Below are 115,343 nucleotides of genomic sequence, written 5' to 3'. Positions count from 1 at the left end.
CTGTACTGTGAAAACCTGTTCTGAAGTAATAGGCTTTTTAAAATCATTAATGAGAATTTCGCCATACAGAACAATAACCAGAACAGAGCTGTCAAGCTGATGCGTAAAATGATAACTTCCGCCTTCATCCAATACTATTTCAACAACATTTCTCAGGTTGCTCAGATTTTCCTGTTCAGAAACCATTGTATTCACAACGCACGACTCTTTCTTTTTCCAGACTGAAAAATCAGCTTTAATTATTTTTGAAGCACTTTGAACCAGCATAATTTTAATTTTTAAATAGATTAGCAGTTGAATTCCTGCATTACACGGATAAACACGGGATATTCAATTCACTTTTTGTGCAGACCGTGTAATAAGCAGGAATATAAAAAAGCGGTAACTGGCAACAGCATGTATTCAATCTCCAACATCAGTACCGCTTGTAACAACTTCTTAATTTAAGCCGAAACTTTTATGGTTTGGGTCAGAGCGAAACCTCCGCTTACGCTTCCTGAAATACTGGACATTTCATTGGAGGTTCCATCACTGAACACGTTATCATTCGAATTATAGGTGTAGCCACTCATCCCTTTATATCCGGTGCTTGCAGCAACCTGTATCACTGCACTGTCAGTTCCTTCCGGAAAAGCAATTTGGGTAACCAGCAGAGACTGACCTGTAGAGCTGTACACATGAACATGGATGTGGGTAGCTCTTCCATTATACCATCCCGGAAAAATAGAAGTAAAAGCTACTTTCCCCGAAGCATCCGTAGTCTGTCTGCCTCTTAAAAAATGAACTGTAGTATAATTGGTAGATTGCATGCCTGTTCCTCCATACTCAGAATAATTTCCTTCCCTATCACAATGCCAGATATCTACAAAAACACCCTGTAGACTGGCGCAGGCAGCGCTGACATTTTGAATGAGCAGGGTAATCGTTAAGGGAACACCGGTTCTGTCGCTTACAATATTACTTTGTACAAGACTGGAAGGCGTTTTTGTAGGAAATGGACCTTCCGTTTCAGAATTGGTTACAGAGCATCCAGTAGCGGAAGATCCTGAACTTGAGCTGGAACCTGAGGAACCCGAAGAAGATGAGCCGGAAGTATCATCATCACTTCCACAATGGATCAGTATCGGTGCAGCAATAGCAGTTACTCCTGCTAATCCCAGGCTCTTCAAAAATCCTTTTCTGTTCATTGTTTTCATACGATGTGGTTTTAAGATTAAAAAATTAAAAGATGATCTACTACTTAGATGCTGTCTTTTTAAGTTTCTTATCCCAAATGTATTGTCAAAATACCCATTGTGGAAATTTATGAGGTAAACAGATAAAATGTGTCGGTAAACGGCTTTAGAAGAAGCTTTTTTAAGAAAGCTTTAAGATTATTTGCTGATGATCTTCATCACTTCATATTTGTAGGTTTCGCCGATAGGAATAATAAAATCTTCAATATGAATATTCCTGTTGACAATCGTTTTAATGTCACCTACAGGGACAATATAAGAACGGTGAACCCTTATGAAATCCTTTTCAGAAAGCTTTTCCATAATATTTTTCATGGATGAACGTGCTGTAATTTTGGATTGGTCTTTCAAATGAATCTGGATATAATCATCAAGACCTTCAATCAGTTGGATATCATCGAAATTAATTTTATGCAGTTTATAATCTGCACGGATTGAAAGATGCTTTATACTGTCGTTTTCAGGGTTTATTTTTACTTTTTCAACGGCGCTTTTAAATCTTTCAAAAGAAAAAGGTTTCAATAAATAATCTACGGCATTAAGACTGAAGGCATCTACAGCATATTCCGAATAGGCAGTAGTGAAGATTACTTTGGTGTTCTGTGGAATATTTTTATAGAAATCCATTCCATTTTTGGAGGGCATTTCGATGTCCAGAAAAATCAGATCTACAGGGAATTTGTTGAGGTGTTTTTGTGCATCGCTCTGTATATTGAAAACTTTCTCCAATGAAAGGTTTTCAATTTTTTCAGCATAATTCTCAATGATCTTTAATGCAAGAATTTCGTCGTCCAGGGCAATGGCTTTTATCATATTGTTTTATGCTAAATTAACTTTCAGATCCACATCGTAGGTCTTTCCATCGTTAGTGATGGTTAAAGTATATTTTTCAGGATATACCTGATCCAGATGTTTAATGGTATTTTTTAATCCTATTTTCAGGCTGTTTTCATCAGTCGTTTTTTTACTCACGATATAATTAAAGACAGAAAAGCTTAAAAGATTTTCCTGAACAACTGCTTTGACAGAAATTTTTGAAGTTTCTTCCGCATTAAAACCATATTTAAAAGCATTTTCTATAAAATTAACCAATATAAATGGCGCGATTTTCAGATTCTTTGTGTCACCGATCTCTGTATAAGAAAAATCCAGACTGCTGTCGGTTCTTACCAATTGAAGGGCAATATAGTCCTTTAAATACTCAAACTCTTTGTCCAGTTCCACAAAATCTTTACTGCTCTCCTGAACCACATACCGCATTACATTGGAAAGTTTTAAAATTCCATTAGGTGCATCATCCGATTTCAATAACGCTAAAGAATAGATAGAGTTTAAAATATTAAACAGAAAATGGGGTTGAAGCTGATACTTTAGATTTAATAATTCTGTTTTGGCTTTTGAACGTTCAAGCTCCTTTTTTTCATTATTTCTAAAGATAAAAAGTGATGATAAAAAGGAAAATAAAAATGGAAGAAGAGAAGCGAAAATCATCTGGTAAAGAGACCCTTGATTTCTCGGTCCGGGATTTTCAAAAGGAGGTCTGCTGCCGATGGGTGGAGTTGGCATATTCCCATTATGCGGAGCTAGATTTCCCGGATTAGCAGGAAAAGAAGGAGATCCGGCAGAAAAAATATGTTCAGAGATAAGGTAATACGGAATGAATACAATAATTCCGAAACTGATTAGAATACATAGGGTAAAAGGCAGGTATTTTTTTTTAGCATATAATTTCGGAAGGAAGATGCTGAGGTTTAAATAAAAAAAGATAGTGACCATAGCAAACCGGATAAACTCCCTTTGAAAAGGAGAAACCCTGAATACAGACAAAGTCCCGTCGAAATCCGGAGAAGAGACGATAGGAATGGTCAATAGCAAAGGAATCAGGATAATATGAGGCCACAGCTTTTTCATTAAACGAAAATATAAAAAGTTTGAGAGATAAAGGCTAAGAGGAATTTTATTTTTGCATTGCCTAAAGTGTAACCCATATAAGATAATGGCATCATTGAAAAGCACAGTCATCAATTTTATCACTATTTTTGCAAAAAAAAACATGCAGCAACCCAAAGATCCTTTACACGGAAAAAGACTCGATGCCATTCTTGAAGAATTGGTAGAATATTATCAGGGGTTTGAGAAACTGGGCGAGCAGATCAATATTAAATGCTTTACAGATAATCCAAGCATCAACTCTTCATTGAAGTTTCTCCGTAAAACAGATTGGGCCAGAACCAAGGTGGAAAGTCTCTATCTCTTTATGCTGAGACAGAAAAAAAGAGACGAAACAAAGCCCGGAAAGTAGAAAGCAGGATATTGTTTTAAGGTTCTTCTTTTAGCACTTTTCCTATAAATAATCAAAATAGCAGTATATTTGCCGCTATTAATCGTGAAAAGTCTCACGAAAAAAAAGAAAAAATATGATAATTGAACACAATCATGTTGTAGCTGTAAGTTACATACTTCACACGATCGAAGAAGACGGAAGTAAGATTCTTGTAGAAGAAACAACACCAGAAAATCCACTTACATTTTTGTATGGTGTAGGAATGATGATTCCAAAATTTGAACAAAATATCCTTGGTTTGAAAGCGGGTGATAAAGCAGCTTTTACCATTCTTCCTGAAGAAGCTTATGGTGAAAAACAGGATGATGCCATCACACAATTGCCAATTGAGATGTTTAATGAATCTGGAATTCCACCAGTTGGAGTTATTTTGCCTTTGTCTGATAATCAAGGGAATAATTTTCAGGCATTTGTGGTAGAAGTAACACCGGAAGCTGTAGTGGTAGACCTTAACCATCCAATGGCCGGGAAAGTGTTAGATTTCCAGGTGGAAATTTTAAGCACACGTCCTGCAACAGAAGAAGAATTGGCGCATGGCCACGCTCATGGAGTAGACGGCACAGAAGCACACTAAAATATAATATAAATGTCCGTGAAAACGGACATTTTTTTTGCAATATCAATATTGTCGATTATTACTTTAATCTAAAAATTCACCGGAAACGTAATACCAGCGGTCATGCATTTTTTGGAAGACAGAAAATTCATGATGAAGCTGAGGATTTCCGTCCTGATCTGTGTAATACGCTTTAAACTCTACATGATTCAACGCTGGAATCTGAATAATTTCCAGTTTTGTCCACTGATTGATTTCTCCCCATTCCTGAAGGTCTTTTTTACTATGAAGCTTTCGTTTTCCAGGTAAGGTAGTCTCCATTAAGTATTCTCCGTTGGGAATTGCAAAGGCGGAAAACCGGGAACGCATTAAAGCTTCGGCTGTGGGAGCATGCTGTTCTCCGGTATGATAGGGTTTGCAGCATTCTTCATAGGATTTTCCTGAGCAGCAGGGACAATTCATGATTATTGTATTTGTAGGCACAAAAATAGCAAAAGATTTATAGTAATGATGAGCAATAGATCCATAAAAAAAGGAGCAATCAATGAATGCTCCTTTTTCAATATTTATTTAATAAATCCTCTGTTTCTCAATAAAGGTTTAATATCCGGATTGTGTCCTGTAAAATCTCTGAATGCCTGATTAAGGTCAACAGAATTTCCTACAGAAAGAATATATTTTCTGAAACGGTCACCGTTTTCTCTTGTCAGGCCGCCGTTATTGCTGATCCATTCCCAGGCATCGTTATCTAATGTCTCAGACCATAAATAAGCATAATATCCTGCGGAATACCCACCGCCCCAGATATGGGCAAAATAAGGAGTATGATATCTTGGCGGAACTGTTGCTAGCGTAAATCCGTGGCTTGCCAGTGATTGTTTTTCAAAATCCAACACCGGAATCAGCTGAGTTTCATTCGTTACCGTATGCCAATCCATATCAAGTTCTGCAGCAGAAACAAGTTCTGTTGTCATATATCCCTGATTGAAAGTCGCTGCTTTCTTGATTTTATCAACCAAAGCCTGAGGAATAGGCTGCTTAGTCTCATAATGAAGAGCATAATTTTTCAGAACCATAGGATCTAAAGCCCAATGCTCATTGATTTGTGAAGGGAATTCTACAAAGTCTCTCGGAACGTTGGTTCCTGAAAGGGAAGGATACTTTTGACTTGCAAACATTCCGTGGATAGAATGTCCAAACTCATGGAACATCGTAGAAACATCATCATAGCTTATTAATGAAGGCTTTCCTGGAGCTGGTTTCTGATAATTATAGCAGTTGACAATTACCGGTTTGGTTCCCAAAAGATAAGACTGTTCCACGAAGTTACTCATCCATGCCCCTCCATTTTTAGAATCTCTCGTATAAAAATCAAGATAATAGATGGCAATAGATTTTCCGTCATGATCAAAAACCTCGTAGGTTACTACATCAGGATGATATACCGGAAGATCTGTTCTCTTTTTAAAAGTAAGGCCATAGAATTTTTCAGCAGCGTAGAAAACTCCTTTTTCCAACACGGTAGTTACTTCAAAGTAAGGCTTGATCTGGTTTTCATCAAGGTCATACTTTGCTTTTCTTACCTGTTCAGAATAGAAATTCCAGTCCCAGGGTTCTACCTTGAAACCACCTTTCTGCTGGTCGATCAATGCCTGAATATCTTTTGCTTCACGCGCTGCGGTTTCTACAGCCGGAGTCGCGATCTGGTTCATTAATTTAGTAGCTGCTTCCGGAGTTTTCGCCATCTGGTCCTGAAGCTTCCATTCTGCAAAACTTTTCTTACCCAGCGTTTGCGCTTTTTTCAATCTGATCTTAGCCAGTTTTTCAATGATTTCTCTGGTGTCATTAGCGTCTCCTTTTTCAGCTCTTAACCAGGAAGCTTTGAAAAGCTTTTCTCTCGTTGCTCTGTTTTTTAAGTTTTGCAATAAGGGCTGCTGAGTCGTATTTTGTAAAGCGAGAAGGTATTTTCCGGGCTGTCCAGCCGTTTTAGCATCCGTTGCTGCAGCTTCAATTTCGTCAGCAGAAAGTCCGTCCAGTTCTTTTGCATCAGAAAAGAAAACGCCGCCCTGTTTTCTGGCCTCTAATAATTTATTGGCATATTGGGTGGAAAGTGATGCCAGTTCCTGGTTGATCTGCTTAAGTTTTTCTTTGTCAGCCGAAGAAAGATTGGCACCTGCGATTTCAAAATTCTGTTTGTAATACTGTACCAGTCTTTTCCCTTCTGCATCCAGGCCATCTTCTTTAATGGACTGTATTCTCTTGTAAAGATTTTCATTCAGATACATTTTATCCGAATGTGCCGCAAAGATGGGAGCATATTCCTCATCTAAAGCCTGCAGGGTAGGATTGGTATTCGCACTGGTAAGATTCGAAAATACCATCATGGTTCTTCTCAGAACTTCGCCGCTTTTTTCCAAAGCCACAATCGTGTTTTCAAAAGTTGGAGCAGCAGGATTGTTGGCGATTTTTAAAATTTCAGCGTCATGCTGTTTCAGTCCGAAATCAAAAGCCGGTTTGAAATGTTCATTTTTAATTTTATCAAATTCCGGAGCCTCATATTGAAGCTTACTTTTCTTCATAAATGGATTAGAAGATAAGGAAGAATCTGGTACAGGAACTTCCTGTTGAGTATCGGTTTTTTTCATTGTAGTACAAGATTGATTTAATGCCAAAGCAGAAATTAACAATACCGATGAAATATTTTTCATAAATTAGTTGTTATTAAAGTATAAAGATATTAAAAACTTAATTTATAAAACGGTAAACATGAAATCAACAACTCTTTTTATTTTTTCAGCCTTCGTGCTGCTAGCTTCATGCAATGAAAATCATGACAGAAGAAACAGAGAAAAAAGCGGCTGGGTAGAAAAAGTAATCAATAAAGACAGCGGGCCTATCAAGCAAAAAGAATTTAAAGGCGATTTTGATGAAATCGAAGTCTCTCAGGCAATTATGGCAGAAGTGATAAAGTCTGAAACAGAGAGAGTGGTTATTTCGGCTCCTGAAAATATTATTGATGAGGTGCTTGTTGATAATGACAACGGAAAGCTGCATATTCACTACAAATCAGGGATCAGGGTGACGAACAGCAATAGAGTTTCGGCAAAAATTTATACTAAAGATTTTACAAAGATTAATGCCAATTCTGCAGCGAGTATCGTGGTTAAAGATAAATTTACCCAGGAAAAAACAGAGATAGAACTTTCCAGTGCTGCGAGTATTACCGCTGATATCGAAGCAAATAAGCTTGATATTAATGCAGGCAGCAGCTCAAGTTATCAAGGTAAAATATGGGCAGTTGATTTGGATATTGAAGCTTCTTCAGGATCAAGTATGACCATTTCAGGAAAGGCTAAAAATACGGAAATCAGTTCTTCATCAGGAAGCAGTATATCCGCAAAATCTATTGTTACAGACCATATAAAAGCAGATGCTTCAAGTGGGGCTAATTTAGAAATCAGTGCAAGTTCAAGTATTGATGCAGAAGCTTCTTCAGGAGGAAGTGTTACTGTGTACAAAAAAGGAAATGTTACAACGGTTAGAAAAGAAGAAAATAGTGGCGGAAGCGTAACGATTCAGTAAATTAATGGTCGGTTTCCTCATCTTCTGATGTGGAACCTTCCCAATTTTTATTATCAAAATTAAGATTGTCATAAGCCAATAATTCCTCCTCACGCTGGAGGAATTCTTTTGTTGTAAATAATAAGATTTCATCCTCAGTATCTTTTGCTTTAGCTAATCTTCTGATGGATGCCTTATCTATAGCCATAAACCTTTGCCCAAGACGTCTTGCAGCATATTTTCTCATACCAGTTTCGTTGAGCAGGTCTACGGCCATATCTACTGCGGTCCCTAATGTCTCACGGTAAATATGCTCAATACCATTGTTCAGATAATCATACGCATCAATTCTGTTTTTTGCTCTAACAAAGATTTTAACTTTCGGATAATGCTCGCGGACAAGATCGGCAATGAACTTATTATCGTCTGCATCATCAAGACATAATACCAAAATTTCAGCATCTTCAATTCCTGCAGCCCTCAGGGTTGGAATTCTTGTGGCATCTCCATAATATACCTTAAAACCATAGCTTCTCAACAGTTTTACCCGGTCTGAATCCCTGTCCAAAACCGTTGCAGGAATTTTATTCGCTTTTAAAAGACGGCCTACCGTACTTCCAAAGTGTCCGAATCCAACAATAATAATTTTCTTCTGGCTTACATCGTTATCCAGAATATTGAAGTCATTTTCCTCATCCGGTACTTCTTTAATGAATTTTGGGGTAATAAATTTTTCATTAATAATCAGAAGAATAGGGGTGATACACATGGTAATGGCTGTAACGGCCATCATCTGGGCATTAATTTCCGGGCTTAAAAGATAAAGGTCAGAAGCATAATTGATCAATACAAAGGCAAATTCCCCCACCTGCGAAAGGGCAAATGCGTAGAAAAAACTTTGAGGCGTATCCAGCTTGAAAAATTTTCCAATGGCATACAGAACAACAAATTTTATAGCCAATACCGCAAAAACAGTACTGAAGATAAATAGTGGATCATTCTGGATGATATTAAAATTGATCGTAGAACCTACACTTACAAAGAATACGGCTAATAATAAGCCTTTGAAAGGATCGATCTGTGCTTCCAGTTCATGACGGAATTCACTGTTGGCAAGCATTACTCCAGCAAGGAAAGCTCCTAATGCCGGTGAAAGCCCAATAGCAACCATCAGCTCTGAAACACCGATTACCAGAAATAAGGAAGAGGCGGTCAATAATTCTGTCATGCCTGATTTGGACACATACCTAAGAAATGGAACGAATACATACCTGCCCAACAAAATTAAAATGGCAACACCTAAAATCACCGTTCCTGCCTGAAGCCATTCCGGGAGCTTCTGAATGATAATTTGAATTTCGTTATTGTGATGAGTTGATTTATAATTAGCAATAAGCGGTAAAATGGCAAGAATAGGAATGACAGCAATATCCTGAAACAATAGGGTAGAGAATGAAGCCTCTCCAGCCATTGTTTTGAAATTATTTTTTTCCTGAAGCGTCTGCAGCACAATAGCAGTGGAAGATAATGCAAAACACATTGCGACGGCAATTGCCATATCGATTCTCCAGCCGGCACTAATGAAAACTACAAAAAGCAGAGCAATAGTAAGGAGCATCTGAGTGAGACCCAGTCCCATTATTTTCTTCCGCATATCCCAGAATTTCCGGGGTTCCAGTTCCAACCCGACTAAAAATAAAAGCATGATGACTCCAAATTCGCTGGCATGCATGATGTCGTTAACATCTTTCCCGGTAAGTTTAAGGACATAGGGGCCAATAATGATCCCTCCCAAAATATATCCAATGACAGAGCTCAGCCCGAATTTCCTTGCAAGCGGAACCATAATAATGGCAACGCCCAAGAAAATTAATGTATTCATCGCTAAGCTGGACTCCATATTTTATTGGTTTAGAAGTGCGGTAAATTCTTTTTTATGTAGAATAATTTCTTTTTTAGTCAGTTTATTGGCTTCATAAACGATTTTGATATGCTTTATATCTGCTTTGAAAACCTTCAGGGAAACAATCAGCCCGCTGATGAGTTCGTCAATCGTGTATTCATAGGTTCCAGTCTTGCTGAATGATCTTTCTTTGCCTCCTGTGGTTACAAGGATATACACCTCCTTACCTTCCAACGGGTTATATTCTCCTTCCTTTAGCCAGTCACGGTCGAACACTTCATCAATCCATAACCGTAACAGAGGCGGCATTCCAAACCATATAATGGGAAACTGAAAAATAAAACGGTCATAGTTTTTCAGCCGTTTTCTTTCTCTGAAAGCAGCGATGTGAAAATCAGGGTATTCTTCGTATAAATCTCTTAAAGTGAAGTGCTGATGACGGACATAGAAATTGAAGAGCTCTATATTTGAGTTTGAGTGCTCTAAATATGGATGTGCAAAAACGACTAATGTTTTTTTCAAAATCTCCCCTTTCTGTAAATATAATAAGATTTTTTCACAAAAAGGGATAGAATTTGAGTGCAATAAAAAAAACTATAACCGGAGTTATAGTTTCTATAAGGTAAAATTATATATTTTAATTACTTGGTCTGAATGCGGTCCAGTTTGATCCGTCACTTACAAACATTACTGTTTTGGTTTTGCTGGAATGGTTATCCAATCCGATCATATACATATTATTGGCTCCTCCAATGCTTGAAGCGTCAATAATCTGTCCGGCGGGAGTGATTATTTCAGCAGTAGTAGTGGTTATATTTCGTATAAAAATAATGGCACCCGGAGCTGCTGTAGGATTAGGCAGGATAAAATCATCATCTTGTACTGCCGGCTGTACGTTCACCACCGTACTTGTTATTTGAGATCCGTTACTTGTTAATGTTTGAGGAGTAGAGCTTATGACACCATTGACTTCAAGTTTTGTTTTTGCTGTTCTTACCGTAGGGTCTACACCGATTCCCATATTTCCATTATTATCTATAGAAGAATTATAATGATTAACGTAATTGCCTGTATTGGTAGGAGAGGTTCCAAACCAGATTTCTCCTCCCGCATTTCTTCCTGTTCTCATGACGACTGAAGATAGTAAATGAGGAGCCGTAAGGGTTTGGTTATAGGCATATCCTTCAAAAGCGGCGATACTTCTGCCAGCGCCTACCGTTTGAGGAGCGGCTGGGCTTCCATCAAACAAGGCATTATGATACGCTATTGCCTGATCTGTGTTTCCATTAGAAAAGAGTCCCATGTTTACATCAGCATTTCCGTTGCCAACCATTGTGAGAAGATCTATAGGAGTTGTTGTTCCTATCCCTACCTTCCCATCTTTGGTCACAACAAAATCGTTGAGCTGCTGCATTAAATTTGAAGTGGTTCCGTTATCCTTACCGCCATCGATATGAAACATGGCTTTTGGGTCATTCGTGTTTATTCCGACCTGAGCGGTCGCAACCAACGGAAATAATAGTACTGATAATCTAATAATTTTTTTTTTCATTGTAATGATTTATATATTGTGTGTGTTTTTTAAATGAATTACCATCCTCCGGATGCACCGCCGCCGCCGAAACTTCCACCGCCGCCGAAGCCTCCAAATCCGCCTCCGCCGCCTGAACTTCCACCACCGAATCCACCACCTCCAAAACTACCTGGGAATGGAAAGAATCCACCGGGATAATTTCTACGGCCTCTTCTGGAAATGATAACATCGTCGTCGTCATTATTTCCACCGCCTCCGCCACCCTTATTTCCAAAAAAGATAACGATGATCAGGAAAATAACAAATGCTATAATAAGAATTTTAACTGTACTTCCATTTCCGCCATTGTCCTGTGCTGCAATAGGTTTGAATTTCCCCTGTACAGCTTCCATAATAGCCGATGTACCACCATTTATCCCTTCATACCAAAGTCCTTTCTTAAAATTAGGCGTAACGATATAATCTAAAATCTGACCGGAAACTGAAGCGGTAAGATATTGTTCAACAGCTCGTCCCTGCTGTATAGACATGGTTCTGTCCTGCGTAGCAATTAAAAAGACCACCCCGTTATCTACTTTTTTCTTTCCGATACCCCATTGCTCACCGAACATGGTTGCCAGAAAATTCACATCCTGCCCTTTTGTAGAAGGAATGATGATCACTTCAATTTCTGTAGAAGTAGAATCGGCAAACTTGATAAGCTTGTTATTCAGTGCATCTTTTTCCTGCTGGGAAAGTAATCCTGCTTCATCATACACAGGGTAGAGAACGGCAGGTTTTTTAGGAATAGTATATTGGGCTGATACAAAAGTGTAAAAGCATACTAACAGGAATGAAAATAGTATTTTAAGAGAAGGTAATCTCATTGGGGAGCTCGTTGGTGTTTTCTCCTTGTACAGGAAAATATTTTTTTAGTTCAAGACCTGTTTCCAGAATAGCACTTTTTAATGCCTTGTGATAATTGCCTTTGGCAAATTCAGAAGTAATATAGTCATGCAGGTGGTCCCAGTATTCTTGCTGTACTCTTTCATGAATTCCTACATCCCCGATAATGGTGAGGTATTTTTTTTCGAAATTGATGTGAAAAAGCACGGCGTTTCTTTCAGCAGTTTTATGCATATCAAGCTTTTTAAAAACCTGATATGCTGTTTCTGCGTGATGATCTTCTGTATTGGAATCAATGTGCACTCTAATCTCACCTGTAGAATGCTGTTCTGCAGACTGAATTGCTTCTACCAAAGAAGCCAACTGCTGATTGGTTAAAAAGTTGCTCATTATTCTGTGAAAGCATCAGGAGCTTTATTAGCACCTGCTTCAGCTTTGAATAAAGGTTTTTCTTTAAAGTTTGTGAAATTAGCCAGGATATTATTCGGGAACTGTTTGATCGTCGTGTTATAATCCTGAACACTGCTGTTATAATATACTGTTTCAGTTCTTATGCTGTTTTCAATGGCAATATATTCTCTTTGGAAATTGATATACTGCTGATCTGCCTTTAAGTTAGGATATTGTTCTACTACAGCCATTAATCTGCTCAGTGATCCTGATAATTCTCCTTGTGCTGCCTGAAATTTAGCAAGATCCGCTTCTGTCATATTGGTAGGATCAATGTTAATGGAAGTAGCTTTAGAACGGGCTTCAATTACTTTCGTTAAAGTTTCCTGTTCAAATTTTGAGTATGATTTTACCGTTCTCTCTAAATTCGGAATCAGGTTGGCCCTTTTTTGATAAACAGTTTCTATATTAGACCATTTGGTATTGGCATCCTGTTCTTTTTGTACAAAATTATTATACCCGCTTTTACCCCAGAAAAAGATAACAGCAACAATGATAAGAAGAGCAATACCGATCGTTCCGGCGCTTAGACAGCCTTTATTTTTCATAATTTATTTTTTTTAATTTTTTTTGTGCTAATCAAATATACAAATTATGTATTAATTTTGCAGAAAATTATTTTAATGGTAACAATTGTAGTGGCGATAGGGAAAAATAACGGGATTGGTTCCGGTAATCAAATGCTTTGGCATCTTCCGAAAGATCTGAAACATTTTAAAGATACTACCTCCGGATATCCTGTGATTATGGGAAGAAAGACTTTCGAAAGTATCGGAAAAGTGCTTCCTAACCGTACCAATATTGTCATTTCAAGAAAACAAGACTGGTTTGAAGAAGGGGTTTTAATTGTGGGCAGTATTAAAGAAGCCGTGAAATTTGCCAAAAAGATTGATGAGAATGTTTTCATCATTGGGGGCGGAAATATTTATAAGCAAACCATGGATATCGCAGACAAGCTTGAAGTTACTGTAGTAGATGCAGAGATGGAAGCAGATACGTTTTTCCCGAAAATCGATCCTAAAATCTGGAAGAAAACGAATGAGGTATGTCATGAGAAAGATGAAAAAAATCCTTACGATTTTTGTTTTCAAACCTTTGAAAGAGCTGAAGTTAAAAAGGCTTAAACCCAGATTATCAGACAGGGTTTACAGAATAAGAGAGATTGTGAAGCTTTAAACGCTGAACCTTAAACTTTAAACCTTAAATTTATTATCTTTGCACTTCTAAATTTTAATTTAATAATGAATAAGTACATAAAAATTGTAGTAGCAGCACTTCTTATACTTGCCGGGCTTTATATGATGTTTTTCACAAGAAGTTTGGGCTGGGGGATCGTAGTTTTCCTTCTTGCAGCAGTGCCTATTTTACTTTTCTTTAAAAATGAATATATCCTTTTGGCTTTCTGGCAGTTGAGAAAGCAGAATATGGAAAAAGCAGTAAAATATTTGAGCGGAGTTACCAACTACCAGGCTCAGCTTCACAAGTCGCAGTATGGATATTTCCATTATCTGCAGGGGCTGACGTTGGCGCAGGAACATCCTACGAAAGTAGAACCTTTAATGAGAAAAGCATTGGAGTATGGTTTGAATATGAAGCATGACAGAGCGATGGCTACTTTAAATCTTGCAGCATCTGCGATTTCTAAAGGTAAAAAACAAGAAGGACAGAAACTGTTGGAAGAAGCAAAAAGATTAGACAGCGCAGGAATGATGACTGATCAGATCAAAATGATGAAAGAGCAGCTGAAAATGCCTTCTATGCAAAAGCACATGCATAATCCTAATATGAGACAAAGAGGAAAATTCTCTTAATAAAAAGTAATCATAGAAATATTGAAGTCCTGATTTTATCAGGACTTTTTTTTATTTTGCATCATTGGAAGGAAGATGAGTCAGTTTTCAATTGATTCTTACATTACATTTCCGAACTATGATCATGTCCATAAAATTTTGGAATCTGCCAGTGATATTTCACCGCAAAAGTACGGATGGCAACAATCAGAAGAATGGTGAAAATCTGAATAAAAGTATAAGAAAGTGGTGAAAATTTCGTCATCAGTAAAAATGCCGAACCGCCTACAATACATGCTGTGGCATAAATTTCTTTTCTGAAAATCAACGGAATCCTGTTGAGCAGAATATCCCGGATAATTCCACCAAAACATCCGGTGATCGTACCGAGCCCGATGCATATTAACGGATGGATATTTACATTAATTCCTTTCTGGATACCAATAATCGTAAATAAACCCAGTCCGAAACTGTCGAAAATAAATAAAGTAACCTTAAAATTTTTCTCCAGAGATTTGAAAATCATCGTGAATATACTGGTCATAATAATTACCCCGCAGGTGAGCAGATCATGCATCCAGAATACAGGAATATCCAATAATAAATCTCTTACCGTTCCACCGCCGACAGAGGTTACAAATGCAATAATAAGAACGCCAAATGGATCGAGACGTTTCTGCATGGCTGCAAAGCTTCCCGACATTGAAAAGGAAATGGTTCCCAGTATTTCTATAATAAAATTAAACTGTTCGTGCATGGGTGGATGATCCGTGATAAATGATAAAAGATTCGTGATTTTCTCATAAGCAAATCTTTTACCATTTACCGATGATCATTTATTTTATTACTTTTTCAACCCGTACAGAATCCGGAACCAGAAGTTCGTATTCTCCGCCGTGGTTAATAATTTCTCTCACAATGCTGCTGCTGATGAAAGATTTTCCAGATGAGGTTAGTAGGAAAACGGTTTCTAACTTTTTATGAGCTAACGTTCTGTTGGTGTGAGCAATTGCTTTTTCAAATTCAAAGTCGGCGGGATTTCTTAAGCCTCTAAGGATGAACTGAGCATTTTTTTCAAAGCAGAAATCTACCGTCAGACCTTCGAAATAATCGACTTCCACATTGGGAAATTCTGCTACTGAATTTTGGATGAACTCTATTCTTTTCTCTATAGGAAACATGTATTTTTTCTGAGAATTCTGCCCGATTGCGATAATTAATTTATCAAAAAGGGGCGCCGCTCTTTCTATAATGTCGTAGTGTCCTAAGGTAATAGGATCAAAAGATCCCGGGAAAACAGCGATTTTCATACTTACTTTGATTTTTTAGCTAATGCTTTTTCAACTTCGTTTCCACAAAGGTCTGTGATAGAGATTCCGTAATGTCTGGCTTGCTGAGGAATGATACTTGCTGGGGAGAATCCCGGGTTCGTATTCATTTCAAGCATATAAGGAATTCCATCCATCAGAATGAATTCACTTCTTGAAAAACCGCTCATTCCCAGAGAATCATACGCTCTTTTAGCAATTTCTTCCACTCTTTTTGTGGTTTCTTCATCAATTCTTGCCGGTGTAATTTCTTCAGAAGCACCTTCGTATTTAGCTTCATAATCAAAGAATTCATTGGTAGGGATGATTTCTGTAATGCCAATGACAATCGTTTCTCCTTTAAAATCAATGACACCTACAGAAACTTCCATTCCGTCCAGAAAACTTTCAATTAATATCTCGTTATCTTCTTTAAAAGCCACCTCTGTAGCAGCGATTAATTCTGATTTCTCTTTTACTTTTGTTATTCCAAGCGATGAACCGGACTGATTGGGTTTAACGAAAAGCGGAAGACCCAGGTTTTCTACAATCTCATCCGTATTGATGTGTTCTCCCTTTCTTAGATAAACACTTTTCGCAGAAGGAATTCCATATTTTGACAATACAGCTAACGTATCTTTTTTGTTGAATGTTAAAGCACTCTGATAAAAATCACAGCCTGTATAGGTCTGTCCGATAGCATCCCAGTACGCCTGAAGGATTCCATTTTCCCCCGGAGTTCCATGAATAATATTAAAGCATACATCAAATTTCAGATGCTCCTGAGTATCTAACGTCACGGAGAAATCCCCTTTGTTGATCTCGTATTTTTTGTCATTTTCTCCTAAAAAATACCACTCATCTTTAAGGATAACGACTTTGTGTACATTATAGAGATCTCTATCTAAAGAATCATAGATTAATTGACCGCTTTTTAATGACACAACATATTCATCAGAATAGCCTCCCATTACTACGGCAACATGTTTTTTGCTCATAATCATATAGTATCAATTGAGGCAAATTTAATCATTTTATGCAATGCAATATGGGAAATTCCAAAATTTTAAAATCGAAAATGAATTGTGTTAAATAAAAAGCACATTCTAAAATTATTAGCTATATTTGCCGTTATAATTAAAGTATTTTTTAGTATGCTTAAATCACTTTTCAATTGGAAAGTTTTAGTGAACTTATTAGTAGCCATCGTTGTTTTTGTGGGGTTGGTTTGGCTTACATTTCGTTGGTTGGAATATCATACTAACCATGGCCAGGAAGTACCCGTTCCAAACGTTGTTAATAAATCCGTACACGATGCTGTCAAAATATTAGATGATGCCGGACTTGAATATGATGTAGACAGTGCTAATTATGATCCTAAATACAGACCGTTTCAGGTGCTTCAGGTCTATCCTTCGCCGGGTTCCCGTGTAAAGGATGGAAGAACAATTCGATTAAGAGTTAACCCTAGAACCTGGGCTCAGATTGCTATTCCTGATGTTATCAATAAATATTCCGGTCTGGGCTTCCAGAGATTGGATCAGGTAGGTCTGAAGGTAGGTGATACCATCTATGAACCAAGCATTCAAAAAGATGCAATTCTTAGAATATTATTTAAAGGAAACTCAGTGAAACCGGGTACCCGCATTCCTAGATTTTCTGTGATTGATGTTGTGGTAGGATCCGGTCCGATGAGAAATATTTCAATTCCGAATGTAGTAGGACTCAGCGTTAAAGAAGCAAGAGTAGTTATTGCAAAAAGTATGTTTGAAGTAGGCCTTGTAGATCATGAAGATGGCAGCAAAGATGAATCTGATATTATTTACTATCAGGATCCTGCAGCAGGAGATGTCCGCGATCAGGGAATGCAGATGGATCTTTGGGCCAGTAAGAAAACGCCGGCCGAGCTAAGATCGAAAATAGACCAGCTGAATTCATTATACCGAATGAAAGTAGATACTTCTCTTCCTCCGGTACATTACGATGAAATTCCTGCTCATCAGGAACCTAGCTATGATCCAGTGCCTGTTGCTCCAATACCGGTGACTAAAAAAGAAGTTCCGAAACCGGAGCCTGTGAAACCAGAAGCTACTAAACCGGCAGCTTCAACAGAAAATAAGCCTAAAACGCCTGCAAGCAGTACTGCTGCCAATACAGGAACTACACATAAACAAGCTGCTTCCACTACACCACAGCAGCCTGTTCAAAAGCCAAAAGCTAAAAAGGTAGTAGTAGAATAGCATATAATTATTATAAAAAATATAGGCTTCAACTTTCAAAACGTTGAAGCCTTTTGCGTAAAAATAAAAAAGAATGGCAGAAGATAACGAGGATTTTTTAGATGAAGAATTATTAGATTCCGGAACAATTGATACCGTTGATATCGATGAGGAAAATAAAGGATTGTATGAACATCTTAATATCACTGTTGATAATAAGCAGGAGCCGCTGAGAATTGATAAATTCCTATTAATATACAGACAAAACTCCTCAAGAAATAAAATTTCCCAAACCTGCAGAGCCGGAAATGTGGTGGTAAACGGAATACCCGTAAAACAAAACTACCGTGTGAAGCCCGGAGATCAGATCTCTGTACTGCTTGCTCACCCGCCGAGAGAAAATGTAATCATTCCTCAGGATATTCCAATCAATATTATATATGAAGATGATGATCTTGTGGTGGTAGATAAAGAACCTGGGATGGTGGTGCATCCTGGCTTTGGAAACTGGGATGGGACTTTAGTGAATGCGCTGGCATTTCATTTCGAAAAAAACGGAGCTAAATCTGATCTTGACAGAGTAGGATTGGTTCACCGGATAGATAAAGATACTTCCGGACTTTTAGTAATTGCTAAAAATGAATATGCATTAAGCTTTTTGGCCAAGCAGTTTTTTAACAGAACGACCAAAAGATTATACTGGGCATTTGTATGGGGAAATCTGCAGGAAGATGAAGGCACGATAAAGGGTCATATCGGGAGGCATCCTAAAAACAGGATGCAGATGTCGGTTTACGAAGATGGAAGCCATGGCAAGCATGCGGTGACCCATTACAAGGTTTTAGAGAGGTTTCGATACATGACCTGGGTGGAATGTAAACTTGAAACCGGAAGAACCCACCAAATCAGAGCACATTTTAAACACATCGGCCATACTTTGTTTAATGACGAACGATATGAAGGACATACGCCTTTGCGCGGAGTTAACCTACCTAAGTATAAGCAGTTTATAAAAAACGTTTTCGATATTTTGCCAAGGCATGCGCTTCATGCCCATACTTTAGGGTTTATACATCCAACGACGAAAAAGGAATTGTATTTTGAGAGCCCAATGCCTCAAGATATGACGGATGCTGTAAAAAAATGGAGAATTTATTTAGAAAACTAAAAATATATTGAGAATTTTTTTATATTTGTTGAATTGAAATCAAGATTTGTTATGAGAAAACTATATGCTATCGTATGTTTAGCTCTTTTGTCGAATGCATACAAAGCACAAGAATCACTACCATACTATCAGCAATATCTTTTGGATGGTGAGTTCCTGTTCAACCCAGCTCAATACGGAAAGACAGATTACGTACAGCTCAACGCCAATTATCAACAACAATTTTCAAAGTTTAGCGAATCCCCAAGTGTTCAGTCAATAGGGATCAATGCGAATATCTTCGATAGAGTGGGTGCTGGTATTTCTGTGTTTAGAGACAGCAATGGGCCTATTTCTGCTGGTGGAATTACAGCAGGTGCTTCATATTTTATTCCATTAAGTAGTGAAGGAGACAGAAAAGACCAGTTCTCTTTCGGTACCAGTGTAACTTTGTATAATATGAATTTTGATTATTCAAAAATTAATACAGAAGATGGTGGAGATCCTTTATTACAAGGTAATGAGAGTAATATCTTTATGGCTTACGCAAACTTTGGTTTAGCAGCAACTTATAAAAATATCTTTGGAGGTGTTTCTGTAAACGATATCGCATTGAGCAACGATGCTTCTATTGTTAACAACTATGAGCCTTCTCCAATCAAGTTTTTCTTAAACCTTGGATACAACTGGAATATTGCAGATAATATTGCTTTAACTCCTTCTGTATTGGTGAATTTAAATACCAATTCAACAAGAATGGTAGATTATAACCTAATGGCTACTTTTTCGAATGAAATCAATGCATTCTCTTTTGGGGTAAGTTACCGTTCTGTTCAGAATAGATTTGACCAACAACAATTAAGTGTTTCTCCAATCGTTAAAGTAAGATTTAACAAATTTATGATTGGCGCTACCTACAACCTCGGAATGTCTGACATTCAGAGCTATGGTGGAAATAGCTTTATGCTAGGCCTTGGTTATAACTTTGATAACTTTATTAATCATAGAGGATTTAGATATTAATCAATTTAATTTAAATAAATTTGAGCTCTGAATTTTTCAGAGCTTTTTTTATGATATATATTCACATCCCTTTCTGCAAACAAAAGTGCAGCTATTGCAATTTCCATTTTTCAACTTCTTTACAGTTTAAAGATGAAATGCTTGCTGCCATGAAGAAAGAAATTTTTCTCAGGAAAGATGAACTCGAAAATAAATCCCTGCAGTCTCTGTATTTTGGAGGCGGAACACCCTCTATTCTTTCTGCAGACGAAATCAATTCTTTAATAGACGAAGTTTTACGGTATTTCAGTTTTGAAAAAGATATAGAGATCACCCTGGAAGCCAATCCCGATGATCTGGATAAGAACTTTCTCAAGCAGCTATCCAATTCGCCGGTTAATAGACTTTCAATAGGTACACAGAGCTTTTTTGATGAAGATCTGAGATTTATGAATCGTGCTCATAATGCTGCTGATGCAGAAGGTTCTATAAAAAGAGCACAGGATTTTGGATTTGAAAATTTAAGTATCGATTTAATTTACGGTTCACCAACTTCCAATCTTGAGATATGGAAAGAAAATCTGAAAAAAACGATTGCTTTGGAAGTACCTCATATTTCCTCCTATGCATTGACAGTAGAGCCGAAAACCGCTTTAAACGACTGGATTCTAAAAGGGAAAGTTGCCAAACCCAAAGAGGAAGAGCAGAATAGGGAATTTTATTACTTGTCAGACTTTTTAAAAGAGAACGGTTTTGAGCATTATGAAGTTTCCAATTTTGCAAAACCGGGCTTTTATTCCAGGCATAACTCTGCGTATTGGAAGTATAAAGAATATTTGGGAATAGGCCCGTCTGCCCATTCATACAACGGTTTTGATGTGCGCAGCTGGAATGTTGCCAATAATCAGCAGTATAATAAAAAATTAACTTTTAATTCTTTGGCTAAAGAAGAAGAAGTCCTTTCACAGGAAGACCAGTTCAATGAAATGATCATGATTGGGTTGAGAACCATCTGGGGAGTTGACCTTGACAGCCTGAATAATAAATTTTCGGAGCGAATTCTTGAACAATTTCAACGTGAAATAAAATCGAAAATAGAAGAAGGTATTTTAATTGTTGAAAAAAATCATCTGAAAATTCCGGAAAAACATTGGTTTATGGCGGATGGAATTGCCTCTGATTTGTTTATTGTATAATATTTTTATCCCTGAACAGGAGCATATCCTTCAATTTATAAAGCGTATGGCGATCAATTTTAATCCATATTGTCTGTTGATTGGAGATCTGGCGTAAATAAAGTATAAAATCTGGAATCTAAAATCTAAAATCTTTGTATTTTTGTATCAAATCTCAGCTCATTTGAAAACTAAAAAACAAGATTATTCGCATCTTTCGTCAAGCCAGCCTATCGGGATTTTTGATAGCGGAGTGGGAGGTTTGACGGTAGCTAAAGAAATCAAAAGATTACTTCCGAACGAAGACCTGATCTATTTTGGCGATACCAAGCATCTTCCATATGGCGAAAAATCCAAGGAAGCAATCATTGAATATTCTACAAAGATCACCAATTTTTTGCTCGAGCAAAACTGTAAAGCGATTGTCATTGCCTGCAATACGGCAACCGCTAATGCTTTGAACGAGGTGATGCAGTCTGTTGCAGGTAAGATTCCGGTGATAGACGTAATCAATCCGGTAGCTGAAAAAGTGTCGTATGAAATCCACACTAACGTTGGAGTCATTGCTACAAAGGCAACGGTGAATTCAGGCCTTTACAAAAAGAGTATCAGAAAACATAATAAATGGATTAAAGTAGATGAGCTGGCAACCCCATTATTAGTTCCCGCTATTGAAGAAGGTTTCAAAAACCATCCGATTACCCATGCCATTATCTACAATTATTTAAGCAATAGCAAGCTGAAAAATATTGAAACCCTGATTTTAGGATGTACTCACTATCCTTTACTGATTGATGAGATCAAACAGTATTACGGAAACCGTGTACGGGTTATTGATTCTCCGAATATTGTAGCCAATCATTTGAAGATCATTCTGGATAAATATAACCTTCTGAATCAACATAATCAGAAACCTAATTATCATTTCTATCTTTCTGACCTTACCAAGAACTTTGAGAAAATTTCCAAAAAATTCTTTGGAAAGACCATTGATTTGGAGTTGAAAGTTTTATAACAGATCTACAATAAGTAAATTGACTTACGGAATACAAAAAAGACTCATTCAATGAGTCTTTTTTCTTATAATTCTACAATGACCTGTTCTTTATTTTGTCTTGTTTTAGGGGTTATATTGGGTTGATTACTGTCATTTTCAGCTTTAACTCCTAAGGCTACCGCAAATAAGGTTTCATATTTTTCATTGTTTAAAATGATATCATACTGATCGGGATCAATTCCCTCCATCGGGGTAGAATCTATGCCCATTTCAGCACATGCAGCAAGTAAAACGCCCAGAGAAAGATAAACCTGATGACCCATCCATGATTTGACCGCAGCTTCCCCTTTTGTTTTTACAAAATTTTTGTAAAAATTGACGGAACCTTCAGGTAACCTTCCTTCAATTTGTTTCTCAAAATCCTCAGCATGTTTTAAAACCTGAAAAACGATCAGGTGGCTGCTTTCCACTATTTTTTCTTTATTCCAATACGATGCCTCGCCTAATTGTTCTTTAATAACAGAATCACTTACAAAAACAAAGTTCCATGGCTGGCTGTTGATGGAAGATGGACTTAGCTGTACTATTTCTTTCAGCTGCTGAATTTTATCTTCACTGATTTTCCCTTGTGGATTATACTTTTTAACAGTATATCTTGATTTCATTTTTTCTAAAAAGTTCATAATATTTATACTATATTTTTTATAGTTACAAAATTAATTTAAGTTTAGTAACTTTGCAATAACGGTAAAAAAGGATAGTATAAAAATGTATACAATAGATAACAAAGATTACCCATGCTGCACCAGTGTGACCATGAAATTTATAGGCGGAAAATGGAAAGCCGTTATTTTGGTTTATCTGCTGGATAAGCCCAAGAGATATAATGAAATAAGAAAATTAATTCCAACCATTACAGAAAGAACGCTAAGTCTTCAATTAAAACAACTGGAGGAAGATGGAATTATCAACAGACGGGTTTACACGAAAAAGCCACCTTTGATGGTAGAATATTCCTTAACAGATTTTGGAAAAACATTACTGCCTGTTGTAAATGCAATTACGAAATGGGGAATTGAAGCTTCTGAAAGTTCAAAAAAAATAATCAAGAAAAAAGTTTCCTGATTATTCTATTGTGGTATCTTCTTCCTTATTAGGATTAAAGAAACTGAAACCTATGTTTCCATATTTCCTGGTCTCCACATAATTAGGATGGTCAAATTTCATTCTGCTTTGATGCTCGATGATAAGAACTCCGTTTTGTTTCAGGTATTTATTATTAAGTACCAGAGAGATTAATTCGTAGTATTTTTTCTCCTCCATCTCGAAAGGAGCGTCAGAAAAAACAATTTCAAAAGATTTTCTGTTTCTGAATTTTTTCAGCCAGTCGAAGACATCACCTCTTTGTACATTCACCTGCAGACTCATGTCCAGCTCAGAAGCCGTAGAGTTGATGAAACTGGTATGCTTAGGATTCATTTCTACAGAAGTTACATCCTTACACCCTCTTGAAGCAAATTCTAAAGAAATAGACCCGATTCCGGCGAAAAGATCCAAAGCAGCTATCGACTGCATATCATACTTATTTTCCAAAATGCTGAACAAAGCTTCTTTTGCAAAATCAGTGGTTGGCCTTACATCAAAATTTTTCGGAGCGGCTATTTTTTTGGCTTTCCATCGGCCTGCGATTATTCTATACATACTGCAAAGTTAATTATTAAAAATAAAAGTCGGTTTTATTTTATTAAATATATACTTTTGCAGCCTTAAAAATTATACCATGAATAAAAAGACATTCTTTTTTCTAACATTGTGTTGTTTCATTAATTCTTTTGCACAAAATTCTTTTGGAAAAGGATCTTATGTTACGGAGAAAGATCAAAAAGTAGAAGGTTTCATTAAAAATCTTGATTGGAAAAATAACCCCACCCAGTTTGAGTTTAAATCTTCAGAATCTTCCAAATCAGAAATACTCAGAATCAGCACTGTAAAATCATTCGAAATCGACGATAAAGTAAAATATGTGAAGTCGAAAGTGAATATTGATAATTCATCCACTTTTGTGAGTTCATTATCTACGGAAAAAGCACCGATATATACTGAGGAGACTGTATTTTTAAAAACTCTTGTTCAGGGGGATACCAATCTTTACGAATATAACTCAGCTACTTCAAAACTGTTTTTCTATCAGGCAGATAATGGAGTTGTAGTTCCATTAGTCTATAAAAAGTATTTTATTGATGATAACAAAGTAGCAGAAAATAACGAGTACAGAAATCAGCTTAAAGAAGTGAAGACCTGTAATGAAGTTATTGAAAAAGAAATAGGAGTATTAAAATACACGACAAAGGATCTGACTGTATTTTTTACAAAAGCGAATTCTTGTAATGGAGGAAGTGTAAATTACCAAAGTATTACAGAATCAGAAAAGAAAAATCTGTTTCATGTAACCCTGAGACCGGGAGTTAATTTCTCTTCTTATTCTGTGGAGAGCAAAGTAATGCCTGATTTTTATAATGCCAATTTTGATAATAAAACTTCTTTCCGTTTCGGAGTTGAAGCTGAATTTGTTTTGCCTTTTAACAATAATAAACTCGCAGTTATTATAGAGCCTACCTACCAATACTACAATGCAGACAAAATATTGGATGCATCAACTAACAGAGGCGTTAGAATAAAATATTCTTCTATTGAATTGCCTGTGGGATTGAGATATTATATGTTCTTAGATAAAAATTCTAAAATTTTCGTGAATGCTTTAGGTGTATTTGATGCTGTTTTAGAAAAATCAAAATTAGAATATGATAATACTTTTGTAACACCTGGACTGAAATCTTCAATGAATATGGCTTTTGGAATTGGTTACAAATATGCAGACAGATATAATGTGGAATTCAGAATCAACTCTAAAAGAGATATGTTACCTGGAGGAACTTCTATGGAAAGCAAATACAAAAACCTTTCAATTATTTTTGGATACACTTTGTTTTAAGAATTGAACCATTATATGATGTAAAAAAGGAATGCACTAGGCATTCCTTTTTTTATTTAATTCAAAATGAAATTTTTATTAGGGATATTATCAAATACAATTTTGAGATTCTTTACGAATTTCTGGAGTTCAGAGAGAAAAGTTTCATTTTCTGTAGTCTCCCCATACGCATAGAAGTTGGTATCATTGATTCCGAAACCTATTTTGCTTAACGTAAACATGACGAAATAAAGAAAATCAACTTCTGAATTCACATCCAGATTGTTGTATAAGATTACTTTTTTATTGTCAATGGCGAAAAATTCACACTGATTATGATACAAATTGATATGAATCTCTTTATTGCTTTTATTGTTGACAGAATTTAAAAATTTCTCTCCTGAAAAATTAAAATGAACCGGTACAGCCAGTTCTTTTATTTTTTTGTAAAAGTTTTTAGGAAAAGTATAATAAAACTGAACGCTGAACTTCTTGTTTACAGAAAGCATAAGCTCTTCTTTTTCCTTATCGACGGGAGCATTATAGGCGATCAGTTCGAATCCATCCTCATGCCCCGAAAATCCTTCAGGCATTAAGGTAAAATGATTCAGTGCTGAAACCACCTGGATTTCATCAAACCTTTGCTTGATAAGAATTTCATCCAGCTTCTCTTCAATAAGATTTTCCGGAGTTTCTTCGGTAACGAAATAAGACTTTTCCTCCAAAATGCTTTTGTTTTTAGCAATCTGGTAGATTAATCCGTCTTTGGTAAAAAGTAAATTAAGTACGTTCATATTTCAATTAATGCAAATTTAGTGAAATTCTACCATAACAGCACCTGATTGATGGTGAAGTATTTCCTTGTTATAAAAATCCAATCCTCTCTGGCTTTCCAAAACATCCAGCACCATTTTCTGAAGAATGCCGTCTCCAATTCCATGAACAATCTCGAGACGTTTCAGATTGTGTTTTCTGCAAAACTGTAAAATTTCCATCAGTTTTTCTTTTTGGAGGAAAAGTCTTTCGTAGCTGTCATAATCCTGTGGATTTTTAACTAAGTTATGAAAATGAAGATCCAAAACAAGACCATTCTTTTGATGCTTTTTTGAAGTATTTTTTTGAGGTTCAGCTTTTTTTACGATAGGTATGTTTTCATACAAAGATGGATTTTTCGGAACCAGCTTTTCTTTTGGATATTGATAGGTGAAACCATATTCATCTTTAAAAACTACAATATTTCCATTAACCGAAGTCACCACTCCGCTTAAATCTTCATCCAATGCTGAAACTTTATCTCCAATCTTCATGTAATATAGTGTATAGATATGCTGTAATAGATTATAATTAAGACTTTGGTCCCAGTTCAATAATTTCCAGGTCCTTTATTTCTTCACCATCGATCACGAAGCGTATCATGGTTCTCGTGGTATGCCATCCCTGTTTTCCACAGGCTCCGGGATTCAGGTGGAGAAGATTATTCTTTTTGTCAAACATGGCTTTTAAAATGTGAGAATGCCCTGAAATAAACAAAGCAGGAGCTTTTTCCTCGATTTCTTTTTTGGCTAAAGGAGAATACTTTCCCGGATATCCCCCGATGTGAATCATTAATACTTCTACATTTTCACACAAAAACCGATTGACTTCTGGGAATTCAGAACGGATCTTGGCTTCATCAATATTTCCGTACACCCCCCTCAAAGGCTTGATTTTTTCAAGCTGCTCAATAACTTCCATATTTCCAAAATCTCCACCGTGCCAGATCTCATCAGCCTGCTGGGCATAGTCTAAAATTCGGTCGTTAATATAAGAATGGGAGTCGGAGAGGAGGAGTATTTTAGTCATCAGCACTTTTTTGCAAAGTTAAGAAAGATTTATTTTTTGTTACAGAGAATCAAAAAATAAAAAGGTAACCTTAAGAATGAATACATTGTACATGTTTATATGATAAATGCTTCCGGATCGATATGTCTTTATATTCTGGATTGCACCTGATAGAAATAATCTTCACTTATATTTTTGTTGTTAGGTTGGATTTCAAATGTACTTAATAAATACCGAATTCATTACCTTTGAGAAAATTTAAAAACAATGAGGCAAACCTTTTCTTTGTTCTTTATTCTTTTCTCCCTGGTCTCTTTTGCGCAGGTGGAAGAAAAGAAACTCGATGAGCTCATCCAGAATACCTTAAAAACATTTGATGTTCCCGGAATGTCTGTAGGAGTTATAAAAGACGGTAAACTGATCTATTCAAAAGGATTTGGCGTTCGTTCTTTAACCACTAAACAGGCAATGGATGATACCACTTTGGTAGGTATTGCCTCCAATTCCAAAGGTTTTACCTGTACGGCATTAGCGATTTTAGCGGATGAAGGAAAGCTGAACTGGGATGATAAAGTATCTAAATATATTCCTGAATTTCAGATGTATGATCCTTATGTGTCACAAAATGTTACCATTAAAGATCTGGTGACCCATAGAGCAGGATTGGGATTGGGACAGGGCGATTTGATGTTTTTTCCTGAAGGAGGAAATCTGTCCGTGAATGATATCGTACACAACGTAAGATACCTGAAACCGGAGAATCCTTTCAGAACAACATTGGATTATAATAACATCATGTTTATTGTTGCCGGAGAAGTTATCCACAGAATTTCCGGATTAACTTGGGCAGAATTTATAGAACAGAGAATTATGAAGCCGGTAGGAATGACCTCCAGTTTCGGAAGTTACAACAGAGCAAAAGCCATTGCCAATAAAATCGATGCTCATGCTCCTGTAAACGGAAAATCGATCGCCGTTCCTCATGATTGGAATGAAACCGCGAATGCAGCTGGTGGTATTATGAGTAATATCAAAGATATGACTACCTGGGCAGAATTTCTGATGAATAATTTTACCACAAAAGACGGTAAAAAACTGGTTTCAGATAAAAATGTACAGCAGCTTTGGAGTCTGCAGATTCCAAGCAGTATAGCAGCTAAAAATCTATATGACACAAGTTTTTACGGATATGGAATGGGCTGGTTCCTAAGTGACGTTAAAGGCCATAAACAGATCCAGCACACAGGCGGACTGATCGGAACTGTTACCCAGTTTACCTTAATTCCGGATCTTAAATTAGGAATTGTCGTATTGACGAACCAGCAATCGGGTGCTGCTTTTAATACAATAACCAATACAGTTAAAGATTCTTATCTGGGAATTGCAGACAGAAACTGGCTGAAAACCTACAGGGAGAGAATGACTAAAAACGAAGCATTCTATGAAAAGCAGAAAAACGAAGCATTCGCTAAATCTGAAGCCTTTAAAAAAGAAAAGAACAGCCAGCCTAAAGCAGAACAGTTTACAGGAAAATATAATGATGTATGGTTCGGAGATGTAGAAATTGTTCAGCAGGGAAGTACCTACAGGATTTCATGTGCTAATTCCCCAAGATTAAAAGGAGAATTACTTCCTTATTCAAACAATTCTTTCATTATAAAATGGGACGACAGAAGCTATGATGCAGATGCCTATATTATCTTTAATTACGATGAAAACGGAAAAGCAGAGTCTGCAAAATTGAAAGCTATTTCAGATGTTACAGATTTCAGCTTTGATTTTGATGACCTGGATCTGAAAAAGAAATAATCAAGAAAACAGTCTATATTAAGAATTTGGATATGACATCAATCAAATGGCTTTAGCCAAACAAAAAAATAAAAGCTTCAACATTTGTTGGAGCTTTTTATTTTAACAGACAGCATAGAAGTCTTTGAAAATCATCTTAAATTTTACCCGGTTCATAAAAGAATAACAATTTTTTTCTGGCACCATCAAATTCTGCCCATGAATCGCAATCGATCTCAAAACCTGCCACGCCGCAAGTAGGGAAATGAAAGATATCCTCAGAGATAGAGTTGGCAAAATTGGAAATTCCGTTGTTATGAGAGAAAATAGCAACCGAATTATGGCTGTCATCCAGACTGTAGATCACCGATTCAAAATTTCTTTCCGATGGATTATAAAGTTTCTCATCAGTGATGCAATTAAGCTGATACGTCTGGTTGAAAACTTCACACGTATGGAGTGCCCGGACCGCCGGACTGGATACCAGATAATCAATCGAAATATTATTACTTTTCATAAACCTGGACATATGCATGGCGTCATTTAAACCCTTGTCTGCCAATGGTCTGTCAAAGTCCTCCGTTTCTTCGGGCCAATCGCTTTTTGCATGTCTTACGAGGATGAGTTTCTTCATATTTTCGTTTTTTGGAAGATTAAAATTATAAAAAAAATAATGGAATAAAACATGATTTACATAAAAAAACTGCGTTATGAATAAAATCATTAAAATTTACTAAATTTGCAGACTTATGGGACAAATCCTTGCAATAGACTACGGAAAGGCTCGTTGTGGCATCGCTGTAACGGATGATATGCAAATTATTGCAAGCAGCCTTGATACTGTGGAAACAAAATCGCTGCTGGTATTTTTAAATAAATATTTCAGCGAGAATAAAGTAGACGGCGTAGTTATAGGACTTCCTGTAGATTTGAAGGGAAATATTTCCGAAGTGGAAACGGATATTTTGAAATTTATTGAAGAATTTACAAAAGAATTTTCTGATATTCCTGTCCACCGTTTTGACGAAAGATTTACCTCCAAAATGGCCTCGTTTTTTATTTCCCAGAGTGGGAAAAGCAAAAAAAAGAGACAAGAGAAGGGATTAATAGATAGAGTAAGTGCAACCATCATATTGCAGAATTTTTTAGAACAAAGAACAAGATGATTTTACCGATAAGAGCCTTTGGGGATCCTGTTTTGAGAAAAGTAGGCAAAGATATAGACAAAGACTATCCCAATTTGCAAGAACTTGTAGAGAGCATGTTCGATACTATGTACAGCGCCAACGGTATTGGGCTGGCAGCACCTCAGGTTGGACTTGATATCCGCCTGTTTGTAATCGATGTGACGCCTCTTGCAGAGGATGAAGATTATGAGGATATTAAGGATGAGCTGAAAGACTTCAGAAAAGTTTTCATCAATGCACAGATTCTTGAAGAATCAGGTGAAGAATGGAAATTCAACGAAGGATGCCTTTCTATTCCTGATGTAAGAGAGGATGTAAAGAGAAAAGGAACGATCCTTATTGAATATTATGACGAAAATTTTGTAAAACATACAGAAACTTTTTCCGATATTAGAGCCCGCGTAATTCAGCATGAGTACGATCATATTGAAGGGGTTTTGTTTACCGACCATTTGAGCGCATTGAAAAAGAAGCTTGTAAAAGGTAAACTTACAAAGATCTCTCAGGGTGATGTAAGCATCAATTATAAAATGAGATTTCCAAAATAAATATAAACATTAAAGTAAAAAAATAATACAGGGCAAAAAGCAATAGGCGGATTGCTGAATTTACAAAAAATAAAATTATGTTGTTAGAAAAAATAATTTCAATTTCTGGAAAACCAGGACTTTACAAATTAGTTTCTCAATTAAGAAACGGGTTTATTATTGAAGATGTTACTTCAAAAAAGAAAGTGAGCATTGGAAATTCTAGCCAGGTTAGTTTGTTAGACAATATTGCAATGTTTACTTTTGATAAAGAAGTGCCTTTGTTCGAAGTTTTTGAAAATATTGCTAAAAATCATGATTATAAGGAAACGATTTCTCATAAATCTTCTGAGTCTGATTTGAAAGACTTTATGGGTGCTTCTCTTCCTAACTACGATACAGAAAGAGTATATGCTTCCGATATCAAAAAATTGGCTCAATGGTATAACATCTTGCACAAAGCAGGATATATCACTCCTGAAAGCTTCGTAAAAGCAGAACCTGAAACACTGGATCCTGCACATGAAGAAGTAAGCCTTGAAAAAGAAGCAACTAAAAAAGTAGCTCCAAAAGCAGAAAAGCCGGTAACTCCGAAAGTAAAAGCTACTTCAGCAGCAAAAGGGGCTCCAAAAAGTACTCACACTAAAAAAGGATAATTCATTCATCTGAATTTCAAAATAAAGGCCTTGTCACTGAATGTGACAAGGTTTTTTGTTATTACTGAGTATTAAGATGCTTATGTATTTTGAATCTTCTGCCCAACAACACAAATCTTCGATTTCAGGACAAAAAAACAGTAATTAACAAAGATTACCTTAAATTTGTGCCCATTGAACGCTCAATACCTATGAATACAAAACAGGAAAAACTAGACGCCTTCGAAAGATTGCTCGATATCATGGATGATCTGCGGGAAAAATGTCCCTGGGATCAAAAGCAGACCTTGCAGTCGCTTCGACATTTAACTCTCGAGGAAACCTATGAACTTTCAGATGCCATTCTGAAAGATGATCTGCTTGAAATTAAAAAGGAACTGGGTGATGTTCTTCTTCATCTGGTTTTTTATGCTAAAATTGGTTCTGAGAAAAACAGTTTTGATATTGCAGATGTGATCAATTCCCTGAATGAGAAGTTGATTTTCCGCCATCCGCACATTTACGGAGATACGGAAGTGAAAGATGAAGATGAAGTAAAAAAGAATTGGGAAAAACTAAAACTGAAAGAGGGAAATACTTCTATTTTAGGCGGTGTTCCCAAAAGCCTGCCAAGCCTTGTGAAAGCGTACAGAATTCAGGATAAGGTAAAAGGAATCGGCTTTGAGTTTCATGATGCAGAGGATGCCTGGAAAAAAGTAGACGAGGAAATTGCAGAATTCCATGCAGAAACCGATCTTGATAAAAAAGAACAGGAATTGGGTGATGTATTTTTCTCGTTGATTAATTACGCCAGAATTTCCGGCATTAATCCTGATTCTGCGTTAGAAAGAACCAATTTAAAATTCATTTCAAGATTTCAGAAAATGGAAAAGCTGGCCGATGAAGAAAATGTAAAGCTGGCAGACTTATCACTGGAAGAAATGGATGTTCTTTGGGAAAAAGCTAAACTGCTGCTTTCTTAATTTACAAAGTAGCTGATCGAAACCTTATAGATTATTGATATCTTAGAAAAATATACGATACCCGTATGTTCAGTTAAAAAAAATAAAAATATAGATATGTTGCGCACTGTTATTTTATCCGCATTCTTTTTATGGAGTTGCAACCCTAAAGCTCAGGATTCAACTAAAGATGAAGTTCTCAAAATAGAGTTTGCTCTTCCTAAAAAACTGAAGGAAGTTTCCGGAATTGCTTTGTCAAAAGATAAAAAAACAATCTGGACGATAGAAGATCAGGGAAATAAAAACAAAGTATACGGACTTGATCGTCAGGGAAAATTAATCGCTAATGTTCTGGTTGAAAACGCTGAAAATACGGATTGGGAAGAAATTATTACAGATGCTACAGGAAATATCTATATCGGTGATTTTGGAAATAATGACAACGATAGAACGGATCTTGCCATTTTGAAAATAGATCTGAAAGATGCTTCTCAAAAGACAACAAAGGTTACACAGACCACAAAATTTCATTATGAAGGGCAAACTGATTTTCCTCCCAAAAAGTCAAACTTGCTCTACGACTGTGAAGCTTTTATAGAAATGGATGGTAATTTTTATCTCTTTACCAAAAACAGAAGCAAAGGATTTGACGGGACTTTTTTGGTTTTCCAGGTTCCTAATAAAGAAGGAGATTTTGAGGCTAAATTGATTGCTACTTTAAAGCTTGACGGCAAATACAGCGATGCGGCTATTACATCTGCTTCTATCAACAGTACGAAAGATCGTATTGTCCTGTTGAATCATAAAAATATTCAGGTGCTTTCCGGATTTACAGCAAATGATTTTAGCAAGGTAAAAATCCAGAAAATCCCGTTAGATCATAATTCGCAAAAAGAAGGAGTTGTTTTTCTTGATAATAAAACCCTGTTGATTGCTGATGAAAAAGATAAGGAGACCGGCGGAAACGTTTATAAATTTTCCTTTTAAAATATAATCCCCACAAAATAAGTTTTTGTGGGGATTATTATATGTTTGAACTATGGTGTGAGGTAAAATACCGTCACGACCAATCTTAAAAATTCATACCTACGCCGGCTGAAATTCTTCCGCCATCAGAACCATAGAAATAATTCAGCCTTGCTGAAAACATATCTACAATACTTAGCCAGAATCCTGCCCCTACAGACTGGTGCCATTTTTTAGAATCTTCACCATTGTTCCAGACACGTCCGAAATCATAGCCTACCAGGACTCCCATATTGGCAGGGACGATATTGTTCCGCACTCTGCCGAAGTCCCAACGGACTTCAGAATTATTTGTAAAATAAGATCTTCCTGAAAAACGGTCATTTCTAAAAGCTCTCATACCGTTGTTGCCACCGATAGCTGCCGCCTGATAGAATTCAAAATTATTATTGTTGATCCACATTCCATTACTTGAATTGGCAAAAACGAATAGTCCTCTTTTGTCAATTCTGTGGTCTATGGTAAGGGTTCCGTTTAGTGCCAAAAAGTTTTTATCGAAATTGGATACATTCGTTTTCCAGTTAGCATTCACTAAAAGTTCCATCCCTAATGTTGGGAAAGCCTTGTTATCCATATTTTTAAAGCTGAAAGTATAATTGGCTCCTGCAAACTGCTGGCTTTTGAAAACTTCAGGTCTTACGTCCGGTGACTGGTCCACAAACCGGTCGCCGTTTCTTTGGATTTTATTATCTTCAAAAGTCAGTTGAAACTGATGCTGCAGATTCAGCCAGCTTTTTTTAGAAATAGAAGGCGCAAAACTGAATTTTGAAATTCTCGCTCTGTTATATTCCCTTTCCGTATTTTCTTTATCATAAGGACTTTCGTTAGACAGTCCGAAGAAGTTTTGTGAAAAATGCGGAGTAGTGTATGCTGCATCAAGATTGAAATCCCATCCTGAAATCGCTTTTTTGAAAATTCCTTTATACACCAGGCTAAATCCACCGGTCGCCGTATAGAAGTTAGCCTTCAGGCTGTGCTTCTGGGTGTAAGGATCGCGGATGAAATTATTTACCGTATAATTGGCCAAAACACCTAATATCACCCCATCATCAGGGTTATAGTCTGCATTGGGATATCCTGCAAAGAAGTTATATTTCGGATGCTTATAATTGTAGGTATTGATATCATAATCATCAGAAATCTTTTTTGCTGCTGTACCGGCATGGTACGTGTTTTTTTGAGATTTAAAATCATAAATCTTCACTTTTTTTCCATCAGCAACAGTATATGTATCATGGTTGTAGCCGCCGATCAATCTGATGTTCATCTTAGGTCTGCCGTCTCCTAAAACTTCATAAATATCATCATCTTCCAACCCATAGATCCAAAGTTCTTTGGTTTTAGAGTCATCATACGTTTTTTCAAATACCAGCTCCAGATTCTCTTTGTTTTTATCTAATGCATACTGTTGTACAGTAACAGAATGCCCGTTTTTAGTAATAACAAATTTATCTGGATTTACCGTTCCTGCCAAAGGAACTTTTTCCTGCAGCACATCATAATATCGGGATGCGTAATCCTGTAGTTTTATTTTTCTGGATTTTAACTTTCTTTGAATATCTGCAATGGTCTCATCTTTTACCTCTTTAGGCAGATTACTGAAAGCTTCATCAATATCATTGTCTGTAAGATGTTCCTGGATATATTTGGCCTGGGCGATCCATTCTTCCTGTGTAGAACCTTTTAAAAATACAAGATCCAGCGGATAAGGTTCCATATTCATCCATTTTACATTTTTAATGTCATCTTTGAATGTTTTCATGTGGCGGATGGCTGGTACATTCATGATAATCTTAAATGCAGCACCGTCATATTTACTGAAAGCCTGGTCTCTGTCTCTGGGAATCGGTTTATAAACGACTTTATCACCGTCTTTGTATTCCGCCCATTTCCATTGGTCAGAATGTCTGTCCCAGTCACCGATCAGCATATCAAAAATTCTGGCTCTGATGTAGGATTCCTGATCTACAGCATATTTATTATTTTTTGTAAAATTCTTTAAAACGTCATCCGTAGAAAGAATATCTTTTGCATGCTCCAGTGATTCCAGTGTTTTAGGATCGGAAGAAAACCGTTCTTCGATCATGTACATTTCATCACCGTAGTTTTGATTATAATCTCCTAAAGCATATTGTTTAGGAATATAATATAATTTAGGGTTGCTATGGAAAATGTTGAGTTTATCAGCCATATTCCCGACTGAAAATGGGGTGAATGGATGATCGGTTGTATAGAAATCAAGCAGGAATTTCTCCGGGAAAGTATTATTCAGTTCATTTCCGAATGTACTTTTTTTGAACGCCATATTATTCAAAAACCGGACTGCACTTTTTTTCACGCCCCGCATTACAAATTCCTGTCCGTCCTGAGCTTTAAGTCGAAGACTGTTGGACTGGTTTCCACCACCTTCGCGGAAAGGAGTGAATCCGCCATTGATTTCCGAAAGATTGGCCGTTTGCGCTTCAATAGGAATTCCGTAATATTTTCGGTAATGCTCGCCCCAAAGCCATCTGTAGATTTTTCCTTTCTGAGTAAGTTCTACAGGATAAACAGTAGAAGTAAAGGTACTAGGAAAAGTATTCGGGAAATTATTGATGAAAACATCCGGTTTAGAGATTACAGAAATCTGGGTAAGCTTTTCAAGCTTATTATCCTTAGTCGAAAAATATTCTATATCTGAACTCTTGTCTTTTCTTAAATTTAACACAGCAAATCCGCTGCCTCCATAAGAAAAATCGGTTTTCTCAGCAATGGTTGCCGGATCTGTTTTAGAGCCTGCTCCGCTGATGATCTGTCTGATATTTCTCTCTTCATGGTACTGGAGATTATGATCGTGTCCGGAAACAAAAATAATATTGTCTTTATCCTGAACAATACTTTTTATCCTGTTGGCAAGATCTGCATAATGCTGATTGTTGATGTCTTCCATGCTGGCGCCTGAAGAATTTCTCAAAACATTGATCAGACTGGCAACACCAGGAACCGGAACTTTGCTTTTTAAAGGATAAAGATGTGATTTTGCAGAATTAAAGCCTGCATGCACTCCGCTGCTGATAATCGGATGATGAAGCGCAACGATAATTCTTTTGTCCTGATTTTTATTCACAAGATCTTTAAATTCTTCAAAAAGATCTTCCCGGGTTTTTATCGAACAGTTTTTATTGATTCCGGGGTATTGGTCCCAATTTACTAAAGCCCATTCAGAATCTATAACGATTAACTTAATGTCTTTCGTAAGGTTGATATCATCAATAGGACAAGAGTTTTTGGGTAAGAATGCTTTCTTATCGTTTAAGTATTCTTTAACGTAATTTTCCTGAGCCTTTAGTCCATCCAATCCGTAATACCAATCATGATTTCCAGGGATAACCAATGTTTTCCCTTTGAAATTTTTCGTGATGGCCAGCTGGTTGTCCAGTTTTTCTTTTGCGGAAGGATAGTCTTTATCGGATTTCTCCGGCATTCCTGAAGGATAGATATTATCGCCCAGAAAAAGGAGCATGGAATTTTCGTCAGCAGAATCTAATTTACTTTTAATATAATTCAGTGTATGTTTGGCCTGTGCTTCATCTGCATTTCCGGCATCGCCGACAAGGAAGATTTTAAAGTCATTTCCGGATTTTATATCAGAATTTTTAACTTCGAATAAGTTTTTACCCTTTTTTACGTTATATGTTGCGCAGGAATAGAGAGCTCCGGCAGATAATGCTGCTTTAAGGAGAATCGAAATTTTTTTTAGATCAGTTTTCAAGGATAAATTCATAAATTTACATTAACAAAATTTCAGGAATGAGCATTTTACACAAAGCCAAAGATTATGTTGAAATCTTATTCAAAGATAAGTTATCTTCTGTATACTTTTATCATAATTTTATTCATACCACGTATACAGTCAATAAGGCTGAGGAAATTATGAGGAACACACCGGTCTCCAAAGAAGATCAGGAGAAGGTTTTACTGGCTCTTTGGTTTCATGATACCGGATACATTGAATGTGCCCAGAATCATGAAGAAAGAGGCGTAGAAATTCTGAAAAATTTTCTACAAAATGAAAATTATCCTCAATCTTATATAGAAGACGTTTCCCGTTTGATCTTAGCTACAAAAATCACCTATGAGCCCCAGAACCTTTTAGAAAAAATAGTAAAAGACGCGGATTGCAGTCACTTTGCAGGCCATGATTATAATGATATTTCTGATGCCTTAAGGAAAGAATGGGAGCTTACCAATGTACGGTGTTTTTCCAATGATGAATGGAATGCAGGAAATCTGGATATGCTGAAAAACAAGCATCATTATTACACCGATTATGCCATTGAAAACTGGGAGCCTCTTAAAAAGAAAAATATTAAGAAAATAGAGAAGAAGCTGGAAAAGGAAGAAGATAAAAAAACAACTTCTGAAAATAAAAAAGAAGGAAAAGAGTCTAAAGAGCCGAAGGAACCAAAAGAACCGAAGTCAGACAGAAGTGTAGATACTCTGTTCAGAATTACATTGAATAACCATACCAGGTTGAGTGATATTGCAGACAGCAAAGCGAATATTCTGCTTTCCGTGAATGCCATTATTATTTCAGTATGTCTTTCTGTGCTGGTTCCCAAATTGGATGCTCCGAAAAATGCACATCTTGTGATTCCAAGTTTTATACTGCTGCTGTCAAGTGTTTTAACGATTATTTTTGCGATTTTATCCACAAAACCTAATGTTACCAAGACCAGGTTTACCAATCAGGATGTTGCAGACCGAAAGGTGAATCTTTTGTTTTTTGGAAATTTTAACCAAATGCTTTTCGGGGATTATAACGAGGCTATGAAAGACCTGATCAAAGACAGGGATTATATTTATGATTCAATGGTGAAAGATCTCTATTTCCTGGGAAAAGTATTAGACAGAAAGTATAAACTGTTATCTATTACCTATCAGATCTTTATGGCTGGAATTATTATTTCGGTACTTTCTTTTGGATATGCTTTTCTTACTCTTTAATTTTCTAGTTAGAAAAAGAAAATCATTATAAGAGCTTTCTGTTTTTAAACAAGTTGAAACTCCACAAGGACGGTTGAAGAAGCTGGATTTTTATTTTGTGGGTTAATTAATCTATTCTTTATATTTTATTTACTGTTTCCTCCATAAATTACAGTTAATCTATCATGAAATAAAAACACAAAATTCTTATAGGCTCAAATAATGAAAAAACTATTACTTCTTTTTATTTTTTCGTGTGCTCTGTTCAATTCTCAGGTCATTAAAGATTCTGTTTTAGGGAAACCTAAATCTGTAAAAGAATATGTGATTTTTCTGAATGATTCTGGTCCTTTTACTTTTCTGAAAGGTGATGATGCGTATGGGCACGCTATAATTATGAGGCCTAAAAATCTGAGAAACAGTATGAGAAATTCATGGTTTGAAACAGATTTTTGCCGCTATATAAATAATGAAACTTTCTTTGATAAAAACAGAAATATTACAAAAGAAATTTGGTATCACAAATCGGGAGATATCGTTGATGATTATGATTATATGTATGATGATTTAAATAGATTAACTATACAAAAAACTAAGAATAATTATTCGGAAACTACTTCGCGTTATTTTTATGAAGGGAATAGCAAAACTGCAAAATTTAAAGAATATTATTCTAAAAGCAAGGATGAACCTCTAAAAAAATTTGTTGGTAATCTTGAAAGTTCCAAACCTTTATTCATTACAAAGTTTGATACCATTTCAAAGACAGACAGTATTTTTGCTATTACCAATGATATTTGGAGGAAAGTAGGTGAACGGTCTTATACCAGAGCTGAAGATTCTGTATATTATAGGAAATTAAGCAGGGTAAAAATCTATGATAATCAATATAAAGTAATTGAAGAAAAATTTTTCAATTATAAAGATGACTATCAAAATAAAAAAATAACCTTAACCAGGCATCTTAAGTATGAATATGATAAATCCGGAAATGTAATAAAACAAACTGATTTTAAAGATGGGAAATTTTATTCTTATATCATGTTTGGAAATGGTAAAATAGTCAGAGAAGAGAGAATTGATAGTTATGGAAAAACAATATATACTATTTATACATACACTAAAGATCAAAAGTTAGAAAGAAAAACAACATATTATAAAGATAAAGTTTGGTACGAAATCAGATTTGAGTACAAAAATAACTACATAACCAAACTGTTTTATTTAGATAAATTCGGGCATGAAGATGAACAAATAGAACCAACAGTCATCAGTTTTAAATATATTTTCGATAAACAAAAAAACTGGAAAGAAGTTATTAAAAATGTCGACGGTAAGGATTTATATAAATGGGTCCGGATAATTGAATATTATTAGGATTTTTTGATCTTACACCAAAGAAACCCTCAGCGCCAGTAATCCTGTGATTCCCTGCAGGTCTTCAACTTTTAGAAACTCTACATCAGACTGAAGAATTCCTTTTTTCTGAAGTTTTGCGATATATTCCAGGTATTCTCGCTGATTTTCCATTCCAAAATAGACGATGGTGATTTTTCCGGGACAAGTAATTCTTTCGTTGGAATCTTTGACATGTGATTTGTCCAATCGTTTTTTGACGATTTCGTAGTAAGAATTGTAGGCACCGTCTACATCAAAACGCTTTTCATCCATTCGGAAACGGATGTCTATTTTTTCATTATAAACAAAGATCAGGGAAGCGATATCCAGAGAAATTGGAAGATCCTTTTTAAAGTCCTGAAATTCACGTTCCATTTTGCAGATGGTTTTCAGCTGCCAATATCTTAATTGGCTGGCTACTTTGGAAGAATAGGGGACATCCGGAGCAATATTCTGGCCTATGAATAAATTATGCTCAACTCCGTCAGACTTAAATCGTTCATAGTAATGCGGATAGATCTGTTGTGCCTTCACCTGGCTTTCATCCAGCATATCTGCCAGCTTTCTGTTCACCAGTGTGATAGAATCGTCCAGGTTTTTCCGGTTGGCATAGAATAAGTCGGTCTGAATAAATAACTGTAAAAAGTAATCTTTGATTTTTTCTTTTACTTCTTCACTCGACTGTACTTCCAGTTTTCCCTGTAAAAGCGGGTGAATTTCATCTCTAAGCAATCGTTGGAGACGCTGTTCAGTATCTGCTTTGATTTCTTTATTCAATTCATTTTCGAAGATTTCTAAAGCCAGCAGATATTTTTCCGAATCAGAATTGATCATACTGAATATATCATACAGACAGGCAATCTGTTCGTTGAGATCCTGAAGCATTAAATTAAAACGCTTGTCAGAAGAAGAACGGATGTCTGAAAACCCAAAAAGAGGAGTTAAATTTTTAAAAGAAATCTGCTTTAATGTGTATATTTTTTTCGCCAGGGAAGCATTGAAATATTTCTCTGCTTCATTTCTGAATTTCCACACCACGCTGTCGTGGATGGAAGTATATTCACGCTGGATAATAGCTTCGATCTGATAATTCTTTTCAAAACTGAATCTCGTCAGTGAGAAGAGGATCATATCTGAAAAAAACTCCATCTTTTTAAGCTTTAAACCATTAAAACTATTGGAGATGGGTGAACTGAACTCCATGATGGCCAGCAATTCATTGTCCTTCATGATAGGAATTACCATGAAACTGTTGATGTTGTTGTTCTTTAAAATATTGAAAGAAGGCATTTTTCTGGTCTCCTCATCCATGTTTTCAACATTTGAAATCACAATAGGCCTCGAGTTATGATTTAAATTATTAAACGTATTCTTCCGGGTTTCTTCATCGAATGCATTAATCCAGAAATCTAAAATATGATTGGTGAAAAAATTTTCATAGATCGGAACATTTTCAAGTCTCTGATCTTTTTTATTGAAAAGCATTAATCCGAAGTTCAATGCCGGAACATCAAAATACGATTTAAATATTTCCACCAGGTTTTCATCTGGATTCAGGTTTTCCGGATCGATTTGAATCATACTGGATTTCAGATCCGAAAGCGCAACTTCAGAAGTGCAGTCCACCAGGGAAATAATGGTAAATCCCCTAAGAATCCAGGATTGCGATGGAAAATATTTCTTCCAAAGATTCGTGTCATCAATATTCTCCAGCAGCATATTCAGGGTGTCGTCAGAAGGGATTTTCGCCTGTTCTGTGGGGAAAACTTCCGTGAAATCTGAATTGACGGTGATCTTATAATGCTTCATAATGCCCTGCTTATTTGGAATATCGTAATAAAAGGGCAGGGTACTTTTGATATCTTTTTTGAAATAACTTTGTAAGATAAGGCAGCAGCAGAATACATAAAACTCATCATCAGTAATATTTCTGAGTTCTATTTCAAAATCCTTACCGGCATCTTTAAGGATATCTTTAAATCTTTCGGTATAGTTAAATGTAATATCGGATAGAGGAATGCTGGCTGCTTTTATTTCATTATTGGTCAAACCTGTTGGAAAAAGATCGGCAAGAAGCAACCTGATGAGGTCTTCATGTTTTTCCAGTAATGTTACGTCCTGAAAGCCGTCTTTAAGTTCCTGAAAATTTTTGGTTTTGTCAATCAGTGACTGTGCATAGTTGACGCGGTATTCTAAACGGTCGTTATAACGGATATGCTCAAGCACATCCAAATATTTTTTGAATGATATATAAACCTTAAATGGAGCGTCTTTTTTATAAAGATTTGCCAATGTTGAAATTTCAAGTAAAGTTATGAAAAAAGTTGTCTTCAACTGTCTTGAGATTACTTTTATTCAGGGAAAAAACAGGTAAATTATTGAATTCCGATGGCATTAGAATTACTATTTTTTTACCAGATATTAGATTATACTAATAGATAGTTATAAAAATTACCCACCAAAAAAGCACAACATCAATGTTGTGCTTTATATAGTATTTATAATTGAATTTTTACAGTCCGAACTGTTTTGCAAACAGATCTGGGAAAACTCCCAATACAATAATAGATGCAATAACAAATACCGCAACAATATTATAGGTAAGCGTTACTTTTTCTGAAGTCTTGAATGTTGTTTCTTTAAAGAAGAACATCGCAATGATTAACCTCAAATAGTATGCGATAGAAATTGCAGAACCTAACACAGCTACCAATACAAGGAAAGCCGCACCGTTCATCGCCTGAGAGAATAAAGCAAATTTACCCATGAAACCTGCTGTTAGTGGAACTCCAGCCATTGAAAGCATAGAAACGGCTGCTACTGTTGCCAATATAGGCTCAGATTTAGCCAATCCTTTGAATGCTCCAAATGAGGTTTCTCTTTTTAGTTTTTCTACCCAGATCAGACACATAAATACACCAACTGTAGATAATGAATAGGCAAAAAGGTAAAAAGCCAGGTTGTAAGTAGAAAGATTCGTCATTCCAAAGAAAACCAATCCGATATATCCTGCGTGAGAAACTGATGAATATGCCAGCATTCTTTTTGCGTTGGTTTGGGCAAGACCCATCACGTTAGCCAGTAAAAGAGTAATGATCACAAATACTCCGAATACATTGATCCATTCATGGGTAACTCCGGCAAAACCGATAGTCATTAATCTGAATAGTGCAAAAAATCCTGAGATCTTTACCACACTCGCCATGAAAGCCGTAATCAATGAAGGAGCTCCGTAATATACATCAGGACTCCACATATGGAAAGGAGCTAATGCCACTTTGAATGCCAATGCACAAAGAATAAGCAAAACGCCTAAAATGAACATGGTATTGTGAGCATTTGCCACTCCAAAGTTTTGGATGGTATATAAATCAAAACTTCCAACACTTCCATAAATAAATGCAATACCAAACAGAAGGAATCCTGTAGCAAATGCACCCATCAGGAAATACTTAATAGAAGCTTCATTGGATCTTAGATCAGTTTTGTTGGCACCCGCCATTACGTACAGTGGAATAGAAAGAATTTCTATTCCCAAAAACAGGGTCACCATATTTTGGAATCCGAAAAGAGTAATACTTCCGCAAAGTGCAAAAAGCATTAATGCATACAATTCAGACTGGTGGCTTCTGTGATTGCTGAACGCAAAACCTCCCAGAAAGAAAAGCAATAGGGTAATTACAATAGATATTTTTGTAAATAGGGCAGTATTAGGGCCATATTCATACATGTTTTTGTAATGCTCGAAGAATGTACATTCCGGCAAGAAGCTTACATATAATGCGATGATTAATCCAAAAATCCCAATGTATCTTGCGAATTTCCCTTGTTCAAAAACTCCTGAAAATAACGCAACAATTGCCGTTAGGAAAACAATAATTAAAACACTCATAATATAGATTTGAGATGCGGTGAAAGAGGGATGAGACAGAAATTCTGATTTCTCAATTTCTTAACCGCTTAATTTTTAAATTTTTTACTCTTTCAATTAATTTACCATTGATTGGTAAATAAACTTCAACGAACTACTCACCATATCGATTACCGGTTGCGGATAAATACCTAATAGTATTACAAATACCGCTAAACTGGCCAATACTGAAAATTCTACTCCTGAAAGATCTTTTGCAGTACTCAATACCGCTTCATCTCCTTCACCGAACATTGCTTTTCCATAGAATCTCAATAAATACACAGCACATAGAATTACGGTAAGACCGGCAATTACAGATGCTAATACATTGAAATCAAAAACAGATTTTATCAGGATAAATTCCCCGATGAATCCATTGGTTAATGGAACGCCCATTGATCCTAATATAATGATCAGGAACAGCACGGCAAACTTAGGAGCAACTTTCGCCAATCCTCCCATTTGTCTGATATCTCTTGACTTGAATCTCTTATATAAAATATCACAGCAGTAGAATAAACCTACTACGTTGATACCGTGAGCAAATGTCTGTACTAAAGCACCTTCAGCACCCTCAATAGTAAAGGTTCCTCTTAAAGTAATCACTGCAGAAGCGAAAATACCCGCTACCATCAATCCAACGTGTGAGAATGATGAATAGGCAATAATTCTCTTCATATCATTCTGGATAATGGCAATCAGTGCTCCGTGAACAATTCCTACAATGGCAAGAATAATAACGATCTGTCCTGAAATTCCGGCAATCGGAAGGGGAGTGATCGGTAACAAATAACGCATAACTCCGTAAATCGCCATTTTCAGCATAATCCCTGATAACAGCATTGATCCTTGAGTAGGAGAGTAAGTATATGTATCCGGCTGCCATGTATGGAACGGGAATACCGGAAGTTTCACGGCAAATGCAAAGAAAATAAACCAGAATACAACGGTCTGCTGCGTTTCATTTAGCTGAGCATTATAAAGATCAGTTAATGCAAATGAAGCTGAGTGGTTGTATACATAGATTAATCCTGCCAACATGAACAGTGATCCAACGAATGTATAAACGAAGAATTTAGTTGTAAATTCAAATCTTTTATTTTCCTGTCCCCAAAGTCCGGCAATAAACCAGATTGGAATCAGGGTTACTTCCCAGAAGATGTAGAATAACAGTCCGTCTAACGATGTGAACACTCCTACAAGTCCAAACTGCATCAGCAGAATAAGACCATAGAAAGAGTTTCTGTAACTCACATTTTCATTGAAAGATGATAAAATGATAATTGGCGTCAAGATATTGGTCAACAATAAAAGAAGTAAACTCATTCCGTCAATTCCGAAATGAAGAGAACTTTTAATGAATTGTGACCACGGATAATTGATCTCGTGCTGTAATACGCTGTCTACCGTTGGATTAAAATTAAAATCCGAAGCGATGTAGAAGGTAATAAGCATTTGAACCAATGCAATTCCTAGTGCCAAATATTTGCTGGATTTATTTTTCCAGGCAAAGACTAGTCCCGACCCTACTAGAGGTAAAAGCAATAATGTTAATAATAAACACGACATTATTATTGTAATATAAAGTTAACAATCAGTATAATTCCCACAGCTAAAGACATGATAAGTATGTATGTCTCAACATTTCCGTTTTGGATACGTTTCATTGATTTACCGCTGTCTTCAGCGCCTTCACCCACGAAATCTACAAAACGGTCTAACACCCCCTTATCAAACATTTTTCCTCCACGTCCTAATCCTTCAACAGTTTTTACAATTAATGCATTGTAAAGTTCGTCAACATATAGTTTTTTAGCAGAAAGCTTTTCCCATCCAGTGTAATTTTCTTCTGCGACAGCCATCTTTTTCTTATTCACATACGTGTTTTTAACGATGAACCATACAGAGAAGAACATTAATACTGTTAATCCTAACAGGATCATTTCAGTCGTAAAGTCAACTCCTGAAAGCGTTGCTTCCATTTGTTTAAAACTCTCTTCGGTAAGAACCGGTTTCAGCCATTCCATAAGTTTGGCGTAGTGTCCGTGCCCGATAAAGTGCGGAAGGTTAATGAAACCTCCGATTACAGAAAATACAGCCAATACGATCAATGGTAAGGTCATATTGGAAGGACTTTCATGTAAGTGATGTTTTTGTTCTTCCGTACCTCTAAATTCCCCATGGAATGTTAAATAATACAGTCTGAACATATATGTTGCCGTAATTGCTGCTAAGATGAATAGCATTACCCAGTAAATAGGGTTTTTAGCAAAGGCAGCAACTAAAATTTCGTCTTTAGAGATCATCCCTGATAGGAAAGGGAATCCTGAGATCGCCAGTGTTCCGATAAGGAAAGTAGCGTGGGTTACAGGAATATATTTTTTTAGACCACCCATGAAACGCATATCCTGCTCTCCGCTTACTGCGTGAATTACAGAACCTGCTCCCAAGAATAACAGGGCTTTAAAGAAAGCGTGTGTCATCACATGGAACATAGCAGTGGTATAGGCTCCCAACCCTAAAGCAATGAACATAAATCCAAGCTGTGAAACTGTAGAATAAGCCAATACTTTTTTGATGTCGTTCTGACGGAGTGCGTAGAAACCTGCTAGGGCTGCTGTTAAAAATCCTATTAATAAGATTCCATCCTGTACTGTTGGGGCTAACGTAAATAAGAAGTTAGATCTTACTACTAAATAGATTCCCGCCGTAACCATTGTTGCCGCGTGAATCAATGCAGAAACAGGAGTAGGACCGGCCATTGCGTCCGGAAGCCATGTATATAAAGGAACCTGTGCAGATTTACCGGTAGCCCCGATAAATAAACTCGCTGTAATAAAGATAATTACTGTTCCGTCTAATTCAAATTTTGAAGCATTTTCAGCCACTGACAGATAATCGATAGCATTAGTCTGAGATGCGATCATGAAGATACCGATCAAGAGAGCAAGGTCACCAATTCTGTTCATGATGAAAGCTTTTCTTGCTGCTTTCCCATATTCTTCATTAGTATACCAGAATCCGATCAGTAAATAAGAACAAAGTCCAACCCCTTCCCATCCGATAAACAGGATCAGGTAGTTGCTTCCCATTACCAAAAGAAGCATAGAGAAGATAAACAGATTTAAATAAGTAAAGAACTTATAAAAACCTTTATCATGGCTCATATATCCGATAGAGTACAGGTGAATCAAAGATCCGATTCCTGTAATAATCATGATCATCATTAATGAAAGCTGATCAATCTGGAATCCGAAATTAATCTGAACCCCGTTTACTCTAAACCATTCAAAAGCTTTTACGATTATCGGCTGGCTTTCAGAATTAAAATTCATGAAAATGCCTACCGCAATACAGAAAGATCCGAAAACCATTGCAGTTGCCAGTCCGCCCACCAACATTTTTGGAAGGTTTTTCCCGAATAAACCGTTAATAAGAAAGCCTAAAAGTGGTAAAAGTATTATTGCATACACTAAATTTTCCATTCCTTATCCTCTTAATTTATTAAATATACTTACATCTACAGAACGGGTATTTCTATACAGCATAGCAATAATTGCCAGACCTACCGCAACTTCTGCGGCAGCAACCACCATAATGAAGAAAACTAAAAGCTGTCCGTCTCCATTTCCTTTGTATGCTGAAAAAGCAGCCAAAAGAAGGTTTGCAGAATTAAGCATAAGCTCTACACAGCCTAAAATAACAATAGCATTTTTTCTCAATAGTACTCCTAAAACTCCCAAACAGAATAGTACTGAAGAAAGAATTATGAAATAATCTAAAGGGATGCTTTGTATAAATGTATCTCCCATAATCTTATAAATCTTTTTTACCGATTAATACCGCACCTACAATACCTGCCAAAATAAGGATGGAAGCAAGTTCAAACGGTAAAACATATTCATTAAACAAAAGTCTGCCCAGATTTTTAGTAAGACCAACGCCTCTGTCTACGTTCTCCAAAACAATATGTTTTTCTCTTACTCCTCTGAATACTCCTAAAATACCTATCAATACAAGCCCGGCTGTAAAAACTCCAACAAATTTTAAAGTATTGTTCTTCTTACTTTCGTCTGCTTTATTAAGGTTAAGCATCATTAGAATATAAAGGAATAATACCATGATTGCTCCTGCGTATACTATAATCTGAATAATTGCAAGGAACTGCGCATTCAGAAGAATGTACATTCCGGCAATTGAAAACATCGTAACAATTAATGACAAAATAGCATATAAAGGATTTCGTGCAAACACAAAATACACGGCACTTGCCACTGCTAAAAACGCCACCAAGAAAAATAAAAACTGATCCATTATTTTACCGCATTTTTTTGTTTCTCGGATTGTCTTGCTGTGATGTCAATCCTTTCATTTATTTTTTCAACCAACTTATCTTTTCCGTAGATGAAAGAACCTCGGTTTGTTTCTACGTCTACCAAACGGTCTGTAAGATAGATGGCAGATTTAGGACAAGCTTCTTCGCACATTCCACAGAAGATACATCTCAGCATATTGATTTCGTATACTGATGCATATTTTTCTTCTCTGTACAGGCCTTTTTCTTCTTTAGTTCTTTCAGCAGCAGTCATTGTAATGGCTTCTGCAGGGCATGCAACAGCGCAAAGTCCGCAGGCAGTACATCGCTCTCTTCCTTCTTCATCTCTTTTAAGAACATGATGGCCTCTCCATACTTTTGCTCTTGGCTTTTGTACCTCCGGATAGGAATATACTGCAGGAGCCCCTTTTACTACGGTTCTCACAGCATGCTTGAATGTAATCCCCATACCTTTGAAAATCGCGGGTAAATAGATTTTCTCAGCAAGGGTCATTTCTTTATTAGAAACAACTTTTGATCTGTTCGTAAGTTTCATTTATTGTAATTTTTTTAGGCTGAATTTTTGTTCAGCATTAAAAATATATTCTTATCACTCTTTTAGTTCGCAAATGCTAAAATTACAGCACCTGTAATAATCAGGTTCACCAATGCCATAGGAATTAAAGTTTTCCATCCTAAATGCATCAATTGGTCATATCTAAATCTAGGAAGTGTCCATCTGATCCACATAAAGATCAGGATTCCGATCACGGTTTTAGCTAAAAATGCAACCACACTTAATATCCCTGCTGTATTCTCTCCCCAGTGCTGAGTTACCCATTCAATTCCAGGATAGTTGTAACCCCCGAAGAAAAGAACGACCATGAAAGCGTTAGAGATAAACATGTTCACGTATTCACCAAACATATACAATCCTAATTTCATAGAAGAATATTCCGTGGAATATCCTGTTACCAATTCAGATTCACACTCAGGTAAATCGAAAGGATGTCTGTTGGTTTCTGCCAAAGCAGCTACAAAGAATACTAAGAAGGCAATTGGCTGATAGAAAATATTCCAGTTCATGCCGTCAATATGAATAAGACCCCAAAGTTTCCCTGTGGTCTGAATTTCCGTAATTACTTTTAAGTCTAAACTTCCTGTCATCATGATAATAGACAACAACGCCAATCCCATCGCCAATTCGTAAGAAATCATCTGTGAAGAGGCACGGATAGCTCCTAATAATGAATATTTGTTGTTGGATGCCCAACCTCCGATCATAATACCGTATACTCCAATGGAAGCCATTCCGATAATGAAAAGTACTCCAACATCAATATTAGCTACCTGAAGATCATAAGAAATACCACCGATACTTAAACTTTTACCCCACGGAATAACAGCGCCTGTAATCAGTGAAATAAACATTACCAAAGCAGGTCCTAATACGAAAAGGAATTTTTCTGCATTGGCCGGTGTAAAGTCTTCTTTAAAGAAAAATTTTCCACCGTCTGCAAGAGGCTGTAGTAATCCGAAAGGTCCGGCTCTGTTGGGACCGATTCTGTCCTGCATAATAGAGGCAACTTTTCTTTCTGCCCAGGTAGAGTAGGCTGCTATCGTCAGCGAAAGCAGGAAAAGTGCTAATACAAGTATTAATTTAAATGTCAGTAAATCCATTTTTATTTAGATATTTAGAAGTCAGATACTAGATATCAGATGGTCTGAAGTCTGGGTTCTGAAATCTGATGTCTTTTTATTTAAAATTATTTTTCGTCTTTTTCGCTGATCTCCTTAGCCATAGGATTGTCTAAAACTCTTAGCTCGTCCTTAGGTTTTTCGTAGTGATTCAATGAAATTACAGAATGTCTGTCGATATGTCTAGGACCTTCAATATTCCAGTCTTTCAATTCTTTTCTTTCAAAACGACAAGTATCGCAGATGAATTCTTCCACCTCTCCCCACTGGTCTTTTCTTGCAGTAACTCTAAGAATTTCATCACCTTTCATCCATACTAATGCTTTTCCTGAACATTTATCACATTTGCAGGTAGCATTCATCGGTTTTGTAAACCAAACTCTGCTTGCAAAACGGGAAGTTCTGTCTGTTAAAGCTCCTACAGGACATACATCGATAATGTTTCCAATGAAATCATTGTCTAATGCTTTATTTAAATATGTAGAAATTTCAGCGTGGTCTCCTCTGAACAGAATTCCGTGTTCTCTGGTTTCTGTAAGCTGATTCGCAGTCAATACGCATCTTGCACACAGAATACAACGGTTCATGTTAAGCTTGATATTCGGTCCAAGATCGTCTGCTTCGTATGTATTTCTTTCAAATTCGGTTCTGGTATTTTCAACACCATGCTCATAGCCAAGATCCTGAAGACTACATTCTCCGGCCTGGTCACAAACAGGGCAATCCAACGGGTGGTTCACCAATAAAAATTCGGTAACCGCCTTTCTACCTTCCTGAGCTTTGTCTGAAGAAAGGTTTTTTACTTCCATACCGTCCATGACATTGGTTCTGCAGCTTGCAACCAATTTAGGCATAGGGCGGGGATCTGCTTCAGATCCTTTGGAAACTTCCACCAAACAAGTTCTACATCTCCCTCCACTGGTTTCCAATTTGCTGTAGTAGCACATTGCAGGAGGTACAGATTTTCCACCGATCTGTCTTGCAGCTTCCAAAATAGAAGTACCTGGCAAAACTTCAGTAGTCTGTCCGTCTATAGTTATTTTGAATTTTTTAACCTCTTCGCTCATATTCTATGCTTTTCGCTTAAAAGCTTTTAAGCTATATTTTAATTATACTTCTTTGTATTAAATGTATACCCGATTCCTCCAAGAACCTGCCCGAAAACAAAATCCTGACGAGCTTTGTCCGGTTTATTATTTAATGTAGTTTTAATATCCCACATATTAATGTATCCGGCTTTTCCTTCTACTCTCAGCATCCAGTTTTTCCAGAACACTAAGTTAAGACTGGATCTGATATCGGTTCCCATACCGGCAACATGAAAACGGTCGCTTCTTTCATTTCCAAAAAGTTTGATATTACTTTTCGGAAACATTACTCCGATACCGGCTCCATAAGACCATACTAAATCTATATTTTTTTTGTGAATAAGATTTTTATATTTCTCAAGACCTAAATTTTCATAATTAAGTCCATCGGTATGTTCAAAGGTAAGGAATTGGGTGTCGGCTAAATCTACCTGTCCGTTATGTACCATTCCTGCATATTTAGGATCTGAAATTGTCCCTGAAATATCAACCGTCTGGTTTTGTTTCATCACATATTTCATATGATCTATCCCCAATACAAGGGCTAAATTATCTTTTATAAAATATCCAACCCTGAAATTATACTGTGTTACCGTAAACCAGCTTGGATCAAAATAAACGATACCAAACTTAGTAGGTTTATCTCTTGCCTGTACATTATTCAATTGAAAATCATATCCGTTTCCGGTAAAATGAATATCAGATCTACTGAAAGCCCCTCTGTTCCAACCAAAGAAAACGAACATCTGACCTTTTTTGCTTAATGGTAAAGGTTTTTCTTTCTTTTCGCTCCTTCCGGTAGCGGTAAAAGGATTTACATCCAGTTTAACATCTACTTCTTTTAATGTATCTTTTTTTAGCTGTCCAAAAGCAAAGCTCGACATCATTAAACCGGCAACTACTAACTTCTTCATTTCAGTTAAGCATTTTTTTCAACAGCAGGAATTGGATCTGCATAATTTGCTAATCCGTAATTTTGGGTCTGGGATAATTCAGGATTTTTCACATGCCATTCGAACTCGTCTCTAAAATGACGAATTGCTGCTGCAACCGGCCATGCCGCTGCATCTCCTAATGGGCAGATGGTATTTCCTTCGATTTTTCTCTGGATATCCCAAAGTAAATCGATGTCCTCCATTTTTCCTTCTCCTTTTTCTATCTTTTTTAAGATCTTATGCATCCATCCCGTTCCTTCACGGCAAGGCGTACACTGTCCACAACTTTCGTGATGATAAAATCTCGCTAATGTCATGGTATGTTCTACGATACACTGGTCTTCATCCAATACAATGAAACCTCCAGAACCCATCATTGTTCCGGTAGCAAAACCACCGTCAGCTAAGGATTCGTAATTCATGTATCTTGGTTCTCCGTTTACCGTTTTTAATAATAAATTGGCAGGAACAATCGGAACTGAGCTTCCTCCGGGAACACAAGCTTTAAGCTTTTTCCCATTGGCAATACCGCCGCAATATTCATCAGAATAGATGAATTCTTCAACCGTAATAGTCATATCAATTTCATATACTCCAGGTTTGTTGATATTTCCGCAAGCAGAAATCAATTTTGTTCCTGTAGATCTTCCTACTCCGATTTTTGCATATTCGGCTCCTGTAATATCAATGATAGGAACGATAGCAGCAATAGATTCCACGTTATTTACCACAGTTGGTCTTTCCCAAAGTCCTTTTACAGCCGGGAATGGTGGTTTTAACCTTGGATTTCCTCTTTTACCTTCAAGAGATTCAAGCAATGCTGTTTCTTCACCGCAGATGTAAGCTCCTCCACCTCTCTGAACATAAATTTCGCAATCGAAACCTGTTCCCATGATGTTTTTACCTAAAAATCCTGCAGCTTTTGCCTCTTCAATGGCTTCTTCCAAAATATCAGGAATCCATGAATATTCACCACGGATGTAGATATAAGAAACATTAGAACCTAAACAGTAAGACGAGATCAGCATTCCTTCGATCAATAAATGAGGAAGAAATTCCATTAAATATCTGTCTTTGAAAGTTCCGGGTTCAGATTCATCGGCATTTACTACCAAGTGTCTTGGAACGCCTTCCGGTTTTGCCAGAAAGCTCCATTTCATTCCGGTAGGAAATCCTGCTCCACCACGTCCACGAAGTCCTGAAGCTTTTACTTCTTCAAGAATTTCATCGGGTGTCATTTTTAAGGCTTTTTCAGCTGCTCCGTAACCTCCCTGTTTACGGTAGGTCTCGAAGTAGCGAATACCTTCTATATGTGCGTCCTTAAGTAAAAGTTTTTTACTCATTTTTATTATGCTTTTAGCAGTCTGCTGTTGGCGTATGCCTTTCGCTTCGGGCTATTTTAAGTTTGTTAAAATTTATTTTAGTCTAAAGCAACCTGTCCCTGTCTGCAAAGCTCAAGGATTTCGTCTACTTTTTCTATCGTTAAATTTTCGTGAAAGAATTTCCCCAGCTGTAACATCGGCGCATATCCGCATGCACCAAGACATTCAGCAGGTTTTAAGGTAAACATACCATCTTCGGTAGTTTCTCCGTCCTTAATGTTCAGTTTGGTTCTGATATGGTCAAGGATTTTTTCGCTTCCGCAGACCATACAAGGTCCCGTTCTGCAAACTTCCAAAACATATTTACCAACCGGTTTCATATTGAACATGGTATAAAAAGTAGCTACTTCATATACTTCAATTGGCTTAATACTTAATAATTCAGCAACATAATCCATCACAGGAACGTCTAACCATCCTCCGAATTCTTTCTGTGCCAGGTGAAGGACAGGAAGAAGAGCAGATTTTTGTCTACCTTCAGGATATCTTGCGATAATTTTATGTACCTGTTGTAAACTTTCCGGTTTAAAAGCTATTGTTTCGCTCATTTTTTTAAATGTATTATTGTACGGTGTACAATGTACTAATGACTTTTTTTATTTTTTCCACTGTAAAATCATGAATACATTTTACAATGATACTCTTTACAATTTTATGCGTCTAATTCTCCCGCAATAATGTTCATGCTACACATCGTAACGATGGCATCTGAAATTACAGAACCTGTAATCATTTCAGGATATGCCTGGTAGTAGATGAAACATGGTCTTCTGAAGTGAAGTCTGTATGGAGTTCTTCCTCCATCACTTACTAAATAAAATCCTAGTTCCCCGTTTCCGCCTTCTACTGCATGGTATACTTCTCCTTTAGGCACATCTGTTTCTCCCATTACAATTTTGAAATGGTAGATTAGGGCTTCCATTTTGTTGTAGACATCAGCCTTTTCAGGAAGATAGAAGTCTGGAACATCAGCATGGAAAGGACCTTCAGGAAGGTTCTCGTAAGCTTGTTTGATGATTTTTAGAGATTCCCAGATTTCCTGCTGACGAACCATGAAACGGTCGTATGTATCTCCGGCAGTTCCTACAGGAATAATAAAGTCGAAATCTTCATAAGAAGAGTAAGGTTGTGCAACTCTTACATCATAATCTACTCCTGCAGCACGTAAGTTGGGACCTGTAAACCCATAGCTTAAAGCTCTTTCAGCGGAGATTGCTCCCGCACCGATGGTTCTGTCCATGAAAATTCGGTTTCTTTCTAACAGTTGACCGAATTCTGCAAATCTTGCAGGGAATGTTTTTAAGAAGTCCTGGATCAATTCATGACATTTCGGGGTGAAATCTCTTTCGAATCCTCCGATTCTTCCCATATTGGTCGTCATCCTTGCACCGCAGATCTGCTCATAAATATCGTAAATACGTTCTCTTTCGATAAACATATAGGTAAGACCTGTAATAGCTCCGGCATCCATTCCTGTTACTCCGTTGCAGATCAGGTGATCTCCAATTCTTGCCAGCTCCATAAGAATCACACGCATGTAGTCTACACGTTTAGGAACTTCAATTCCTAACAGTTTCTCTACCGTCATGTGCCAGCCTAAGTTGTTGATCGGCGCAGAACAGTAATTCATACGGTCTGTAAGGGTAGTGATCTGAGCGTAGTTTCTTCTTTCAGAAATTTTCTCAAATGCTCTGTGGATATATCCTACCGTTTGCTCAGCATGAAGGATTCTTTCTCCATCCATCGTTAAGACATTCTGGAAAATCCCGTGGGTAGCAGGGTGGGTAGGTCCTAAATTGAGGGTGTATAACTGACCGTCAATCTGTTCCTTACTTTCGTATTGGTTAAGTATATTTGATAATGAGTTATCTTTCATAATTTCAAATGCTTTAGGCTCTAGGCTTTGGGCTTTAAGCTTACTGCTTATTGCTTGTAGCGTATTGCATTATTTTTATCTTCCGAACATGCTATCGTTCTTATCTGTTCTTGTACCATCTTCAAGACGATATTCTTTCAACATAGGGTGGTATCCAAGATCTTCCATATTCAGAATAGCTCTCAGATCCGGATGTCCTTTAAATTTAATTCCATAGAAATCAAAAGTTTCTCTTTCCATCCAGTTGGCTCCTGCATATAATTCGGTAAGAGAATCTACTTCAATATTTTCTCTGGACATAAAGATTTTCAGACGGATTCTGAAATTAGTCATCATATTATGCAGATGATAGACAACGCCTATTTCTTTTTCAGGAAACTCAGGGTAATGGATTCCACAGATGTCGGTAAGAAAATTAATTTCCAACGAAGAATCTTTAAGATAATGAATCACCTTTTTGATATCTTCTTTCTTAATCTCAACAGTCAGCATTCCATAAGGTTCTGAGCTTGAAATGACAGATTCCGGAAATTCTCTTGTTATTGCCTCTAATACAAATTCGTTTGTCATCTCCCTTTTAGTTGCTTATGTTGTAAGAATCTAATAATTTCTGGTATTCAGGCATATCTCTTCTTCTGATGCTTTCGCTTTCTGCCAAAGCCTGAACCTGCATTACGCCTTCAATGATTTGTTCCGGTCTTGGCGGGCATCCTGGAACATACACGTCAACCGGGATGATTTTATCAATTCCCTGTAATACAGAGTAGGTATCAAAAATACCACCGCTGGAAGCACAAGCTCCAACAGCCACTACCCATTTTGGTTCAGCCATTTGGGTATACACTTCTTTTAGGACAGGTCCTAATTTTTTAGATATCGTTCCGCAAACCATCAGCATATCTGCCTGTCTTGGTGAGAAAGAGTTTCTTTCCATACCAAATCTTGAGGCATCATAGGTAGGGTTCAGGGTAGCCATAAACTCGATACCACAACAAGAGGTTGCGAATGGTAACGGCCAAAGAGAAAATTTTCTAGCCATCCCGATTACACTGCTCAATTTCGTTGCGAAAAATCCTTCTCCTTCAAATCCTTCAGGAGCAGGTGCATCTGTTCTTATTACTGGTTTTTTATCTGACATTTTTATTAAATATTTAAAGATTAAAACATTTAAAATTTAAAAATATGATCAATCTTTAAATCTTTTAAATGATTACATCTTTTAATGTTAAAATTTATTTATCCCAATCTAGCGCACCGCGTTTCCAAACGTAGAAAAACGCTACGAAGAAAATGGCTACGAATGTAAGCACTGCAAGGAATCCTTCAAATCCGAATTCTCTGAAGTTTACAGCATAAGGATAAAAAAATACGATTTCAATATCGAAAAGTACAAACAATACCGCAGTCAGGAAGTACTTAATAGAAAACGGTGTTCTCGCATTTCCTTCTACAGGAATTCCACATTCCCAACTCTGGTTTTTTACAGAATTTCCTTTTTTCTGTTGTGGACCTAGAAAATGTGCTCCAAGTAATGAAACCGCTACGAAAGCAACCGCAACACCGGCTTGGATAAGGATTGGAATATAACTTTCAGGTAAATTCATTTTTGCATTATTATCTCAATTTGCAAATTTAGCGAATAAAGAATAAAGCATGAAATTAATCAGGTTAAAAGTCTGATGAAATTAGGGAAAACCAATAATTTAGAATCAATAAAAATAACGCTTATTTTCGCATTTTTTTGAGGAGAGAGAAGGCCATAAATGAAATGTAGCCGAAAAGGACACTTGCATAGATGATATTAACGACTGTATTAGTCCGGTCATCCTGTATCTGGAAAAATAGATTGTACGTGATAAATCCTGCGATTAAAATGGCAAAAACAATAAGATGCGGCTTCATAAAAAATGTGTCTAAAGTAGAGTTATACGATACGGGGTCCCTTTTTTTTAGCAAGGTAATTAATGAACTTCAGTGAAAGAATTTTATTATTTATCATTAATCATCATTGAATAGGTTCTCCTTCTTTTATGATTAACCGGGTTGTAATCCTGCCAGAGTACCTGAACACTTTTATTTTCCTCCAGTTCAGGGTTGGTTTCTGCAAAATCAATTCCCATGCTTGTAAAACGCACGAAAATTTCTTTGAAGATAATGGCAGTTACGCCACGTCGCTGATATTCGGGATGAATTCCGATAAGATAGAAATTAGCACGGTCATTTTTCTTACTTGCCTGCAAAAAGTGCCACCATCCGAATGGGAATAATTTGCCCTTTGATTTCTGTAAAGCTCTTGAATAAGAAGGCATTGTGATGGCAAAAGAAACCAGTTCCTGATTTTCATCTACTACACAAATCACGTAGTTTTTATCAATAAACGGGAAGTATTTTTCTCTGTATGTCTGGATTTGCTCATCAGAAATTGGAGTATATGTTGAAAGGTGTTTATACGTTTCATCCAACAGCTTAAACATGGGTTCCACGTAAGGTAAAATCTCCTCTTTTGATTTGAAATGCAGAACTTTAAGTTTGTATTTTTGAGCGATTAATCCACTGAATTTCTCTACTTTTTCAGGCAATACTTTTGGAAAATTCATTTCAAATTCTACCCATTCTTTTTCTTTGGTCAAACCAAGATTTTCAAGGTGTTTAGGATAGTATTCGTGGTTGTAAATTCCAATCATAGTAGCCAGTTTATCAAAGCCCATGGTCAGCATTCCTGCCTTATCAAGATTGGTAAAGCCCATTGGTCCCTCGATTTTATCTATTTGATGCTCTTTGGCATAATCGATTGCTTTTTGAATTAAAGCAGCCGAAACTTCCTGATCATCAATAAAATCAATCCATCCAAAACGAACTTTTGCAATGCCTAATTCCTTTTCTTCTTTATGATTGATCATCACTGCAATCCGTCCAACTACTTTATTGTCTTTGAAGGCGAGATATTGTTTCGCTTCCGAATAATTCAGTGCCGGATTTTCTTTTGGATCCCAGATCTTAAATTCATCTTTAATAAAAGAAGGAACATAATAAGGGTTGTTTTTATACAGATCCATAGGAAATTTTACAAATTTCTTTAACTGATCGGCCGTTTTTACTTCAAGAATGGAAACTTTAGACATAGTTTTATGACGTAATTAAAGGACAAATATAAATAATATTATGGAATACTTTGGCACAGTTTTTACATCAATATGCTTAAAAATTTAACACAAAATATAGAAGAAATAATGGGTTATTATATTATCATAATTATTTCGATGCTCGTAAGCTGGTACGTGTCCTCCAAGCTAAAATCGAAATTTGAATATTACTCTAATGTCCATCTAAGAAATGGACTTTCAGGTAAAGAAGTTGCTGAAAAAATGCTCAGAGATAATGGGATTAATGATGTACAGGTAATTTCTGTACCGGGTCAGTTAACGGATCATTATAACCCGGCTGATAAAACCGTAAACCTTTCTGAAGGAGTTTATATGCAGCGAAATGCAGCGGCGGCGGCAGTGGCTGCTCATGAATGTGGTCATGCGGTACAACATGCTGTAGGATATTCAATGCTACAGTTACGATCTAAACTGGTACCTGTTGTTCAGATAAGTTCTAATCTTATGCAGTTTGTTCTTATTGCCGGAATCGGTATTATGGCGGCAACGGCTTCAGAACAAAATCCAAGAGGAAATACTTTGGTTCTGGCGATCGGAGTTATTATGTTTGCAGCGACTACACTTTTTGCGTTCATCACGCTTCCTGTAGAATATGATGCGAGTAACAGGGCGATGAAATGGCTTAAAGATACCGGGACTGTAACTGCAGAGGAATTTGTAGGCGTAAAGGATAGTCTTACATGGGCAGCCAGAACGTATGTGGTTGCAGCCATTGGTTCTCTGGCTCAGTTGCTGTACTGGGCTTCTCTTTTATTAGGAAGCCGAAGAAATTAATTAATAAGTAAATTTAAAAGAAATATATTGCATCTCGGAGAGTTTTTCTGAGATGCTTTCTTTTTGGGCTATTTTTAAGGAAGCAGTGAGAATGCAGTTTTCATCAGCATCAAAATTGAGCACTTTCGCATCAAATTTTGAAAGTAGGGTAAAAATGGTATTTTGCTGATTAAAATTAAAACGGATTTCAATTTCTGTTTCCAATTCTTTAGTAATGATATTCGCTTCTTCCAATGTTAATTTTGAAGATTCTTTATAGGCTTTGACCAATCCGGATACGCCTAATTTTGTGCCTCCATAATACCTAACGACAATAGCGAGCACATTGGTGATTTCATGAGCTAATAATTGATTGTAAATAGGGAGCCCGGCACTTCCGGAAGGTTCTCCATCATCATTGGCGCGATAATTTTCGCCCTGAAGGCCCATTCTGAAAGCATAACAATGGTGGGTTGCTTTGGGATGTTCTGTTCTTACTTTTTCCAATGCATTTTTTAGCTCCTTTTCATTATTGACGGGATAGGCAAATCCAATGAATTTGCTTCCTTTTTCCTTTAATAAAATATTTTCTATGGGTTTCTCTATGGTTTTGTATTCGAACGTCATTGTAGCCATCTTTATAAATGCAAAAGTATAAAATGCTGGGTAAGTTATGCAATGATCAATAAAGAAGCCTTCAAAATTTTGAAGACTTCCTGTGTTTTTTTGAAATTGTCAATATGGCTGAAATGCTTTATTCGCATAGGTCCATAGGAATTAAGCACATATAGCTGGTAGGACCACAAAAATCCTGAGGACAATAATCCCGGCATCTTGTAGGCTGTCCGTTAGGTAAGGTACAGGTGACAAACCCTCCGCCGGTAATGCTTTTTAAACTGATTCTTGAGATTTTTTTTGAATTTTTCATATTAATTTTTTTAGTTGGTTAAAGCTAATTTAACCATTTAATTAATATGATGTGCTGGTTTGATGAGAATTAACGTATTTATATACTGTATTGTCAAGGAAAGTTTTTTGATCCTCTGTGTCGTTTTTGAATACAGGGGCTTTTGTTCCGTTTTCCAGTTGTAGACCTTCATTTTTAATGATAATCGCCTCATCCCAAAGATTCGCCTTGATGAACTGCTGCAACGTAAAACTTCCGCCTTCTATAATAATAGACTGTATCTGCTCTTTATACAGAATATTCATGAGATCCAACAGGAAATTATCTTTTGCTACCTTAATAAATTTGATATTATTTTCTGATCCTTCTTTTATATTGTTGATCACCAACGTTGGTGCTTCATTATTATAGATCTTGAAACTGTCCGGAACTTTTAAATCAAAATCAATGAGAATTCTTACAGGGTTTGTTCCTTCAGCGTTTCTAACGGTCAAACTGGGATTATCATTTAAAGCGGTTTGTGTTCCCACCAATATGGCGTGTTCATCGGCTCTTAACTGATGTACCCATTGATTAACCAGCGAATTTGAAATAGAGTAGGGTTTGCAGTCTTTATCTAGAAATCCATCGCCTGATTCTGCCCATTTGAGGATGATGTAAGGCCTTTTCTTTTCATGATAGGTGAAAAAGCGTTTATTCAGTTCAATACATTCTTTTTCCAACACTCCGGAAACGACTTCGATTCCTGCATCCTGAATGATTTTTTTTCCTTTTCCGTTGACTTTGTCATGAGAATCCATAGCACCAATCACTACTTTTTTGAATCCCAGCTCTTTGATTTTTAAGGCACAGGGTGGCGTTTTTCCGTAGTGGGCACAAGGTTCCAGTGACACATAGATGGTTGATTCCGGGATCAACTCTTTGTTTTTAACGGAATTAATGGCGTTAATTTCAGCATGATTTTCTCCTGCTTTATGATGATAGCCTTCTCCTATTATTTTCCCGTTATGCACGATAACGCTTCCTACCAATGGATTTGGATAGGTTTTCCCTAAAGCTTTTTGAGCCAGCTCGATGCATCTTTTTATGTATAATTCGTCCTGCATAATGGTTCATGAAAAAGGCGAAGACAAATTTCTTTGCTTCGCCTGTTTTTAATATTGTGATAAAATTTATTCTCCAGCGATGATGCTGTGAAGATTTTGTCTTAACGTGTCAAGATGAGATCTTTTCTCATCAATAGTATTGAACGTATCTCTTAACAGAGGATTATCTTTCGATGGATTTTTAAAGAATGCAAGATTGGTTTCCAATTTTGTGATCTCAGCTTCCAGGTCAGAAATCTGGCTCTTGATTTTTCTTGCTTTGTCTGTAAGTTGATTTTCAGATAAGCCTTCTTCTTTAAGTTCAAGTTCATTGATCTTATTCAATTTCAACTTTTCTCTTAATGTTCTGTTGAATTCTGTATTGATCGATATTTTATCTCTTGGAACTTTTCCAATGTTGTTCCATGCTGTTTTTACAGCTTCAATTTTTTCGATACTTCCTTCTTCATTGGTTACTGTCTTCAGTTCATCAAGCAAGTCTTTTTTCTGCTTGTAGTTTTCTTTCCAGTTATCAGTAGAAGTATTGCTTTTCTCTCTGTAATTGTTGAAGAAAGTATTACATGCATCGCGGAATTCGTCCCAGATCTTATTGGTCATGCTTTTTGGAACGTGTCCAACCTTTTTCCAGTCTTCCTGTAGTTTTTTGAACAACGGAACGGTAATTTCCCATTCTTCATTGTTCATATTGTCTTTTGCAGTCTGGATAAGTTTTAATTTCTCTTCCAAATTGGCCTGCTGAGAACCTTTTAAAGATTTGTAGTAATTATTTTTTGTTGTATTGAAAGCTCTGAGTGTTGTTTTGAAATCATTCCAGTTTTGGTTGGATAGTTTTCTTGGAACGCTTCCGGTTTTCAGGAATTCAGAACGCAGATCTTCCACTCTTTTTATGGAGTTTTGCCAGTAGTTGTGGTTAGGTGTTTCAGAGGGTTCAGAAAGTTTCTTTATTTCCGCAATGATCTGATTTTTCTTTTCAAGACTGTCATTTTGCTCTGTTTCTATGGCTGCAGAGAGTTCAGACTTTCTTTCGTGAATTTTATTGGAGATTTCTTTGAATTCTTCCCATGTTTTTTCACGGAATTCTTCTGCTACAGGTTCTGCTTCTTCTTTCCAAAGTTTGTGAAGATATTGCAGTTCATTCAATGCCTTTTGAATAACAGGTTCATTTTGAAGTTCCTGTGCACGGGCAATGATGTGCTGTCTTTTTTCAAGGTTGTGGCTGTATTCCTGCTCAAGAAATTCCTTATTTAAATCCAGCATTTGATAAAACTGATTCAAATGGTGGAAATAGTTATTGTTAAGGATTTTAAATTCAGATTTAGCAACCTGTCCTGCATTTGACCAGTCTTCTTTGATCTCTCGGATCGATTTGAAAAGATTGATCCCCGGTTCAGAATTGGTGTATAGATTTTTAAGCCTTTCGATGATTCCCTGTCTGTGATCCAGGTTTTTCTTTTGCTCTTCTTCCTGACCTTTTTGGTAGGTGTCGTGTTTTTCTCTGAAGATATTGACTAAAGCGGAGAATCTTGCTTGTGCAGGATGTTCGTAGCTGAAGTTTTCAGGAGCATTGCCTGCTTCGGCGTACTCATGTTTTTTATCTTCCACTTCATCATGAATGTAATGACTTGCTTTTTCTTTGAGCTGATTGAATGTTTTAAAATTCTCACCGGCATTATCCGTGTTGATAATTTTTTCCATTTCTTTCAAAGCATCGGCTAAAGTGATATCTGCTTCTACATGCTCTTCTTCAAGGTGTTCTGCTTCATTGTCGTGTGTGGTTACATCGTGAACTGTAGTGTTTTCTGATGTTTCTTCTTGAGATACTTCGTTAGAATTTTTCATTTCTTCGTTTTCAGAAAGATTGTTTTCTGTAGTCATAGCAAGTCTTTTATGTGAGTGGCGTTAATATAGCTTAAAAGGCAATTAAAGTACTAATTTATGTTATTTTTTTTGAAAGTTCCAAATTTCCCAAGCTTTTTCTGCTTGCTGTTCCAGCATGTAGTAACCGTTTACTGTTTTTGCTCCTTTTTCAGATGCATTAATAATGAACTGTGTATAGTTAGGGTTATATATCAAATCGATAATCAAGTGCTCAGGAGTAAGTCCGTCAAAAGGAAAGTTCAGACAATCCTCTACATTAGGGAAAGTTCCCACTGGTGTACACTGAACAATGATTTTATAATTTTGTACGGTTTCTTTATCCAGATTTTCGAAATTAATTTCAGAATTTCTTGAAACGATTTTGGAAGAAATTCCGTTTTTATCCAGAACGTATTGTACTGCTTTTGCAGCGCCACCACTGCCTAGAATTAAGGCTGTATCCTGATGATTTTTTTTGTGGAGCAGCAAGGTTTTTTCAAATCCGAAAGCGTCTGTATTGTATCCTGTTTTTTTACCGTTTTGGATGAGTACACAGTTGACGGCACCTATTTTTTTAGCTTCGTCACTTAATTCATCCAGATAATCAATGATTTTTTCTTTAAAAGGAATCGTAACGTTGAAGCCTAAAAGGTCCGGATTGGAAAACAGCTGTTCAACTTCATGAATCTCACTGAGATCAAAAATATCATATGAAAAGCCTTTCAGCATTAACTTTTGAAACTTGTCTTCGAAGAACTTCTTAGAAAAAGAATAGGAAATATTCTTTCCTATCAAGCCTAATTTTTTATTGGAATCCATACTATCAAAAATAAAAAAAAGACCGAATAAATCGGTCTTTCTTTATAAATATTTTTTAACAATTATTCTACAATGAATTTTGTAGAGAAACTATCTGTTTTAAGGATGTAATTTCCTTTAGTAATCCCCTTAAGGTTGATCTTGTTAGAGGTTTTAAAAGGATTGATGATCACGTCGATTAATTTTCCAGAGAAATCATAAATTTCTGCTTTTGAAATTTTGCTCAGGTTTTCACCTTTTACAAAAAGCTCATTGTTTTTTACCGGGTTAGGGTAGATGGCAAAAGCAGATTTGTTTTTATTGATTTCTGAAGTTCCTAATGAAGAGAAACATGTCCAGCTAAGGTCATCCAAAGCAGGTCTATCTACGGTAGATGAATTGGTGAGTTTTATAACAAAATCTCCACTTATATTTATATTATTAAGTGTAGTTGTAGTTGTAGTAGAACTGTAAGGAATTGTTCCTACGTTTACATTGTTTATAAGAACATTGATATTACCAGGATTTCCTGAGAATTTTAACTGAGTGGTTAAAGTTAAACTCTGAATTCCACCGGAAATAGTTGAACTTGTTAAAGTACCATTTCTTATTGTAATAGCTTTTCCTGTGATCGTTTGGTCGATTCTTGCATCAGTTGCCGTCCATGTTATATTGTTATTTGTCCATATTCTTGTATCATAAGCTGGATTTGTAGACGTAGGGATGTTAGAGAAATTCTCTGTTCCACAGCTTGTATTTCCACCTGACTGTCCTGCTAAAGTAGTTTCCGTTGCAATATTACTTTGCGGGGATGCATTTCCAAATGCATCTTTAGCAATAATATAGAAATTATAGGTAGTAGATGAAGATAATCCTGTAACAATAGCTGTTGTTCCGGTAACGGTAGCTTTTAGAGTACCATTTGCATATATATCATATGCTGCTACTCCAATATTGTCTGTAGCTGCGGTCCAGCTTAAAGCAATAGAGTTTGAAGTTGGGTTATTGGCTGCTAAATTGGTCGCTGCGGTTGGTGCTTCATTATCAATAACCGGTGCTCCCCAAATCAGGTTAGCATACGAAGGATTATCAATAAATGGGTTTCTGTTTCCCTGGTAAGCAAAAGAAGCATTATTTCTGCGAATTTCAGCAGGAGAAACAGGATCTAAAGTATTCCATTCCAGCAACTGGTTCAGTTCCCAAGGTTGAAGCCCCGGAAAAGCAGTTGAGCCAAGCATGTTTCCTGAGCTAAATCCTGAAAGGTTAGATTGATATCTCGTTACAAAATAGAAAATCATTCTGGCAACATCTCCTTTGAAACCATCGTTGGGTTCAAATACAATTCCTGAATATCCGGGTGATGCAGAAGGTCCTAATTTAGAACTGTTTAAAGAGGTGAAAGTGGGTACTGATACCTTTCCAAATGGATAATTAGATCTCATTCCATTTACTTTTCCGTCTGTTGCACGGATAAAGTTAATGTCGGATTTCATAGGTAAAGCTTCATTGAAAAGACTTTGCGGAACGATATGTTCTCTGTTGTAGCAGCCTCCTTCACCTGAATATTGACCACACTGGTTGGTGCCAAGGGTGAAGTTATAAGGATCTGGACCGTTAGGCTTCTCAGAATAAATATCTAAGATCGTCCCATCATTTTCATAGTCATAATCCCTGTCCGTTGTTGCATATCCAGTCCAAAGTTGGTCATAGGTTTTAGCCTGATGCCCGTTGGTGATAATTGCACTTAGCTCGGTTTTAAGGTCAGGACCCGTTAAACCAGCTGCGGTACTGTAGTAATTGGCCGGAGCCTGTGCTGATGCATTAAAAAATGCAATATTCAGCAAAATAAAGGATAAAATTCGTTTCATTTCCATAAATTGGGCCGTAAAGGTACAAAAAAATGAAAATGAAGTGTATTAATTTTTGGTAATATAGTCTTTGCTGATTTTAGAAAAGAACCATGAAATGGCGACGCCAAACAATGATGCTGTACAGGCTACGATCAGGTAATTCTGACCTACTATTTTCACAGGGAAAGGCAGTACATCATTGGCTCTGAAGAATTCTGTGTATAGCTGGAAATAGCAGAGTGCAGTTCCCAGAATCAGTCCTGTAACGACTCCTGAAATAACAATCAGGATACCGGTATAAAAATATATTTTTCTCAGATGACTTAAAGGAAGCCCCAGTGAGATTAAAGATTTTGCCTGTTCTTTTTTGTCGAGCTGTAAAATAATGATAGCTCCTGCCAGGTTAAAAGTCGTAATAAAGATCACCAGTGCGAAAATCAGGTAGATAAACATTTTCTCTGTGTTGATCATTTTCCAGAAGGCTGCATTTTCTTCTTCCTTCGTTTTAATCTGAATTGTTTTTCCAAGAGAAGAAAGTAGGTTTTGTTTGACCATGTCAGCATTTTCCGGATTTTTTAATTTAATAACAATCTGGTAAGCTGATTTTTTTGGAAGGCTAAGCAGTTCTTCTGCCAGTTCAATAGGAGAAATAATATAATTGTCCAGCTGATCTTTCCCAGGGAAAACTCCGGTTACAAGAATATCCCTTTTATTATAAATGTCTTCTTCTTTATTAATGATTCCCGTGCCGGGTTTGGGCATGAAAATAGTGGCGTAATGATTGGATGAATCAATGGGAATAGATAATCTGTTGTCCAGATTATTTTCCATTAATACTTCATTGGAGTATTTAAAGCTTGGATATACTCCAAAGAATACATCCTTATTGATGGGATTTACTTTCGTATATGCAGAATCAACACCTCTTAAATAAGCAATATCTCCTTTTCCGTTAAAGTTAATGTATACTTTTTCTTCAATCACCCGGGAAAAGCTGAGAATTTCCTTATTAGCTTTTAAGACTTCAGTAACTTTGCCGAGATCTTTGATTGTTTTCCCAGTTGCATTCTTAAGCGTAAGATCTGCATGAAGATTGGAGATCAGGTCTTTATTCAGGTTTTCAAGTCCTGAAAAAACTGAAATGATGACGAACATTGCAGCCACAGCTACCGTCATTGCTCCTACTGCCAGCCACGTAATGAACGTGACTGCAGTACTGCCTTTTTTTGCTAAAAGGTATCGGGATGCTATGTAAAATGCAATATTCTTCAAGATCTTATAAAACCGGATTGTCGCCTTCGCCTCTTAATTCTTTTTCTAATTTTTCCACATCATCCAGAGCGGTATCCAGATAGAAATTAATTTGAGGGATGATACGAACCTGTTTTCCCATTTTCTGACCGATGAAGTTTCTGTATTGTGCTTTGTTTTCCTCAATTTCCTTCATTACTGCGGAACGGAATTCCTGAGGGAAGATGCTTAAATAAATTTTAGCAATTCCTAAATCCGGAGTTACTTTTACATCCGAAACGGATACCAATATACTCTGCTTGCTTTCTGAAGCTTGTTTTCGGAAAAGCTCTGCGAAGTCTTCCTGAATAATCTGTGCTACTTTTCTTTGTCTGTTACTTTCCATAATTTCTGCAAATTTAGTACTTTTGTTTGAATTGATACTTTGAAATGTGGCTCCGGTATCAAATTTACGATTTAATTATATGTATTATTATTTATGAAGCTAGAACATATTGGTATTGCCGTGCAATCTTTAGGAATTTCTGATGAACTTTTTACTAAACTTTTAGGAAAAGAATCTTACAAGAAAGAAACCGTCGAAAGGGAAGGCGTGGTAACCTCTTTTTATGAAACAGGAGAGAGTAAAATTGAGCTGCTGGAAGCGAGCAATCCTGAAAGTCCGATCTCAAAATTTATAAGGAAAAAGGGCGAAGGCATCCATCATTTGGCTTTTGGCGTGGAAAATATCCTTGAAGAGGTGCAAAGATTGAAAAAAGAAGGGTTTCAGTTTATTTCTGAAGAACCGAAAGAAGGTGCTGATAACAAATTAGTTGTATTCCTTCACCCTAAATCCACCAATGGGGTATTGGTAGAACTTTGTCAAGAAAAGCAATAAAAAGTTTTGTAGTGAAAGAAATTTTACTATTTTTGCAAACACAAAATTTAACCAAGTTTTGAGGTCCTATAGCTCAGTTGGTTAGAGCACCTGACTCATAATCAGGTGGTCCCTGGTTCGAGCCCAGGTGGGACCACACAAGTAAAGCCGCTTACAGTAATGTTAGCGGCTTTTTTTATTTTGTTCTTCTATAAAAAAGGGCAAATCCTATTATGACAAGCATAATGCTTATAACATAGATACTATATTGTTCCAAGGTGATATCCAGGAAGTCTGGACTTTTTTCTTTCAATATTACAGAATCGAAAATATGGTTAATTAGTATTATTAAATTAGTTAGAGGGTGCATTGCAAATTTTTTAAGGTGGAAATTCTACTCTTAACAATAGTTTTATAGCTCTAAATCGTGAAATTTTTTCTCCACTTAGCAATCGTATTTCTACTCAGCTTAAAATGAGTTGCCAATTGGGAGTTATTCAACTTATTTTTTTTCTGATAATGTAAAATCTCTAATATTGTAGAGTGATCATAAGACCTGTGTTTTTGATTATTGATAGATTCTTCTTTATCATTTATACCAAAAATGATATCATTGATTTTAATGATATCTAATACAGACAATTCTTTTTTTTCGAGTATATATTTGCATTTATGTTCTTTTTCAGGATATTTTTTTGAAAGTATATCCGTATATATCCGTTTGTAATTGGGGAAATTTGCTTTTTTGATTATCATGTTGTTTCTGGTTGTTATTATGTTTTTCAATCGGGATTTTCCGAATTTTCATCCGCATTGTATTTACTTATCCATTTATATAATGTAGTTTTAGGAATCCCATAGTATTCCACAGCTTCTTTTCTTGTTTTTTCACCGGTATTAATTTCCTCTAAAATAAAATTGATGATATCTTTTGTATAAATATTTTTCCGGAACTGTGGCAATGCTATATTTCCGTTTTTACTATTTTTCACTTGTGGGGCGTATAAAATCAGGTGTTGAGAATAGAATCTGAAAAAATCATATTTTAATAATTTAGACCATTTAAGCATATCATCAGAATTCATATTCTTTTGCTTAAACATGTTCAGAATTTCCTCTTCTGTAAGCTTAAAAAACCTGCAAATTCGATCAATAGGAATATTTAATTCCTGATGTCTGGCTTTAATAAGCCTTCCGATATGTATTTTTTTTAAATCAAGCATAATTAGAGTTGAGTTAGTTTTTTAGATCTCATTAGAATTGAGAATCATACTAGCATATGTATAAATTATTTTCATTTAATCTGCTTATTGTACTGGAGTTGCTATGATATCAAGTCTGTCATATGGAGAGTTTCCAATAGTTGCTTTTATGCCTTGATCATTATCAAAAGCAAAAACATATCCCTTTAATTCAATGGAGTAACTGCCTGGGTTCAAGACAACAAAGTATTTTCCTCTCGGATAATAAGTACCTTTGCTATAGGCTGCAGAGAGATTGGTAAAAGGCAATGTATTAGCTGACATAACGTCATTCACTGTAAATGGACTACCGGAAGGGAGGGTTTTCCATATTAAACGGGCTCCTAATTGTTTTTCGGCCCCATCGGTTAGGTTAGTTCCCGAAGTATTTACGATGTTGTCTATTCCCAGCTGATACGAAAAAACAACTAAAGAGGTCTGCGAAATCGTAAAACTTTTAGTAAGTAAGTTGTTTGTATAGCTTGCCGTATTGTTTATAGAAGACAACGTTTGGGCAGAAGATACGGCATCTGCTCCGTCGCTGCCTGCTAATACCTGAGGTAATAGCGATGTGGTTGATCTTGTAGTGATATTTCCGGAACCATCTGCTGTCATCACTTTTGCATTAGTGGTATTTGTTCCGAGATCATCCATTCGCGTTATACTTGTAGTATGGAGCTGTGCTGCCGGATTAGGAATTCCAATACCAACATAACCATTATTAAGAACAGTAACTATTTCTGATGCACTTGAATTACTTATTTTTATGGCTTTTGTTGCACTGCTGTTTCCTTTGCTTACAATATCCAGCATTGCTGATGGAAGATTGGTATTTATACCTACTTGGCAATTATAAAAGCAGGAAACCAGAGAAAAAATAACCAATGTCCAATTAAAATTATTCATCATTATACTTTATTAAAAATTATTGTACGGATGTTGCTGAAATATCAAGTCTGTCATATGGAGAGCCTCCAAAAGTTGCTCTGATTCCTTGGATATTGTCAAAAGCATTTAAGAAGCCCTGGAGTTCAATAGCGTACGTACCCGGGATTAAAATAATAGAACAGCTATTTGACTGGTAAAAAGTCCCGCTTGCATAATTATTATTTGTATTTGAAATAGGCATGGCGTTCGTACATAATATTCCATTTATAGCGAATGAGCTGCCCGCAGGTAAACTTTTCCATATTAAATTAGCTCCGATTTGTTTTGCTGCTCCATCATTAAAATTATTACTTCCTGAAGAGGTCAATATATCGAGAACACCCAAACTATAAGAAAAAGTAACTAAAGAAGTTTGTGAAATTGTAAAACTTTTAGATGCCAAATTATTGGTATATCCAGGTGTATTATTTATAGAAGATATAGTTTGCGTTGTAGGTACTGCATCTGTACCGTTTCCACCAGCCATAATTTGTGGAAGTAAGGTATTGGTTAATCTTGTGGTAACATTGCCGGCAGGGTCGGTAGTCATTACTTTGGTATTCGTAACATTTGTTCCTAAACCATCCATTCTTACGGTACCGGTAGTGTGCAATTGTGCAGTCGGATTTGCAATACCAATACCTACATTACCATTATCAAGAACAGTAACCATTTCTAAAGCACTGGAATTGTTTACTTCCAGTGCTTTTGTTGCCGATGTATTCCCTTTGCTTGCTATATCCAAAGAAGCAGAAGGAGTGCTGGTATTAATACCTACTTGAGAGAAAGTGAAAACACCGCAGATTAAAAAAGTAAAGAATGCTATTTTTTTCATAACAGAACGAATTTGTTTTTGCGGCAAAACTATTATATTCAGATATGATGACTATAAAACCATGGTTGACAATTTATGACAAAATCTGTCATAGTTATTTTATTGAGATTTAATTGTCTTTTTATCAGTTGGTTATGTGTTTTTATTCTGTACTAAAAGGAATGGGGTTTATTGCTGAATCCTAATGATTCTAAATGTTTTTGTAATATCAGTACCCGGAACATTCACAAGAACACCTGAACTCGAAACATAGGAATTGGCTACAGCCGGTTTATATATAACAACCCTCAAAAGATCATTTGGTGAAAAATGATGAATAAAGTTTGGAAACGAAATGGTTTGAGTTTTATTAGCCGCATTTTTTTCGATAGGTGTGCTATTGGAGAAAATCGTACTCCATGATATTCCGTTGGTAGAAGAAGACTGGAGGGCAACAATGACTTGGGAAGAATTCCCCGCCACAAGGACGTTGACTTTAAAGTTGAGTGCTCCTGAGATCTGATAGTAGGAATCTGTTAAAAACTTTAAAGTATTCCCTGTTAATTGGATATCGATGGTGTTATTTACATATATATCAGCCGATTGCCAGGGAACTGTCACTGGCTGACTTAAATTGATGCTTGCTAATTCTGCTATGCTAAAATCTTGTTGCGTTTTTGATGATAATACATAATCTATAGGTGTTTTTAAAGTCCTGATTTCCGGTAGATTGCTAACGCTTTCCCAAATAGTAGAATTCCAAACCACCAAAGAATTTGCTTTGATCAGAGTATTTCCGCTTCCGGATACCGTTTTATTATAAACAAGCATACTCGTTAGTGGTGATGGAATAGTAGATACATCCGTATTGCTTGTAAGGTTTACGCGTGGTGGCAAAAAGCCTTTTTTAGGAGAAATAGAGCTTACATCCAGATCCAAAACAGACGACGAATTCGGAGTTGTGGTGCCTATTCCTACTTGGCCCATACAGATGTATGAGAGTGTGATATATACAAGTATTATTATTTTTTTCATTTTAGTTTAATTTTTGAATTTTTAAAACTTTACCATAATTAAGTCCGGTTGCGGCGCTTATACTTGCACTATTTCCATGGTTTGTGCCTGCTGTTTTAAAGACAGTACATCGGATCAGATTATTTTGTGCTAAGGATACCACTATAGGAGCAACATTATTAGTTCTGCTATTTTGTGTAAGTCCATTCCCCCATACACCGACCGTTTTTGCCAGAGGTGACCAAGTGCCTCCGTTATCTGTGGAAATTTGGATGGTAAACTCCATATTCGTTGAGGTTGTTAATGATAGAATTTGAGGATTGTATCCAATATATCCGGAGATTTCATAATTCCCGGAATTATTCACTTTAAAATTATTTTCGTCCAAAAGAGAAATATTATTCCCGGTATTCAAAATGATTGAGCCTGCCGAAAAATCAATCAAGACCGGAGCTATATTTACATTATCTGATCCTGATATTGGGCTTTGTGGTGTAGTAACACTATTATTACCCTCCGCAAGGAAAAATATTTGAGGTAACAGTTCTTTTTTTACTTCCGTTATGCTGGCAAGATCTATCCAATTGATGCCATTCCAATAATAATATGTATTAGCAAGAACTGCTGTAGTTCCGGAGCCGTTGTCGGTTGTATTATAAACTGTTAAGCCTGCTGCCGGATTGATAATGGTAACTACATCTGTGTTGCTTAAGAGGGCAACTCGTGGTAAAAGAACCCCTTTTTTATTATTGGCTGGTAAATTTGATACATTGAGTTCAAGTACTGCAGAACTATTAGGAGTAGAGGTTCCTATCCCTACTTGGCCCATAATAAATGATGATATCAAAAGAAAAAGGAAAAATTGTAAAGCTTTCATAGTTATTTTATATTGTAATCTAGTAACTGTATTTGAAGTCCCTTAGAAGTGGGAATATTGTTAGCGGCATCAATTCCTATATAACAATTGCCTGCGCCGCAGTGGTCATTCGATGCGGTGGAATTAAACGGATTGGCAATTACAAGTCTTACCCTGTCACCCTGATTTAACTGAAGTGGTGTCGCAAGCAAAATAGCTGTTTTTAAAGTGCCTGCTCCATCCTCACCCCATCCTGATCTTGATCCTATTGCATTATTCCAGGTTGTTCCATTATCTGTAGATTTCTGAATCTTCAAATTGAGAAATGCTCTTTTCTGATAACTGGAAGCAGGAACACCTGCTGTAGTGGCCATTGGATTGTAATTAACGAAAGCCGAAAACTCATAAATGCCCGTAACATTTGCTGTGAAAGTTGAACCTGTACTATTAAAAGTAATAATGTTTTTAACGTTAATAGAAGGAGTTGTAAAGGTAACGATATTGTCATTAGGCGTGCCCGTTGCAATATTCATGTTTGCGGAAGTGAAGGTTTGATTATCGCTGCCCTCAATATAGAATACTCTTGGATTTACCGCTTCCTGAACGACACTTGTATACACCAAACGCTCCCAGTTAGTGTTATTCCAGTAATAGAAGTTATTGGCATTTACTTCATTAGGATACACACCTGCATCAGCTGTATTAAAAATTAAAAGACCGTTTGCGGGATTCGGAATGGTGGAAATATCATTAGTTCCGTTAAGGGATACTCTTGGAGGCAGAAATCCTTTTTTACTGGTCCCGGAATTTCCCGGAGGAGAATCTGCACTTACCTCCAAAATTGCGGAAGTATCGGGAGTTTTGGTATTAATCCCTACATTTTGCGCGCACAATAAATTGATTGCTAAAATTGCAAATAAATTTTTCTTCATTAATAAGAGTTTAAATATTAATTTTTAGGAGTTATTGATAGATCCAGAATTATAAAATGATTCATTTTTCCGGAAAAAATCATTTCTAATACTGAAATACTATCCGATTTTACTGTAAATTGTTGAGAGAACTCAGTGTTATTTAAACCTATTTTGAAGATTAAAATTCGCGAAATTGCAACGAAGTGCTAACTTTTTTGTCATCATCCTTATGTTATTTGTGTTGTTTTTGTAAATATAACAATTTTGTCATATTGAAATTTTTTTATTTCCCTTTTTTTTTAAAACTGAAATAAAAGCTGTTTCTTTTTTCATAAATAATAAGTGAAAAAAAGTGGAGTTATTGCGTGATGATCGAAGAGACAGCGGATAATAAAAAAAAATAGCGAAAAAGAAAAATCAGAAGAAATTTTCGCTAGTGCTTATGTATTATTAACAAAATACTAAGAAGTTAGTTATTTTAGACTCCCATTATGAGAACAGATGTGTTTAATAATTACATGTTTTTGGTTAGTCGTTACAAAATATCATCCAATAGTTTGTTATAATAATGTGTTTGATTTATCAATGCAAAACTATCATTATGGAGTTTGAAATTAATACAATGTCGCCTGACATTTTATGATAAAAACTGTCAAAATTATTATAATATGCGTTATTTATAATTTGTCTGAATTTTCATCAACCATTTATAAATATTTTCAGAACTGTCAATATTGAGTTTTTTTCTTATTCTGTATTTTCTGCTTTCAACAGAACTTACAGAAGTTTTCTTTACTACAGCGATCTGTTTCGTGTCAAAATTTAATTTCATTAAGGCACAGTACTCCAGATCAGACGGAGTAAGTTGAGAGCTTATGGATAAAAGTGTTTCATTGAATGCCGGAAATATTTCAGAAAATTTAAGATAAAAAGACTTGTCATTATTTTGAGCTAATTCAATAATATGATCCAGTCTGTTTAGATCAGGGTCCTCCACACCATTTTCTGACACTAGATCAGGAGAGGTGTCGTTAGCTGCTTTTTCTTCTTCAACTGTTGTTGTTTCCTCTTGTGAAACTGTTTTTTTTCGGATAAACAAGAAATAGAATAGAATCAGTAAGACTACGATAAGAATGGGGATAGCATAAAAAAGCAGATGATTTTCATTTTTCTCTGTATGCTCTGATGGAATTTCTTCAATTATTTTCTTCTCAGCATTAGCAAGACTGTCGGTTATCTTTTTTGCTTTTGTAAGATAGAATGCCTGATTTTTGTAATCATGAAGACCTAGGTAAGATTCTGCAATTCCCGAATAACTTTCAATTAACTTTGAGGGCAGGATTTTATATTCTTCTGAAAGATGTATTGAATGATTAAAATATTCAACCGCCTTATCATAATTTCTTTTTTTGTTTTCAATATTTCCTTTAAGGGTGTAGAAGGAAATATATTCAACGCTATTTTTTTCATTTTTAGTTAGCGCTTCAAACTCTGCTAAATATTGTTCAGCCTCAGGAGTTTTATTTTGAAGAAGATAGATAGAAGCTATATTCTTCACATTTTTAGCGATATATTTATTTTTCTGAGGAAATGTATCACTTAACGCCTTAGATTCTGCATAGGCCTTTCCATAATAAAACTTAACAGAATCATATTTATTGGGGAGTGTATTTTCTTTATCTATAGTGCTTGCTTGTTGTCTGAAAATATTTGATCTTGCAATATGCTTTCTGTCTGTTTCTGTGATTTGATCTGCTATAGATAAAGCTTTACGGCAGTTTTCTCTGGATTTATCATAATATCCGAATTCCTGATAAATACCGCTTTCCAATGTAAGCAGATCCGACCAGATGACATAGTTCCTGGTTTTTTCGGCAAGGATAAGTCCTTCATTGATCTTGCTCAGACTTTCTTTATAATTTTGCTCATTCTGATAAATCTCAGACATCTTCACAAGTGCTCTTAGAGTTCCCTTTTCGTAATTTATATTTTTAGATTGATAGTAAACTTCAGTACATAATCTTAACATTTCTTTGCTTCCCTTTTCTGCATATGAATGTTTACCGGCAGCCAGATTCCATAAGCTGTCGATAGATTTTTCCTGAGATGACTGCCCGTTTATCAGACTGTAAAAAAGAAAAATAAAACAAAAAATATATTTAAATATCATTTAGAATATTATAAAACAAAGTTAACTTTTTTACAGATTGTTTTTTCTTAATATAGTTAAATCGATTTATTGGTTTAATATTCAATGCATTGAAAATGTGGTAGCTTAATGTATATTGTCAAGAGGACAATTTATTTTTAAACTCGTATAAACAAATCTGATGCTAATTAATGCAGTTCTGTTTTTTAGTGTACCGGAAAGTTATTACTTTTGAAGATGTAATGATCGGGAACTAAAAAATTGCAGTGGCTAACTCAGATGAATGAGGATTAAATTACAGTTTTTTAATATTTTGATAATACATACAAACTTAAATAATCAAAAAAAGAGACGATGTCAATAGCAAATGAACAGGAATTAATAGGAATGCAGAAAGCAAGTGAAGCGGTTGCCTATACCTTGAAGGAGATGATTAATTATGCTCAGCCTGGTATGACAACAAAGGATCTTGATGAATATGGAGCGAAGATTCTTTCCGGTTTTGGAGCGAAATCTGCCCCTTACCTGACGTATGGATTTCCGGGTTGGACATGCATCAGTGTTGATAATGAATTTTGCCATGGGATCCCAACAGATCAACGGGTGTTAAAAGAAGGAGATTTGATCAATATTGATGTGTCGGCAGAACTTAATGGATTCTGGTCGGATAATGGAGGTTCTTTTATTATCGGAAAAGACATTAACCAGCATCAGAAATTAGTGGATGCTTCCAAAGATATTTTACAGAAAGCAATCAATTCGATAAAAGGAGGAGTGCGAATTGCAGATATCGGATTCCTTATGGAAACGGAAGCTAAAAAAAGAGGATTTAAGGTGATTAAAAACCTTGCCGGGCATGGGATCGGAAGAAGCTTGCATGAGCAGCCTGATGAATTGCTTAATTATAGAAACCGTTTTGATAACAGAAGATTCAAAAAAAATTCTGTGGTAGCTATTGAAACATTTATTTCAACTACATCCAATAATGCAGTAGAATTGAAAGACGGATGGACGATGGTGGGGAATAAAGGAGGATATATGGCACAACACGAACATACAATTGTGGTGACTGATGGCAAGCCTATCATTTTAACGCAGATGAATGAAATCCTGAATTAATATTACAATATCAAAGTTTTCATAGTTAATAAGCGAAATACACTGGCTTTTTAGATAAAACAAAATAATAAAGCTTCACTCTTTGTTGAGTGAAGCTTTTTACGTATAAATCATTTAATAATAATGAAAAATTTTTATTTATTTTCCGCCGCCGCCATTCTTTTCAAGATCGGTTTTGGTGTTGTCTTTTACTTTCTGGTTTCCGAAACGTTTTACGAATGAAAGAGAAACTCCGTACCAGTCCCATTTTGATGAATTTCGTACTGTGCCTGTTTCACTGTAGGTAGTGGCATCATAATTAGGTCTTTTGAAAATGTTCATGAATTGTATGCTGGCTTCCATTTGTGTTTTTGGAAATAATTTGGTGACAGAAATATTGTGGAAAACATTGGCTTTATTCGCATAAGAATTTCCGTTATTCTGATTTGAAATTTCAACCCAGGCACTCACATTGACATTCTTATTAAAAAGATTGGTATAAGAGATGTTCGTAGAACCACTCAGATAGCTGATGTAATCTTTAGCACTATCCAGTTTATTTTTTGCATTAAAATCACTGTTGTCGTTATAGTACCATCCAAGACCCACATTCACGCTCAGCTTATTCTTCAGGAATGTCTGATTGGTATTGGCATACAGGTAATATTTTTCAACTTTTCCGGTGAAATTACCCGGATAAGTGATTGTTTTCTTATTTTCAACCGTATATGTCGTCCAGTAATCCTGATTGGTAAACATATACCTTGCAGAAATGAAATACTTTTTCAGGATTCCAAATTTCATAACGATTCTGTCACTTGGGTTGGGATCAAGATCCATATTTCCCCGTGAATAAATTCCTTCATTATTAGGGATCAGGAAAGGATTGAATTCTGTATACCAGGGACGCCAGATATTCCGGTTATATGTAAGGCTTAAATCATACTTATCCGAAAAAGAATACTTCAGCAAAATATTAGGAAGAAAATTTCCGTAAGACTCTTTTCTGTGTGTATCCGCAACATCCTGTTGCAATTTAAAGTGGGTATTCTCATACCGTATTCCGATTCTTGTTTCCAGCTTTTTGAAAAAGGTCTTGCTGTAGTTCAGATAAATGGAACTAATATTATCCTTATACCGGAAATTATCATTTCTTCGAAGATCACTGTTCTCCGGAAGATCCAGACTGTTTCCATACAGATCATAAGGCACCACATTATTATTAAAATCTATTTTTCCTCCAGCTTCCAGTGTACCGCCCTTACCTAAAGGTTGAGTGTAATCTACTTTCAGATAATAATTACGGGTTTGGTTAAGGCTGATAATTCCGGTTTCTTTGGGGATAGGTGAAGTACTCACGTATTTGATAATATCATTATCCTCCGATTGTGATTCATAATTGGTACCGAGATTAACATCTAAGATTCTGTTTTTTTCCTTATCGTAATACTTATAAAATAGGTTGGTTCCCAACATACGGTTAAGCCCTGATGAATTCTGATTCTGAATATAAGAATCCTGAAATTGATCATTCATATAATGCATGTTTTCTGCATCGGAAAAAGAAGATCGTTTGCTTTGGTAATATTCCAGAATAAGCCCGAGTGTATTTTTATCATTCAAAGCAAATTCCGAAGTAGAAGATAGAGAAGGACTCTGACCCTTATCTGTGGTTTCACTATTAATATAATTAACGTCATTGTCTTTATATAACGTGTAGGTATTGTAGTTTTTTTCTACATGCGTATTATTACTGTAACTCCCGATTAGGGTTTGTGTAAATTTTTTCTTGTGGTAATTCAGGTTGAGGTTTGTATACTGAGAGTTCTTCGTATTTTGTCTGTTGTTGAAGGTTACGCTTCCTTTCATCCCCTCATCATCCCTTTTTTTAAGAACGATATTGATCACGGATCCGGCACTTTCATAACGGGAAGACGGGCTGGTGATCACCTCAATTTTCATTAAGTTATCGGCAGGAATAGTAGCAAGGTATTCTTTTAATTCCTTCCCTGTGAACACCGATTTTCTGTCATTAATATATACCGTAACAGATTCTCCTTCCGCTTTGATGGCGTCATTATTATCAATACTTACCAAAGGTGTCATTCTTAGTACATCCCAGGTGGTGTTTCCTGCCAGAATAGAACTGTTGGCTACATTAAAAACGGTTCTGTCGGCTTTAGATTCTACCGTCGCCTTTCTGGCAACGAGCGTCACGGCTTCTATTTCTTTTTGTTTAACAACGGTATCTTTTTCTGCCTGAGCAAATGTTAAAGAAGCCATTAATAAAGCGATGGTGGATATAATTATTTTCACGAAGTTTTAGTTTTTTTATTATAAGACACTTATTATAGGCAGTATGTTACACCGAAAATGAGGAAATATGGAAATAAGTACTGAAATACAGTCATTAACAAGTCTGATGTGATTTTGTTATTCACAACTAATAAATCATTTCACTGTTTTTATTGTTGAATTCTATGGCTTCTGAAACGAAAAATATATACATAAAATGAAAAAGAAACACATCTGGAATCTATTGTATTGAAATGAATAGTATTGTTATTTTATTTAATAATTTATGATTGCGTGAAAATTATTCAGTTTTTTAAACTGTATCCATAAGAAATGCAGTGTACCTTTTTTGTAATTAATATTTCAACAGAAAAAAAAGCAGTATTCATCGGATGTTATATTGTGATTAATCTAAAAATTTATTCACTATCTCGTGTATTTCTTATTTATTTAATGTTTTTATTGTTTTATATGTAAAAATTTGTAACTTTAATAGACCAAAAACGGATTATTATGAAAAAACTTTATTCTTTAGTATTTTGCTTAGGAAGTTTTTTGGGGTATTCTCAAATCCAAAGCGAAGATTTTGAAACTTCTACGATGCCTGCGGGCTGGGAAATGAATGTGATTACCGGAACAGCCGGCTGGACCTTTGGTGTTAATGAATATGGAGGCTATCAACCGTTCACAAGCAATGGAGCTATGTTTGACGATGATCTCAATGAGGAATACGAAAATGAAGCGGATCTGATCTCTCCTCCAGTTAATGTTACTTCATACGGAACACTATCGTTGAGCTTTAATTATTCACTTGAAGATTATGCCGGCTCAGGAGACTTTTTTGTGTATGTCTGGAACGGAACAGCCTGGGTACAGATTTTTACCCAAACGAATGATATGCTGTTCGAAGCCAAAACGATTGATGTAACCGCGTATAAAAATGCAGCTTTTAGAGTCAAATTTAAATATCTTGATGATGACTGGGGCTGGGGTGCCGGTGTAGATGAATTTAGATTGACCGGAACACCACTGCTGGCAGTTAGTGAAGCTGAAGCTAAAAAAATTGCTGTAGGACCCAATCCTGTACAAGATAAACTGACCTTCTTTACCGATAAAAAAGTAACGAATATTATACTCTATGACAGTACGGGAAATAAAGTTTCCTATAATTCAATGAAAGATAATACAGTAGATGTTTCTTCATTAAAAACCGGAATGTATTTTATAACCTATGAGATTAACGGAAAAATATATAAAGATAAAATGATGAAAAAATAATTGATGAAGGAAACCTTTAACGCCATGTTAGAGGTTTTTTTTTTGGTAATATTCAATAAATTTAGACTAAATCCTTATCATTGGTGAGGATTTTTTGCCGTATAAACAAAATATTTTTTACTTTTGAGAAAACAATATAATATGCTGAGTCATAAAATTCCCATATTGGGATTCATTTATGCAATCGATTGCATTTTTGGAATCGGTAAAATGAAAGGACAGAGTTCCATTCAGGTAAAAAATACATTGGATTTTGCCAGAAATGAAGTGATTTCTGTTCCTGTATCACAACTGAAATCGTTTTTGAGTAACAATAAAGAAGGCGATTTGAGGATTAAGGATCATCAAAATAACTTCCTTCCAATCCAATGGATCGATTATGATAGTGATGGAAAAAAGGACGAACTTCTTTTCCTCGCTGCTGTTGAAGCAAAGAAAACAAACAACTATACTATAATGGCAGATGGAAAAACCCCAGTTCCTGAAAGTCCTGTAACAACATACTCTCGATTGGCTCCCGAAAGAGTGGATGATTATGCTTGGGAAAATGATAAAATCGCCTTCAGGGTGTATGGGCCCAAAGGTCAGCAGGAAGCAGTGCAGGGAATTAAAAGCAGTACGCTTTCCAGCGGAGTGGATATCTGGTTGAAAAGAACAGAGAAATCGATCATCAACAAATGGTACAAGGGATATCTTACCGATCCGATGTTTTATCATAAGGATACACGAGGTGAAGGGTACGATCCTTATCATGTAGGAAACAGCCGCGGGACAGGAGGGATCGGCATCTGGTCGAAAGACAGCCTGCAGGTTTCCCAAAACTTTGTAACCTCCAAAACAATTGCAGAAGGTCCGCTGCGTACTGTTTTTGAACTCACTTACCATCCGTGGAGTGAATACGGAGTAACAGAAACCAAACGCATTTCATTAGATCTCGGTTCCAATTTTTCTAAGTTTGAATCCAATTTTACTGCAGAAAAAAAAGTACCTAATTATATTATTGGGATCACTCTTCACAACAATGAAGGCCAAACTCAATTAAATAATAAAAATGGATGGTATCTTCACTGGGAAAAAATTGATGATGCCTTCGTCGGAGAAGGGATTGTAGTAGAGCCTGCTATAGTGGAAAAATCATGGGCCAGAAAATCTAAAGTGGCCGACCAGAGTAATTTATTAGTAGTTACAAAACCAAAGCAAAAATTAGTGTATTATGCAGGATTTGCCTGGCAGAAAAGTGGTCAGATCAAAACCATACAGGACTGGGAAAATATTCTGCAGAAACAGTCTCAGATTATCGCAGCTCCTTTACTTATTAAGATTAAATAATGTCTAAAACAATGAAATTAACAATCTACACAGCGGTTTTTACGGTAGTTTCCATCAATTTGTCCGCTCAGGTAAAAGATACGCTGGCAGAGAAAATGGTCCTGTATCAGCTTCCTAATGGAGGTTGGGGAAAACAGCTTGACGATAAATCTGTCGTTAACTACAATCTTCCGATAGATAAATCCCTTTTAAAAAAAATAAAAGCAACCGGTGATGATCATGCCACCATTGATAACAATGCAACTTCCCGGGAGATCAACGGGTTGTTAAAAGCCTATCAGGCAACAAAGAATCCCGACTATCTGAAGGCTGCAGAAAAAGGAATCAGCTATCTTTTGCTGATGCAGTATAACAACGGAGGTTTTCCACAGTATTATCCTAACACCGGATTATACAGAAAACAGGTTACCTACAACGACAATGCCATGATCAATGCCCTTACCGTGCTTTACCATACGGCAGAAAGTAAAGATGATTTTGAGCCGGTAGACCCGAAATTAAAGGAAAAGGCAAAAGCGGCAGTACAAAAAGGGATTCTCTGTATTTTAAAAACACAGGTTCTTCAGAATGGCAAACCTTCAATCTGGGCAGACCAGTACAATGAAATAACATTGCAGCCTGATAAAGCAAGAGCTTTTGAACCTATTTCGCTCGCAACGGGAGAATCAGTCAATATTGTAAGATTTCTGATGATGCAGCCTGTAACCCCGGAAATTGAAAAATCAATACAGTCTGCCATTCAATGGTTTCAGCAGAATGATATAGAAGGATATAGCTACAATGTAGGAAAGCAGAACGGGAAAACCGTAAGAATTTTAGCGGAAGATAAAAATTCGGTGATCTGGGCAAGATTTTATGATATCAGTACCAATAAACCTTTATTTGGAGACCGTGACGGAAGTGTAAAATACAATTATAACGAAGTGTCTGAAGAAAGAAGAAACGGTTACAGCTGGTTTGGGGAAGCTCCTCAAAAACTGATTGACAAAGAATACCCGAAATGGCTGCAGAAAAATAATATTTCTCAATAGTTGCGGAGGAGATTTTGTATCATTTAAAGTTGGATTTTGCTTGATTTTCAGGAGATTAATCAATATATTCGCATTAAAAAAGGCTGAGAAATAGTTCTCAGCCTTTTTTATCCTTGTATATTTAAATTCCTTTATTTTAAAATGCAGTACAGATATTTCCGGTTAGGGTAGCTCCGGCATTTGTGGTAACATCTGCTTTTACAGAAGAAACAGACAATGCTCCGATTGAATAAGGCGGGGTAAATGCAGTACCGCTTCCCGCTGTATTTCCGGTAACATTGGTAAACGTATTTCCTGTTGCCGTTACCGCAGTATAACCAGTCATCAGGTTGATCGGTTCTTTTACATTTTCAAAAACATTTCTGTCAACAAGAATATTGGCCTGTACTCCTGCTGCAATACATTTGTTGCTTACAGTACTGTTGAAATAGCTGTTGATGATATGGATTTTACCAAATCTTACCCTCGGCATTCTTTCTCTGCACCCCGGAGCCCACCAGCATCGTACAAAAGTTACATTAAGTTTTCCGGCATCTGCTGTTGCACCATCACTTGATCCGATAAGATTTGAAAATCGGTGATCATCCGTTCCGCCTGAACCGCCTGCTTTTGGAGCTTTCAGATAATGGAATTTAGTATAGGAAACTGTCACAAAATCAGATTTATTTTTAATGTCAAAATTTCCGTCTACGCCATCTCTGAATTCACAATGATCGATCCATACATTTCTACAGTCATCTAAAATGGCATTGTCCCAGCCGTCTGTGTCATAAGCTCCCGGTCCTTCAAAGATGAGGTTTCTGATGATGATGTTCTCACACCTTTTAATATTGATAATTCCCGATCCGTCTTTTGTCTGATCTGTAGAAACCAGTTTGGCGCCGCTTGTCCCGTAAATGGTTTTACTGGTTTGATCCTGTAGAGACAGACGGGTCGTAATAGTGATGGTTCCTGTAACTTTAACCACCTTTACTGCGGTGTTTTCAATGGCTGCTTTAAGCTGTGCATATGTGGTAACGGTAGTTTCGGCGGCAGTACCACCTCCTGTTGTGCCCCCATTTTGAGAAGCCCATCCCGGAGCAACACAGCCGGCAAGAGGAACAACGGCATTGGTTTCTAATGAATTGCTGAAAGTAACGGCATTGGGATTTTCGGTTAATTCGCTTTTGATGTCCTCCTGACCGCAGCCAGTTAAGGCAAAAGCTGAACTTAGAACTACCGTTGACAGGATAGCTTTAAAATTGAGTTTCATAGTGTAATAATTTATTTGATTAATGTAATTCAAATTTATTAAATAATTAGTTTTTACTTTTATATTTTAGTATATATTTATTTATATAATTATAATGTTGATTATTTAATTTGTTAAACCGATTGCATTTTATATTATTTGTTATTTTATTGAAAATCGTTGTAAAAACAGATATATCTAAACGCAATGATGATGATTTTTGTCCTTAACGATCAGCTTTAGCACTGATTTAAAAAGTGAGGGAAGAATAAAAAACACGATCACCGGATGGTAATCGTGTATGATTTAGAAGTATGGGAAATATAATATTTTTAACGGACTTTTGATAAATTATTTTTCACCAGTCTTTATTTTAATGCGCGATAAAATCCTCTCTAAAAGGCGTGAAAGCATCCACTAACTGTCCTTCTTCAAGACATTTTACCCCATGGAAAATATTAGGTTGTGCGAAAAAACCATCCCCTTTCTGCAGGATTTTCACTTCGTTATCTACCGTTACTTCAAACGTTCCGGAGGCTACATACGTGATCTGCGAATGAAAATGCTGATGTAAAGTTCCAACGGCATCTTTTTCAAATTTCACAATGACCATCATAACCTGGGAGTTATATCCTACAAATTGACGTGATACCCCGTTTCCAAGGTCTTCCCATTCGGAGTTTCCGTCAAAGAAAGGTTCTTTTTTAAATTGCATTTTTCTTATTTTTTTAAATTCATATTTTTAGTGAATCGCAAAGGCGCAAATAGTATTGCGTTAGCCAACATTACTTTATATATTTCTCTAGCCGTGTTTTCAATGTTTTCAAGGAATTTACAGCCAGTTTAGCAATGGATTCAGCACCTAATTTTGATAAATGAGTATCGTCATCTTTTCCGTCTGGATAATAAGCATCTTCTCCTTTTTTATAGTGGAGATGCAACCTTTTGGAATTCTCAGGGCCATAAGAAATTTCAAGCTGTTCAGTCAGCAGCTGCAAATCCACAAACGGCACTTTGAGATCCTGAGCAACCATCCTTACTACTAGCGGATATTCTTTATGAGTATCTACCAAAACACCATTTTCATTAAAATTTCTTCTGACAATAGAGGTCATGAGAATAGGAATGGCTCCTTTTTCCCGGGTTTCCTGAACATACCGTTCCAGATTGGCTCTATACTGGGTGTAAGGATTGGTGAAACGTACCGAATCATTAATTTTCTGATCATTATGACCAAATTGAATGATTACAAAATCTCCTTTTGTAAGCTGCTTCTTGACTTTATCCCACCTGCCTTCGGTTCTGAAACTTTTGGAGCTTCTTCCGTTGGTTGCATGATTCTGAATTTCAATTCCTGTTGTCAATAATAACGGGAGCATTTGCCCCCAGCCATGTTCGGGATTTTTATCCGGATTTTCCTTATTGGCCATGGTAGAATCGCCGATTAAGAACAACGTTGGTTTCTGTTGTGAAAATGTGAATACGGATAGTAATACACTGAAGAAGAGGACGTATTTTTTATTCATTTTTCTGATGTAAAAGTTGTAGGTTAATTGCCAGGATTCCAGCCATCCAATATTTTTTCTAAGGTATAATTTTTTAAGTCTTTTTTTGTCAGCTGATGAGACCATCTTGTGCGGTTGACCGTATTTCCACCATCGCCTTTACTTCCAAATTCTGCGTAGTAAGCGGTTTTTTCTTTATCCGGAAACATGTTGTCGCCTTTCCATGGATTCCATCCTTCCGGTACGATATGTTTTCCCATTTCCGTACGGATGAAAATTGTTTTGGCGTAGGATCTCCAGGGTCTTCCGAGATATACTTTCGTAATACCTTCTTTAGCCGTTAAAGTGCAGTCGAGAAAAACAAAACCGTATTTCCTGTCAGCTTCTGTTGCAGCAGCAGTGATATAAGAGTCTGCCAAGCTTTTAATGGTGCAATTTTTAAAAACAACGGTGGCCTGTCCAAAAATAAAATCGGTGGTTCCTTCGATATAGCAGTTTTCAAAATACTGTCGGCTGTGATTGGATGCAGCATACACCGTATCCTGACAACCCAGAATATTGCAATTTCTACTCCTGAAACGATCGCCTTCCACATGAAGAGAAACTGCTTGCCCTTCATTGCAGGAACTGTTTTGAATGGTCAGGTCATTGATTTTAATATCATCAGCCATCACCAGGAGCGTATAAGAATTGAAGGTGGTCATTTTTTCGTTAAAAGCATCAGGTTTTCCCGAATAGTCGTTATTGGTAATGATGGTTGTATCTTTATTTTCACCCTGTAACGTGATCTTATGTTTTGAAGAAGGGATCACAATTTTTTCATGATACGTTCCGGTTTTGATGATGATCAATGCTTCTGAAGGACCCAAATCTCTCACTGAATTAATTGCTTTCTGAATTGAGGTAAAATCTCCGCTTCCATCTTTGGCAACCGTGATTTTTATATGGGGAGCATTTCCTGCCAGCAGCCATTGAGCCAGGGAAATAAATACCATTAACAATAATTTTTTCATATGCTTATTTCAATGTGGTATTAGACAAGTATTTTAAACGCAGAGTTTATATATTTTAATGTGTTATTGTAAGGAGCAAAGAAAGCGACACAGTCGCTGATGAAGTCTGCTTAATAAGAATCAATGGTATTGATTCTTCTCTTTGCTCCTTAAAAAATAAATGATTTGAAATTTTTTCTTTGCGTTTAAAAGACAACTTTATTTAATTCCAGATTATTTAAAAACTTTATTTAAAAAACCGACGGTGTAGTTCAGCGTTTCTGTAAACCAGGGTTCAGCGCTCCAGAAAGAATGAGGGGTATCTTTTATTTCATGATATTCCGTAGGAATGTTGAAGCTTTTCAACTTTTTCATCATATCATCTCTTCCTGCGTGAAACCGGGGCTGAGAACTGTTGATAAACAGGGTAGGAGGTGTATTTTTATCTACATATTCCAAAGGGGAGGCTTCGGTCCAGTTTTTTAAATTAATATTCCTGTCTCCGCCCAGCCAGTACGAAGCATAGGTACTTTCTTCTGCTTCGGGATGGATGAAGGAAACGATCCCATCTATGTTCACGATAGCACTGATGTTGTTTTTTGATCGTACCCCAACCAAAGTGGCCATTTGGGCACCTGCAGATTCTCCCAGTACGGCTATTTTCTTCTGATCTAAGGAATATTTTTTACGATTTTTCTTAAGCCATCTGATAGCTTGTTCTATATCTTCAACACCTCCGGGATATTTGGCGGCATCAGCAAGCCGATATCCTACAGCTATTGCAACATATCCTCTGGAAGCCAGTTCTTGAGCCATGAATTTTTCATTCTCCTTACTTCCTGATATCCAGCCGCCTCCGTGAACCAGGGCGATTCCCGGATACTTTTGGGTGTGGTCTAAAGGATAATATACGTCTGCTTTTAAAGAAAGTCCATTGATATTGGCATATTCAACGTCTTTTTCAATCCCGATATTGGGAGGAACAGGGCGTTCCAGTGGGGTAATGAAAGGATGTTTCTTTTTTAATTTTTCATAGGTCCCTTCATTGGTGTAGGGGGAAGCATTCGGCCTGGTATTCTGACCGAATGCTAAGATCCCTACTAATGAAATAGAAATATAAGTAAGTTTGCTAATAATCATTCGTTTTTCGAATTTTTATTGAACTGCATTTTTAGAGACTTCATTGGAGATGGTCAATGAGTTTTTGGTATTGGTAATATTTTTAGGCAATTTCACAGACCCTGTTTTTGCCCCTAAAATTTTTACGGATGATTTTTGAGATTCAAACGTGACAGTAGATAAGTCGATGTTTTTACTGTTGTATACGATGGCTCCCGTTCCTTCAGCATAAGCCAGTGTTACATTTTTTAGAATAATTCCGTCTGCATCGGTAATGGTCAGGGCTTTTTTCGTATCAAATTTAGAATCTTCGATTACGATATTTTTAAGATTCATTTCTGCCAGACCGTTGAGGGTAATGGCTTCGTAAGAATTAACTGCATTGATATTCTTGAAATAGATGTTTCTGAAGATCGGAGTTTCCTCGGTTACCGGATATACTTTTTCCGGGGCTTTATTTCCTTCCTGTTTCTGTCCATCTTCCAATACCGGAGAGCTTCCTTCATAGAACATATTGAATCCAATGGTCTGAGCGGGAATGTTGATCATATCAATATTTTTAATGTAAATATTTTCAACGATACCGCCTCTTCCACGTGTTGTTTTAAAACGGAGACCAATATCTGTTCCGATAAAGGTACAGTCGGAAACCTGAATGTTTCTGGCACCGCCTGACATTTCGCTTCCTACGACAAAACCTCCGTGACCGTGATAGACCACATTGTTTTTAATGATGACGTTTTCAGTGGGCATTGCTCTTTTTCTGCCGTCTTCATTCTTTCCTGATTTAATGCAGATGGCATCATCTCCTACATCAAAAGTGTTGTCGTAAATCAGTACATTTTTACAGGATTCAAGGTCTACGCCATCGCCATTTTGAGAGAACCAGGGATTTCTAACGGTAAGATTTCTTAAAATAACGTTGGTACACATCAAAGGATGCAGGTTCCACGCCGGAGAATTCTGGAAAGTAGGGCCGTCTAATAACACCTGGTCACAACCGACCAAACTTACCATAACAGGGCGAAGAAAATCTTTCACCGTCGTTAATTCGTCTTTTGAAATTTTATCAGGAACGTTGAAGCTTGAACTGCTTTCAAATCCTTTTTTATAGCTTTCAGAAGGGTACCAAGTTTTGCCATCTGCAGATAAAATTCCGCCTGAAGCAACGATCTGTTTCCATTCAGATTCGGCTAATTTTCCTTTTTTAACGGCTCTCCAGGCATCACCGCTTCCGTCAATCACGCCTTTTCCGGTGATGGCGATATTTTTTGCATTTTTTGCGGAGATCGGCGACTGGCAGCGGATGGTATTCAATCCTTCAAAACTTACATCTACCAGAGGATAATCATTTTTATCTTTACTGAAAACGATAAAAGCTCCTTCTTCCACATGAAGATTGATGTTGCTTTTTAATACGATAGGGCCTGTTAACCACATTCCTCTCGGCACGATCAGTTTACCGCCGCCTTTTTTGCTGAGGTCATCAATTGCTTTTTTGAAAGCTTCTGTATTTTTCAATTTTCCTCCTGAAACGCCTCCATATTGGGTAATATTGACGGTGGCAGCTGGAAAAGAGGTTTCCGTAACCTGAGGCATTTTAAACTCAACATTTTTATAAATGTCCATATTCTGAGCCTGGATCTGTCCCGAGAACATCATGGCTGCAGCAAAACCGATCATTTTAAAAGACTTCTTCATGATTTACTTTTTATGGGTTGTAGTACTATTTTTAAATTCTTTATATACCAGTGAAGCGACAACTTTTGCTCCTTCCGGCTGAAAATGGGTGTTGTCTTTCTGACCTTCCGGATATGCTTCATAAGCACCGGCAGGAAGATTCATAAAGTAATGACTGGTGACATAATCCTGTCCTTTTTGTGTAAAATACTCCATGGATAGCCTATTTAAATCGATGTAAGGAACATTCATTTCTTTGGCAATATCAAGAGCAGCCTGCCAATAGTCGCCATGTACATTCTGAAGTTTTCCGTCTTTCCATGGATAGTTTCTGGCTACCGGAGTAACGATAACCGGATTTGCGTCTTTCTCTTTGGCTTGAGAAACAAACAGCCTTAAAAACTCTTTGTACCCCTGAACATTAATATATCGATCAGTATGCTTTTCCGAACCGTCATTATGGCCAAACTGCATGATGACATAATCATTGGGTTCAAGATGTTCAAATACATAGCGCCATCTTCCTTCCTGAAAAAAGGTTCTGGTACTTCTTCCGCCATGTGCTCTGTCAATTACGATTACGGAATCTGTCTTAATCCCAGGCCGTAAAGCTGCGAGGCTGTCTTTTACAAAAAACGGTTGAAAAACCTGCCCCCAACCCGTAATCGGATACCGGACTTTCATATAATCTTTTCCCGGTTCATAATCCCCGGTATAATCAGCCATCGTAGAATCCCCAATCAGATAAATATGGGTAACATTTTTATTTTGTCTTGCCGTTGTCTTTTGAACATTCTTCTGTGACTGACAGGCAGAAAGCAGCAAAGCGCTGAATAAAAATGTAAGGATTTTATAGATTGTTTTTTTCATTACTTAAGGATGATCTACTATAATTTATATTTTTTTGGTGAATTGCAAAGGCGCAAATTGATTATTGATACAGTTTTAAGGCGCAAGAAAATCTGAGATTTTCGGCAAATAGTGCATCGTAAATTTTATCGGAGATAAAATCCTTGCGCCTTAGAAAGGTTTAGGTTTTTAAAGAGCTTGCGTCTTTGCGATTGACTAACCATTCAATTTTATTCAATAACTTATTTTTTTTGTAATTCTGAACCAGTCGAAGTCAGCATATCCTCCGCGGGGCGCTTTTGCTGTGCTCACACTGTATAAGCCCACCTTTGCTCCGATCCATTTCCCTGGTTTTGCCTGGAAAATATCTCCTGCTTTGGTAAAGCTTTTTCCATTTTCACTGTAGCTGAACTGGCAAAGGCCATTGGGCTCGCTGACGGTCACTTTTAAATACGCTTCATTTCCTTTCAGTTTTGTTTCAAACAGAATTTTTTCTTCACCGCCTTTATCTGCTTTTTCGGCTCTTCGCAACTGAAGATAATATCCGTCCGGTTTATTCGTAATGACGATTGATTGATGATCTAATCCCATCACCAAAAGTCCCGCGGTTTTTCCTTCTTTGGCATCTTCGGGCGTTAATTTAACTTTTGTAGACGCTGTAAAATTTGGAGCCGGAAATTTTTGAGTGAGTAAGTTGGGAACGTTCCAAAGATTTTTTTCACCTTCCGGAACTTTCATGGAAAACAATCTTAAAAACTGTTGTCCCGGAAGTTTTGAAGACCATACGATATTCGGATTGGCACTCCATTGCCATTGAAGTCCTAATTCTTTACCTTCAAATTCATCCGTTTCCGGTGGAGTGACGATAGGGTAGGATTGTCCTACATCAGGTTTTTTATAGGTTAAAACCGGTTCTCCGATTCCATTTTTATTGTTGTCGATTCCCATTACAGGCCAGTCTTTTTCCCATTTCATCGGCTGCAGATGAACGATTCTTCCGTATGTATCTACATCCTGGAAATGATAAAACCAATCTTCTCCTGAGGGTGTATCTACCCAGGCTCCCTGATGAGGTCCGTTGATTTTTGTAGAACCCTGTTCCAGCACAATTTTCTCCTCGTAAGGGCCATAGATATTTTTTGATCTTATGACCAGCTGCCATCCTGTAGCAACACCGCCGGCAGGAGCAAAAATGTAATAATATCCGTTTCTTTTATAAAGTTTCGGTCCTTCAACGGTGGGATGAGCATCGTGTCCGTCAAAAACATGAACTCCTTTATCCAGAACTTTGGTTCCTTCAGGGTTCATTGTATTAATGGATAATAAACTTTTCACTCCGGCACGGCTTCCTGCCCAGCCATGCACTAAATACGCTCTGCCGTCATCGTCCCAAAACGGGCATGAATCAATTAAGCCTTTTCCTTCCATCACCAGAACGGGTTTTTCCCAGGCTCTCAGCGGATTTTTGGTTTTCACCATATAAATTCCATAATCGGGATCGCCCCAGTAGATGTAGAATTCACCTTTATGAAACCTGATACTGGGCGCCCAAACACCGTCTCCTCGTTTGGGGGTACTGAAGTTTTCGCTGGGAAGAACATCAGGAAGGGCATAATTCACCAATTTCCAGTTCACCATATCTTTTGAATGAAGAATAGGAAGTCCCGGAGCTTCATTAAAACTGGAAGCCGTCATATAATAATCATTTCCCACACGGGTAACGTCTGGGTCGGAATAATCTGCATATAAAATCGGGTTTCTGTAATTTTTCCCCTGATCAGCAGTCCAGACTTCAGAAACATAGGGTTTTTCCTGTGCGTGAAAGAAACTTACTGTGGCTGAAAGTACCATAAGAGCCAAAGCATTCAGGGTGTTTTTTCTTTTCTTCATAAAGATCATTTTCATTTATTTTTCGAATTCTAAACTGGCTAAAATGAAAGGTCCGGTTCCTTTTGGATCATTGGAACGTATTTCTTCATTGATATAATATTCATAAGAACCGCTTCTATACGGTGTTCCGCCTAAGCCTGCCACGGCGCAGCATTTATTTAGACTTATCACCCCGTTTTCATCCACTGTAATTAGATTGTTGATGATTCCATCGTAGCCTCTTTTAGCATAGGTTTTATAAGATGCTGGAAGATAACCGTTGTTGACCGATTTTATGATCGTGTACACAAGCATAGAGGATCCTGTAGCTTCCAGATAGTTTCCTTTTTCACTGCCTTTATCCAACACCTGATACCAAAGTCCTGTTTTTTGGTCCTGAACTTTAATAACTGCATCGGTATAGGATTTTAAATAAGAGATTAATTTGGCTCTTCCGGAATGATTTTTTGGTAAATAATCCAGAACATCTACCATGGCCATTCCGTACCAGCCCATGGCTCTGCTCCAGAAATTGGGAGAAAGTCCTGTTTGCTTATCTGCCCACGCCTGTTCCTTACTTTCGTCCCAGGCATGATAAAGCAGTCCTGTTTTTTTGTCTAAAAGATGTTTTTGAATGAGATCAAACTGATTGATAATATCGTTGTAGGCTTTTTCAGCCTCAGCTCCTTTTGAAAAATCGTGGGTGTAATGGGCATAAAACGGTTCACCCATGTAAAGACCGTCCAGCCACATTTGATTGGGATAAATCTTCTTGTGCCAGAATCCTCCTTCCGAAGTTCTCGGCTGTCCATCGATTTGGGAACGAAGTGTTTGTAACGCTTTCAGATATTTTCCTTTCTTCTCCTTTTCATAGAGGTAAAGAAGGACATTTCCACAGTTGAGCATGTCGATGTTATACTTTGAAGCATCATAGGAAACGATGGTTCCATCCTCTTTGACCATCGTATCACCAAATTGGGTGATGTACTTATAATATTCTTTGTTGCCTGTTTTTTCGTATAATTTTTCTGCGCCTTCCAATACAATAGCGGTAGGATAGCTCCATTTTGGATTTTTGTTGTAATCAAGCATCCATGCTTCCGGAAAACGTTTGATTTCAGAAAGAAGCATTCTTTGAGACCAGGGTAGTTTTGAAGAAATTGTTCCTTCTGTATTGGTTTTTACTTCTCTGGAAGCTGTTTGTAAAGGTTTTTGCGCGCAGGATAAAAAAAGTCCCGAGCATAATGCGGTGAATGCGTAAACTGTAACAGTATGGTTAATAAAGTTCATAGTTTTAAACTTTAAAGTTGATTATTTTTATCTAACAGATCCAGTTTTTTATCCAGATCCTGGTAAAAAGCTTCTTCGGTAGTAAGACCGTTGGGTTCCAGCGACCATGCTCCCATGAAATAATAAGAAACATTTTTAGTTTTCTTGAAAATAACGGTATGGGTGGATTTTGTTTTCACATATTTGTCGAAACTTTCGAGAGGATAGAAGACAGCCATTCCCAGGTTGTCATCTTTTTTGGTTTCCGTCTGATTTCCGTAGGTGGCGATGTAGGCCCATTTTTTATCTTTACTGATTCCCTGTTTTAAAGGAATATTTTTAATAGCTACAATGCCTGTACACAATCCGGACAGCGTATTGCTTAAGGAAAGATCTACTTTTACAAAACGGTCTTTCGGGAAAATGGTAAGTTGTGATTGAAGGTCTATTGCATTCCCCCAGGTTTTCCAGCCTTTATAATTGATGATGGCAAAAGAGCGGTCTTTTTCATTGGTTACTTTTGCGGTAGTGCTTTTTACGATTTTAAAAGTTTCCACATAGTCATTCTGTTCATCATATCTTCCGTAAGATCCTACGCCAATCGTACGACCGGATTTTAACACATCCTGTCCCCATGGGGCATCATGATGATAGGATTCAAAACCGTCCTGCCCGACATTGGGAAGAACGAGAGTATTTACTTTTTTACCGAAAATATCGGTAGCATTTCTCCAGTCCAGATAGAGTCTGTAGCCGATCTGGTTATTTTCCAGCCCGATCCCTTCATACCTGATGTAGGTTGAATGATCAGTATGTTCTTCCGGAAGCGTTAATTCCTGAATATTTTTGAAGGTTCCGCCTACATATTGATCTCCTTCCCATTTTCCACCTTCTTTTACGCTAAGTTCCGCATAGGAGAAAGAGGCTTTGGGATTTTTACGGATCTTTTCAATCACGCCTGTCTGCGCAAAAGAGACCGTTGAGCTCATGAAAGCTCCTGCAAGAACTATGGTAAAGAGATTGAGTTTCAATTTTTCTGACATACTATTTTTTTGGGATAACTGGTTAATAAGGAGTTTTCATGGTTATTAGCGTTGTCCTTCCGTTATTTTTTTTACAATATCATTCATATAGACCTCAATATTGTCGTAGTTTTTATCTAGATCTCTTCCGTTGGCATTGGCGAGGTTCGGATTTAATGCATTGTTGATTTCCCATTCGTCGGGCATTCCGTCGTGGTCTGAATCTACAATGGGCTTACCTGAATCTACCATTGGAAATCCGCCGACATCGTTCTGGGAATCGATGATTCCATTGGTGCTGCCTTTCGAACCTTTATAAGTGAAACTTCCGCTTCGGATATCTTTCAGCACATGAAGATCAACGGCATCCCTGGTAAGGCTTGCTCCCCCGAACTGCAATATCTTTTCGTAGGCCTCTTTGGCAGAATGGGTTTTTATATTGTTGTGAACCTCATGAGGCTGATTGATTTTAATTGCATTTTTCTCTGCCAGTGTAAGGTTGTAAGAAGTTTTCATCTGGTTGAAAACTCCTTCTGTCCAGTTGTCTTTTGTTACTTCAGGATTTCCTTCCATCACATTTCCGCTGATATAATATTTCCCCCAGATGTTATACACTTCCGCCTGTGGTTTTTCATTTTTATCAATGGCAACAATCCTTTGTCTGGTTGTGGTGGCAGGACCGGGTTTATAGTAATTATTGATGATATTAACGTTCATGCCTTCGCCTCCGTAGAGACTGTTGTGTCCCCAGTTATACATCACATTATTTCTGAAATCCGTAAGATCCGTCAACGCAAACTTACTACCTGCATATTCTCCCAGCCTGGGGTTTCTGCTGTCGTGATGAGCATAGATATTGTGATGAAAAGACGCGAATTTTCCTCCGGCAATTCCTCCATAGCCATGGGCTCCTTTCTGATGGAAAGAATTTCTCAGACTTTCTGCAATCACACACCATTGAAGTGTTGTGTTTTCATTCACATAAATGGAAACGGTCTCGTCTATGGACCAGCTCATCGAGCAATGATCTACCATCAGGTTTTTGATGAATCTTGCTCCTAAGGCATCTCCTTCATATTTTTTCTGGTCACCCATCCGGAATCTCATATAGCGGATGATCACATTGTCTGCAGCGACAAAAGTTTCGTAGTTGGCAACCGTAATTCCATCTCCAGGTGCAGTTTGTCCGGCAATTGTTACATCGCCTTCTTTTATTCTTAACGGAGATTGAAGATAGATAGTACCGCCGGTTGTAAAAACAATATATCGGGGACCTTTCTGATCCAAAGCATACCTCAGCGTACCTTCAGAACCGTCATCTGCTGTTTTAGTGACAAAATACACTTTTCCGCCCCTTCCCCCTGCCGTATACTGCCCAAAGCCTTCTGCTCCGGGAAAACTCAGGACGTTTTGCGCGTCTGCCAAAGTAGAAACACCACATATAATTCCCATTGTCAGTAAGTGAGTGAACGGTCTTTTCATGATTGAAAATTCTTTAGGATTGAATTTTAATTTATTTGAAACTCTTTTTCACGTTCCAGCCTTTTAAAATATTAACTGTTGTATAGTTTTTTCTTTCAGTTGGAGTCAGTTGGTGAGACCACGAAACCCTTTTTGAAATAGGAGCGCCAGCGCCTTTGGAATTATATTCAGCATACAAAGTTGTCTTTTCAGCATCCGGTTTATTCCAGTTGTGCCAACCTTCAGGTTTTATGGTTGAATTCATTTCACAGTCGATGTATACGGTCTTGGCAAAAGGTCTCCAGGGTCTTCCCAGATATACCGAATGTTCAGCGGCATTTCCTGTTATTTTACATTGAATAAAAACAAATCCAAAAGCATTATCCTGTGGAGTAGAAGCTGCTGTAACGTATGATGCGCTTTCTTTTGAGTAAATGGTACAGTTTTCAAAAACGGCAGTGCCTGCCCCGAAAATATAATCTGTTGTTCCTTCGATGTAGCAGTTTCTGAAATAATTTCTGGAAGGTTTTGTTTTATCCTGAAGGTCTTGAGTTCCTTTTAGATATAAAGTATCCTGAAATCCAAGAAATCTGCAGTTTTCAAAAGCAATCCGGTCACCCGCTGTAAGAACGGCCACTGCCTGGCCAACTTTTCCCGAACTGTTTTTAAATGAAATATTTTTTGCGGTAAAATCATTCGAAAAAATAAAAACGGTAGCAGAACCTGTAGTCCCGATTTCTTTACCGTCAGCATTCTTTTTTGAAGCGTAATCATCATAGGTAATGATGGTGTTTTCAGGGTTTTCGCCTTCCATCAGGATGGGTCCTTTTGTTTCAGAAACCGTAATTTTTTCTTGATAAATTCCGGGTTTTATAATAATTCTTGTTCTTGCTGCGGTTCCATTTTCAACGGCATCAACAGCCTGCTGTATGGTTGTAAAATTCCCTTTTCCGTCTTTCGAAACCACGATGGTTCTATCCTTGGTTTTGAAAGAAAGAAGGCTTGCCACAAACAGAATGAAAACAGGAAAAAGAATGAATTTTTTTGTAACCATAGAAGCTTTCATGACTTTGATTTTTGAGTAACATACAGACTTATCTCTGGGAAGAAGCAAGTCTGTATGATCAACTCATATGAATGTAATGTATTTCTAGTAACCGTAATCCTGGGTAAGATTATAGTTAGACTGAATGATGTCGCTGTAGATCGGCAATAATTCTCTTTTGTTAGGCTGGAAATATTGCGCAAAACCTTTTACAGGATCGCTGATGTACGTTGGAAGTACGGAAGCCCTCCATGCAATTTTTGTATATCCTGACGGCGTTGCATCCTGCGAAGGATTGTAAAATACTTCTGTTTTATCGGCTCCTGAATAATAAATATCGATGGCGCTGATATTCTGTTGTGCTGTTTTGGAAGGATCATAAACCGATTTTTTATAATACAGATTCAGAGGTGCATTGGCATAGGCTCCGGTTCCGTTCATAAAATCAGTCATTTTCTGTCTGCTCTCAAGGATTTTAGTATTCAGTAAATTCCAACGGATAAGGTCATATTTTCTGATCCCTTCTGCTCCTAACTCCAATAATCTTTCTTTAACGATAGCATTGAAAAATCCTACTTTGTCCGTAGGAATCGTTCCTACCTGACCTAAGTTTCCTGTATAGGCTCTGTTTCTTACCAGTTTTAATGCATTTACAGCGTCTGATGAAGGAGATCCGTTCAGTTCGTTATCAGCTTCAGCAAACATCAGCATAACATCGGAAACACGGATCATTGGCCAGTCTACCGCAAGATTTTGAGAAGGCCCCGTGATATTCGTCCATGATTTTCTGAACTTGGAATCCGTAAATGAAATAGCAGTTACCAATTCTGCCTGATTGGTATTATTTACCTTGAAAATTCCCACATTCATGTCTCTTCTCAGGTCATATTTACTGAATTCATAGAAATAGATCGGTAGTGCATTGATTCCGCCGCCGCCTTTCCATGAAGAATTATCGTCATGTTTCAATCCGTTGTAATATCCTATTTTACTGTCTGTTCTTGCATTTCCTCCGAAAGCTCCAACCGCAAAAATAACTTCATTGGTGGCATCCTGAGTATTGGTATGCAGCGCTCTGAAAACATTTTCATAGCTTGGATTCAGGCTGTGTTCTCCCGGATGGTTCATGATGTCTTTACATTCATCATAAGCAATCTGATAATATTTTTGAGGATTAGTTCCCTGTACCATAAGCTGTGGGTTTCTTCTCAATGAATATCCTGCTCTTGCCAAAGCAATTCTGGCTCTAAGACCTTTTACGGCACCTTTAGATAATCTTGCAGCCGTAGTACCGCCTTCTGATCTCCATGGAACTAATGTGGCTGCTTTTTCAAGATCGGCAAGAATTTTTTCATAGATCACATCGCGGTCTGTTTTAGCAAGGTATAACGTTTCCATATCCGCAGAGGGGATGTCCTGGAAAGGAATATCACCCCAGTTTCTGATCAGTTCATAATAGAACTGTGCTCTTAATGTCAGAGCTTCTCCCAGAAAACGGTCCATTAATTTTTTCTCATCTGCAGAACCCTTTTGGTATACCGGTGAGAGTGGAATATTTTTAATGCAGAGATTCGCCCGTTCAATTCCCGAATAGAGTTTCAGAAACGGCTTATTAAGCTCCGTGTTTGTAGAACATGAACCGAAGGTGGCGATTCCTCTTCTGTCGTTACAGTTGAAATCTCCTGAAGTTCTGAAATCATCCGAAGAGTGAGGATAGATCAGAGAAAGTCTCTGTCCATAGCCATCATCACCGGCAAGCTGGCTATACACCCCTACCAAAGCGGTGAAAGTATCTGCGGTACTGTCGAATTGCTGCGCTTCAGATACACTCGAAAGATTTTCGGGTTCTAAAAAGTCATTACAAGAAGTAAATGTTAATGACGAAATGATGCAGCTTACAATAATTATCGATTTTTTCATTTTCATTGTTTCATTAAAAGGTTATATCAATACCTGTCAAAATAAATCTGCTTCTTGGATAAGCAGCATAGTCTACTCCCGGAGTTAAAGGATTTCTTCGGGTACTTGCTTCCGGATCATAACCGGAATATCCTGTGATGGTAAATACATTGTTTACCGTAGCGTATATTCTTAAATTCTTAATGAATGCACTTTCCAGTGCACCTTTAGGAAGCGTATATCCTATAGTTACGTTGTTAAGCCTAAGGAAAGATCCGTCTTCAATCGCATAAGAATGAAGGATATAATTTCCTGATGGGGGAGTCCACATGGTCGTGTTGGCATTTAATGCAGCTAATGCAGTAGGATCAGTCACTTTTACCCCATTATTATCAAACCATTTCCAACGGTTGGCAACATCCGCAGACATGTTATTATCTCTGTATAAATACTGAGTGGTAAACTCAGATTTGTTCGCATTATACACTTTGCTGCCTACCGAGAAATTGAAGAATAAACTCATATCCCAGTTCTTCAATCGGAACGTCTGGCTGAATCCACCATAGAATTTCGGTTGTGCACTTCCCAGTTCCGTCTGATCCGCTGCGGTGATTTGTCCGTCACCGTTGAGGTCTTTCAGTTTCAGGTCTCCCGGCTGTACTGCTTTTGATCCCAAGGCTATAGCGCTGCTGCTAGGAACTCCGGATTTCAGGGTATACGCCTGTGTTGCAGGGTTAAAATCGAAATCTCCGATCTCATACCTTCCTTCCGTTACATATCCGTAATATGTTCCTACCGGGCTTCCTACTTTAGCAATAAAGTCATAAAGATTATTCACCCATCCTGAAGCAACCAGGTAAGAATTTGAATTGGCGGCCAGATTTCCGCCCAGACTCATAATTTTATTTCTGTTGGCAGAAATATTGAAATCTGCTTTCCATGAGAAGTTTTCTCTGTTAAAGATGATTCCTCCCAATGTTACTTCAATCCCTTTATTTTGAGTTTTTCCTGTATTCTGAAACTGAGTTTCGTATCCGGAAGTCTGAGGAATTTTAGCCAATACCAAAAGATCTTTTGTATCGGTGATATACGCATCTACACTACCGTATAATCTTCCATTGAAAAATCCGAAATCAATCCCTGCGTTTTTAGAAACCGTAGCTTCCCATTTTACCCGCGGGTTTTCAGCAATATTTCCGGTAGTGGCACCAGGTGTTACCCCGCTTCCGAAAGTATATCCGTAATCGGTAGAAGTCGTAAAGAACGTGTCATGCAAATAAGCCGTGATTCTGTTGTTTCCGGCTAAACCATATCCGAAACGAAGTTTAAGCTCATCCAGCCATTCCTTGTCTTTAAGGAAATTTTCCTGTTTCATTTTCCATGCTAATGAAAACGCCGGGAAGGTTCCATATCTGTTTTCCTTACCGAATACATTAGACCCGTCTTGTCGTATAGAAGCGGTTATTACATATTTATTCGCAAAAACATAATTGGCTCTTCCAAAGAAAGAAACCAGTCTGTCCGGTGGTAATACCAAAGTTCTGGGGGCATCCTGAATCATTCCTGTAGGAGGTACTGCAGACTGTATGCTTGCAAATGCTTCGTTGGGAAGGATAGAAGAAGGAAGCCATTTTACATAGGTGTTGGAAGATTCTCCATCTGTTTGTACCGTTTCCTGGCCGATCATTAAGTCCAGCTTATGATTCCCGAATTTTTTATTATAATTTAAAGTATTACTGTTCGTAATTCTTCTCGTCTGTTGTCTTGTCAATTGCACAATCGGCTGATTGTTGTTTGCTCTGGCATCGCTGGTTACCGTTCCCCAGAATTGGTTGACTGCATTATCTTTCTGTACATATCCTACAACACTCCGGAAAGTTAAATCTTTCGTGATGTTATAATTCAGGTATGCATTTAATAATAAATCGTTGGTTCTGTTTTGTCTGATCTCATTATCATTTAAGATTAATGGATTGACAAGGTTGGTAAGAGTAGCGTAGTTTGGATCGAAATCATCTACAGGAACGTTACTTCCCCCTTCAAAAGGCTGATACCGTACCGCATTTCTCAATCTGTTGGTCCCTTGCGAACCGCTTGCAGAAGTTCCTGCACCGTCAATCAGCTGTCGGCTGTATCTTGCGTTGAATCCTACTTTTAATTTTTTGCTGACGTCATAATCATATTTGAAGTTGGCCATACTTCTTCTGAAACCGGAATTCAGCATGATCCCGTCTTCTTCAACGTGGTTTAGGGACAAAGAGAATGCAGATTTTTCAGATCCTCCCATGATGTTGACATTATGGGTAAAGTTAAAAGCCTCCTGACCGAAAAGTTCTTTCTGCCAGTCTCTTTTCTTAATATTTCCGTATTTATCTGCCAGTTCGCTGAAACTTCCGTATCGCGTCTGAAAAGCAGTCTGATCCTCTAAAATACCATTTTTATTGTACAGTTCATACTGATACATGACAAACTCATAAGGATCCAGAACAGGAATGGTGTTGGTAATTTTTCTTACCCCGGTATATCCGCTGTAGTTAATCGAAGTAGCAGCTTTTTTGCGGCCTCCTTTCGTAGTGATCAAAACCACTCCATTGGCACCTCTTGCTCCATAGATGGAAGTAGAGGAAGCATCTTTCAAGACTTCAATAGATTCGATTTCTTTGGGAGAAAGGATAGAAAGAGCGTTATCCATCTGGATTCCGTCTACAATATAAAGAGGGGAGTTGCTCTGCGTGATGGAAGTACCACCTCTTATCTTGATATCTACTTCAGCTCCGGGCGCCCCTTCACTGGCCATGACCTGTACACCGGCCACTCTTCCCTGGATTGCTTCTGCTGCATTGTTTACAGGCATGTCTTTCATTGCTTCAGCCTTTACAGAACCTACTGCATTGGTGAGATCAGCTTTAGAAACTTTTGAATAACCTACCAAAACCACTTCGTCGATCTTGGATTCTTTTTCTTTATTCTTTTCTTGAGCCATACCAAGGACAGGAAGTAGAAAGACCGTTACATATAACCACTTTATTGATTGTACTCTTTTATCCATTATGATATCCTTATAGTTTTAGTTATGGGTTGAAATCTTCTTTTCAATCTCTTTTTGTTTTTTGTGGATTTTTGGTAAGTATTCTATTCTTTATTAGTGGTCAATATTTTGGAAAGAGCTACGCTTTTTATTGTGCAATCGATTGCGTAATTTTTCACGATAAAATATCTTGGCTCCTAAACTAATATTATTTTCCAATATGCAAAGAAAAAAATATTATTTTTTCATTAATTTGACTGTTTAAATTATTAAAATAAGCAAAATATAGGGTAGAGTGTTTTAATTAAATAATTATAAATCAATTATTTATAACTGATTTTTTTATTGTTGATTGAGAAATAAGAAATGCTAATTTTTTTAATGTTTAGTATTTTAAAACTTAAAATTTTATTAAAAAATCACTAATTTCAAGTGTTAAAAAATCCCCAAATTGATCACTGAGAATTAAATTTTGAGAGATTTCCTGATTTTTATCATCTTTTTCTTTCTCAATTTTGATTCGTATTTTTTAAATGATAACGATTAATCTTAATAGGTATCATATATATGTATAAATTAAGTTATTATTATCGATATCTTATCTCATGCTTAACTTTTATTTTGGCATGATTTTATTTTAAAAGACACCGCTCAGTATCATTTTAAGGGAACGAAAATGAAGGGAATGGATCACAAAAGTTTCTGTTTATGAATTAAATTTTAAATTTATTTAATTGTAAATCAGTATTTTAAAAATTAAAATTAATTTTTTGTTAACCAATTAAATAATAATTATATATTTATCCACAAGTATTTCTAACATTTTTTAGTGTAATTTAATGCAATCGATTACGCAATGTTTAACGGTTTTGAGAAACCATCAAAAGTAAAAGTATAAAACCCAGAGTATGACACCATCAGAATTTCGATACGCCCATCATCCCGAAGATGCCAAAAAATATACCACTGAAGATCTTAGGAGGGAGTTTCTAATCGATGATCTATTTAATGAAGATAAGATCAAGCTCGTATATTCTATGTATGACAGGCTTATTGTAGGCGGCATTATGCCCTCATCAAAAGCTTTGAAACTGGAACCTACAGATGATCTGAAGGCAGCTTATTTTCTGGAACGCAGGGAATTGGGAATTATCAATGTCGGCGGTGCAGGAAAAATTACGGTAGATGGCGAAGTATATGAGCTCGGAAATAAAGAAGCTTTGTATATAGGAAAAGGAGTACAGGAAGTGATATTTGAAAAAACAGGGGAAGAACAGCCTTATTTTTATATCAATTCTGCTCCCGCACACCACACGTACCCTACAAAGAAAATCACAAAAAGTGAAGCCGAAATTGTAGAACTGGGCGAGGAGAAATATGCCAACAGGCGTACCATCAACAAACTGATAGTGAACAGCGTGCTGGAAACCTGCCAGCTGCAGATGGGAATGACCGAACTGCATCCGGGAAGCGTCTGGAACACCATGCCGGCGCACACCCACACGAGAAGAATGGAAGCCTATTTCTATTTTGATCTTGAAGAAGGACAGACGATCAGTCACTTTTTAGGGCAGCCACAGGAAACCCGTCATATTTTCCTGAAAAACAGAGAAGCCGTTCTCTCTCCGGAATGGTCAATTCACTCAGGAGTAGGAACCTCCAATTATACTTTTATCTGGGGAATGGCCGGAGAAAATATGGACTACGGTGATATGGATGGTATCAAAACTAACGAACTAAAGTAATTTTTCTCATGAATTTATTTGATTTATCCGGTAAAGTAGCCGTTGTAACCGGCGGAACTCACGGATTAGGAATGGCTATGGCTGAAGGCCTTGCCGCCGCAGGTGCTGAACTGGCAATTACAAGTACCACCCCATCTAAGCTGGATCAGGCATTAGACTATTATCATGAAAAAGGATACAAAGCCACAGGCTATCTTTTTGATGTAACGGACGAACTTGAAGCAGCCCAGAAAGTAGCCCTGATGGAAGCCACTCATGGAAAAATAGACATTCTGGTCAACAATGCGGGAATCATCAAACGGGTTCCGGCGATCGAGATGGAAATAGAAGACTTTAGAAAAGTAATCGATGTAGATCTTACCGGTCCTTTTATCATGTCGAAATTAGTCGGCAAACATATGATCAAAAGAAGATCCGGGAAGATTATTAATATCTGTTCCATGATGAGTGAGCTTGGCCGTGATAATGTAGTCGCGTATGCTTCTGCAAAAGGCGGACTTAAAATGCTTACGAAAAATCTGGCAACAGAATGGGCTAAACATAATATTCAGGTGAACGGAATCGGTCCCGGATATTTTGCGACCTCCCAAACAGAACCAATCAGGGTGGATGGACATCCATTCAACGATTTTATCATCAGCAGAACCCCGGAAGGAAGATGGGGAAACCCCGAAGATCTTGCAGGAACCGCTATTTTCTTAGCCTCCGATGCAAGCAGATTTATTAACGGACAGATTATATATGTGGACGGCGGTATTCTGGCAACGATAGGGAAACCTGCTAATGAGTAACAAAAGAATTAAACTAGAATGAAATCCTTTATAACAGATCAATTTTTACTACAAAATAAATACGCTGAAGAACTCTATTTTAACTTCGCGGAAAAACAACCGATCATTGATTATCATAATCACCTGATCCCTAAAGATATTGCTGAAGATACGGTATTTGGGAACATCTCTAAAGTATGGATTGCAGGCGATCATTACAAATGGCGGGCTATGCGTACGCTGGGAGTGAATGAAAAATTCATAACAGGAGATGCTTCAGATAAAGAAAAATTCGAGGCCTGGGCAAAAACTGTTCCTTATACCTTGAGGAATCCTTTATACCACTGGACCCATCTGGAACTGAAAAGGTATTTTGGGATCGATGAACTGCTTAACGAAAATAATGCAGGGGAAATTTACGAGAACATCACGGCTCAGCTGCAGACTCCGGAAAAATCAACAAGAGGATTGCTGAAAATGATGAATGTAGAATCTTTATGTACTACAGAAGATCCTACCGATATTTTAAATTACCATCAGGAAATCGCAAAAAGTGATTTCAATATTAAAGTGAGTACGGCGTTCCGTCCGGATAAAGCAATCCTGATTGAGAATCACAATTTCGCTGACTATATTTCCAAATTAGGAGAATCGGCAGGAATTGAAATTAACTCTTACCAAACATTGTGTGATGCGTTAATCAAAAGAATTGAATATTTCCACGAAAACGGTTGCAGACTTTGTGACCACGGATTGAATAATATTTCTTTTGAAGAAGCTTCAAATGCTGAAGTAAGTGCTATCTTTAATGATAAATTAGCGGGTAAAGTAATTGCTGAAAAGCAGGTTAACCAATTTAAAACCGCCATTTTGTTATTCTTAGGAGAAATCTACCACAAGTTTGGATGGGTTCAGCAGTTCCATTTGGGAGCACTGAGAAATAATAATGAGCGTATGCACCAGATTTTAGGACCCGATACAGGATGGGATTCTATCGGTGATTTTGTACAGGCTGAAACGCTTTCCAGATTTTTAAATAGCCTGGATGGAAAAGATAAATTAACAAAAACCATTTTATATAATCTAAATCCGGCAGACAATGAAATATTCGCGACCATGATCGGGAATTTCAATGACGGAAGTGTGAAAGGAAAAGTACAGTTTGGTTCCGGATGGTGGTTCCTGGATCAGAAAGACGGAATGATCAAACAGATGAATGCACTTTCCAATATGGGACTGATCAGCTGTTTCGTAGGAATGCTTACCGATTCCAGAAGTTTTCTTTCTTTTCCAAGACATGAGTATTTCAGAAGAGTGCTGTGTAATCTTTTCGGAGAAGAAATGAAGAAAGGCGAACTGCCTGATGATATTGAACTGATAGGAAGAACAGTCTCTGATATCTGCTATCATAATGCAAAAAATTATTTTGACTTTTAATTAATAACATATGGGCAGTAGAATAGTCACTTTCGGAGAAGTCATTATGAGGCTTTCGCCTCCCGGAAATAAAACAATGAGACAAAGCCACGAAATGGAATTCTTTTTCGGAGGTACAGAACTTAATGTGGCCTCTTCGCTCGCAGTGATGAACTGTGAGGTAAGGCACATAAGCAATGTTTCAGATGATTTTGTAGGTGAATCCGCCGTTTCTTTCATGAAAAGTGTAGGAATTGATACATCTTTCATCAATAAAACAGAACATCCTCTGGGATTATACTTTCTTGAAGTGGGTTCATCCGTCCGTGCGAGCAGAATTGCCTATAATAGACTGAACGGTTCTTTTGCCAATATAAAAACTGAGCAGGTGGACTGGGAAAAAGCGCTGGAAGGCTGTGAATATTTTCACTGGACCGGAATAAGCCCGGGAATTTCAGAAAGTGCCTATGAAACCTTAAAAGAAGGTTTGCAGACTGCCCGAAAGATGGGAATTCATATCACGACGGATCCTGCGTACCGTTCCAATCTTTGGAAATACGGAAAAAGCGGAAACGAAATATTAAAAGAGCTGGTTTCCTATTCTACTATTTTCATTGGCGGTGTTAATGAGATCAATGAAATTTTAGGAACTCAGTTTTCATCAGATCAGGAAGGCTTTATAGAAGCCTGTACAATATTACAACAACAAATTCCTTCGATTCATAAAGTTTTCGACAAAATAAGAATTGGCGTTAATGCAAGTTCCCAGCAGACGCAGGGGAGAGCCTGGGTTAATGATACATTCTTTGAAACCGACTTGCTTGAAGTGAATCCCGTGGTCGACAGAATCGGGACCGGAGATGCTTTTGCAGCGGGTCTTATTTACGGACTGCTGCATTTTGATGACGAAAAAGCATTGAAATTTGCCAATGCGGCGTGTGCGATCAAGCACACCATTTTAGGAGACATCAATTACTGCAGTGCCGAAGACATTATGGAAGTAATGAACGGAAATTCAGGAGGAAGAATAAAAAGATAATTATGGCAAGATTTACCCGTATAGAAGTTGCATTAAAAGCAAAAGAAACAGGGATCGTTCCCGTGTTTTATCACGCTGATGCGCAAGTGAGCAAAAAGATTGTAAAAGCCTGTTATGATGGCGGCGCCCGTGTTTTCGAATTTACCAACAGAGGAGAATATGCCCACGAAGTTTTTACCGAGCTGACGAAATATGCGGCTAAGGAACTTCCTGAAATGATGTTGGGAGTAGGATCCGTAGTAGATGCAGGAACGGCTTCATTATACATTCAAAACGGAACGAATTTTATCGTTTCACCTTTATTGAATGCAGATATGGCTAAAGTCTGCAACAGAAGAAAAATCTCATGGATGCCGGGCTGTGGTTCCGTTTCAGAAATTTCTTACGCCGAAGAATTGGGTGCTGAAATTGTAAAAATATTTCCTGCTTCCCAGGTAGGCGGACCGGAATTCATCAAAGCGGTAAAAGGTCCTATGCCATGGTCCAATATTATGCCTACAGGCGGCGTACTTCCCACAAAAGATAATCTCTCTCAGTGGATTGCTGCCGGGGCTTTTTGTGTAGGATTGGGATCGCAGCTGTTTGTGAAAAATGAAAACGGGGAATATGATTACGAAAAAATTACAGAGACTGTAGCGAATTCAATTCAAATTATTAAAGAATTAAGGGAGTCGTTATAACCTGAAACTTACATGTAAAATCTGGTTTAACTACTCAGGTTTCAAATAAAAATGATTTCTACAATTAATAAATCCTTGCTGAAAACGGCATGGAAAGGAGATTTTTTGCTCTCTTTTGTTTCAAAATCAATAAAAAATCAATACTATTAAAGATTGGTATGAATAAAAATATATCCCCGAAACCGACTCACTTCAGATGGACGATATGCGCATTGCTATTCATCGCTACGACCATCAATTATATGGACCGGCAGGTGCTTTCATTAACCTGGAAGGATTTCATCGCACCCGAGTTTCATTGGAATAATAACGATTATGGAAACATCACCGCATTATTCTCAATATTTTATGCGATAAGCATGCTCTTTGCGGGGAAATTCGTGGACTGGATGGATACCAAAAAAGGATTCCTCTGGGCTATTGCAATTTGGTCTGTGGGAGCAGTTTTACACGCTTTCTGTGGTATTGCCACTGCGGGAGTCCTTACCGGAAACTGGATGGTAGGCTTCCATGAATCTAAGGAACTGATCGGTAAAGTGGATAACGTCTCTATGGTGATCAGTACCAGCGTTACCTTATTCATTTTCGCCCGTTTCGTGCTGGCAGTTGGGGAGGCAGGAAACTTTCCGGCAGCCATTAAAACAACGGCAGAATATTTTCCTAAAAAAGACAGAGCGTTTGCCACGAGTATTTTCAATGCAGGAGCTACGGTTGGGGCATTGGCAGCACCGTTAACGATTCCTTTCATTGCCAAATCTATGGGATGGGAATGGGCTTTCATTATTATTGGGGCATTAGGATTTGTCTGGATGGGACTTTGGGTATTTTATTATAAAAAACCGCATGATCATCATAAAGTAAATACCCACGAATTAGAATATATCCAGCAGGATCAGGATGATCTGCCCAATACAGATTCCAGTATTCCTGAAAAGAAATTCACTTTTAAAGAATGTTTCAGCTACAGACAGACCTGGGCTTTTGCTTTTGGAAAATTTATGACAGACGGAATCTGGTGGTTTTTCTTATTCTGGACTCCGGCTTATTTAAGTTCGGTATACAAAATGGACAGTACGCAAAGTGCACTTCCTTTATTCGTTCTGTATATGATTACGCTGCTTTCGATTATAGGAGGCTGGCTTCCTAAATATTTTGTAGAAAAAAAAGGCATGAATGCTTATTCAGGAAGGATGAAAGCCATGCTGATCTTCGCATTTTTTCCACTGCTGGCACTTTTAGCACAGCCTTTAGGATCTATTACCTATTGGATTCCTGTTTTAATTATAGGGATTGCCGGGGCAGCGCATCAGGCGTGGTCTGCTAACATCTTTTCGACGGTTGGCGACATGTTTCCTAAAAAAGCAATTGCGACCATTACCGGAATTGGCGGAATGGCCGGAGGAATCGGTTCATTTTTAATCAATAAATCATCAGGAGTATTGTTTGATCATGCCCATAAAGCATGGACAACTGTTGATGGGACTCCCTTGCTGGAAAAATATCCAGAATATATCAACGAACGCCTGCCGGAAGGTTTTTTTGAAAAGCTGGAACAGTCGGGGGCCGTAATTTCAGATGGAATTGATAAAGGATATATGATTATTTTTTCAGTATGTGCAGTAGCCTATCTTATCGCATGGAGCGTAATGAAATCATTGGTTCCAAAATATAAAGTTATCAATAAATAATGATGGAAAATCAGATAAAACAAAAATTAAACCGTGAACTAAGCGGTTCTCAGGAGAAACTACCCATTAAAATTGTACAATTTGGAGGCGGAAATTTCATGAGAGGATTTACGGATTATGTCATTGACAGATTAAATAAAGAAGTGGGGTTTAATGCCGGAATTGTCAATGTACAGCCTACACCGGGAGGTTCCGTTCATAAACTGGAGGAACAGGATAACTTGTATACGCTTTTTTCAAGGGGAATAAAAAAAGGGGAAATCATCGACGAAAAAAGAATGATCTCAGCAATCCAGAAATCCATTAACCCTTATACGGATTATAACGAATTTCTGGCATTGGCTAAAGAAGAAGACCTTGAGTTTATTTTTTCCAATACCACAGAAACGGGAATCGTTTACGATGAAACTGAAAACACTTATACAGGTCCACACAAAAATTTCCCAGCCAAGCTAACGGTTTTGCTGCATGAAAGATTTAAAAATTTTGCGGGAGCACAAGATAAAGGAATAAAAATCATTCCCTGTGAGCTTATTGAAGATAATGCTTTTGCATTAAAAGCGATTATCCTGAAATATGCATCCCTTTGGAATCTGGGAGAAGATTTTATCCAGTGGATTGAAACTGCCAATCAGTTTCACAATACATTGGTGGATAGAATTGTTCCCGGTTATCCTAAAGAGGATAGCGCGCAGTATGAAGATCAGCTCGATTATGAAGACCAGATGATGGTTGTTTCGGAAGTATTTTTACTTTGGGTGATTCAGGATGCTGGAAATCTGAAAGAAAGAATCCCTTTCCACAAGATCAATGAACAGATTTTAGTGGTTGATGATATTCAGCCTTACCGTTTAAGAAAAGTCAGAATTTTAAATGGCGGTCATACCCTGATGCTGGCGCCTGCGATTCTGTCCGGAAAAGAAACGGTGAAAGAATCCATCGATGATCAGTTTATCGGTACCTTTTTAAAGGAAACTATTTTTAATGAAGTCAATCAGACTCTGGGTCTGGATGAAGAAGAACTGAAAGACTTTGCTGAAGAAGTTTTCGACAGATTCAGAAACCCGTTCATCAAACATTATCAGGCAAGCATTGCTTTATATTTTGTTTCTAAATTTAAAGTGAGAATTCTACCCAGCCTGTTAACCTATGTTGAAATAAATAACAAGCTGCCATTGAATCTTACATTTTCACTGGCGTGCTTAATCAGATTTTATCAGGGAAGTGTAGGGGATAAACCATTACCTCTGAATGACGAAGAATCCATTGTGAACAGATTCAAAGAAATCTGGAAACATGAAGACTACGGAAAAGTAGCTGAACTTGCATTAGCTGAAACCAGTTTCTGGGATACAGACCTTACGCAGGTTCCGGGATTGACCGACGCTGTTTCAAATGCATTATCTGAAATTGATCAGCATGATGTGGAAACGGCTTACCATAATTTTATTCAATTCAATTCTTAAGAAGTCATGCAAAAGAAAGTACTGAAAGTAAATCCCAACGATAATGTAGCAGTAGCATTGGTAGATCTGAAGCAGGGGGAAACTGTTACTTTGGGTCATCTTACCTATGATATTGTAAAAGATACCAGGGCAAAACATAAGTTCGTTACAGAAGATCTTTCCGTTGGCGACCATATCATCATGTATGGTGTGTTAGTGGGAAAAGCCAGCCTTCCGATCCAGAGAGGAGAAGTGATTACCACTGAAAATGTAAAACACCAGAGTGCAAAAGTAGAAGGAAAAACAGAAACCGTTTCATGGTCGGCACCCAATGTTGATCAGTGGAAAGATAAAACATTCATGGGATATAACAGAGAAGACGGACAGGTGGGAACCTCCAATGTCTGGCTGTTTTTTCCATTGGTTTTCTGCGAAAACAGGAATGTTGAAATCCTGAAAGAGGTTTTTGAAAAAGAACTTTTATTCGAAAAAGTAACCAAGCATCAGTTACTCCTAAGGTCATTGATCAATAATTCATCAGATACCGAAACGGTTGATGATGAAGAGCAGGATGCAAGGGTATTCAAAAATATTGACGTTAAATTTATCACCCATCAGGGCGGCTGTGGCGGAATCCGTCAGGATGCAGAAGCGTTGGGACGCCTCCTGGCAGGGTATGTTAAAAACCCAAATGTGGCAGGAGCAACGGTATTGAGTCTGGGGTGTCAGAATTTACAGGTTCAGACCTTTAAAGATGCTCTGGAAGCTATAAGTCCGGGTAATCAAAAGCCCATCATCATTTATGAACAGCAGAAATCGGGGACAGTAGATGAAATGCTCAACGGAATTATTAAAGATTCCTATGAAGCCATCAAAGAAGCCAATGAAATTCAGAGAAAACCGGCACCGTTATCAAAATTGGTATTGGGATTGGAATGTGGCGGATCAGATGGATTTTCAGGGATTTCTGCCAATCCTGTGCTGGGTCAGCTGTCAGATATAATGGCAGCGATCGGCGGCTCAACCATTCTTTCCGAATTTCCGGAATTGTGTGGAGTAGAGCAGGAGCTGGTGAACCGATGTGTGAATGAAGAAGATGCAGAAAGATTTTTAACCCTGATGCAGGATTTTGAAAAATCAGTCGTTGCTGCAGGATCTGGCTTTGATATGAATCCGTCACCGGGGAATATTAAAGATGGACTGATAACCGATGCCATGAAATCTGCAGGAGCGGCTAAAAAAGGAGGCTCATCACTCATTCAGGATGTGCTGGATTTTACAGAATATATCAAAAGACCGGGCCTGAATCTGCTTTGTACTCCGGGCAATGATGTGGAATGTACCACAGCGCTGGTCGGTACCGGATCCAATATGGTCCTGTTTACCACCGGTCTCGGAACGCCTACGGGAAATCCTGTGGTGCCTGTCGTAAAAATTTCATCCAATACTTCACTATCCGAAAGGATGCCTGATATCATTGATTTCAATACCGGAGATATTATCACCGGAGAAAAAACAATTGATCAAAAAGCTGAAGAGCTGCTGGAATTTATCATTGAAGTGGCCAGTGGAACAACAAAAACGAAAGCGGCTATTTTAAATCAGAATGATTTTATACCCTGGAGAAGGGGTGTTTCTTTATAAATATAGTTTTTAAATTATATAATTATTAGGTTGGAAATGCTTTCTACATTGGTGGGAAGCATTTTCTTTTTTGATAAAATATAAGCTTGTTGGTTATTCGCAAAGGCGCAATGATTTTAATCTTTATGTTGTTTTAAGGCGCAAGAAAATCAAAGATTTTTAGAAATAAACATAAAGCTTGTATTAATAGGAGCGGACTTTAGTCCGTTTAATAAAAAATAAATTCTTAATTGGCTTTAGCCAAAATTTAAAAAAAATTCCGCTGTTCAAAGGGCTACACTCTGAACCGAGGAACAAATATTGATTTCAGTAAAATTGGGATGACATTATAATTTTAGGGTAAGATTCAAGTCTTAATTTTTCCCTCTACGTCAAAACAAAATAAAAATCTATTTCCTTTTCGAAGACTTTCTGATATAAAGCTGCGGCGTTAATACTACTTTTTTCTCAATAGAAACCCCGGAACCGTTTTCCTTTACACTGTCCAGGAATACCTGTCCGGACATTTTCCCCATCAATAAAGGAGTCTGATCTACAGAACTCATGGTAAGTTCCATAAACTGGGTAAAAGGCTCATTACTGAAACCTATTACGGCTACTTCCTGAGGGATTTTTATTTTACGTTTCTTTAATTCCTGGCAGGCGCCCAACGCTGCAAAATCACTCGATGAAAAGATCGCATCCGGAATTGATTTTTTGTCCCAAAGCTTTTTGATCGCATCAATTCCTGCATCAATAGAACTGCCCATAGAAACAATATTATCCTCCTTTACAGGAAGCTGATGGTCGATCAAAGCTTGCTTATAGCCGTTGAGACGGTTTTGGTAGATTTCAAGATTAAGATCTCCCGCAAAATGACAGATATTTTTGTACCCTTCATTGATCAGGTGTTCCGTTGCAATATAGCCCCCACGGTAGTCATCGATGGTTACTGTGCTGATTCCCTTGATGTCTTTCTTCCGGTCGAAAAAGATAATTGGGGTATTGGTGGTATCTAAAATACTCTGGATATGTTCAGTATCAATAGTCGTCTTGGAAACCGACATGAAAATTCCGTCCACCTGGGCGTTCAGCAAGGTGTTGAGGTGTCTTTTCTCAATATTCACATCCTCATGGCTCTGGCAAATGATCACATGATACCCGAATGGAGAAAGCTCCTCCTCAATTCCCCGGATTACGGATGAAAAGAAATTCGTATTCACAAAAGGAACAATGATGCCGACGTTTTTTGTTTCCCCGCTTTTTAAGGCTTTGGCAAGATTATTCTGCTTATAGTTCATTTCTTTGGCAGTCTTCTTCACCAAATCTTTTGTCGCCTGGCTTATTCTCGGATGATCATTAAGCGCTCTGGAAACAGTAGCCACACTTACATTAAGTTTCTTTGAGATGTCGTATATCGTGGCACCTTTTTTATTCATAGAGACGTTTTTTTCAGATGTTTTTTATACCAAAAACTAAGGTTGATTATTGACGTAAATTTAATCAAATAATACCTAATAAGGAGAAATAAAGTGTATTTTATCCTTAAATATGCCGGTTGACTTTTTATCGGAGCAAATTAAGTGAAGAACAGGGAGCAAAGAATAAAGAGACAAGATGCCAGACATCAGATATCAGACTATAAACTTAACACATAGGTTAAACACCAAACACTAACAACCAAACACTAACAACCATCAACCAAAAAAAATAGAGCACCAAATAATTGATACCCTATCCCTGATATATGATTGTGAATTAAAGTCTTATTTTTTCCATATTTTTTCAATTTCTTCCAGAGATTTCCCCTTGGTTTCCGGAACCCATTTCCACACGAAAATGAGTGATAAAACACTCATTACTCCGTAAAAGCCATACGTAAGGGCACCACTGAATTCCATCATAAAAGGATATGTAGAAGAAATAAAATAATTGGCGGCCCACTGTACAGCTACAGCCGCCGCAATAGCACTTCCCCGGATTTTATTAGGGAAAATTTCTGATATCAGAACCCAGCAAATTGGTCCCCACGACATCATAAAAGAAGCGGTATACACAATAATAAATACTAAGGTGGCAATCCCGATAATATGGAAATAAGAAAGGATGGCAATAGCAAACATCCCGACCGCCATTCCTACGGATCCTACGATAAGTAAAGGCTTTCTTCCCCATCGATCTACGGTGAAGATCGCAACAACAGTAAACACTACATTTACCAGTCCCATGACAACTGTCTGGAGCATGGAGGCATCTTTATGCACTCCCATGCTTTCGAAAATTCTCGGAGCATAGTATAAAGCAATGTTAATTCCTACAAACTGCTGGAAAACAGAGAGAAGAACCCCAATGACAATAACGGTTTTTCCAAAAGCAAAAATTTCACTTTTATGTTCAGCCACTGTACCTTTTATTTCATTGAAAATTTCCTTTCCACGGGCCTGTCCATTGATTTTTGTTAAAATGGTAAGCGCTTCCTCATCCTTTTTTATAAATGTTAGATACCGTGGCGTTTCCGGAACGAAGAAAAGCAGGGTTCCAAATAAAATGGCAGGAATAGTGAGGGAAAGAAACATATAACGCCATCCGATTTCATTGATCCATTCAATACTTTTGCCGTCCGCAATTCCCCAGTTGACAAAATAAACAACCAGCATTCCGAAGATAATGGCAAACTGATTCAGAGATACCAATTTCCCACGCACTTCTGCAGGAGCAATTTCCCCGATGTACATTGGGCAGACTGCGGAAGCAAGTCCCACACCGATGCCCCCGATAATCCTGTATCCGTTGAAAGCAAGCAAAACTCCCATTGAGGGTTCTCCCTGTTTGAAAAACAGAAACTCAGGATAGGCAGCTCCCAGTGCACTGATAAAAAATAAAAAGGCAGCCAGCATCAGGGATTTCTTTCGTCCCAGCCGGGTAGAGAAAAAACCGGATACGGCTCCGCCAATGACACATCCTATCAATGCACTGGAAATCGTGGCACCATGGGCCAGTGAACTGAGTCCCAATGGAATAATTAAATATTCCTGAATTGATTTTTCTGCTCCGGAAATGACTGCCGTGTCATATCCAAACAAAAGGCCTCCCAATGTGGCTACCAATGTAAGGACTGTCACATACAACATATTAATTTCTGCCTTGGTTCCTGATGAATATTTCTGACCCGAATCTATTATCTGCATGGTTGATGAGTTAAATTATCTTTTTAATTTCTAATAAAAGTGCAATCGATTGCATTATTCAATGGTGAATATGAAATCTTATTGAGCGTCTTCCTTTATCTTATAAAGACTATGGTTTTACTAATTTTAAGCCTTTAAATGTAGTAATTTTACATCATATAGAATAAAATTTTATGAATTTGTAAAATTCAATGATAAGGCTCATGGTATTTATTTATTGTTCAATATTTTATCAATTGTGGGATTACTGATATTTTAAGATTATCCAATGAGTACCATAGCATTTACTTGAAATATTTTCTCCTGAAATAATAAGGCACCACTTTAAATTGGACTACTATGTTTCAAATTATTTAAAAAAACTGATTTTAGGAGAATAGGAAAAAATGTAATGTATCTCTTTTAAAAATTTTATTTTTGAGCATGAATAACAGAAACCGCGGAAAAAATACAGGCGATGATGAACTGTTTGGTTCACCAAAGCAGACCGACAAATTGAAACTTGCGGTTCAGGATATGCAGTATCTTCTCAGCAGAGGCTATGCCGAAAAAGCGTCTTCCGAACTTATTGGAAACCGGTATCGGTTAAAGACCCGGCAGATTCAGGCTTTTCGTTCCGCTTCCGCTTCTGTGGCTCAGGTTGAATATAGAAAATCTAAGCAGTTATTGATTACTGATTTAAAAGATCAAACAGTTTATT

Annotated in this window: 108 protein-coding genes and 1 tRNA gene (2 of these 109 running past the window's edge); 36 read left to right on the top strand and 73 right to left on the bottom strand. The window is 37.1% G+C overall.

What is annotated here, in order from left to right; all coding sequences use genetic code 11:
* The 4 genes from IW15_RS14230 to IW15_RS22075 all read right to left on the bottom strand — a co-directional run.
* Positions 1–267, bottom strand: the beginning of a protein-coding gene (locus IW15_RS14230) for a pirin family protein (protein WP_034712479.1). 381 nt of this gene lie to the left of the window's left edge; the window shows 267 of its 648 coding nt (coding positions 1–267); the start codon lies at positions 265–267; the stop codon falls past the left edge of the window.
* A gap of 176 nt (positions 268–443) precedes the next feature.
* The gene (locus tag IW15_RS14225; RefSeq protein WP_228384372.1) at positions 444–1,196 is read right to left on the bottom strand and encodes a dioxygenase family protein; all 753 of its coding nucleotides are present in this window, start codon (positions 1,194–1,196) and stop codon (positions 444–446) included.
* Between the two features lie 177 nt (positions 1,197–1,373).
* Entirely contained in the window at positions 1,374–2,048 is a 675-nt protein-coding gene (locus IW15_RS14220) for a LytR/AlgR family response regulator transcription factor (protein ID WP_034712477.1), read from the bottom strand.
* A 6-nt stretch (positions 2,049–2,054) separates the two neighbouring features.
* Complete coding sequence (locus IW15_RS22075) at positions 2,055–3,146, bottom strand: sensor histidine kinase (protein WP_051882046.1); 1,092 nt, start codon at positions 3,144–3,146, stop codon at positions 2,055–2,057.
* A gap of 142 nt (positions 3,147–3,288) precedes the next feature.
* Between IW15_RS22075 and IW15_RS14210 the strand changes: the two genes are divergently transcribed.
* On the top strand, positions 3,289–3,537 hold the full coding sequence (locus IW15_RS14210) for a VF530 family protein (protein ID WP_034712576.1): 249 nt from the start codon (positions 3,289–3,291) through the stop codon (positions 3,535–3,537).
* Positions 3,538–3,652: 115 nt separating this feature from the next.
* Positions 3,653–4,153, top strand: a complete 501-nt coding sequence (locus IW15_RS14205; RefSeq protein WP_034712475.1) for an FKBP-type peptidyl-prolyl cis-trans isomerase — start codon at positions 3,653–3,655, stop codon at positions 4,151–4,153.
* 66 nt (positions 4,154–4,219) lie between these two features.
* On the opposite strand, the gene IW15_RS14200 is transcribed toward IW15_RS14205, so the two are convergent.
* Entirely contained in the window at positions 4,220–4,597 is a 378-nt protein-coding gene (locus tag IW15_RS14200) for a YchJ family protein (RefSeq protein WP_034712473.1), read from the bottom strand.
* A 104-nt stretch (positions 4,598–4,701) separates the two neighbouring features.
* Positions 4,702–6,843 carry a M3 family metallopeptidase gene (locus IW15_RS14195; RefSeq protein ID WP_034712471.1) on the bottom strand — a complete coding sequence of 714 codons (2,142 nt, stop codon included), beginning with the start codon at positions 6,841–6,843 and terminating at the stop codon, positions 4,702–4,704.
* Positions 6,844–6,901: 58 nt separating this feature from the next.
* Here IW15_RS14195 and IW15_RS14190 point away from each other — a divergent pair, with 58 nt between their 5' ends.
* Positions 6,902–7,717 (top strand): head GIN domain-containing protein, encoded by an 816-nt coding sequence (locus IW15_RS14190; RefSeq protein WP_034712573.1) that lies wholly within the window; start codon positions 6,902–6,904, stop codon positions 7,715–7,717.
* A 1-nt stretch (position 7,718) separates the two neighbouring features.
* Here the strand turns inward: IW15_RS14190 and IW15_RS14185 are convergent, their stop codons facing one another.
* From IW15_RS14185 to IW15_RS14160, 6 genes are all read right to left on the bottom strand, one after another.
* Positions 7,719–9,596 carry a monovalent cation:proton antiporter-2 (CPA2) family protein gene (locus IW15_RS14185; RefSeq protein WP_034712468.1) on the bottom strand — a complete coding sequence of 626 codons (1,878 nt, stop codon included), beginning with the start codon at positions 9,594–9,596 and terminating at the stop codon, positions 7,719–7,721.
* 3 nt (positions 9,597–9,599) lie between these two features.
* Positions 9,600–10,121 carry an NAD(P)H-dependent oxidoreductase gene (locus IW15_RS14180; protein WP_034712570.1) on the bottom strand — a complete coding sequence of 174 codons (522 nt, stop codon included), beginning with the start codon at positions 10,119–10,121 and terminating at the stop codon, positions 9,600–9,602.
* Between the two features lie 115 nt (positions 10,122–10,236).
* A complete protein-coding gene (locus IW15_RS14175; RefSeq protein ID WP_034712466.1) occupies positions 10,237–11,151 on the bottom strand; it encodes a hypothetical protein in 915 nt (304 codons plus the stop codon).
* Between the two features lie 38 nt (positions 11,152–11,189).
* Positions 11,190–11,999: a TPM domain-containing protein gene (locus IW15_RS14170; protein WP_034712463.1), complete on the bottom strand. Its 810-nt coding sequence runs from the start codon at positions 11,997–11,999 to the stop codon at positions 11,190–11,192.
* Positions 11,980–12,411 carry a TPM domain-containing protein gene (locus tag IW15_RS14165; RefSeq protein ID WP_034712461.1) on the bottom strand — a complete coding sequence of 144 codons (432 nt, stop codon included), beginning with the start codon at positions 12,409–12,411 and terminating at the stop codon, positions 11,980–11,982. The genes IW15_RS14170 and IW15_RS14165 overlap by 20 nt, the downstream gene beginning before the upstream one ends.
* On the bottom strand, positions 12,408–13,016 hold the full coding sequence (locus tag IW15_RS14160) for a LemA family protein (protein WP_034712460.1): 609 nt from the start codon (positions 13,014–13,016) through the stop codon (positions 12,408–12,410). Before IW15_RS14160 ends, IW15_RS14165 begins: the two co-directional genes overlap by 4 nt.
* Before the next feature lie 75 nt (positions 13,017–13,091).
* On the opposite strand from IW15_RS14160, the gene IW15_RS14155 reads away from it, so the two are divergent.
* Positions 13,092–13,592, top strand: a complete 501-nt coding sequence (locus IW15_RS14155) for a dihydrofolate reductase (protein WP_034712457.1) — start codon at positions 13,092–13,094, stop codon at positions 13,590–13,592.
* Positions 13,593–13,709: 117 nt separating this feature from the next.
* Complete coding sequence (locus IW15_RS14150; protein WP_034712455.1) at positions 13,710–14,279, top strand: tetratricopeptide repeat protein; 570 nt, start codon at positions 13,710–13,712, stop codon at positions 14,277–14,279.
* A 103-nt stretch (positions 14,280–14,382) separates the two neighbouring features.
* Here the strand turns inward: IW15_RS14150 and IW15_RS14145 are convergent, their stop codons facing one another.
* The 3 genes from IW15_RS14145 to IW15_RS14135 all read right to left on the bottom strand — a co-directional run bounded on the left by IW15_RS14145 (position 14,383) and on the right by IW15_RS14135 (position 16,563).
* Entirely contained in the window at positions 14,383–15,015 is a 633-nt protein-coding gene (locus IW15_RS14145; RefSeq protein ID WP_034712454.1) for a trimeric intracellular cation channel family protein, read from the bottom strand.
* Positions 15,016–15,094: 79 nt separating this feature from the next.
* On the bottom strand, positions 15,095–15,568 hold the full coding sequence (gene coaD, locus IW15_RS14140; RefSeq protein WP_034712452.1) for a pantetheine-phosphate adenylyltransferase: 474 nt from the start codon (positions 15,566–15,568) through the stop codon (positions 15,095–15,097).
* A 2-nt stretch (positions 15,569–15,570) separates the two neighbouring features.
* Positions 15,571–16,563: a D-alanine--D-alanine ligase gene (locus IW15_RS14135; RefSeq protein WP_034712450.1), complete on the bottom strand. Its 993-nt coding sequence runs from the start codon at positions 16,561–16,563 to the stop codon at positions 15,571–15,573.
* A gap of 156 nt (positions 16,564–16,719) precedes the next feature.
* On the opposite strand from IW15_RS14135, the gene IW15_RS14130 reads away from it, so the two are divergent.
* From IW15_RS14130 to murI, 5 genes are all read left to right on the top strand, one after another.
* Positions 16,720–17,805 (top strand): PASTA domain-containing protein, encoded by a 1,086-nt coding sequence (locus tag IW15_RS14130; protein WP_034712448.1) that lies wholly within the window; start codon positions 16,720–16,722, stop codon positions 17,803–17,805.
* 73 nt (positions 17,806–17,878) lie between these two features.
* On the top strand, positions 17,879–18,952 hold the full coding sequence (locus IW15_RS14125; protein ID WP_034712445.1) for an RluA family pseudouridine synthase: 1,074 nt from the start codon (positions 17,879–17,881) through the stop codon (positions 18,950–18,952).
* Positions 18,953–19,003: 51 nt separating this feature from the next.
* Positions 19,004–19,954 carry a PorP/SprF family type IX secretion system membrane protein gene (locus IW15_RS14120; RefSeq protein WP_034712441.1) on the top strand — a complete coding sequence of 317 codons (951 nt, stop codon included), beginning with the start codon at positions 19,004–19,006 and terminating at the stop codon, positions 19,952–19,954.
* A 50-nt stretch (positions 19,955–20,004) separates the two neighbouring features.
* Complete coding sequence (hemW, locus tag IW15_RS14115; protein ID WP_084681437.1) at positions 20,005–21,129, top strand: radical SAM family heme chaperone HemW; 1,125 nt, start codon at positions 20,005–20,007, stop codon at positions 21,127–21,129.
* 163 nt (positions 21,130–21,292) lie between these two features.
* Positions 21,293–22,123, top strand: coding sequence for a glutamate racemase (gene murI, locus IW15_RS14110; RefSeq protein ID WP_034712438.1), 831 nt, complete (start codon positions 21,293–21,295; stop codon positions 22,121–22,123).
* A gap of 65 nt (positions 22,124–22,188) precedes the next feature.
* Here the strand turns inward: murI and IW15_RS14105 are convergent, their stop codons facing one another.
* Positions 22,189–22,788 (bottom strand): nitroreductase family protein, encoded by a 600-nt coding sequence (locus IW15_RS14105; RefSeq protein WP_034712437.1) that lies wholly within the window; start codon positions 22,786–22,788, stop codon positions 22,189–22,191.
* Positions 22,789–22,873: 85 nt separating this feature from the next.
* On the opposite strand from IW15_RS14105, the gene IW15_RS14100 reads away from it, so the two are divergent.
* On the top strand, positions 22,874–23,230 hold the full coding sequence (locus IW15_RS14100) for a winged helix-turn-helix transcriptional regulator (protein WP_034712436.1): 357 nt from the start codon (positions 22,874–22,876) through the stop codon (positions 23,228–23,230).
* Here IW15_RS14100 and IW15_RS14095 read toward each other — a convergent pair whose 3' ends face one another.
* Entirely contained in the window at positions 23,231–23,806 is a 576-nt protein-coding gene (locus IW15_RS14095; protein WP_034712434.1) for an RsmD family RNA methyltransferase, read from the bottom strand.
* A 79-nt stretch (positions 23,807–23,885) separates the two neighbouring features.
* Between IW15_RS14095 and IW15_RS14090 the strand changes: the two genes are divergently transcribed.
* Complete coding sequence (locus IW15_RS14090; protein ID WP_034712432.1) at positions 23,886–25,097, top strand: outer membrane beta-barrel protein; 1,212 nt, start codon at positions 23,886–23,888, stop codon at positions 25,095–25,097.
* A 56-nt stretch (positions 25,098–25,153) separates the two neighbouring features.
* Here the strand turns inward: IW15_RS14090 and IW15_RS14085 are convergent, their stop codons facing one another.
* From IW15_RS14085 to IW15_RS14075, 3 genes are read right to left on the bottom strand one after another with little or no spacing between them, the layout of a single operon-like run.
* Entirely contained in the window at positions 25,154–25,870 is a 717-nt protein-coding gene (locus tag IW15_RS14085) for a DUF3822 family protein (protein ID WP_034712430.1), read from the bottom strand.
* Between the two features lie 18 nt (positions 25,871–25,888).
* A complete protein-coding gene (locus IW15_RS14080; RefSeq protein ID WP_034712428.1) occupies positions 25,889–26,383 on the bottom strand; it encodes a Smr/MutS family protein in 495 nt (164 codons plus the stop codon).
* Between the two features lie 37 nt (positions 26,384–26,420).
* Positions 26,421–26,918: a metallophosphoesterase family protein gene (locus IW15_RS14075; RefSeq protein WP_034712427.1), complete on the bottom strand. Its 498-nt coding sequence runs from the start codon at positions 26,916–26,918 to the stop codon at positions 26,421–26,423.
* A gap of 246 nt (positions 26,919–27,164) precedes the next feature.
* On the opposite strand from IW15_RS14075, the gene IW15_RS14070 reads away from it, so the two are divergent.
* Positions 27,165–28,706, top strand: coding sequence for a serine hydrolase (locus IW15_RS14070; RefSeq protein WP_034712425.1), 1,542 nt, complete (start codon positions 27,165–27,167; stop codon positions 28,704–28,706).
* A gap of 136 nt (positions 28,707–28,842) precedes the next feature.
* Here the strand turns inward: IW15_RS14070 and IW15_RS14065 are convergent, their stop codons facing one another.
* On the bottom strand, positions 28,843–29,319 hold the full coding sequence (locus IW15_RS14065) for a SixA phosphatase family protein (RefSeq protein WP_034712567.1): 477 nt from the start codon (positions 29,317–29,319) through the stop codon (positions 28,843–28,845).
* A gap of 115 nt (positions 29,320–29,434) precedes the next feature.
* On the opposite strand from IW15_RS14065, the gene ruvX reads away from it, so the two are divergent.
* From ruvX to IW15_RS14040, 5 genes are all read left to right on the top strand, one after another.
* Positions 29,435–29,851 carry a Holliday junction resolvase RuvX gene (gene ruvX / locus IW15_RS14060; protein ID WP_034712423.1) on the top strand — a complete coding sequence of 139 codons (417 nt, stop codon included), beginning with the start codon at positions 29,435–29,437 and terminating at the stop codon, positions 29,849–29,851.
* Positions 29,848–30,420, top strand: coding sequence for a peptide deformylase (def, locus tag IW15_RS14055; RefSeq protein ID WP_034712421.1), 573 nt, complete (start codon positions 29,848–29,850; stop codon positions 30,418–30,420). The genes ruvX and def overlap by 4 nt, the downstream gene beginning before the upstream one ends.
* A gap of 77 nt (positions 30,421–30,497) precedes the next feature.
* Positions 30,498–31,055 (top strand): DUF5606 family protein, encoded by a 558-nt coding sequence (locus IW15_RS14050; RefSeq protein ID WP_034712419.1) that lies wholly within the window; start codon positions 30,498–30,500, stop codon positions 31,053–31,055.
* Between the two features lie 191 nt (positions 31,056–31,246).
* Entirely contained in the window at positions 31,247–32,017 is a 771-nt protein-coding gene (gene mazG / locus IW15_RS14045) for a nucleoside triphosphate pyrophosphohydrolase (RefSeq protein ID WP_034712417.1), read from the top strand.
* A 96-nt stretch (positions 32,018–32,113) separates the two neighbouring features.
* Positions 32,114–32,983, top strand: coding sequence for a hypothetical protein (locus IW15_RS14040; protein ID WP_034712412.1), 870 nt, complete (start codon positions 32,114–32,116; stop codon positions 32,981–32,983).
* 85 nt (positions 32,984–33,068) lie between these two features.
* Here IW15_RS14040 and IW15_RS14035 read toward each other — a convergent pair whose 3' ends face one another.
* On the bottom strand, positions 33,069–36,773 hold the full coding sequence (locus tag IW15_RS14035) for a metallophosphoesterase (RefSeq protein ID WP_228384371.1): 3,705 nt from the start codon (positions 36,771–36,773) through the stop codon (positions 33,069–33,071).
* Positions 36,774–36,811: 38 nt separating this feature from the next.
* Here IW15_RS14035 and IW15_RS14030 point away from each other — a divergent pair, with 38 nt between their 5' ends.
* On the top strand, positions 36,812–38,008 hold the full coding sequence (locus tag IW15_RS14030) for a Pycsar system effector family protein (protein WP_034712406.1): 1,197 nt from the start codon (positions 36,812–36,814) through the stop codon (positions 38,006–38,008).
* 201 nt (positions 38,009–38,209) lie between these two features.
* Positions 38,210–39,364 carry a hypothetical protein gene (locus IW15_RS14025; protein WP_034712402.1) on the top strand — a complete coding sequence of 385 codons (1,155 nt, stop codon included), beginning with the start codon at positions 38,210–38,212 and terminating at the stop codon, positions 39,362–39,364.
* Positions 39,365–39,376: 12 nt separating this feature from the next.
* On the opposite strand, the gene IW15_RS14020 is transcribed toward IW15_RS14025, so the two are convergent.
* The 18 genes from IW15_RS14020 to IW15_RS13940 form a co-directional block, all read right to left on the bottom strand.
* Positions 39,377–41,611 (bottom strand): GAF domain-containing protein, encoded by a 2,235-nt coding sequence (locus tag IW15_RS14020; RefSeq protein WP_228384370.1) that lies wholly within the window; start codon positions 41,609–41,611, stop codon positions 39,377–39,379.
* Between the two features lie 286 nt (positions 41,612–41,897).
* On the bottom strand, positions 41,898–43,277 hold the full coding sequence (locus IW15_RS14015; RefSeq protein ID WP_034712395.1) for an NADH-quinone oxidoreductase subunit N: 1,380 nt from the start codon (positions 43,275–43,277) through the stop codon (positions 41,898–41,900).
* A 96-nt stretch (positions 43,278–43,373) separates the two neighbouring features.
* Positions 43,374–44,867: a complex I subunit 4 family protein gene (locus tag IW15_RS14010; RefSeq protein ID WP_034712393.1), complete on the bottom strand. Its 1,494-nt coding sequence runs from the start codon at positions 44,865–44,867 to the stop codon at positions 43,374–43,376.
* 2 nt (positions 44,868–44,869) lie between these two features.
* Positions 44,870–46,783 (bottom strand): NADH-quinone oxidoreductase subunit L, encoded by a 1,914-nt coding sequence (gene nuoL, locus IW15_RS14005; RefSeq protein ID WP_034712391.1) that lies wholly within the window; start codon positions 46,781–46,783, stop codon positions 44,870–44,872.
* Between the two features lie 3 nt (positions 46,784–46,786).
* Positions 46,787–47,110 carry an NADH-quinone oxidoreductase subunit NuoK gene (gene nuoK, locus IW15_RS14000; protein ID WP_034712387.1) on the bottom strand — a complete coding sequence of 108 codons (324 nt, stop codon included), beginning with the start codon at positions 47,108–47,110 and terminating at the stop codon, positions 46,787–46,789.
* Between the two features lie 4 nt (positions 47,111–47,114).
* Positions 47,115–47,612 carry an NADH-quinone oxidoreductase subunit J family protein gene (locus IW15_RS13995; protein ID WP_034712384.1) on the bottom strand — a complete coding sequence of 166 codons (498 nt, stop codon included), beginning with the start codon at positions 47,610–47,612 and terminating at the stop codon, positions 47,115–47,117.
* A complete protein-coding gene (locus IW15_RS13990) occupies positions 47,612–48,169 on the bottom strand; it encodes a NuoI/complex I 23 kDa subunit family protein (protein WP_034712381.1) in 558 nt (185 codons plus the stop codon). The genes IW15_RS13995 and IW15_RS13990 overlap by 1 nt, the downstream gene beginning before the upstream one ends.
* Positions 48,170–48,231: 62 nt before the next feature.
* Positions 48,232–49,293 (bottom strand): NADH-quinone oxidoreductase subunit NuoH, encoded by a 1,062-nt coding sequence (gene nuoH / locus IW15_RS13985; protein WP_034712379.1) that lies wholly within the window; start codon positions 49,291–49,293, stop codon positions 48,232–48,234.
* 86 nt (positions 49,294–49,379) lie between these two features.
* Complete coding sequence (locus tag IW15_RS13980; protein ID WP_034712376.1) at positions 49,380–50,378, bottom strand: 2Fe-2S iron-sulfur cluster-binding protein; 999 nt, start codon at positions 50,376–50,378, stop codon at positions 49,380–49,382.
* A gap of 38 nt (positions 50,379–50,416) precedes the next feature.
* Positions 50,417–51,145, bottom strand: a complete 729-nt coding sequence (locus IW15_RS13975; RefSeq protein ID WP_394331245.1) for a hypothetical protein — start codon at positions 51,143–51,145, stop codon at positions 50,417–50,419.
* 173 nt (positions 51,146–51,318) lie between these two features.
* Entirely contained in the window at positions 51,319–52,677 is a 1,359-nt protein-coding gene (gene nuoF / locus IW15_RS13970; protein WP_034712371.1) for an NADH-quinone oxidoreductase subunit NuoF, read from the bottom strand.
* 77 nt (positions 52,678–52,754) lie between these two features.
* The gene (locus IW15_RS13965) at positions 52,755–53,264 is read right to left on the bottom strand and encodes an NADH-quinone oxidoreductase subunit NuoE family protein (protein ID WP_034712368.1); all 510 of its coding nucleotides are present in this window, start codon (positions 53,262–53,264) and stop codon (positions 52,755–52,757) included.
* A gap of 104 nt (positions 53,265–53,368) precedes the next feature.
* Positions 53,369–54,592 carry an NADH dehydrogenase (quinone) subunit D gene (gene nuoD, locus IW15_RS13960; RefSeq protein WP_034712366.1) on the bottom strand — a complete coding sequence of 408 codons (1,224 nt, stop codon included), beginning with the start codon at positions 54,590–54,592 and terminating at the stop codon, positions 53,369–53,371.
* A 75-nt stretch (positions 54,593–54,667) separates the two neighbouring features.
* A complete protein-coding gene (locus IW15_RS13955) occupies positions 54,668–55,162 on the bottom strand; it encodes an NADH-quinone oxidoreductase subunit C (RefSeq protein WP_034712363.1) in 495 nt (164 codons plus the stop codon).
* A 7-nt stretch (positions 55,163–55,169) separates the two neighbouring features.
* Positions 55,170–55,730, bottom strand: a complete 561-nt coding sequence (locus tag IW15_RS13950; RefSeq protein WP_034712360.1) for an NADH-quinone oxidoreductase subunit B — start codon at positions 55,728–55,730, stop codon at positions 55,170–55,172.
* 94 nt (positions 55,731–55,824) lie between these two features.
* Entirely contained in the window at positions 55,825–56,196 is a 372-nt protein-coding gene (locus tag IW15_RS13945; protein ID WP_034712358.1) for an NADH-quinone oxidoreductase subunit A, read from the bottom strand.
* A 121-nt stretch (positions 56,197–56,317) separates the two neighbouring features.
* A complete protein-coding gene (locus IW15_RS22830) occupies positions 56,318–56,494 on the bottom strand; it encodes a hypothetical protein (RefSeq protein ID WP_165585199.1) in 177 nt (58 codons plus the stop codon).
* A gap of 86 nt (positions 56,495–56,580) precedes the next feature.
* The gene (locus tag IW15_RS13940; RefSeq protein ID WP_034712356.1) at positions 56,581–57,714 is read right to left on the bottom strand and encodes a GTP cyclohydrolase; all 1,134 of its coding nucleotides are present in this window, start codon (positions 57,712–57,714) and stop codon (positions 56,581–56,583) included.
* 108 nt (positions 57,715–57,822) lie between these two features.
* Here IW15_RS13940 and IW15_RS13935 point away from each other — a divergent pair, with 108 nt between their 5' ends.
* Positions 57,823–58,530 carry a zinc metallopeptidase gene (locus IW15_RS13935; protein WP_034712564.1) on the top strand — a complete coding sequence of 236 codons (708 nt, stop codon included), beginning with the start codon at positions 57,823–57,825 and terminating at the stop codon, positions 58,528–58,530.
* Here the strand turns inward: IW15_RS13935 and IW15_RS13930 are convergent, their stop codons facing one another.
* The 8 genes from IW15_RS13930 to rbfA all read right to left on the bottom strand — a co-directional run bounded on the left by IW15_RS13930 (position 58,531) and on the right by rbfA (position 66,663).
* The gene (locus IW15_RS13930; protein ID WP_034712353.1) at positions 58,531–59,145 is read right to left on the bottom strand and encodes an IMPACT family protein; all 615 of its coding nucleotides are present in this window, start codon (positions 59,143–59,145) and stop codon (positions 58,531–58,533) included.
* A gap of 118 nt (positions 59,146–59,263) precedes the next feature.
* Entirely contained in the window at positions 59,264–59,437 is a 174-nt protein-coding gene (locus tag IW15_RS22825) for a bacteriocin-like protein (protein WP_165585198.1), read from the bottom strand.
* 41 nt (positions 59,438–59,478) lie between these two features.
* Positions 59,479–60,522, bottom strand: coding sequence for a bifunctional diaminohydroxyphosphoribosylaminopyrimidine deaminase/5-amino-6-(5-phosphoribosylamino)uracil reductase RibD (gene ribD / locus IW15_RS13925; protein WP_034712351.1), 1,044 nt, complete (start codon positions 60,520–60,522; stop codon positions 59,479–59,481).
* Positions 60,523–60,588: 66 nt separating this feature from the next.
* Complete coding sequence (locus IW15_RS13920) at positions 60,589–62,397, bottom strand: DUF349 domain-containing protein (RefSeq protein ID WP_034712348.1); 1,809 nt, start codon at positions 62,395–62,397, stop codon at positions 60,589–60,591.
* A gap of 63 nt (positions 62,398–62,460) precedes the next feature.
* Complete coding sequence (locus tag IW15_RS13915; protein WP_034712344.1) at positions 62,461–63,198, bottom strand: shikimate dehydrogenase family protein; 738 nt, start codon at positions 63,196–63,198, stop codon at positions 62,461–62,463.
* Between the two features lie 62 nt (positions 63,199–63,260).
* On the bottom strand, positions 63,261–65,045 hold the full coding sequence (locus IW15_RS13910; RefSeq protein WP_051882053.1) for an endonuclease: 1,785 nt from the start codon (positions 65,043–65,045) through the stop codon (positions 63,261–63,263).
* Between the two features lie 48 nt (positions 65,046–65,093).
* Positions 65,094–66,299: an ABC transporter permease gene (locus IW15_RS13905; protein WP_034712341.1), complete on the bottom strand. Its 1,206-nt coding sequence runs from the start codon at positions 66,297–66,299 to the stop codon at positions 65,094–65,096.
* Positions 66,300–66,303: 4 nt separating this feature from the next.
* Positions 66,304–66,663 carry a 30S ribosome-binding factor RbfA gene (gene rbfA / locus IW15_RS13900; RefSeq protein WP_034712338.1) on the bottom strand — a complete coding sequence of 120 codons (360 nt, stop codon included), beginning with the start codon at positions 66,661–66,663 and terminating at the stop codon, positions 66,304–66,306.
* Between the two features lie 93 nt (positions 66,664–66,756).
* Between rbfA and mce the strand changes: the two genes are divergently transcribed.
* Together mce and IW15_RS13890 are read left to right on the top strand one after the other, a co-directional pair.
* A complete protein-coding gene (gene mce / locus IW15_RS13895) occupies positions 66,757–67,155 on the top strand; it encodes a methylmalonyl-CoA epimerase (RefSeq protein ID WP_034712337.1) in 399 nt (132 codons plus the stop codon).
* Positions 67,156–67,217: 62 nt separating this feature from the next.
* A tRNA-Ile gene (locus IW15_RS13890) sits at positions 67,218–67,291 on the top strand.
* A 263-nt stretch (positions 67,292–67,554) separates the two neighbouring features.
* Here IW15_RS13890 and IW15_RS13885 read toward each other — a convergent pair.
* From IW15_RS13885 to IW15_RS22070, 8 genes are all read right to left on the bottom strand, one after another.
* Positions 67,555–67,890, bottom strand: coding sequence for a hypothetical protein (locus IW15_RS13885; protein WP_034712334.1), 336 nt, complete (start codon positions 67,888–67,890; stop codon positions 67,555–67,557).
* Between the two features lie 26 nt (positions 67,891–67,916).
* The gene (locus IW15_RS13880; protein ID WP_034712332.1) at positions 67,917–68,357 is read right to left on the bottom strand and encodes a transposase; all 441 of its coding nucleotides are present in this window, start codon (positions 68,355–68,357) and stop codon (positions 67,917–67,919) included.
* 84 nt (positions 68,358–68,441) lie between these two features.
* Positions 68,442–69,284: a hypothetical protein gene (locus IW15_RS13875; protein WP_131368561.1), complete on the bottom strand. Its 843-nt coding sequence runs from the start codon at positions 69,282–69,284 to the stop codon at positions 68,442–68,444.
* 16 nt (positions 69,285–69,300) lie between these two features.
* Entirely contained in the window at positions 69,301–70,137 is an 837-nt protein-coding gene (locus tag IW15_RS13870; protein WP_034712328.1) for a hypothetical protein, read from the bottom strand.
* A 168-nt stretch (positions 70,138–70,305) separates the two neighbouring features.
* A complete protein-coding gene (locus IW15_RS13865; RefSeq protein ID WP_131368560.1) occupies positions 70,306–71,151 on the bottom strand; it encodes a hypothetical protein in 846 nt (281 codons plus the stop codon).
* Position 71,152: 1 nt separating this feature from the next.
* Positions 71,153–71,959 carry a hypothetical protein gene (locus tag IW15_RS13860; protein WP_034712324.1) on the bottom strand — a complete coding sequence of 269 codons (807 nt, stop codon included), beginning with the start codon at positions 71,957–71,959 and terminating at the stop codon, positions 71,153–71,155.
* A gap of 50 nt (positions 71,960–72,009) precedes the next feature.
* Complete coding sequence (locus IW15_RS13855; RefSeq protein ID WP_034712322.1) at positions 72,010–72,918, bottom strand: hypothetical protein; 909 nt, start codon at positions 72,916–72,918, stop codon at positions 72,010–72,012.
* A 655-nt stretch (positions 72,919–73,573) separates the two neighbouring features.
* A complete protein-coding gene (locus tag IW15_RS22070) occupies positions 73,574–75,070 on the bottom strand; it encodes a tetratricopeptide repeat protein (RefSeq protein WP_051882044.1) in 1,497 nt (498 codons plus the stop codon).
* Positions 75,071–75,403: 333 nt separating this feature from the next.
* On the opposite strand from IW15_RS22070, the gene map reads away from it, so the two are divergent.
* Positions 75,404–76,168, top strand: coding sequence for a type I methionyl aminopeptidase (gene map / locus IW15_RS13845; RefSeq protein ID WP_034712312.1), 765 nt, complete (start codon positions 75,404–75,406; stop codon positions 76,166–76,168).
* 138 nt (positions 76,169–76,306) lie between these two features.
* On the opposite strand, the gene IW15_RS13840 is transcribed toward map, so the two are convergent.
* Complete coding sequence (locus IW15_RS13840) at positions 76,307–78,463, bottom strand: outer membrane beta-barrel family protein (protein WP_034712310.1); 2,157 nt, start codon at positions 78,461–78,463, stop codon at positions 76,307–76,309.
* 492 nt (positions 78,464–78,955) lie between these two features.
* Here IW15_RS13840 and IW15_RS13835 point away from each other — a divergent pair, with 492 nt between their 5' ends.
* The 3 genes from IW15_RS13835 (at position 78,956) to pelA (ending at position 82,080) form a co-directional block, all read left to right on the top strand.
* Complete coding sequence (locus IW15_RS13835) at positions 78,956–79,720, top strand: T9SS type A sorting domain-containing protein (RefSeq protein ID WP_034712308.1); 765 nt, start codon at positions 78,956–78,958, stop codon at positions 79,718–79,720.
* Positions 79,721–79,861: 141 nt separating this feature from the next.
* Positions 79,862–81,049 (top strand): DUF4861 domain-containing protein, encoded by a 1,188-nt coding sequence (locus IW15_RS13830; protein WP_034712306.1) that lies wholly within the window; start codon positions 79,862–79,864, stop codon positions 81,047–81,049.
* Positions 81,050–81,060: 11 nt separating this feature from the next.
* Positions 81,061–82,080, top strand: coding sequence for a pectate lyase (gene pelA / locus IW15_RS13825; RefSeq protein ID WP_228384369.1), 1,020 nt, complete (start codon positions 81,061–81,063; stop codon positions 82,078–82,080).
* Between the two features lie 136 nt (positions 82,081–82,216).
* Here the strand turns inward: pelA and IW15_RS13820 are convergent, their stop codons facing one another.
* The 14 genes from IW15_RS13820 to IW15_RS13755 form a co-directional block, all read right to left on the bottom strand.
* A complete protein-coding gene (locus tag IW15_RS13820) occupies positions 82,217–83,332 on the bottom strand; it encodes a pectate lyase family protein (RefSeq protein ID WP_034712302.1) in 1,116 nt (371 codons plus the stop codon).
* Positions 83,333–83,684: 352 nt separating this feature from the next.
* Complete coding sequence (locus IW15_RS13815; RefSeq protein ID WP_034712301.1) at positions 83,685–84,026, bottom strand: cupin domain-containing protein; 342 nt, start codon at positions 84,024–84,026, stop codon at positions 83,685–83,687.
* 70 nt (positions 84,027–84,096) lie between these two features.
* Positions 84,097–84,837: a rhamnogalacturonan acetylesterase gene (locus IW15_RS13810; protein ID WP_034712298.1), complete on the bottom strand. Its 741-nt coding sequence runs from the start codon at positions 84,835–84,837 to the stop codon at positions 84,097–84,099.
* A gap of 23 nt (positions 84,838–84,860) precedes the next feature.
* Positions 84,861–85,829 (bottom strand): pectinesterase family protein, encoded by a 969-nt coding sequence (locus IW15_RS13805; RefSeq protein ID WP_034712296.1) that lies wholly within the window; start codon positions 85,827–85,829, stop codon positions 84,861–84,863.
* 213 nt (positions 85,830–86,042) lie between these two features.
* The gene (locus tag IW15_RS13800; RefSeq protein WP_084681436.1) at positions 86,043–86,948 is read right to left on the bottom strand and encodes an alpha/beta hydrolase; all 906 of its coding nucleotides are present in this window, start codon (positions 86,946–86,948) and stop codon (positions 86,043–86,045) included.
* Positions 86,949–86,963: 15 nt separating this feature from the next.
* On the bottom strand, positions 86,964–88,628 hold the full coding sequence (locus tag IW15_RS13795; RefSeq protein WP_034712294.1) for a glycoside hydrolase family 28 protein: 1,665 nt from the start codon (positions 88,626–88,628) through the stop codon (positions 86,964–86,966).
* A 3-nt stretch (positions 88,629–88,631) separates the two neighbouring features.
* The gene (locus IW15_RS13790; protein WP_034712289.1) at positions 88,632–89,477 is read right to left on the bottom strand and encodes a rhamnogalacturonan acetylesterase; all 846 of its coding nucleotides are present in this window, start codon (positions 89,475–89,477) and stop codon (positions 88,632–88,634) included.
* Positions 89,478–89,690: 213 nt separating this feature from the next.
* A complete protein-coding gene (locus IW15_RS13785) occupies positions 89,691–91,346 on the bottom strand; it encodes a glycoside hydrolase family 43 protein (RefSeq protein ID WP_034712554.1) in 1,656 nt (551 codons plus the stop codon).
* Positions 91,347–91,361: 15 nt separating this feature from the next.
* Positions 91,362–92,615, bottom strand: a complete 1,254-nt coding sequence (locus IW15_RS13780; RefSeq protein ID WP_034712288.1) for a glycoside hydrolase family 88/105 protein — start codon at positions 92,613–92,615, stop codon at positions 91,362–91,364.
* Positions 92,616–92,626: 11 nt separating this feature from the next.
* The gene (locus IW15_RS13775) at positions 92,627–93,637 is read right to left on the bottom strand and encodes a DUF4861 family protein (protein WP_228384368.1); all 1,011 of its coding nucleotides are present in this window, start codon (positions 93,635–93,637) and stop codon (positions 92,627–92,629) included.
* A 45-nt stretch (positions 93,638–93,682) separates the two neighbouring features.
* On the bottom strand, positions 93,683–95,098 hold the full coding sequence (locus IW15_RS13770) for a pectate lyase family protein (protein ID WP_034712286.1): 1,416 nt from the start codon (positions 95,096–95,098) through the stop codon (positions 93,683–93,685).
* Positions 95,099–95,129: 31 nt separating this feature from the next.
* Entirely contained in the window at positions 95,130–96,143 is a 1,014-nt protein-coding gene (locus IW15_RS13765; RefSeq protein ID WP_034712278.1) for a pectinesterase family protein, read from the bottom strand.
* An 84-nt stretch (positions 96,144–96,227) separates the two neighbouring features.
* Positions 96,228–98,042: a RagB/SusD family nutrient uptake outer membrane protein gene (locus IW15_RS13760; protein WP_051882051.1), complete on the bottom strand. Its 1,815-nt coding sequence runs from the start codon at positions 98,040–98,042 to the stop codon at positions 96,228–96,230.
* A 13-nt stretch (positions 98,043–98,055) separates the two neighbouring features.
* On the bottom strand, positions 98,056–101,070 hold the full coding sequence (locus IW15_RS13755) for a SusC/RagA family TonB-linked outer membrane protein (RefSeq protein WP_034712274.1): 3,015 nt from the start codon (positions 101,068–101,070) through the stop codon (positions 98,056–98,058).
* 887 nt (positions 101,071–101,957) lie between these two features.
* Between IW15_RS13755 and kduI the strand changes: the two genes are divergently transcribed.
* The 8 genes from kduI to IW15_RS13715 all read left to right on the top strand — a co-directional run bounded on the left by kduI (position 101,958) and on the right by IW15_RS13715 (position 111,476).
* On the top strand, positions 101,958–102,794 hold the full coding sequence (gene kduI, locus IW15_RS13750; RefSeq protein ID WP_034712272.1) for a 5-dehydro-4-deoxy-D-glucuronate isomerase: 837 nt from the start codon (positions 101,958–101,960) through the stop codon (positions 102,792–102,794).
* 8 nt (positions 102,795–102,802) lie between these two features.
* Positions 102,803–103,585: a gluconate 5-dehydrogenase gene (locus tag IW15_RS13745; RefSeq protein ID WP_034712270.1), complete on the top strand. Its 783-nt coding sequence runs from the start codon at positions 102,803–102,805 to the stop codon at positions 103,583–103,585.
* 18 nt (positions 103,586–103,603) lie between these two features.
* Positions 103,604–105,001: a glucuronate isomerase gene (gene uxaC, locus IW15_RS13740; RefSeq protein WP_034712268.1), complete on the top strand. Its 1,398-nt coding sequence runs from the start codon at positions 103,604–103,606 to the stop codon at positions 104,999–105,001.
* Between the two features lie 10 nt (positions 105,002–105,011).
* Positions 105,012–106,019, top strand: coding sequence for a sugar kinase (locus IW15_RS13735; protein WP_034712266.1), 1,008 nt, complete (start codon positions 105,012–105,014; stop codon positions 106,017–106,019).
* A 2-nt stretch (positions 106,020–106,021) separates the two neighbouring features.
* On the top strand, positions 106,022–106,699 hold the full coding sequence (locus IW15_RS13730; protein ID WP_034712264.1) for a bifunctional 4-hydroxy-2-oxoglutarate aldolase/2-dehydro-3-deoxy-phosphogluconate aldolase: 678 nt from the start codon (positions 106,022–106,024) through the stop codon (positions 106,697–106,699).
* Between the two features lie 158 nt (positions 106,700–106,857).
* Entirely contained in the window at positions 106,858–108,387 is a 1,530-nt protein-coding gene (locus IW15_RS13725; protein WP_034712549.1) for an MFS transporter, read from the top strand.
* 2 nt (positions 108,388–108,389) lie between these two features.
* On the top strand, positions 108,390–109,853 hold the full coding sequence (locus IW15_RS13720) for a tagaturonate reductase (protein ID WP_034712546.1): 1,464 nt from the start codon (positions 108,390–108,392) through the stop codon (positions 109,851–109,853).
* Positions 109,854–109,859: 6 nt separating this feature from the next.
* Positions 109,860–111,476 carry a UxaA family hydrolase gene (locus IW15_RS13715; protein WP_034712262.1) on the top strand — a complete coding sequence of 539 codons (1,617 nt, stop codon included), beginning with the start codon at positions 109,860–109,862 and terminating at the stop codon, positions 111,474–111,476.
* A gap of 389 nt (positions 111,477–111,865) precedes the next feature.
* Here IW15_RS13715 and IW15_RS13710 read toward each other — a convergent pair whose 3' ends face one another.
* Both IW15_RS13710 and xylE read right to left on the bottom strand, forming a co-directional pair.
* Complete coding sequence (locus IW15_RS13710; RefSeq protein WP_034712261.1) at positions 111,866–112,894, bottom strand: LacI family DNA-binding transcriptional regulator; 1,029 nt, start codon at positions 112,892–112,894, stop codon at positions 111,866–111,868.
* Between the two features lie 327 nt (positions 112,895–113,221).
* Entirely contained in the window at positions 113,222–114,643 is a 1,422-nt protein-coding gene (xylE, locus tag IW15_RS13705; RefSeq protein ID WP_084681435.1) for a D-xylose transporter XylE, read from the bottom strand.
* A 423-nt stretch (positions 114,644–115,066) separates the two neighbouring features.
* Between xylE and IW15_RS13700 the strand changes: the two genes are divergently transcribed.
* Positions 115,067–115,343 carry the 5' portion of a DUF434 domain-containing protein gene (locus tag IW15_RS13700; protein WP_034712259.1) on the top strand. 437 nt of this gene lie beyond the right edge of the window, so the window shows 277 of its 714 coding nt (coding positions 1–277); it begins with the start codon at positions 115,067–115,069; its stop codon lies off the right edge, out of view.

The organism is Chryseobacterium soli (assembly GCF_000737705.1).
Lineage (GTDB): Bacteria > Bacteroidota > Bacteroidia > Flavobacteriales > Weeksellaceae > Chryseobacterium > Chryseobacterium soli.
The sequence above is the reverse complement of the archived record's forward strand: the minus strand, read 5'-3'. Positions and strand labels throughout refer to the sequence as shown.

What these genes read in the sequence shown, in the direction of transcription:
- IW15_RS13855 (WP_034712322.1), bottom strand. Translation starts at nt 72,918, where the DNA reads ATGAAGAAAAATTTATTTGCAATTTTAGCAATCAATTTATTGTGCGCG.
- IW15_RS13800 (WP_084681436.1), bottom strand. Translation starts at nt 86,948, where the DNA reads ATGATTATTAGCAAACTTACTTATATTTCTATTTCATTAGTAGGGATC.
- IW15_RS14095 (WP_034712434.1), bottom strand. Translation starts at nt 23,806, where the DNA reads ATGTATAGAATAATCGCAGGCCGATGGAAAGCCAAAAAAATAGCCGCT.
- IW15_RS13930 (WP_034712353.1), bottom strand. Translation starts at nt 59,145, where the DNA reads ATGGCTACAATGACGTTCGAATACAAAACCATAGAGAAACCCATAGAA.
- IW15_RS13920 (WP_034712348.1), bottom strand. Translation starts at nt 62,397, where the DNA reads ATGACTACAGAAAACAATCTTTCTGAAAACGAAGAAATGAAAAATTCT.
- IW15_RS13990 (WP_034712381.1), bottom strand. Translation starts at nt 48,169, where the DNA reads ATGAAACTTACGAACAGATCAAAAGTTGTTTCTAATAAAGAAATGACC.
- IW15_RS13835 (WP_034712308.1), top strand. Translation starts at nt 78,956, where the DNA reads ATGAAAAAACTTTATTCTTTAGTATTTTGCTTAGGAAGTTTTTTGGGG.
- IW15_RS14170 (WP_034712463.1), bottom strand. Translation starts at nt 11,999, where the DNA reads ATGAGATTACCTTCTCTTAAAATACTATTTTCATTCCTGTTAGTATGC.
- IW15_RS13870 (WP_034712328.1), bottom strand. Translation starts at nt 70,137, where the DNA reads ATGAAAAAAATAGCATTCTTTACTTTTTTAATCTGCGGTGTTTTCACT.
- IW15_RS14075 (WP_034712427.1), bottom strand. Translation starts at nt 26,918, where the DNA reads ATGACTAAAATACTCCTCCTCTCCGACTCCCATTCTTATATTAACGAC.
- IW15_RS14190 (WP_034712573.1), top strand. Translation starts at nt 6,902, where the DNA reads ATGAAATCAACAACTCTTTTTATTTTTTCAGCCTTCGTGCTGCTAGCT.
- map (WP_034712312.1), top strand. Translation starts at nt 75,404, where the DNA reads ATGTCAATAGCAAATGAACAGGAATTAATAGGAATGCAGAAAGCAAGT.
- IW15_RS14150 (WP_034712455.1), top strand. Translation starts at nt 13,710, where the DNA reads ATGAATAAGTACATAAAAATTGTAGTAGCAGCACTTCTTATACTTGCC.
- IW15_RS13775 (WP_228384368.1), bottom strand. Translation starts at nt 93,637, where the DNA reads ATGTCAGAAAAATTGAAACTCAATCTCTTTACCATAGTTCTTGCAGGA.
- IW15_RS13730 (WP_034712264.1), top strand. Translation starts at nt 106,022, where the DNA reads ATGGCAAGATTTACCCGTATAGAAGTTGCATTAAAAGCAAAAGAAACA.
- IW15_RS14120 (WP_034712441.1), top strand. Translation starts at nt 19,004, where the DNA reads ATGAGAAAACTATATGCTATCGTATGTTTAGCTCTTTTGTCGAATGCA.
- IW15_RS13725 (WP_034712549.1), top strand. Translation starts at nt 106,858, where the DNA reads ATGAATAAAAATATATCCCCGAAACCGACTCACTTCAGATGGACGATA.
- IW15_RS14050 (WP_034712419.1), top strand. Translation starts at nt 30,498, where the DNA reads ATGTTGTTAGAAAAAATAATTTCAATTTCTGGAAAACCAGGACTTTAC.
- IW15_RS13975 (WP_394331245.1), bottom strand. Translation starts at nt 51,145, where the DNA reads ATGTTCGTTTTCTTTGGTTGGAACAGAGGGGCTTTCAGTAGATCTGAT.
- IW15_RS14015 (WP_034712395.1), bottom strand. Translation starts at nt 43,277, where the DNA reads ATGAGTGTTTTAATTATTGTTTTCCTAACGGCAATTGTTGCGTTATTT.
- ribD (WP_034712351.1), bottom strand. Translation starts at nt 60,522, where the DNA reads ATGCAGGACGAATTATACATAAAAAGATGCATCGAGCTGGCTCAAAAA.
- coaD (WP_034712452.1), bottom strand. Translation starts at nt 15,568, where the DNA reads ATGAAAATCGCTGTTTTCCCGGGATCTTTTGATCCTATTACCTTAGGA.
- hemW (WP_084681437.1), top strand. Translation starts at nt 20,005, where the DNA reads ATGATATATATTCACATCCCTTTCTGCAAACAAAAGTGCAGCTATTGC.
- kduI (WP_034712272.1), top strand. Translation starts at nt 101,958, where the DNA reads ATGACACCATCAGAATTTCGATACGCCCATCATCCCGAAGATGCCAAA.
- IW15_RS13710 (WP_034712261.1), bottom strand. Translation starts at nt 112,894, where the DNA reads ATGAATAAAAAAGGTGCCACGATATACGACATCTCAAAGAAACTTAAT.
- IW15_RS13860 (WP_034712324.1), bottom strand. Translation starts at nt 71,959, where the DNA reads ATGGGCCAAGTAGGGATAGGAACCTCTACTCCTAATAGTTCTGCAGTA.
- IW15_RS13880 (WP_034712332.1), bottom strand. Translation starts at nt 68,357, where the DNA reads ATGCTTGATTTAAAAAAAATACATATCGGAAGGCTTATTAAAGCCAGA.
- IW15_RS13955 (WP_034712363.1), bottom strand. Translation starts at nt 55,162, where the DNA reads ATGACAAACGAATTTGTATTAGAGGCAATAACAAGAGAATTTCCGGAA.
- IW15_RS13760 (WP_051882051.1), bottom strand. Translation starts at nt 98,042, where the DNA reads ATGAAAAAATCGATAATTATTGTAAGCTGCATCATTTCGTCATTAACA.
- IW15_RS14125 (WP_034712445.1), top strand. Translation starts at nt 17,879, where the DNA reads ATGGCAGAAGATAACGAGGATTTTTTAGATGAAGAATTATTAGATTCC.
- IW15_RS14145 (WP_034712454.1), bottom strand. Translation starts at nt 15,015, where the DNA reads ATGCACGAACAGTTTAATTTTATTATAGAAATACTGGGAACCATTTCC.
- IW15_RS14080 (WP_034712428.1), bottom strand. Translation starts at nt 26,383, where the DNA reads ATGAAGATTGGAGATAAAGTTTCAGCATTGGATGAAGATTTAAGCGGA.
- IW15_RS13780 (WP_034712288.1), bottom strand. Translation starts at nt 92,615, where the DNA reads ATGAACTTTATTAACCATACTGTTACAGTTTACGCATTCACCGCATTA.
- IW15_RS14065 (WP_034712567.1), bottom strand. Translation starts at nt 29,319, where the DNA reads ATGAAGAAACTCATCCTCGTAAGACATGCAAAAAGCGATTGGCCCGAA.
- IW15_RS14070 (WP_034712425.1), top strand. Translation starts at nt 27,165, where the DNA reads ATGAGGCAAACCTTTTCTTTGTTCTTTATTCTTTTCTCCCTGGTCTCT.
- IW15_RS13735 (WP_034712266.1), top strand. Translation starts at nt 105,012, where the DNA reads ATGGGCAGTAGAATAGTCACTTTCGGAGAAGTCATTATGAGGCTTTCG.
- IW15_RS13885 (WP_034712334.1), bottom strand. Translation starts at nt 67,890, where the DNA reads ATGATAATCAAAAAAGCAAATTTCCCCAATTACAAACGGATATATACG.
- IW15_RS14195 (WP_034712471.1), bottom strand. Translation starts at nt 6,843, where the DNA reads ATGAAAAATATTTCATCGGTATTGTTAATTTCTGCTTTGGCATTAAAT.
- def (WP_034712421.1), top strand. Translation starts at nt 29,848, where the DNA reads ATGATTTTACCGATAAGAGCCTTTGGGGATCCTGTTTTGAGAAAAGTA.
- IW15_RS14205 (WP_034712475.1), top strand. Translation starts at nt 3,653, where the DNA reads ATGATAATTGAACACAATCATGTTGTAGCTGTAAGTTACATACTTCAC.
- IW15_RS13830 (WP_034712306.1), top strand. Translation starts at nt 79,862, where the DNA reads ATGCTGAGTCATAAAATTCCCATATTGGGATTCATTTATGCAATCGAT.
- IW15_RS13980 (WP_034712376.1), bottom strand. Translation starts at nt 50,378, where the DNA reads ATGAGCGAAGAGGTTAAAAAATTCAAAATAACTATAGACGGACAGACT.
- IW15_RS13810 (WP_034712298.1), bottom strand. Translation starts at nt 84,837, where the DNA reads ATGAATAAAAAATACGTCCTCTTCTTCAGTGTATTACTATCCGTATTC.
- nuoD (WP_034712366.1), bottom strand. Translation starts at nt 54,592, where the DNA reads ATGAAAGATAACTCATTATCAAATATACTTAACCAATACGAAAGTAAG.
- IW15_RS13945 (WP_034712358.1), bottom strand. Translation starts at nt 56,196, where the DNA reads ATGAATTTACCTGAAAGTTATATTCCAATCCTTATCCAAGCCGGTGTT.
- IW15_RS14135 (WP_034712450.1), bottom strand. Translation starts at nt 16,563, where the DNA reads ATGAGCAAAAAACATGTTGCCGTAGTAATGGGAGGCTATTCTGATGAA.
- IW15_RS13935 (WP_034712564.1), top strand. Translation starts at nt 57,823, where the DNA reads ATGGGTTATTATATTATCATAATTATTTCGATGCTCGTAAGCTGGTAC.
- IW15_RS14160 (WP_034712460.1), bottom strand. Translation starts at nt 13,016, where the DNA reads ATGAAAAATAAAGGCTGTCTAAGCGCCGGAACGATCGGTATTGCTCTT.
- IW15_RS13950 (WP_034712360.1), bottom strand. Translation starts at nt 55,730, where the DNA reads ATGTCAGATAAAAAACCAGTAATAAGAACAGATGCACCTGCTCCTGAA.
- mce (WP_034712337.1), top strand. Translation starts at nt 66,757, where the DNA reads ATGAAGCTAGAACATATTGGTATTGCCGTGCAATCTTTAGGAATTTCT.
- IW15_RS13805 (WP_034712296.1), bottom strand. Translation starts at nt 85,829, where the DNA reads ATGAAAAAATTATTGTTAATGGTATTTATTTCCCTGGCTCAATGGCTG.
- IW15_RS14085 (WP_034712430.1), bottom strand. Translation starts at nt 25,870, where the DNA reads ATGAACGTACTTAATTTACTTTTTACCAAAGACGGATTAATCTACCAG.
- IW15_RS14220 (WP_034712477.1), bottom strand. Translation starts at nt 2,048, where the DNA reads ATGATAAAAGCCATTGCCCTGGACGACGAAATTCTTGCATTAAAGATC.
- IW15_RS14090 (WP_034712432.1), top strand. Translation starts at nt 23,886, where the DNA reads ATGAATAAAAAGACATTCTTTTTTCTAACATTGTGTTGTTTCATTAAT.
- IW15_RS13910 (WP_051882053.1), bottom strand. Translation starts at nt 65,045, where the DNA reads ATGAAACGAATTTTATCCTTTATTTTGCTGAATATTGCATTTTTTAAT.
- IW15_RS13720 (WP_034712546.1), top strand. Translation starts at nt 108,390, where the DNA reads ATGGAAAATCAGATAAAACAAAAATTAAACCGTGAACTAAGCGGTTCT.
- IW15_RS14130 (WP_034712448.1), top strand. Translation starts at nt 16,720, where the DNA reads ATGCTTAAATCACTTTTCAATTGGAAAGTTTTAGTGAACTTATTAGTA.
- IW15_RS13875 (WP_131368561.1), bottom strand. Translation starts at nt 69,284, where the DNA reads ATGATGAATAATTTTAATTGGACATTGGTTATTTTTTCTCTGGTTTCC.
- IW15_RS13770 (WP_034712286.1), bottom strand. Translation starts at nt 95,098, where the DNA reads ATGAAAAGACCGTTCACTCACTTACTGACAATGGGAATTATATGTGGT.
- IW15_RS14185 (WP_034712468.1), bottom strand. Translation starts at nt 9,596, where the DNA reads ATGGAGTCCAGCTTAGCGATGAATACATTAATTTTCTTGGGCGTTGCC.
- IW15_RS14200 (WP_034712473.1), bottom strand. Translation starts at nt 4,597, where the DNA reads ATGAATTGTCCCTGCTGCTCAGGAAAATCCTATGAAGAATGCTGCAAA.
- IW15_RS13795 (WP_034712294.1), bottom strand. Translation starts at nt 88,628, where the DNA reads ATGAAGAAGTCTTTTAAAATGATCGGTTTTGCTGCAGCCATGATGTTC.
- IW15_RS13785 (WP_034712554.1), bottom strand. Translation starts at nt 91,346, where the DNA reads ATGAAGAAAAGAAAAAACACCCTGAATGCTTTGGCTCTTATGGTACTT.
- IW15_RS22075 (WP_051882046.1), bottom strand. Translation starts at nt 3,146, where the DNA reads ATGAAAAAGCTGTGGCCTCATATTATCCTGATTCCTTTGCTATTGACC.
- IW15_RS14040 (WP_034712412.1), top strand. Translation starts at nt 32,114, where the DNA reads ATGTTGCGCACTGTTATTTTATCCGCATTCTTTTTATGGAGTTGCAAC.
- IW15_RS13765 (WP_034712278.1), bottom strand. Translation starts at nt 96,143, where the DNA reads ATGAAAGCTTCTATGGTTACAAAAAAATTCATTCTTTTTCCTGTTTTC.
- IW15_RS14010 (WP_034712393.1), bottom strand. Translation starts at nt 44,867, where the DNA reads ATGTCGTGTTTATTATTAACATTATTGCTTTTACCTCTAGTAGGGTCG.
- nuoK (WP_034712387.1), bottom strand. Translation starts at nt 47,110, where the DNA reads ATGGGAGATACATTTATACAAAGCATCCCTTTAGATTATTTCATAATT.
- IW15_RS22825 (WP_165585198.1), bottom strand. Translation starts at nt 59,437, where the DNA reads ATGAAAAATTCAAAAAAAATCTCAAGAATCAGTTTAAAAAGCATTACC.
- IW15_RS13865 (WP_131368560.1), bottom strand. Translation starts at nt 71,151, where the DNA reads ATGAAAAAAATAATAATACTTGTATATATCACACTCTCATACATCTGT.
- IW15_RS13965 (WP_034712368.1), bottom strand. Translation starts at nt 53,264, where the DNA reads ATGAGCGAAACAATAGCTTTTAAACCGGAAAGTTTACAACAGGTACAT.
- IW15_RS14225 (WP_228384372.1), bottom strand. Translation starts at nt 1,196, where the DNA reads ATGAAAACAATGAACAGAAAAGGATTTTTGAAGAGCCTGGGATTAGCA.
- IW15_RS14025 (WP_034712402.1), top strand. Translation starts at nt 38,210, where the DNA reads ATGAAAAAACTATTACTTCTTTTTATTTTTTCGTGTGCTCTGTTCAAT.
- IW15_RS22830 (WP_165585199.1), bottom strand. Translation starts at nt 56,494, where the DNA reads ATGAAGCCGCATCTTATTGTTTTTGCCATTTTAATCGCAGGATTTATC.
- nuoH (WP_034712379.1), bottom strand. Translation starts at nt 49,293, where the DNA reads ATGGATTTACTGACATTTAAATTAATACTTGTATTAGCACTTTTCCTG.
- IW15_RS13755 (WP_034712274.1), bottom strand. Translation starts at nt 101,070, where the DNA reads ATGGATAAAAGAGTACAATCAATAAAGTGGTTATATGTAACGGTCTTT.
- IW15_RS14100 (WP_034712436.1), top strand. Translation starts at nt 22,874, where the DNA reads ATGTATACAATAGATAACAAAGATTACCCATGCTGCACCAGTGTGACC.
- pelA (WP_228384369.1), top strand. Translation starts at nt 81,061, where the DNA reads ATGAAATTAACAATCTACACAGCGGTTTTTACGGTAGTTTCCATCAAT.
- nuoL (WP_034712391.1), bottom strand. Translation starts at nt 46,783, where the DNA reads ATGGAAAATTTAGTGTATGCAATAATACTTTTACCACTTTTAGGCTTT.
- IW15_RS13940 (WP_034712356.1), bottom strand. Translation starts at nt 57,714, where the DNA reads ATGTCTAAAGTTTCCATTCTTGAAGTAAAAACGGCCGATCAGTTAAAG.
- uxaC (WP_034712268.1), top strand. Translation starts at nt 103,604, where the DNA reads ATGAAATCCTTTATAACAGATCAATTTTTACTACAAAATAAATACGCT.
- IW15_RS14175 (WP_034712466.1), bottom strand. Translation starts at nt 11,151, where the DNA reads ATGAAAAAAAAAATTATTAGATTATCAGTACTATTATTTCCGTTGGTT.
- rbfA (WP_034712338.1), bottom strand. Translation starts at nt 66,663, where the DNA reads ATGGAAAGTAACAGACAAAGAAAAGTAGCACAGATTATTCAGGAAGAC.
- IW15_RS22070 (WP_051882044.1), bottom strand. Translation starts at nt 75,070, where the DNA reads ATGATATTTAAATATATTTTTTGTTTTATTTTTCTTTTTTACAGTCTG.
- IW15_RS14030 (WP_034712406.1), top strand. Translation starts at nt 36,812, where the DNA reads ATGAGCATTTTACACAAAGCCAAAGATTATGTTGAAATCTTATTCAAA.
- IW15_RS13790 (WP_034712289.1), bottom strand. Translation starts at nt 89,477, where the DNA reads ATGAAAAAAACAATCTATAAAATCCTTACATTTTTATTCAGCGCTTTG.
- IW15_RS14105 (WP_034712437.1), bottom strand. Translation starts at nt 22,788, where the DNA reads ATGAACTTTTTAGAAAAAATGAAATCAAGATATACTGTTAAAAAGTAT.
- mazG (WP_034712417.1), top strand. Translation starts at nt 31,247, where the DNA reads ATGAATACAAAACAGGAAAAACTAGACGCCTTCGAAAGATTGCTCGAT.
- IW15_RS13820 (WP_034712302.1), bottom strand. Translation starts at nt 83,332, where the DNA reads ATGAAACTCAATTTTAAAGCTATCCTGTCAACGGTAGTTCTAAGTTCA.
- IW15_RS13995 (WP_034712384.1), bottom strand. Translation starts at nt 47,612, where the DNA reads ATGGATCAGTTTTTATTTTTCTTGGTGGCGTTTTTAGCAGTGGCAAGT.
- IW15_RS14155 (WP_034712457.1), top strand. Translation starts at nt 13,092, where the DNA reads ATGGTAACAATTGTAGTGGCGATAGGGAAAAATAACGGGATTGGTTCC.
- IW15_RS13745 (WP_034712270.1), top strand. Translation starts at nt 102,803, where the DNA reads ATGAATTTATTTGATTTATCCGGTAAAGTAGCCGTTGTAACCGGCGGA.
- ruvX (WP_034712423.1), top strand. Translation starts at nt 29,435, where the DNA reads ATGGGACAAATCCTTGCAATAGACTACGGAAAGGCTCGTTGTGGCATC.
- xylE (WP_084681435.1), bottom strand. Translation starts at nt 114,643, where the DNA reads ATGCAGATAATAGATTCGGGTCAGAAATATTCATCAGGAACCAAGGCA.
- IW15_RS13715 (WP_034712262.1), top strand. Translation starts at nt 109,860, where the DNA reads ATGCAAAAGAAAGTACTGAAAGTAAATCCCAACGATAATGTAGCAGTA.
- nuoF (WP_034712371.1), bottom strand. Translation starts at nt 52,677, where the DNA reads ATGAGTAAAAAACTTTTACTTAAGGACGCACATATAGAAGGTATTCGC.
- IW15_RS14210 (WP_034712576.1), top strand. Translation starts at nt 3,289, where the DNA reads ATGCAGCAACCCAAAGATCCTTTACACGGAAAAAGACTCGATGCCATT.
- IW15_RS13915 (WP_034712344.1), bottom strand. Translation starts at nt 63,198, where the DNA reads ATGGATTCCAATAAAAAATTAGGCTTGATAGGAAAGAATATTTCCTAT.
- IW15_RS13815 (WP_034712301.1), bottom strand. Translation starts at nt 84,026, where the DNA reads ATGCAATTTAAAAAAGAACCTTTCTTTGACGGAAACTCCGAATGGGAA.